The following is a 114,139-nucleotide window of genomic DNA, read 5'->3' as shown; positions in this document are numbered from 1 at the left end:
GCCTGCAGGGCGACGGCCTGTACCGGCTGAGCGAGACGCAGGCCCAGGAAATCCTGAACATGCGCCTGCAGCGCCTGACCGGGCTCGAGCAGGACAAGATCGTCGGCGAATACCGTGAGGTGATGTCCAACATCGCCGATCTGCTGGACATCCTGGCGCGTCCGGAGCGCATCACCACCATCATCAGCGACGAGCTGACCGCGCTCAAGACCGAGTTCGCCACCAACGCCAAGGATGTGCGCCGTTCGCGCATCGAGCACAACGCGACCGAACTGGATACCGAGGATCTCATCACCCCGACCGACATGGTGGTGACGCTCTCGCATTCCGGTTACATCAAGAGCCAGCCGCTCTCGGAGTATCGCGCGCAGCGGCGCGGCGGACGCGGCAAGCAGGCCACGGCGACCAAGGAAGACGACTGGGTCGACTACCTCTTCATCGCCAACACGCACGACTACATCCTGTGCTTCTCCAACCGCGGCCGGGTGTACTGGCTCAAGGTGTGGGAAGTGCCCCAGGGCTCGCGCAACTCGCGCGGGCGGCCGATGGTCAACATGTGCCCGCTGAGCGACGGCGAGAAGATCACCGCGGTGCTGGCGGTCAAGGAGTTCGCCGAAGATCGCTACGTGTTCATGGCGACTTCGCGCGGCACCGTCAAGAAGACCCCGCTGTCGGACTTCTCCAATCCGCGCAAGGCCGGCATCATCGCGGTCGACCTGGACGAGGGCGACTACCTCATCGGCGTGGCGCAGACCCAGGGTTCGCACGACGTCATGCTGTTCTCGGATGCCGGCAAGGCCGTGCGCTTCGACGAGAACGACGTGCGCCCGATGGGCCGCAATGCGCGCGGCGTGCGCGGCATGACGCTGGAAGAGGGCCAGACCGTGATCGCCCTCCTGGTGGCCGAGGATGAATCGCACAGCGTGCTCACCGCCACCGAGAACGGCTACGGCAAGCGCACCCCCATCGCCGAATACACCCGCCACGGCCGCGGCACCAAGGGCATGATCGCGATCCAGACCACCGAGCGCAACGGCAAGGTCGTCGGCGCCGTGCTGGTCATGCCGTCCGACCAGATCATGCTGATCACCGACGCCGGCGTGCTGGTGCGCACCCGCGTGGCCGAGATCCGCGAGATGGGCCGCGCCACCCAGGGCGTGACCTTGATCAGCGTGGACGACGGCAGCCACCTGTCCGGCGTGCAGCGCATCGCCGAGAGCGACGTGCTCGACGGCGAGGAAGAAGGCGAAGACACGACGACCGATGGCGCCGGCGGCGCGGAGGGTTCCGCGAGCGAGGGCGCGAACAACAACGACGAGAACGGCAATGAGTAACCGTCCCTACAACTTCTCGGCGGGCCCGGCGGCCATGCCGGAGAGCGTCCTGCGCCAGGCCGCCGAGGAAATGCTCGATTGGCGCGGCAGCGGCATGTCCGTGATGGAGATGAGCCATCGCGGCAAGGAATTCGTGCAGATCTGCGACGAGGCCGAGGCCGACCTGCGCAGCCTGCTCGGCGTCGGGGACGACTACGCCGTGCTCTTCATGCAGGGCGGCGCGACGGCCGAGAACGCGATCATTCCGCTCAACCTGATCGGCCGTCGGCCCGAGCACAAGGCCGACTACGTGCTGTCGGGCTCGTGGTCCAAGAAGTCGCACAAGGAAGCGCAGCGCTACGGCGACATCGCCATCGCCGCCGCGGCCGACCAGGAGAAGACGCTGGAGGGCAAGGCCCAGGCGCCCTACACCTGGATGCCCGTGCCCGCCGACTGGAAGGTGCGTCCGGACGCGAGCTACGTGCACTTCTGCAGCAACGAGACGATCGACGGCATCGAGTTCATCGACTGGCCCACGGGCGACGCCTACGGCGCGGCCGACGTGCCGCTGGTGATCGACGCGTCCTCGCACTTCCTGTCGCGGCCGATGCAGATCGCGCGTGCGGGCGTGCTGTACGCCGGCGCGCAGAAGAATGCCGGCCCGGCCGGCGTGACCGTCGTCGTGGTGCGCCGCGATCTCATCGGCCATGCGCTGCCGGTCTGTCCGAGCGCGTTCGACTACGTCAACGTGGCCAAGGAGCATTCGCGCTTCAACACGCCGCCCACCTACGGCATCTATCTGGCGGGGCTGGTCTTCAAGTGGGTGCTGGCCAACGGCGGGCTGGCCGGCATGGAGGCCGCGAACAAGGCCAAGGCCGACCTGCTCTACAGCTACATCGACGGCAGCGGCTTCTACCGCAACCGCATTCACGCGCCGGTGCGCTCGCGCATGAACGTGCCCTTCGTCCTCGCCGACGAATCGCACAACGACGCCTTCCTGAAGGGCTCGGCCGAGGCCGGCCTGCTCTCCCTGAAGGGGCACAAGAGCGTGGGCGGCATGCGCGCCTCCATCTACAACGCCATGCCGATCGCCGGCGTGCAGGCCCTGGTCGACTACATGCGGGAGTTCGCGCAGCGCCATGGATGATCTCGCCCGCCAACTCGCGCCGCTGCGCGAGGGTATCGATGCGCTGGACGCGCAGATTCTCGAACTGCTCAGCGAGCGCGCCCGGCTTGCGCTGCGCGTGGGCGAAGTCAAGCACGCCTTGGGCGGCCAGGACGTGGCCGTGCTGCGCCCCGAGCGCGAAGCGCAGGTCATCCGGGGCCTGCAGGCGCGCAACCCCGGGCCATTGCCGACCGACGCCGTGCACGCCGTCTGGACCGAGATCATCTCGGCCTGTCGCGGCCTGGAGCGCGGCCTGACCGTGGCCTACCTGGGCCCGGCCGGCACGTATTCGGAGCAGATCGCACTGTCGCACTTCGGACATGCGATCACCACGCTGCCCTGCGTGACCATCGACGAGGTGTTCCGCGCCGTCGAGGCCAACCGGGCCGATGTCGGCATGGTGCCGGTCGAGAACTCCACCGAGGGCGCGGTCAACCGCACCCTCGATCTGCTGCTCACTTCGCCGGTACGCATCCTGGGCGAGAACTCCCTGGTGGTGCGGCACTGCCTGATGACCCAGTCCGGGTCGCTCGAAGGCGTGACCCGCGTCATGGCCCACCCGCAGGCACTGGCGCAGTGCCAGGGCTGGCTTACCCAGCACTGCAACGAACTCGCGCGCGAGGCCGTCAGCAGCAATGCCGAGGCGGCCCGGCTGGCCGCAGGCGATCCCACGATCGCCGCCATTGCGAGCGAATCCACCGCGGGCACCTGGAGCCTGCAGATCGTCGCATCCAGCATCCAGGACGACCCGCACAACCGCACCCGCTTTCTCGCCATCGGGCATCAGGACACCCGGCCTTCGGGCAAGGACAAGACCAGCCTGATCCTGGCCGTCGCCAACCGCGCCGGCGCGGTGTACGAGATGCTGACCCCGCTGGCGCAGAACGGCGTATCGATGACGCGCTTCGAATCGCGTCCGGCGCGTACCGGGCAGTGGGAGTATTACTTCTATGTGGACATCGAAGGCCACGCCAGCGACCCCGGTGTCGCGCGGGCCATCGAGACGCTGCGCGAGCAGGCCGCCTTCGTCAAGGTGCTGGGCTCTTACCCCGCGCAGTGATTCCGTCCGCGATGCTTTTCGGAGCCATCCATGCAAGCCAAGACCCTGCCCGCCCCTGAGTACGTTCAGGCGATCGCGCCGTACCAGGCGGGCAAACCCATCGAAGAGCTGGCGCGCGAGTTCGGCCTGGACCCGGCCAGCATCGTCAAGCTCGCCTCGAACGAGAACCCGCTGGGCATGTCGCCCAAGGCCCGCGACGCCGCGGTGGCTGCGCTGGCCGATGCCGCGCGCTACCCCGATTCCAACGGCTACTACCTGAAGCAGGCCCTGGCGCAGAAGTACGGCGTGCCCGTGGAGTGGCTGATCCTCGGCAACGGCTCCAACGACGTGCTCGAGATCGCCGCCGACGCGTTCCTCGCGCCCGGTGTGTCCGCGGTCTATTCGCAGTATGCCTTCACGGTCTATCGCCTGGCCACGCAGGCGTCCGGCGCCCGCCACATCGTGGTGCCGGCCAGGGAGTACGGGCACGACCTGGACGCCATGGCCGCGGCCATCGCCGACGATACGCGGCTGGTGTTCATCGCCAACCCCAACAACCCGACCGGCACGTTTGCGCCGGGCGAGGCGGTAGAGCGGGCGTTGCAGGCCATCCACGATGCGCACGGCACGCGCGTCGTGGTCGTCCTGGACGAAGCCTACAACGAGTACCTGCCGCCCGAATTGCGCTTCGACAGCGTCGCCCTGGTGCGCCGCTTCCCGAACCTGCTGGTCTCGCGCACGCTGTCCAAGGCCTACGGCCTGGCCGGCTTGCGGGTGGGCTTCGGCATCGCCCAGCCGGCCATCATCGACATGCTCAACCGTGTGCGCCAGCCCTTCAACGTCGGCGTGCCGGCGCAGGCGGCGGCCATCGCCGCGCTGGCGGACCACGAGTTCCTGGCGCGCAGCTACGAACTCAACCGCCGGGGCCTGCAGCAACTGTCCGAAGGCGTCGCCGCGCTCGGCCTGACGTACGTGCCGAGCTACGGCAACTTCGTGCTGGTGCACGTGGGCGATGCGCCGCGCGTCAACCTCGAGCTGCTCAAGCGGGGCGTGATCGTGCGTCCGGTGGCCGGCGACGGCCTGCCGGAATGGCTGCGCGTTTCGGTCGGGCTGCCCGAGGAGAATGCGCGCTTTCTGGCCGCCCTGCGCGAGGTGCTGGGGTGAGCCAGCCCGGCGTCGGGCTCGACGCCGCGATGCCCGAAGCGATGGACGTGCGCATTCCGGTGCTGGCGGTGGTCGGCGTCGGGCTCATCGGCGGCTCCTTCGCGGCAGCGTTGCGGCGTACGGGCGCGGTCGGCGAAGTCATCGGCGTGGGGCGCAATGCCGCCTCGCTGGCGGAGGCCGAGGCCCTCGGGCTGATCGACCGGGCCGCCACGGCCGAGCAGGCCGCCGCCGAAGCGGACCTCGTCTTTCTCTCCACGCCCGTCGGCGCCATGCCGGCCGTGTTGCGTGCCATGGCGCCGCATCTGCGCGCGCACGCCGTGGTCACGGACGGCGGCAGCACCAAGCAGGACGTCGTGGCCGCGGCCCGGCAGGGGCTGGGCGAGTGCGTGGGCCAGTTCGTGCCGGGGCACCCGATCGCCGGCAGCGAACGCAGCGGGCCCAGCGCCGCCGATCCCAACCTGTATCGCGGCCGCCAGGTGATCCTCACGCCGTTGCCCGAGAACACGCCGGCCAGCATCGCGCGCGTGGAGAGTGCATGGCGAGCCTGCGGCGCGGAGCTTTTCCGCATGGACCCGGCAAGGCACGACGATATCCTGGCGTCCGTGAGCCACGTGCCGCATCTGGTGGCATTCGCCTTCCTCACGCATCTGCTGCGCCGGGGCGACGCCGTCGAGCGCCTGGGGCATGCCGGCAGCGGTTTTCGCGATTTCTCGCGCATCGCCGGCAGTTCGGCGGAAATGTGGCGCGACATCCTGTTCGCCAACCGTGACGCGGTATTGGCCGAGGTCGGGCAGATCCAGCAGGTGCTGGAGCACTACGCAGCGCTGCTGCGCGGCGGCGACGCCGAGGGCCTGGAAGCTCTCCTGGCCGAGGCAGCCGCGCTGCGGCGCGACTGGCTCAGCGGCATCGCACATTGAATAGCGGCGCCGGCCGCCGCATCCGCTCCCCGTCCGTCTGCGCCGGGCCGCCGGAGCGGCCCGCGTTGCTCACGCCATGTCGCGCACGCTGATCGAGCGCGCAGCCATCGCCTCCGTATGCCGCAGGTGTTCCACCGTCAGCCGGCGCGCGGCATCCACATCCTGATCGCGGATGGCCTTGTACAGCGCTTCGTGTTGTCGCATGGATTCCTTGCGTTCTTCCCAGCTCGCCACGAAGAAGTAGCGGCACAGCCGCAGTTCGAGATCCTGGATCACCGCATAGGCGAGGGTGTTGTCGGCCGCCTGCGCGATCACGGAATGGAATTCCGAGTTCACCCGTGAACTCGTCACGAAATCGTCAGCCGCGATGGCGGCCTCGCCTTCCTCGATCAATGCCGCCAACTGCTGCAGATGTTGCGTGCGCCGCCGGTGCGCGGCCAGCGCCGTGATGGACGGTTCGAGGATCTGGCGCAACTCGAACAATTCGTGCAGCTCCTCCATGGAGAGCTTGCGCACATAGGTGCCGCGACGGGGCGCGGACTCCACCCAGCCCCTGCCTTCGAGCGCTTTCATGGCCTCGCGCACGGGGATCTTGCTTACGCCGAAGCGTTCGGCGATCTCGTCGATGAACAGGCGTTCTCCCGCGCGCAGCCTGCCGGTCACGATGTCCTGGAAGAGGGCGTCGTACACGGTCTGCGGACGGTTCGTGCGTTCTTGGTCTTCGCTGGCTGGCGTCTGGGGAACGGACGCTGATGCCAGCCCGCCCTCGTACGTGGTCATGGATTTGTTCCTCTCCGGGGCATGGCATGGATGGCCGCCCCGATGTGCTGCGTTTTTCCTGACATGCTAGCACGACCAGATATCATCCAATCCCTATAGGTATGCGTAAACAACGCTTCGTATCCTTATTGGTTGGGGCGACGCCCGGCCTTCGTGCCGTGTTCCGCGCGCGGTTCCTGGCGCTTTCGCGGCTCCGGACCGGCGTTCCCGGCGCTGCGGTTCAGGCGCCGCCTGCCGGCAGCCATAGTTCGACGGCAGTGCCGCCCGTGCCGCTGTCCACCTTCAGCGTCGCGCCCAGCCGGGCGGCGCGTTGGCGCATGCCGGCCAGGCCGCGCGAACCCTGCGCGTCGCGCTGCTCGGCCCGGCCGGGCACGATGCCGTGGCCGTCGTCGGCCACGCGGATCGCCACGCCGCCGTCCTGCGGCTTGATCGAGATGCGGATGCGTGTCGCGTGAGCGTGCTGCAGGGCGTTGTTGATGGCCTCCTGCACGATGCGCAGCACCGCCAGCGCGGATTCGGGGTTCAGTCCCTGCAACTGAGGCAGCGGCGGTTCGACCTCCCATTCCAGGCGTATGCCCAGCAGGGCCAGCCGCGGCTCCAGCCGAAAGCGCAGGTTGCCCAGCAGCGGCAGCAGGTCGTTCTCGGTCAGGTCCAGCGAATCGATGATCAGGCGCAGATCCTGCAAGGCCTCTTCGATGGCGCGCGCCAGATCGGTGGGGTCCGTGCCGGGCCGCTGGACCAGCCGCAGCGCGGTGATGAGCTGCGCGCCCATGCCGTCGTGCATGTCCTGCAGGATGCGCTCGCGTTCAGCGGCGACCGCGGCGCGCTGCGCGCGCACCGCGTCCTCGTGGTCCTGGACGAAGCGCTCGGCGAAGACGAACAGCAGCACCAGGGCGAACGGCAGCGCGCCGGTGACGCTCCAGCGGAAGCTGTCCCAGTGCGTCCACTCCATCAGGATCAGGTAGGACTGCATGATGGTGACGTTCCACAGGCCGGCGCTCAGCCCCAGCAGCAGAAACTTGACCGACCGATCCCTCCAGGCCCGCGCGCACAGCAACCCTATCGGTATCCAGCGCAGCAGCACGTGCGGCCAGGTGAGCAGCCAGACCTGGTCGGTGACACCGCCCAGGATCAGCCAGCCGGCGGCCGCGGCCAGAGTGAGCAGCGTCGTGGTGTGCCAGGCCGTCAGGAAGCCGCGCAGCCGGATGCCGGCCAGGTGGTAGCCGGCCACGCCCAGCGCCCAATACATCGGAATGCTGATCAGGATGCGCACGGCTTGCTGGCTGCCGCGCGACATCGGCAGTTCGGCCATCAGATAGGACGCCAGCGTGACGATGCCGGCCAGCAGCGCGAACTGCATCGGCAGCAACTGGCGCCGCCTGCGCAGGGCATACCCCAGCACGAAGCACAGCGCGCCCACCACGAGCACCATCAGCACGTAGGGCGCGACCACCTGCAGCAGGTAGCGTGGCAGCCAGATCCGGTGAATCTCCTGCGCCGCTCCCAGGCGCACGGCGGACAGCCCGCTGCGGATAGCGCTCTCGCCCTGCAGCCGTACCTCCAGCACGTTCTCGCCAGGGCGGAACAGGCCCGACGGCGCCACCACGTGCAAGGGCTCGTCGGCCATCTGCACGCCCCTGCCGGCCGGTCCGTCGAAGCGCACACCGGGGTTGAGCAGGGAACCGTTCAGCCAGAGTTCGCCGACCAAGGCCAGGCGGGGAATGTAGATCGCCATCGGCTGGCGCGGCACTTCCGGCAGAGTGAAGGGCAGCCGGTACCAGCCGTAGCCGCCGTAGTGCGGCCGGCTTAGCCGCCAGTTGTCCGGCAGCGCCACCGGCATCCAACCGTCGGCGGGCGGCGCGTCCGTGCCGCCCTCGGCGAACCAGCCGGCATCCAGCAGCCGAACGGTGGGCGCGTCGAGCGCCGCCGGGGACGGCGCGGCGGCGAGGGCGGCCTGCCAGGCCAGCAGGAGCAGGAGCGCGGACCAGAGCGCAAGCCTCGCCCTTGACGCCGCGCTGCGCCGCGCAGGTATCGTCCCGGCGCCGCAGGCGCTTGCGCCTAGCGGCACGGGAACCGCAGCCTTCAGGCGGGCGCGAGCCATGCGCAGCCAGCCTCCCGGCGTCACAGGATGAGGCCCCGGCGCCGCGCCTGGTTGACCGCCTCCACCCGGTTGTGCACCGCCAGCTTGCCGTAGATGTTCTTGATGTGGGTGGCGACGGTGTGCGCCGAAATGTGCATCTGCTGGGCGGTCTCGGCCACGGTGAAGCCGTAGGAGATCCGGGTGAGGATGTCGATCTCGCGGCCGGTCAGGGCTTGTTCGCCGGCCGGCACGGGTTTGCGCTCGGCCGGCAGGAAGCGCTTGAGCAGGTGCCGCGCGATCTGGGGCGACAGCGGCGAGCCGCCCTCGAACACCAGGCCCAGCGCGCGCGAGAACTCCTCGATCGAGGTGTCCTTGAGCAGGTAGCCGTGCGCGCCGGCCTCGATCGCGCGGATGACGTGGGCCTCGTCGCCGAAGATGGTGGCCACCAGCACCGCCAGGCGCGGCATGTCGCGCACCGCCTGCGCGATCAGCGCGACGCCGTCGCCGTCGGGCAGGCCGAGATCGATCAGGGCCACGTCCGGTGGCGGTGCGGTGGCGGCCAGCAGCGCGCAGGCCTGGGCGATGCTCTGCGCGCTGCCGACCAGTTCCAGGCCCGGCTGGGCTAGCACCATGCGCTCGAATTCCTCGCGCATGGCGGTGTCGTCTTCGACGATGATGACGCGGATCGGAGCGGGCATGGACGGCGGGGGCAGGGGGGCGCACCCGGCGGCAGACCGCGGGCGCGACGATACCGCACTCTAGCGCAAGCAGGCGCGGCGCGGCTCCCTCGTTCAGGGTAGGCCGGGATGCCGGCAATTGGGCGCCAGCGTTGCGAATACCGCAAACGCGGGATGTGCGGGTCCGTAGCTGCCTGTCTAAACTGCGTCGCACCCCCGGGCCGCTGCTGTTGGCCCGACTGCCGAGGCCGCGCGTCTCGGCGTTTCACGTCCGGACCCTGTCCGGGGCCTGCCGGCGCCGCCGTTCGCATCGTCCCCGAGGTGCCCGGACGTTCGGAGCCAAGCATGACCGCCTCGCAGACCACCGTTGCCGCCTTGTACGCCCTGATCCTGGACCGCGCCCCCGACGCGGCCGGGCTCGCCTATTGGACTTCCCGCCTCGACCAGGGCGCCTTGCCGCAGGAGGTCGCGCAGTCGCTGCTGGCCAGCGGCGAGGCGGCCGGGCATGCCTCGCTGCCGGACGCGGATTTCGTGCGGTGGCTGTACCAACATGGCCTGCATCGTGACGCGGACGCCGACGGACTGGCCTGGTGGATCGACGTCCTGCAGGAGACAACGCGCGGCGAACTGCTGGCGCAGTGGCTGCAGGCGCTGTTGGAGCCCTGGGACGGCGGCGTGTCGCAGGGCGACGGCGCACTGCTGGCGAACAAGGCCGCGGCGGGCATCGAATTCGCCGCCACCCGGGGCGACGCGACGCAGGATTCCGGACCACTGTCGCAATGGGTGCTGCGCGTGCTCACGGACGATCCCGCCACGCTGGATCTGGCCCGGGGGCTGACCCAGGCGGGTCCGGCCTTGCTGGTGTCTTCGGCCTATGGCCTGCTGGGCCGCGTACCGGACCCGGAAGGGCTGGCGTTCTGGACCGGGCAGTGGCAGGCGGGCCTGAGTTTCGATGACATGCTGGCCCAGGTGGCGGCCAGCGACGAGGCGCGGGCGCTGTACCCTGAAGGCCTCGACGATACCGACTTCGTGCGGCATCTCTACGCTGCGGCTGTGGGCCGCGAGGCCGACGAGGATGGCCTTGCCTACTGGACGCAGCGGCTGGCCGACGGCCCCGGCGGGCGTGAGCAGGTCATGGCCGAATTCTTCGGCATCCTGGCGCAGGGCGCGGACGCCGACGGTATGCTGTACCTGAACCGCAGCGTGCTCGCCAGCTACTTCACGCAATCGCCGTATGCCGACGATGCGCAATTCGCCCGCGCCGTCCTGGCGCTGGTGACGGCCGACCGGGCGTCGCTGGTCGAGGCCATGGCATGGATAGACAACGGTCCTGGCCAGGAGCCGCCGCCGCAGGAGCCGCCACCGTCCGTGCCCGTGGCGCCGGCGCTGTCGCTCGTGGCGGACACGGGTACGGCCGCCGATGACGGGCTGACCCGGGACGGCACGGTCGCGTTGACGTTTCCGGCCGGCGTTCGCGCCTGGTCCTACAGCGTGGACGGCGGCGCGACCTGGCAGGCCGGCGAGGTCGCGAGCTTCGTGTTGCCGGAAGGCGAATACGAGGCGGGCGCCATCCGCGCCCGCTATGTGAGCAGCGACGGTCTGGCCAGCGGCGTCGGCCGGCTGCTGTCGGCCGTCACGGTGGATACGACGCCGCCCGGCGAGCCGTCCTTCGGGCTCGCCGAGGACACGGGCGCGAGCGACAGCGACGGCATCAGCGGCGATGGCACGGTCGAGGTCACCGGGATCGAGGACGGCGCCGCCTGGGAATACAGCACCGACGGCGGCATCACCTGGACCGCCGGCAGCGGCAGCGGCTTCACGCTGCCCGAAGGTGCCCATGCTGGCGGCGACGTCCAGGTGCGTCAGACGGATGCGGCCGGCAACGTCAGCGCCGTGGGCAGCAACGCCGGGGCCTTCGTCATCGATGCGACCGCGCCGGGCGTGCCTCCCGCTCCGATCCTGGACCCCGCCAGCGATAGCGGTGCCGCGGGCGACGATCTGACCAACGTCGCCGCGCCGGTGATCACGGGCACGGCCGAAGCGGGCAGCACGGTGCGGCTGTACGACGGTGATACGGAGATCGGCGTTGCCGTCGCCGACGCGCTGACCGGCGCGTGGAGCCTCGCGGTGAGCGATGCCTTGGCAGACGGCGCGCACACGCTCACCGTCCGGGCCGTCGATGCGGCGGGCAACGTCTCCGAGCCGTCCGCTGCCTTGGTCCTGTCCATCGACACGGCCGTGCCGGCCGCGCCCGTTTTGGCGCTGGCCGAGGACACGGGCGCCGATGACGGCGACGGCATCACCAATGTCGGCATCATCACCGTGTCGGGCGTGGAGGCGGGTGCGACCTGGGACTACAGCCTGGACGGCGGAAATACCTGGATTGCGGGCAGCGGCGCCAGCTTCACATTGCCCGAGGGTGTGCATGCCGGCGGCGATGTCCAGGTCCGCCAAGTCGATGCAGCCGGCAACACGAGTGCCGCGGGCAGCAATGCCGGAGCCTTCATCATCGACACGGCCGCGCCGGCTGCACCCGCCGTCGCTATGCTGGACCCCGCCAGCGACAGTGGCGTCGCGGGCGACAATCTGACCAACGTTGCGACGCCGGTGATCACCGGCACGGCCGAGGCCGGCAGCACGGTACGGCTGTACGACGGTGAGACGGAAATCGGCGTCGCCGTTGCCGACGCGTTGACCGGCGCGTGGAGCCTCGCGGTGAGCGATGCGCTGGCGGACGGCGAGCACACGCTCATCGTCCGGGCGGTCGACACGGCGGGCAACGTCTCCGAGCCGTCCGCTGCCCTGGTCCTGACCATCGATACGGACATCCCCGCCGCGCCCGTTCTGGCGTTGGCCGAGGATACCGGGGCCGATGACGGCGACGGTATTACCAACGTCGGCACGGTCGTGGTGTCCGGCGTGGAGGCCGGCGCGACCTGGGAATATAGCGCGGACGGCGGCGCTGCCTGGGCTGTCGGCAGCGACGGCGGTTTCTCGCTGCCCGAGGGTGTCTACGCAATCGGCGGCATCCAGGTGCGCCAGACCGACATCGCCGGCAACGTCAGCGCCGTGGGCAGCAACGCCGGGGCCTACGTGATCGATATGACCGCGCCGACGGTGCCCGCAGCTCCGATCCTGGACCCTGCCAGCGACAGCGGCGCCGCGGGCGACGGCCTGACCAACGCCGCTGCGCCGGTGATCACGGGCACGGCCGAGGCGGGCAGCACGGTACGGCTGTACGACAGCGATACGGCGATCGGCGCCACCGTCGCCGACGCGTCGACCGGCGCATGGAGCATCGCGGTGGGCGATGTGCTGGTTGACGGCTCGCACACACTCACTGTTCGAGCGGTTGATGCGGCCGGCAACGTCTCCGAGGTGTCCACTGCCCTGATCCTGACCATCGATACGGAGATCCCCGACGCACCCGTTCTGGCATTGGCCGAGGATACCGGCGGCGATGATGGCGACGGCATCACCAATAAGGGCGAGATCAGTGTGTCCGGCTTGGAGCCCGGCGCGGCCTGGGAATACAGTATCGACAGCGGCACCACCTGGATCGTGGGTAGCGGCAGCGGCTTCACGCTGCCCGAAGGCGCCTATGCCAGCGGCGGCATCCAGGTGCGCCAGATCGACGCGGCCGGCAACGTCGGCACCGTAGGTAGCAGCGCCGGAGCCTTGGTGATCGACGCGACCGCGCCGGCCGTGCCCGCAGCCCCGATCCTGGACCCCGCCGGCGACAGTGGCGCCGCAGGCGACAATCTGACCAACGTTGCGACGCCGGTGATCACGGGCCTGGCCGAAGCGGGCAGCACGGTGCGGCTGTACGACAGCGATACGGAGATCGGCGCCACCGTTGCCGACGCGTTGACCGGCGCATGGAGCATCACGGTGGGCGATGCGCTGGCCGATGGCTCGCACACGCTCACCGTCCGGGCTGTCGACACGGCCGGCAACGTCTCCGACCCGTCCGCTGCCCTCGTCCTGACCGTCGATACGGACGTCCCCGCCGCGCCCGTCTTCGCGCTGAACAGCGACACCGGCGCCGATGCCGGCGACGGCATCACCAGCGACGGCGCGCTCAGCGTGTCCGGTCTGGAGCCTGGCGCGACCTGGGAATACAGCCTGGACGGTGGTGCGACCTGGAGCATGGGCAGTAGCGGCAGCTTTACGCTGCCCGAAGGCGTCTATGCCAGCGGCGACGTCCAGGTGCGCCAGATCGATGCTGCCGGCAACACGAGTGCCGTAGGCGGCAACGCCGGGGTCTTCGTGATCGACGCGACTGCCCCTGCCGCACCCCTCCTGACGTTGGCCGAGGACACGGGCGCCGACGGCAGCGACGGCATCACCAACGACGGCGCGGTCATCGTGTCCGGCCTGGAGCCCGGCGCCACTTGGGAATACAGCCTGGACGGCGGCGCCACCTGGGCCGCCGGCAGCGATGGTGGTTTCGCCCTGCCCGAGGGTATTCATGCCAGCGGCAGCATCCGGGTGCGCCAGACCGACGCCGCTGGCAACACCAGTTCCGACTTCGCCCATGCCGCAGCCATCATCGTGGACGCGACCGCGCCCGGCATGCCTTCGATCATCAGCGCCAACCTCACCCACGAAGAAGCGCCGGTGATCGAAGGAACCGCGGAGGCCGGTGCCATCGTCACCCTGACGGTGCCGGGCGCCACGTACGTCGCCGCCGTGGACACGGACGGCCACTGGCGCGTCGACCTGTCCACGGCCACGCCGGTGTCGGGAACGCTGGCGCTGGACCTGAACAGCCCCAACACCGTGCAGGCGGTCGCTACCGACGCCGCGGGCAACGGTTCCGTGTTCGCCCTGCAGACATTGGTGATCGACACGACCCCGCCTGGCCCGCCGGCCTTCGCGCTGGCCGAAGACACGGGCGCCGATGACGGTGACGGCATCACCAATGTCGGCATCGTCACCGTGTCGGGCGTGGAGGCGGGTGCGACCTGGGAATACAGTCTGGACAGTGGCGCGACCTGGAGCCTGGGCGGCGGCGGCGACTTCACGCTGCCCGAAGGCACCTACGCGAGCGGCAGCGTCCAGGTCCGCCAGACGGATGCGGCCGGCAACGTCAGCCCCGCAGCGCTCAGCGAGGCGGCCATCGTGGTCGATACCACCGCGCCGGCGGCGCCGCCGTTGCTCATGCTGTACGACAGCGACCCACCCGCGTACATCGACGGTGACGGCAACACCCGCATACACACGGTGCTGGTGGCCGACCTGGAGGACGGCGCCACCTGGCAGTACAGCGTGGATGGCGGCGACACGTGGGCCTCGGGCAGCGGCCAGCGTTTCGAACTGGCCGACGGCGCCTATGCCGCTTCCACTATTCAGGCCCGGCAGACCGATCTCGCGGGCAACCTGGGCGCCGTGTCGGCCATCGGAAGGTCCCTGGTCGTGGACACCGTCGCGCCCGCTGCGGCTGCCTTCGCACTGGCGCAGGATACGGGTGTGAGCGGCAGCGACGGCCGCACTCTCGACGGAACGATCGCAGTGACAGGCCTGGAGCCTGGCGCCGCGTGGGAATACAGCCTGAACGGCGGCGACACCTGGCACGCGGGCAGCGGCGAGAGCTTCCTGCTGGCTGAAGGCAGCTATGCCGTTGGCAGCATCTCGGTGCGACAGACCGACCTCGCCGGCAACCAAAGCCCGGTCGTTCACAACGACCTTGCAATCGTGGTCGACACCACGGCGCCCGTGGCCCCGGCGGTCACCCTGGTCGAGGACACGGGCATCAGCTCCTCCGACGGCATCACGCGGGACGGCCGCATGGCGGTCGGCTTGCTGGAGAGCGACGCGGCCTGGCGGTTCTCGATCGACGGCGGAACGTCATGGTCCGAGGGCGTGGGGGCTGGGTTCGAACTGGCCGAAGGCACCTATTCGGCCGGCAGCGTGCAGGTGCGGCAGATCGATGCGGCGGGCAACGTCGGCAGCCTCTGGAGCAATGCCGCCACCATCGTCGTGGACACCGCCGCCGCGGCCTTGACGTTGTCGGTGTCCGACACGGGTGTCCCCGGGGATGGCGTTACCGTCGACGGCACGTTCCGGATCGGCCTGCTGGAGGAGGGCGCCTCGTGGGAGTACACCACCGACGCCGGGAACACCTGGACCGCGGGTACGGGCGATGCCTTCATCCTGGAGTACGGGGGCGTCTGGGACCTGGCCGACATCCAGGTCCGGCAGACGGACGCGGCGGGCAACGTGGGCGCCGCTGCGTCCGCCGGCACCGGCACGCTGACGATCCTGGATGCCGTCACCGGCCTGTGGCAGGACACCGGCCGCAGCGCCACGGACGGCATCACCGCCAACGGCGTGTTGTCGTTGCCGGAAGAGGTGCTGGCTGCGGATTCCTGGCGGATTTCTACCCAGGGTTGGGATGAATCCTACTGGGGCCCGGTGCAGACGGGAGACGTCGGCGTTGCTCTCGTCGAAGGCCGCTATGACCCGGGACAGATCCTGATCCAGTACTGGGCCGGCGGCCAGGAGTTCCTGGCGGGCAACGACATGGCCTACGTCGTTGACCTGACGGGGCCGCGGGTACAGTCCGTCGATGCCGACTTCTCGTCCTTGACGTTCGTGGTTCACTTCGACGAGCAGGTGGCGTTGGTTCCCGGGTCCGGCATCGCGGCTTCCTCATGGGGTCTGAAGCTGTACAACGAAGCAGGGGTGGACCTCGGCACGGGCTTCACCTACAGCAGTACGATCGATGCGGACGGCGCATCGCTCGGCTTCCCGGGTTACCTGGTCCAAACCCCTCAGGCGGGCTACACGGTCGATCTGGTCATCAATCGCCACACGGTTCTGGGCCAGATCGTGGACCTGGCGGGCAACGATCTGCAGCATCACGAGCCGTTCGCCACCTGGGAATACACCGGCACGGATTTCGTGCTGATCTGACGGCGGGCCGGGGCGGGCGTGCGTCACTCCGGCTGCAGGTGTTTTGGCGGGTGATCGCGCCGTTCGAGGCGCCGGCCGTGGCATAGACAAGCCCCCGGGGTCCGGCTGCCGCCCCCGCGGGCGGGCCGCCCGGCCGGCATGCCCGGAACGCTCGCGCCCCGGCGGTGCTGGGGTGCGCGGCGGCCATCGCGGCCGCCTGAGCGCTCCACCTTCGACAATAGCGTGGCATGCCACGGCCGAAATATGTGGCATGCCACCATTATGTGCATGGAACCGGCTCATTGCCCCATGGAAAGGCATCCGGCTCTATGGACGTGCGCATGGCCTGCCCTGCGGCAGGCATTCCCGGCGGTGCCGGGATGGCCGCGTTTTACGAGGTATGCCACGCGTATTGACGCAGGTCATGGCGCAGAAACGGCCAATTTGGCATGCGCTTTGCTTTGGACTCGGGTGCTCACCTCGCCTTTCCGTTCCCGTCGTCCACCCCTCCCCGACCAGGAAGCGCCATGTCGAACCCCCTCACTCCAGCCGCCCGCCGGTCAGGCCCGGGCCACCTCCCCGCGCGCAGGCAGGTACTGCGCGCGGGGGTGGCCGCCGCGGCCGCCCTCGCCATGCCGGCGGTCGTGCGCGCTCAGCAGAAGATCCTGTACGTCAACTCTCAGGGCGGTCCCTGGGAGGCCGCGGCCAGGAAGCACCTGTTCGAGCCGTTCACCGCGCAGACCGGCATCGAGATCAAGAGCGCGCCCGGCGCGTCGTTCGCCAAGCTCGCGCTGCAGGCGCGCACGCGGTCCTACGAGTTCGACATCCAGACCGTGGGCGCGCCCAGCGTGGTCCAGGCGATGAACGAGGACCTGCTCGAACCGATCAACTTCGACATCCTCAAGCGCGACGCCCTGCCCGCCAACCTGATCTTCGAAAACGGCGTCGGCAACCACGCGTATTCCACCAACATTTGTTTCAACACCACCAAGTTCGCGCCCGGCTCCATCGGCACCTGGCAGGACTTCTGGGATCTCCAGCGTTTCGCCGGCCCGCGCGCGCTCGGCCGCACGCTGTCTCAGACCATCGTCTTCGCCCTGCTGGCCGACGGCGTGCCGCGCGACCAGCTCTACCCGATCGACCTGGACCGCGTCTTCGCCAGCCTGGACCGGATCAAGCCGGCCATGCGCGTGTGGTGGACCACCGGTCCGCAAAGCCGGCAATTGCTGGGCGACGGCGAGGTGGACGCGGCCTCGATGTGGCACGCGCACGGGGTGGCCCTGCGCGACGGCGGCGCGCCGATCGAGATCGTCTGGAACGAGTTCACCATGGACCGCACCTACTGGATCGTGTCCAAGGGCACGCCGCGCGCGGACTACGCCTGGGAGTTCATCAACTTCGCGCTGCAGCCCAAGAGCAACGCCGGCTTCTGCGTGGACGGCTCCTACGGCCCGCTCAACCCGGCCGCGTTCGAATACCTGACCCCGGAGCAGGCGCTCAACATGCCGACCAACCCCGAATACGCGGCCGGCGCGATCGAGTTCGACGGCCGCCGCATGGGCGAGGTCATGACCCCGGCGGAGCGGCGCTTCCAGCGCTGGCTCCAGCAGTAGGCCCATGAAGCCGCCCGCCCTGGAACGCCCCACGGCCGGTACGGCCGTCGCCGCGTTCGCCGTCGCCCTGTTCATCCTCGCGCCGATCCTGATCGTCGTGCCCATGTCGTTCAGCTCGGCCCAGTCGTTCGAGTTTCCCCCGCCGGGATACTGGCTCGGGCATTACGCCGCGTATTTCTCCGAGGACTGGCTCGGCCCCACGCTGAACAGCTTTGTGATCGCGGTGGCCTCCAGCGTGGTCACGCTGGCCGTCGCCACCCCGGCCGCCTTCGCCGTCAACCGGCGCGAGTTCGCCACCCGGCGCGCGCTGCAAATCGTGCTGCTGCTGCCGATGCTGGTGCCCAGCATCATCATGGCGATCAGCTATTACTCGGTGTTCGGCATGCTGGGCCTGAACCAGACCTACCTAGGCGTGATCCTGGCCCACACCTGCATCTCGATCCCGGTGGTGCTGATCGCCATGTCGGCCTCGCTGCGCAACCTGGACCGCAACCTGGAACGCGCCGCGCTGATCTGCGGGGCGACGCCGGCGCAGGGCTTTCTGTTGGTCACCTTCCCGCTGCTGCGGCCGGCCTTCCTGATCGCCGCGTTCTTCGCCTTCATCCACTCCTTCGACGAAGCGACGATCTCGCTGTTCATTTCCAGCCGCGAGGTCTCGACGCTGCCCCGACGCATGTTCTCCAGCATCCATCTGGAAGCCGACCCGGTGATCGCCGTGGCTTCCACGTTCATGATCGCCGTCGCGCTGACGGTCATGGTGGTGATGACCGCCTCGTCGCGGCACCGCCGCCGGCAGGAGGGCGCCCGATGAATACCCCCACCGCAGTCGCACGGCCCGCCGAGGCCGCCCGCGCCATGGGCGCCGCCGCCACGCGCACGCGCGCCTGGCGCGGCGTGCCGACCTGGCTGCTGCTCGCGCCCGCGCTGGTCTATCTGCTCGCGACCTTCGGCGCCCCGCTGGCCAACACCTTCTGGACCAGCCTGACCGAGCCGGAATTCGGCCTGCAGAACTACGCGCACATCTTCAGCAACGCGTTCTACTTCTCGGTCTACCTGCGCACCGCCCTGGTCGCGCTGGCGGTCACCGGGCTGTGCCTGCTGCTGGGCTATCCGCTCGCCTACTACATGGCGCGCCGGGGTGGCATGGCGGGGGCGGCGCTGCTCGCCGTGACCGGGCTGTGCTTCTGGATCAGCTTCCTGGTCCGGACCTACGCCTGGACGGTGATCCTGGGCAACCGCGGGCCGTACACGGCGTTCGCCGCGTGGCTCGGCATCGACCCCGCGCCCACGCTGCTGTTCACCACCTCCGCCTCGCTGATCGCCATGACCCACATCCTGCTGCCCTACATGGTGCTCACGCTGTACGTGGTGCTGGCCAAGCTCGATCCGAACCTGATCCGCGCGGCGCACGGACTGGGCGCGAGCCGGCTGCAGGTGTTCTGGCGGGTGATCGCGCCGCTGTCGCTGCCCGGCGTGGTCAGCGGCGGCCTGCTCGTCTTCATCTTCTGCATCGGCTTCTACGTTACCCCGACGCTGCTCGGTTCGCCGCAGGACATGATGATCGCCAGCCTGATCGCCAACGAGGTCGAGACCCTGCTCGACTTCGGCACGGCCTCGGCGCTGTCGATGGTCCTGCTCGCCGCGATCACCCTGTTGCTGGTGGCCTACGACCGGCTGATCGGCATCCAGCGCATCACGGAGTGAGCCGCATCGTGAACCCAGCACGTCCCGACCTCGGGCCCCTCCTGGCCCCCCGCAGCATCGCCATCGTCGGCGCCTCCGACCGGCCCGGCCCGTCCGGCCGGATCTTCGCCTCGCTCAACGCGCTGGGCTTCGACGGGCCGATATACGCCGTCAACCCCGGCCGCAGCCAGGCCCTGGGCCGGGCCTGCGCACCCTCGCTGGCGGCTCTGGCCGAACCGCCCGACGCCGCCGTGCTGTGCGTGTCGCCCGAGCGCGTGGCCGACGCCGTGCTCGACGCCGCGGCCGCCGGCGTCAAGGCGGTGGTGTCTTACGCCAGCGGCGTCGGCCGCATGCAGCACGGCGGGCGCAACGCCATCGACGTGATCCGCGAGACCTGTGCACGCGCCGGCATCGCCTTCTGCGGCCCGGACTGCATGGGCGTGCTCAACCCGGCCACGCGCTCCACGCTGTACATGGGCGAATTGCTCGACGCCCAGGCGGTGGGCGGCGACGTGGGCCTCATCACCCAGAGCGGCTCGATGGCGATCGGGCTGCTCACCGACGTGCGCCGCTACGGCTACAGCCACGTCGTTTCCACCGGCGCCGAAGCGGTGCTCACCTCAGCCGACTACCTGGCCGCGCTGGCCGAGGACCCGGCCACCCGCGTCATCGCCCTGTTCCTGGAGGCGGTGCGCGACATGGACGGCTTTCTCGCCGCGCTCGATCTGGCCCGCGCGCGCGGCAAGCCGGTGGTCGCGCTCAAGGTCGGCAAGACCGCGCTGAGCCGCGAGGCCGCGCTGGGCCACACCGGCGGCATCGCCGGCGACGCACGGATCTTCTCCGCTCTGCTCCGGCGCCACGGCGCGATCGAAGTGCAGACGCTGGAGGAATTGACCGAGACCATCGTCTGCCTGCGCGCCGCGCGCCGGCCCGCGGGGCCCGGCGTCGGCATCGTCAGCCCGTCCGGCGGGCACGTCGAGTACGCGCTCGACACCGCCGCCCACGCGGGCGTCGAACTGCCGCCCATGCCGCCCGCCCAGCGGGACCGACTCGGCGTCCTGCTCGGCCCGATCAGCGGGCAGGCCAACCCGGTCGACGCCTGGGGCAACGGCGACTTCGAAACCAATCTGCGCGCCGGCCTCAAGGCCTTCGCGGACTCGCCCGCGCACGGCGCGGTGGTCCTGATCACCGACACCATGGACGGCCAGCCCACCCGGCCCACACGCTATGTCGACGCCCTGCTCGACGTGGCCGCGGCCAGCGACAAGCCGTTCTACCTGCTCAGTTCGCGCTCGGGCCTGTTCCGCCGGGAGTACGCCGACCGGCTCGGCGCGCACGGCGCGGCGCAACTGGCGGGCGTCGGCCCGGCGCTGCGCGCGATCGGCCATGCCGCCGCCTGGCGGCGCGCCGAGCCACTGCCCGGGCGCCGCCCGGCGCCCTCGCCGGACGCTCTGGCCGCCGTGGCCGCGCTGCCGGCGGGCGACGCCTGGCTGGACGAAGCGCGCGCCAAGGCCTTCCTGCGTGCCTGCGGCCTGCCGACGCCGCCGGGCCGGCTGGCCGGCCCCGGCGACGACCCCGCCGCCGTCGCGGCCGAAGTCGGCCATCCGGTGGCGGTCAAGGTCATCGACGAACGCATCCCGCACCGCACGCCCTATGGTCTGCTGCAGCTCGACCTGGCTGGCGCGGCGCAGGTCGAGGCCGCGGTCGCGACGATCCGCGAACGGCTGGCCCGCCACTTTCCCGACTGCGCCGACGCCCCCCTGCTGGTCGAGCGCATGACGCCGGCCGGCATCGACCTGTTCGTGGCGGCCAGCACCGACTCGGAATGCGGGCCGATGCTGGTCATCGGCCTGGGCGGGTTCCTGCTCGAAGCCGTGCGCGACGTCATCGCCGTGCCGCTGCCCGCGCGCGAGGGCGAGATCGCCGCGCGGCTGGCCGACAGCGCCGTCGGCCGCTTCCTGGACAGCCGTTCCGGCGCGATGTTCGGCGGCGCCGCGCCGCTGGCGCAGTTCGCCCAGGCGGTCGGCGACCTCTACGCGGCGGCCGCCGGCCGCCTCGGGCTGATCGAGCTGAACCCGGTGCGCCTCATCGCCGGCGGCGCGCAGCCCGTGATTCTCGATGCCCTGCTGGCAACCCGGACGCCCACGCCATGACCGACACCCTGCTCGCCGAAACCCACGGCCCCATCCTCGTCCTGACCCTGAACAAGCCGCACAAGCTCAACGCCCTGGATGCCGGCATGCTGGCAGCCATGGCCGAGCGGCTGCGCGCCGCGGATGCCGACGAGGCGATCGCCGCCATCGTCCTGCGCGGCGAGGGGCGCGCGTTTTCCACCGGCTTCGACATGACCGGCGGCGGTGCGGCCGGGGACGCCTCGGCGCGCCTGCGCGCCAACCTGGAAAGCTTTCTCGCCGTCTGGCGGGCGCGCAAGCCGGTCGTGGCCGCGGTCGACGGCTACGCGCTGGGCGCCGGCTGCATCCTCGCCAACCTGTGCGATTTCATCTTCGCCTCGGAACGCTCGGTGTTCGGCGAGCCGGAAATCCGCTATTGGAACCCGGCCTCGATCACCATCCTGCCCTGGATCGTCGGCGTGCGCCGCGCCAGGCAGTTGCTGTTCTACGGCAAGAACCTCGACGCGCGCACCGCGCGCGACTGGGGCATGGTGACCGAGGTGCTGCCCGAAGCGGGCTTTTTCGAGGCGGTGCTCGCCGCCGTGCGCCCGCTCACCCACCTGCACCCGGACAGCGCGGCCGCGCTCAAGCGCTCGATCAATGACGGCCAGGAAATCGCCGGCTTCCTGGATGCGCTGCACGCGGGGCTCGAACGCATCGCCCCGCTGTACCAGCCGGGCGCGCCCTCGCGCGAAGCCTACCGCGCCGAGGTCGAAAAGCGCGGCTTCAAGGAATACATCCGCCACCGCGACTCACTGCTCAGGAACTGAATCCGATGTCACACCTGCAACTCGTCGGCGTCTCCAAGCGCTATGGCACCGTCCAGGCGGTGATCGATGCCGTGCTCGACGTCCAGGACGGCGAATTCATCAGCCTGCTCGGGCCCAGCGGCTCGGGCAAGACCTCCACGCTGATGATGATCGCCGGTTTCGAGGAACCCACCGAAGGCAGCATCCTGCTGGGCGGGCGGCACGTCGAGCACGTGCCGCCCAACCAGCGCGACATCGGCATGGTGTTCCAGAACTACGCCCTGTTCCCGCACCTGACCATCGCCGAGAACGTCGCCTTCCCGCTGAAGGTGCGGCGGCGCCCGGCGGCCAGCATCGACGCCGAGGTCAGGCGCGTGCTGGCCCTGGTCGGCCTGGCCGACAAGGCCGGGCGGCTGCCCAAGCAGCTTTCCGGCGGCCAGCAGCAGCGCGTGGCGCTGGCGCGCGCGCTGGTCTACGAACCCAAGCTGCTGCTGCTCGACGAGCCGTTGAGCGCGCTCGACAAGAACCTGCGCGAGCAGATGCAGATCGAACTGCGCCGCATCCACCGCCAGGTCGGCATCACCACGCTGTACGTCACCCACGACCAGAGCGAGGCCATGACGCTGTCGGACCGCATCGTGGTGTTCAACCGCGGGCGCATCGAACAGGTCGGCACGCCGCTGGACGTCTACGCCCGGCCGGCCAGCCGCTTCGCGGCCACCTTCATCGGCGACAGCAACATCTTCGACGGCCGCGTCGGCGCCGCGCCGGACGAACTGCTGGCCGACGGCGGCCTGCAGATCCGCGCCTCGCACCAACTGCTTGCGGACAAGGCCGGCGGCGCCTGCGTGCTGGTGCGGCCGGAGGACATGCACATCGGCCAGCCGCCCGAGGGGCAGGCGGCCAATACCCTCACGGCCCAGGTCGGCAGCGTGCTCAACCTGGGCTCGGCCGCGCTGATCATCGCCCAGCACGCCGGCCAGGAGCTGCGCATCCGCGCGTCGGTCTCGGCGCTGGCCGACGCCGCCGAAGGCAGCCGCATCCCGCTGTGGTGGCGCCCGGAATGCTCCTGGCCGGTCCCGCCGGCGGACGATACCGTTCATTGACCACGGCCCAAGCGCAAGCCTCGCCCTTACCCTGGAGATAGCCATGCGTTCCAACCGCCGCCCTGACCAGATGAAGCTCGGTGCGTTCTTCCACCCCACCGGCCATCACGTCGCCTCGTGGCTGCACCCGGGCGCGCAGATCGACGCCGGCACCAACTGCCGGCACTACGTCGAACTCGCCCAGACCGCCGAGCGCGGGCGCTTCGACCTGATGTTCCTCGCCGACGGGCTGGCCGTGCGCGACGCGCCGATGGAAGTGCTCAGCCGATGGCCGCAGTACACCGTGTACTTCGAGCCGATCACGCTGCTCTCGGCGATCGCCGCCTCGACCCGCCACCTGGGGCTGGTGGCCACCGCCTCGACCAGCTACAGCGCACCGTACAACCTGGCCCGGGCATACGCCTCGTTGGACCACATCAGCGGCGGACGCGCCGGCTGGAACGTCGTCACCTCGGGCGGCGACGCCGCCGCGGCGAACTTCGACCGGGTACAGTACCCACACGACGAACGCTACGACCGTGCGATCGAGTTCGTGGAAGTGGTGCGCGGTCTGTGGGATAGCTGGGACGACGACGCCTTCGTGCGCGACCGCGCCAATGCGCTGTATTTCGATCCGGCCAAGCTGCACACGCTGGATCATGTGGGCAAGTACTTCTCGGTGCGCGGCCCACTGAACGCCGCTCGCCCGCCGCAGGGGCACCCGGTGCTGTTCCAGGCCGGCGGCTCGCCGCCGGGACGCGACCTGGCCGCGCGCCTGTGCGAGGCGGTATTCACCCCGCTGCATACGCTGGAGGCCGCGCAGTCGTTCTACCAGGACGTGAAAGGCCGCATGGCCAGGTACGGCCGCCGGCCCGACCAGCTCAAGATCATGCCCGGGCTGAACCCCGTCATCGGCCGCACGCGCGCCGAGGCGCTCGAAAAGCACCAGTACCTGCAATCGCTCATCCACCCCAAGGTGGGGCTGGAACTGCTGTCCAACGCGCTGGGTGGCTACGACCTGTCCGGCTGCGACGTGGACGGCCCGCTGCCGGCGGAACTGGACGCCATGAACACCGAGACCGGCCAGACCCAGTTCAAGAACGTCCTGGGCTGGGCCCGCAACGAAAACCTCACCATCCGTCAGCTCTACGAGCGCTTTGCCGGCGCGCGTGGCCAGCGCACGGTGATCGGCACCGGCGAGGAGGTCGCCGACCAGTTGCAGGACTGGTTCGAGGCCTACGGCGTCGACGGCTTCCTGATCCAGCCGCCCTACCTGCCCGGCGGGCTCGACGAATTCGTCGACGAGGTCATCCCGGTGCTGCAGCAGCGCGGCCTGTTCCGTACCGAGTACGAGGGCAGCACGCTGCGCGACAACCTCGGGCTGGAGCGTCCGCGCAGCCGCTACGAGGCGCCGGCCGCGGCATAGACAAGTCCCCGGGTCCGGCTGCCGCCCCCCGCGGGCGGGGCCGCCCGGCCGGCACGCCCGGGACGTCCGCGCCCCGGCGCCGGGTGTCGATACAGCCCCCGGGGCGTGCCAACATGCCCTAGCAGGACGGCGCCATGATGTCGTGGTAGCGGCGCTCGAAATAGATCAGGCCGTGCGGCGTGCTGCCGGTGGCGACGGCCCGGACTTCGCAGAACAGCACGTCGTGGGTGCCCACGCGGGCCACATCGGCCACGCGGCAGTCGAAGGACACGGCCGCTCCCGCCAGCACCGGCGAGCCGGTCAGCCGGCTGCCCCAGTTCGCCGCGGCAAAACGCTCGGCCATCGGCGTCTTGCCGCCGAACAGCGAGGACAGCGCCTGCTGCCCGGCCGCGAGCGCATTGACGCACAGCACGCCGTTTTCCTTGAAGGCGGCATAGACCGAAGCCGAGCGGTTCAGGCAGACCAGCAGCGTGGGCGGCTCGTCGGTGACGCTGCACACGGCCGAGGCGGTAAAGCCGGCGCGCCCGGCCGGGCCGTCGGTGGTGATGATGCTGACCGCGGCGCCCAGCCGCGCCATGGCGTTGCGATACTCCTCGCGTGGCGGCAGATCGCCGCGCCAGGGCAGGGATTCAGGGTCGTCCAGTCTCATGATGTAAGTTGCCAACAATTGGAAGGATCTTGGCCCGCCGCCGAGCCACGGCGGTTCATCGAGCAATGTCCATGCCAATCTTTCCAGCGCGGGACCGGCGTCGGCAGGCGGGCTGCCCGCCGATGTCGCAGCAGCGAACGGGCGGCACTGCCCGATCACTCGCCGACACCAGTGGCATACCACTCAGTTTGGTATTTTCGCGGTCTCGTGACCCCTCGAGGCTGGGCGCCGCGCCCGTCGCTGCCGGCCCCGCCGGGCGCTTTCCGGGGTGCCGTATTACGTGGTATGCCACATAACGCATCATCGAAGTGCAACCGCGCTCTCCCGTGGGGCGCCAACCGCGGTCCAATAACGTGCACGCGGCCGGCCGGCCGCGCCGCGGCGGCGGCAATTTAAGTGGCATACCTCATTGTTGCGTATCGCGCGAGCCAGGGCGCATGCGGTTTGCAGGGTGGCGCGGGGCTGCGGGAAAGGGCGAATGGCATGGATTTTGCACGAACTCTGTCGCACAGGCGGCGGGCGGACTCGCGCCCCGCCTCGGTTTCTGCAATGCTCAACGGGGCTCCAGTCGTATGCATCTCACCCTATCGATCGCCGGCCACGGGCATCATCCCGCGGCCTGGCGGGTGTCGTCCCCGGCGGCGCAAGCCGGCGGCCTGCCGCGCTACGACGCGCCGGCGCTGCGCGCCCAGGCCGGCCTGCTCGACGCCGTGTTCTTCGTGCCTCCCGCACGCGACGAAGTGCCGGGCGACGGCGCGTCGGACACCCTGAACCCGGACGCGCTGCCGCTGATCGGCTCGCTGGTGGCGCGCACCGGACACCTTGGCCTGGGCGCCTCGGTGCCGGTGGCCTACACCGAGCCTTTTCACACCGCGCGCGCCTTCTCGGTTCTGGACAACCTGTCGGCCGGCCGCGCCGCCTGGCTGGTCGACCTGCGCGGCGCCGGCCGCGCGGACCCGCGGCACGCCCATGTCGCGCAGCTCGACGCGCAGGGCCACTACGAGCGCGCCCGCGAATACATCGAAGTCGCCATGCAGTTGTGGGACAGTTGGGAGGACGAAGCGGTCGTCGCCGACAAGGCGGCCGGCGTTTATGCCGACAGCGACAGGATCCATCCGATCCACCACGCCGGCAAGTACTTCACCGTGCGCGGCCCGCTTACCGCGGTGCGCCCGCGCCAGGGCCATCCGGTCATCGTCATGGACGATATGTCGGAACAAGGGCGCGGCCTGGCCGCCGCCTTCGCCGACGTGGTCCTGGCCTCCTGCGGCGCGCCGGGCGAAGCCGCCGCGCTCGCCGCCGACCTGCGTTCGCGCGCCGCCGCCTGCGGCCGCACGGCAGGCTCGCCGCGCGTGCTGGCCACCGTCAGCCCGATCCTTGCCGGGTCGGACGAGGCCGCCGCCGAGCGCGCGCGGCAGCTCGACGCGCTGGCCGGCCCCGACGCGCCGGGGCTGCCCGGCCTGCGCTACGTCGGCACGCCGGCCGGGCTGGCCGACCTGATGGCCGAATGGCACGCCGTGGGCGCCTGCGACGGCTTCAACGTCGCGCCGCCGGTGCTGGCCGAAGACCTCGACACCCTGGCCGGCGCCGTGCTGCCGCTGCTGCAGCAGCGCGGTCTGTTCCGCACCGCCTACGAAGGCGCCTCCCTGCGCGAGCATTTGGGGCTCGCGCGCCCGCTCAACCGCTACTCCCGCAAGGCCGCGTAATGCCCAAGCAACTGCACCTGGGTCTGTTCATCTATCCCGGCGGCCATCACATCGCCGGCTGGCGCCACCCCAGCGTGGACGCCGCGGGGCTGAGCGGACTGGACTACTACCGCACGATGGCGCAGCTCGCCGAACGCGGCAAGTTCGACCTGCTCTTCGTCGGCGACACCCTGTTCACCCGCGAGAAGAACGGCCGCTTCTTCGGCCGGCAGGCCATCTCCAACCTGGACCCGGTATCCCTGCTCTCGGTGCTGTCCGGGGTGACCGAAAAGCTCGGCCTGGTCGGCACGCTGTCGACCACCTACCACGAGCCCGCGGCGATCGCCGCCAAGTACGCCACGCTGGACCACGTCAGCGGCGGGCGCGCCGCCTGGAACGTGGTCACCACCTGGGAAGACAAGGCGGCCCTCAACTTCAGCCGCCAGCAGGCCATGGAGAAGGCCGACCGCTACGTGCGCGGGCGCGAGTTCCTCGACGTGTGCACCGGGCTGTGGGACAGTTGGGACGACGCCGCCCTGGTCAGGGACGCGGCCGGCGGGCGCTTTTGCGATCCGGCGCTGGTGCGCCCGATCGAGCACCGCGGCGACAGCTTCCAGGTCGGCGGCGCGCTGCGCCTGCCGCGCCCGGTACAGGGTTGGCCGGTGCTGGTGCAGGCCGGCGGCTCGCCGCCCGGGCTGGAATTCGCCGCGCTGGTAGCCGAGGCGGTGTTCACCGCGCAGAGCGACCTGCAGACCGCGCGCGACTTTCGCACCGCCACCCACGCGCGCATGGCCAAGTACGGCCGCCGGCCCGACGAGGTCGTCATCATGCCGGGGCTCTCGCCCCTGCTCGGCTCCACCGAGGCCGAGGCGCGCCGGCTGGAGGACGAGATCGGCGAGCTCGTGCACCCCGAGGTCGGCCTGTGGATGCTCAGCGAGAACCTGGGCTTTTCGCTATACGAATACGACCCGGACGGCCCCCTGCCGGTCGAAGCCATCCGCAGCGCCAAGAAACCCACCGCTGGCGCCGAGACCCTGCTCGCGAAGATCGAGCACGACCGGCTCAACATCACCCAGAGCGCTCGCCTGATCGCGCGCTCGCGCAACCACCAGAACTTCGTCGGCACGCCGGAACAACTGGCCGACCTGATGCAGCGCTGGTTCACCGAGGGCGGCTGCGACGGCTTCAACATCATGCCGCCGTACTTCCCCGCCCAGCTCGAGATCTTCGTCGAGCAGGTGGTGCCCGAACTGCAGCGGCGCGGCCTGTTCCGCGAGGAATACGAAGGCTCGACGCTGCGCGAGAACCTCGGCCTGGCGCGTCCCGAGCCCGGGCGCTTTCAGCGCATGATGGCCCAGGGCGGCCTCGCCTGACCGGACAACCCCCCAAAGGAATGCCATGACCTACGAAGACATCCGCGTCGAGCATCGCGGCGGCGTATCGACCATCGTGCTCTCGCGCCCGCCCGTCAACGCGGTGACGCCCCGGCTGCTGATGGAGGTGCTGTCCGCGCTGGACGACCTCGAAGAGCGCGGCGAGACCCGCTGCGTGGTGCTGGCCGGCTCCGGCACCAAGGCGTTCTGCGCCGGCGCCGATCTGAAGGCCGACAACACCCTCGCCGCCGGCGACAGCTTCCGCGACCTGGGACGCGCGGTGGTGGACCGCCTGGAAGCCTTTCCCAAGCCGGTGATCTCGGCCATGCGCGGCTGGTGCGTGGGCGGCGGCTTCGCCATCGGGCTGGCCTGCGACGTGCGGCTGGCCTCCACCACGACCCGGATCCGCACCGGCGACGCCTACCTGGGCGTGATCCCGAGCTGGGGCATGAGCCTGACCCGGTTGACCCACTTCGTCGGCCGCAACCGTGCGCTCGACCTGCTCATCCTGGGCGAGGACCTGGACGCCGAGGCGGCGCTGCAAATGGGCCTGGTCACCCGCGTGATCCCGGAAGAGGACTACGACGCCGAACTCGCGCGCATCGCCGAGCGGGTGGCCGGCGGCGCGCCCATCACCTTCAAGGCGATCAAGGAAACCATCCGCGCGCAGTACATGTATACGCCGGCGGCCGCGCAGGCGTTGGAAACCCACTGGTCGGACATCGGCGGCGCGTCGGCCGACATGCGCGAAGGCATCGCGGCCTTCCGCGAGAAGCGCCAGCCGGTGTTCCGGGGCTGCTGATGCCGGCTACCATCTTCGACACCCCGGCGACCGGGGCATTGCAGGAAGCCGCCGCCGATGTCGTGCAGCGCGTGGTGGCTCCGCTGTGCGCGGCCACGCCGCCGGGCGCGCGCATGTCCGCGCAGGACCTGCGCACCTGCCTGCGCGCGCTCGCGCCGCTGGGCTACCTAGGCAGCACCATCCCGCGCGAGCTGGGCGGCGCCGGGCTGAGCTACGTGGCCTACGGCATCCTGCTGGAGGCTCTGGCGCGCGGCCCGCTGCTGCTGAGCGAGGTGGTGCCGCCGCGCACCATCAACTACCTGGGCAGCGAGGAACAGAAGCGCCGCTGGATGCCGCAGCTCTTTGCCGGCGACTGGATCGGCACGGCCGCGATCACCGAGCCGCAGGCGGGCTCGGACATGCGCGCCTTCACCGCCACCGCCGAACTGCGCGGCGACCATTACGTCATCAACGGCCGCAAGCGCTGGCTCAAGCACGGCAGCACCGCCGACCTCATCACGCTGATGGTCAAGGACGCGGCCACCGGCGGGCTCTCGCGCCTGGTGCTCGAACGCGACGTCTCGCCCTGGCACAGCGAGGACATCGCCACCGTCGGCCTGCGCCAACTGTCGCTGGCCGAGATCGTGTTCGAGGACTGCCGCGTGCCGCGCGAGAACCTGCTCGGCCAGGCCGGCGTGGGCGGCGAGCAGTTCCACCGCGGCATCGAGGCCTCGCGCGCCTTCATCGGCATCCAGGCGGCCGGCCTGGCCGGCCGCGCGCTGGAGCTTGCCCAGGCCTACGCCCGCGAGCGCGTGGCCTTCGGTCGGCCGATCGGCCGCTTCCAGGCGATCCAGGTCGCCCTGGCCGACGCCGCCACCCGCGTGCAGGCCGCCCGCCTGCTGTGCCTGAACGCGCTCGCCCTGCTCGACGCCGGCGGGCGTTCGCCGTGCGACGTGGCCATGGCCAAGTCCTACGCGGTCGACACCGCCCTGGCCGTGAGCCAGACGGCGATGGAATGCATGGGCGCCTGGGGCACCGCCGAGGACGCCCAGGTCGAGCGCTGCTGGCGCGACGCCGCCATGCTCGCGGCGATCGACGGCACCGGCAACATCCAGCGGCTCATCATCGGCCGCGAAACCCTCGGCATGTCCGCCTTCGCATGAACGGATCGATCATGACTACCTCGCCGCAATCGCCGGCCGCACCCCGCCTGTCCATCGCCGGCATCCTCGAACCGCGCTCGATCGCCGTGATCGGCGCCTCGGAAAGCCGGGCCAAGTTCGGCGGCCGCATCATGCACCACCTGGTCCAGCACGGCTACGCCGGCACCCTCGTGCCGATCAACCGCGCACGCGCCGACATCCTCGGGCGCGCCTGCTACGCCAGCATCGGCGACACGCCGCAGCCGCCGGACGTGGCCATCCTGGCGGTGCCGGGCGACACGCTGGTCGAACACATCGAGGCCGCCGCCGTGGCCGGAGTCGGCTGCTGCGTGGTCATCTCCACCGGCTTTGCCGAGGCCGGCGAGGAAGGCGCCGCGCGCCAGGCCGAAATGGTGGACATCGCCCGGCGCCACGGCATGCGCCTGGTCGGCCCCAACTGCATGGGCCTGATCGTGCCGCATCACCACATGGCGCTGTGCTCGTCGATCGTGCTCGACACCGACGCGCCGCTGCCCACCGGCAGCATCGGCATGATCAGCCAGTCCGGCGCACTGATGGTCTCGGTGTTCGACCGCGCCAGCACCGACGGCATCGGCTTTCGCCACTGCGTATCGCTGGGCAACCAGGCCGACCTGGAGATCTGCGACTTCCTGGAGTTCATGGTCGAGGACCCCGGCACGCGCGCCATCTGCATGTACGTCGAGGGCTTCAAGGACGGCCCGCGCTTTCGCGCCGCCGCGCTCGCCTGCCGCGCGGCCGGCAAGCCGCTGCTGATGGTCAAGACCGGCCGCACCGACGCCGGCATGAAGTCGGCCCGTTCGCATACCGCCAGCCTGGCCGGCGCGTTCGACGTGCTCGAAGCGGTCTGCCGCGATGCCGGCGTGGTGCTGGCCGGCGACCCCGACGCCATGGTGCGCGCCGCCGACATGCTGGTGCGCCATCCGCAGCGGCGCAGCGCCGGCGGGGTCGGCGTGTTCTCCGGCTCCGGCGGGGGCGCGGGCATCGCCAGCGACCGCGTCACCGAAGCCGGGCTGCACATGGCCGAACTCGCCGACGCCACCCGCGCGGGACTGGGCGAACTGCTGCTGCCGCCGCAGGCGGACAATCCGATCGACCTGGGCGGGCGCAAGCTGCCCGAATCGGTCGACATCACCGTGCCGGCCGCGCAGCTCCTGCTGGCCGACCCGGCGGTGGACTACGGCGTGTTCGTGCTCACCTCGATGCCGTTCATGGTCGAGCAGACGCAGCGCATGGCCGCGGCCGCGCGCGAAAGCGGCAAGCCGTGCTTCTTCGCGCTCACGCCGGGCCGCGCCATCGACGACGTGCGCGCCGCGCTGCGCGCCATCGACCAGCCGTATTTCGACGGCTTCGAGGACGCGCTGCGCGCCCTCGCCCTGGTCGCGCAGCACGACCGCCTGCGCATGACGCCGCCGGCCGGCCGCATTCCCCGGCCGGACGACGTGCCCGGGCCGGCCGCCTGCGCCGGGCTGCCCGCCGGCGCGCTGACCGAATCCGAGGTCAAGGCCGCGCTGCGCGCCTACGGCGTGGCCGCCACCCGCGAGGCCGCCGCCGCGCCCACCGCCGCCGCCGCGGCCGAGGCCGCCGCCGGGCTGGGCTTTCCGGTGGCGCTCAAGATCGTCTCGCGCGACATCGCGCACAAGAGCGACGTGGGCGGCGTGGCGCTGGGCCTGGCCGACGCCGCGGCGGTCCGGGCCGCCGCCGGGCTCATGCTGGAACGCGTGGCGCACCTGGCGCCGCAGGCGCGCATCGAAGGCTTCTCCATCCAGGAGATGGCGCGCGGCGAGGCCGAGATCATCGTCGGCGCGCGCCGCGATCCCTCGTTCGGCCCGGTGCTGCTCGCCGGCTTCGGCGGCGTGTTCGTCGAGGTGCTGGAGGACGTCGCCATCGCGCCGGCGCCGGTCACCGCCGACACCGCCCGGCGCATGCTCGCCGGCCTGCGCCTGGCGCCGCTGCTACACGGCGCGCGCGGCCGGCCGGCGCTGGACGTGGATGCCGTGTGCGACGCCATGGTGCGCATCGGCTGGCTCGCCCACGACCTGGGCGAGCGGCTGGTCGAACTCGAAGTCAACCCCTTCATCGTCGGTCCCGCCGGCGCGGGCGCCACCGCGGCCGACGGGCGGGCGACTTTGGGAGACGGGCAATGAGCGTCCCCGCACGGCCGCCCGAAGGGGGCGCGATTCCTCCTGCGGGGAGGATGGCGAGCGAGCGACAGGAGGGCAGTCGAATGAACAGTGCACCGGGCCGCGTCCGCGCAGCCGACGCCCATACGCCCGCGCCGTCCGGCCCGCCCGCCCGCGATCCGCAGGCCGCGCCCCGCGGCGCGCCCGCGCACTGTACCTGCGGCGGGGCCTGTCGCGGCACCTGCGCGGCCGCGCTGCGCCTGGTGCGCACGCCCATCCTCCAGGTAGACGCGCTGAGCGTGGCGTTCGACGGCGAGAACGGCACCGTGCCGGCGCTGCGCGGCGTCAGCTTCGACCTGCCCGCCGGCGGCTGCCTGGGCCTGGTCGGCGAATCCGGCAGCGGCAAGAGCGTGACCTCGCTCGCCGTGATGGGCCTGTTGCCGCATCCGCAGGCGCGCATCACCGCCGGGCGCATCCGCTTCGAAGGCCGCGACCTGCTCGACATGTCCGCGCACGAACGGCGTGCCTACCGCGGCCGCGCGATCGCCATGATCTTCCAGGAGCCCATGTCCTCGCTGAACCCGGCGTTCACGATCGGCGACCAGATCATGGAAGCCATCCTGGCGCACGAGCCGGTCAGCCGGCGCGAGGCCCGCACGCGCACCATCGAACTGCTGCGGCAGGTGCACATCCCCTCGCCCGAGAAGCGCGTGGACGAGTACCCGCACCGGATGTCCGGCGGCATGCGCCAGCGCGTGATGATCGCCATGGCGCTGGCGTGCGACCCGCGCCTCTTGATCGCCGACGAGCCGACCACCGCCCTGGACGTCACGGTGCAGGCGCAGATCGTCGAGCTGCTGCGCGAGATCCAGCAGGAGCGCGGCACCTCGATCATCCTGATCTCGCACAACCTCGGCCTGGTGGCCGGGCTCGCCGACGAGATCGCGGTGATGTACGCCGGCGGCGTGGTCGAGCGCGGCCCCGCCGCCCGCGTGCTGGAACATCCGGAACACCCCTACACCGTCGGCCTGCTCGGCGCGGTGCCGCGCGCCGAGCCCGGCGACCGGCCGCTGGCGGCGATCCGCGGCACCGTGCCCGACCTGCGCCGCCTGCCTGCCGGCTGCGTGTTCCGCCCGCGCTGCCCGTTCGCGACCGCGCCCTGCGAGGCCGCCGAGCCGCCGCTGCAATCCCTGGCCGAGGGCCATCTGGCCGCCTGCCACATGGCGCCGCTGGAGGTCGTATAGACATGGCCACACCCATACCCTTTCGCCCGCCCCAGGGCGGGCACGGTTCCACCAACCCGGCCGGCGCCCCGCTGCTGCGCGTGCGCGAGCTGCGCAAGCACTACCCGGTCGGCGGCCTGTTCGGCAAGCGCGGCCGTGTGGCCGCCGTCGACGGCGTGTCGTTCGACATCGCCGCCGGCGAGACCCTGGGCCTGGTCGGCGAGAGCGGCTGCGGCAAGTCGACCACCGGCCGGCTGATCCTGCGCCTGATCGAAGCCAGCTCGGGCACCGTGGAGTTCCGCGGCGAGGATCTGACCCGGCTGGACCGCGCCGCCATGACCAGCCGCCGGCGCGACATCCAGCTCGTCTTCCAGGACCCGTACAGCTCGCTCAACCCCAGCATGACGGTGCGCGAACTGATCGCCGAGCCGCTGATCGTGCACCGGGTCGACATGTTGTCCGGCGTGGACCGCCGGGTCGCCGACCTGCTCGGCATGGTCGGGCTCAAGCCCGAGCACATGCACCGCTACCCGCACGAGTTCTCCGGCGGCCAGCGCCAGCGCATCGGCATCGCTCGCGCGCTCGCGCTGGACCCGCAACTGCTGGTCTGCGACGAGCCAGTGTCCGCCCTGGACGTATCGGTGCAGGCACAAGTGCTCAACCTGCTGCGCGACCTGCAGCTGCGCACCGGCGTCGGCATGCTGTTCATCTCGCACGACCTGATGGCCGTGCGCTACGTGGCGCACCGCGTGGCCGTGATGTACCTGGGCAAGCTGGTCGAGACCGCGCCCACCGGCGCCATGTTCGCCGCGCCGCGCCATCCGTACACGCGGGCGCTGCTGGATGCGGTGCCCACGCTGCAGCCCGAGAACCGGCCGCGCACGGTGCTGCAGGGCGACCTGCCCAGCCCGCTGAACCCGCCCGAAGGCTGCCATTTCCATCCGCGCTGCGCCTACGCCACGGCGCGCTGCCGGCAGGAGGCGCCGAGGCTGTCCGGCGACGGCGACGGCCACGCCAGCGCCTGCCACCACTGGCGCGACCTGCCGCCCTGGCCCGGGCTGAGCCCGTCGCTGACCGCCCCGCCGCCGCCGCGCCTGGCCCGTCTGCTCGAACGCTTCCGGCAACCCATCGTGCCCGAAGTCGCCCCGCTTTCCTCAACTGGAGTCCGTTGATGCGCCACTTCCGCCCCGCTGCTCTTGCCGCCGCTCTTTTCCTGTGCGCCTCCTTCGCCGCCCATGCGCAGGGTGTCCTGCGCATCGGCATCAACGAAGACCCCGATACCCTGGACCCGACCGTGAACCGTCTGGCGAGCGGGCGTCAGCCCATGACCGCGATCTGCGACAAGCTGTTCGACGTGTCGGCCGACGACCTGTCCCTGGTGCCGCAGTTGGCCACCGGCTACGAGGTCGCCGACGACGGCATGTCGTTCACCCTCAGCCTGCGCGAGGGCGTGAAGTTCCACGACGGCGAACCCTTCGACGCCGAGGCGGTGCGCTTCAACTTCGACCGCCACATGAACACCTCCGGGTCGTTTCGCCGCACCGAACTCGCCGCGGTCGATTCGGTCGAGGTGGTCGACCCGCAGACCGTACGCGTGCGTCTGAAAAGCCCGCAGGCCAGCATCGTGCTGGTCAACCTGGCCGAGCGCGCCGGCATGATGGTCGCGCCGGCCGCGGCGCAGAAGCTGGGTGAGCGCTTCGGCACCGCGCCGGTGTGCGCGGGCGAGTACCGCTTCGTCGAGCGCGTGCCGCAGGGGCGCATCGTGGTCGAGCGCTTCGCCGACTACTGGGACCCCACCCCGGGCGGCCCGGACCGCGTCGAATACCTGCCGATCAGCGACTCCACCGTGCGGCTCTCGGCCCTGCGCTCGGGCGAGATCCATATCGCCGAGCGGCTCACCCCGACCGACCTGCCACAGCTCGAAGGCGATGCGCGGGTCAAGGTCGTGTCCGCGCCCGACCTGGGCTATCACCACATCCGCTACAACAGCAACAACGGCGCGATGGCCAAGACCTTCAGCGACGTGCGGGTGCGCAAGGCGGTCGACCTGGCGATCGACCGGCAGGCCATCGTCAAGGCGCTGTTCAACGACCAGTATCTGGCCGGCAATCAGTTCGTCAGCCCGCAGAGCCAGTACTACGACCAGGCCCATCCGGTGCCGGCGCGCGACGTCGAGGCCTCGCGCCGCCTGCTCGCCGAGGCCGGCGTGCCCAACCTGACCTTCACCCTGCTGGTGCCGGCCGAGCGCGAGCGTCAGGAGGCCGCGCAGTTCGTGCAGGCCATGCTGGCCGAGGCGGGCATCACCATGCGCCTGGAAACCCAGGAGAACGCGGTCATGCTGCAGAACTCGCGGCGCGGCCAGTTCGAGGCGGTGTTCAGCTTCTGGAGCGGACGCCCGCACCCGGACGGCAACATGTTCTCGCACGTGTCCTGCCAGGGCCCGCAGAACGACTCCAAGTACTGCAACGAGGAACTGGACGCCGTGCTCAACAAGGCCCGCGAAACCAACGACGCCGACGAGCGGCGCAAGCTGTACCAGCAGGCCAACGGCATCCTGGCCGAGAACGTCACCGCCTCCATCCTCTGGCACCGCCGCACCTTCACCGGCGTGAGTTCCAGCCTGCAAGGCTTCGTGCCGCACCCGGACAGCACGATCCGCGTCAAGGGCATGAAGATGCCCCCCCCTACGCGCTGACGCGCGCCCCCCAGGGGGCGGCACTGGCGGACCGGCAAAGCCGGCTCCGCGGTGCCCCGGCTGGGGCGGCGTACTTGCCTGCGTCGTGTGTGACGCCAACGCTATGGGAAAACTGGGACTGAACCCCTTTATGAGATTCCTCGCTTTCATCGGGCAACGCATCGTCCTGCTGCTGCCGACGGTGCTCATCCTGTCGGTGCTCGTCTTCATGCTGCAGCACATGCTGCCGGGCGATCCGGCGCTCGCCATGGCCGGCGAGGACGTCGACGCCGCCGTGCTCGCCGAGATCCGGCAGAAGTACGGCCTGGACCAGCCCGTGCTGATGCAGTACTGGCACTGGCTGGTCGGCGCAGTGCAGGGCAACCTGGGCGTATCGATGCGCAACGACATGGGCGTGACCGAATTGCTGCTGGGCAAGATCGGCATCACCCTGCAACTGGCGATCGCCTCGATGGCCATCGCGGTGGCGATCGGCGTGCCCCTGGGCATCGCCGCCGCCGCGCGCAAGGGCTCGGCGGTCGACACGGTGGCCAGCGGCTTCGCCCTGTCGGGCATCTCGGTGCCCAACTTCTGGCTCGGCATCCTGCTGGTGCTCGCGTTCTCGGTGCACCTGAACTGGTTCCCCGCCTCGGGCTACGTGCCGTTCCGGGAAGACCCCGCGCGCAGCCTGCTCGGCTTCGTGCTGCCGTCCATCGTGCTGGGCACCGGCATCGCCGGGGTGCTGATGCGGCATACGCGCAGCTCGATGGTGCAGGCGCTCACCGCCGACTACGTGCGCACGGCGCGCGCCAAGGGCCTCACCGAGCGCCGCGTGGTCCTGCGCCACGCCCTGCGCAATGCCCTGATCCCGGTAGTGACCATGGGCACGCTGGAGTTCGGCCAGTTGCTCGCGGGCGCGGTATTGACGGAACAAATTTTTTCGATCCCCGGCTTCGGCAAGCTGCTGGTCGACAGCGTGCTGTACCGCGACTATGCCGTGGTGCAGGGCCTGGTCCTGGTGTCGGCGGTGCTGTTCGTGCTGGCGAGCCTGCTCGCCGACATCCTGTATTTCGTGATCAACCCCCGTCTGCGAAGCTGAGCCGATGAGCGCCATTGCCCCCACCCCCGCTGCCGTCGGCGCGCCGCCGGCCGAACGCAGCGCCAACGGCCGGCTGCGCACCGTCGTGCGCCGGCTCGCGCGCCGCCCGGTCGCGCTCGTGGCCGGCGCGCTGATCCTGCTGTTCGTCGCCATCGCCCTGCTGGCGCCGCTGATCTCGCCCTACGACCCGGTGCAGTCCAACTTCATGCGGGTGCGCCTGCCGCCGTCCTGGGAGCACTGGATGGGCACCGACGAAGTCGGCCGCGACGTTTTCTCGCGCCTGATCTGGGGCACGCGCACGTCCATGCTGGCCGGCATCATTCCGGTGATCGTGGCGCTGGTCTTCAGCGTGCCGCTGGGCGTGATCAGCGGCTATGCCGGCGGCTGGATCGACGCGGTGGTCATGCGCCTGACCGACGCCATGCTGGCCGTGCCCTTTCTGATCGTGGCGATCGCCCTGGCCGCCTTCCTGGGCCCGGACCTGTGGAACGCCATGATCGCCATCGGCATCGCCGCGCTGCCGGTGTTCCTGCGCCTGACCCGCGCGGCCGCCCTGACCATCCGCGCCGAGGACTACGTCGAGGCCGCGCGCGCCGTGGGCGCCTCGCCGCTGCGCATCGCCTTTCGCCACATCCTGCCCAACATGCTGCCGCCGTTGCTGGTGCAGGGCAGCGTGATGGCCGCGGCGGCGATCATCGCCGAGGCCTCGCTGTCGTTCCTCGGCCTCGGCCAGCAGCCCCCCGCGCCGTCCTGGGGCAGCATGCTCAACGCCGCCCAGCGCCACATGGTGGCCGCGCCGTGGATGGCGATCGCGCCGGGGGCGATGATCTTCCTGCTCGTGATTTCACTGAACGTCTTCGGCGACCAGTTGCGCGACGCCCTCGACACCAAGCGCCGCTGAGCCGCCCACATCCAAGGAGCATCCCATGCGAATATGGCAACAACCCCTGCGCGGTCCCCAGGCCTGGACCCGCGCCGACCTGGCCGCCAGCGACGCCTGGCAGCCGGAACTGACGGCGGCCGACCGGCGCGAGATCGCCGCCGCGCTGGCCCATGCGACCGCGGCCCAGGTGCCCATGCTGCACTGGCGGCAGGCCGACTTCCCCCTGCGCGAGCTGGGCGGCAGGCTCGCCGCCATCTCCGACCAGGTGCGCGACGGGCTGGGCATCACCCTGCTGCGCGGCCTGGACATCGCGGACTACACCGACGAGCAAGTCTGCATGATCTACTGGGGCCTGGGTCTGTACCTGGGCGAGCCGCTGGGCCAGAACCCCAAGGGCGACCTGCTCGGCCACGTCTTCGACCAGGGCCGCGAATACGGCCAGTTGGACGTGCGCGGCTACGAGACCAGCGCCTACCTGCCTTATCACACCGACAGCGCCAACATGGTGGGCCTGATGTGCCTGCGCCAGGGGCTCTCGGGCGGGCGCAGCAGCTTCGTGAGCGCGGTCTCGATCTACAACGCCATCCTGGCCGAACATCCGGAATACCTGGAGCTGCTTTACCGTGGCTTCTACTACATCCGGCGCGAAGAGGCCCTGACCGGCAACGGGGTGTCGAACACGCCGCTGCCGGTGTTCGGCGTGCGCGACGGCGTGCTCAGTTGCCGCTACATCCGCAACCAGATCAACGCCGGTGCGGTCAAGCGCGGCATCCCGCTGACCGACGTCGAGCGCGCGGCGCTCGACTTCTTCGACGCCCAGACCCAGCGCGAGGACCTGCGCGTGGACTTCATGTTGCAGCCGGGCGAGATGGCCTTCTGCAACAACCTGACCATGCTGCATTCGCGCACCGGCTTCGTGGACGGTACGGAACGCCACCAGCGCCGACACATGCTGCGCCTGTGGCTGCGCTTTTCCGCGCCCTGGCCCGTGACCGAGGACTTCGGCGAGCAGCGCAATTTCGAGCTGCTGGGCCGCACCGTGGTGTCGCTCGAAACCTGAGCCCCCGGGGCGGGGGGGCCGGCCGTCCGCATCCGGGTTGCGCCACCGCGCCGCGCCATCGATAACCTCCCGAAAATACGCCGCCTCCATCCAGGAGGCCGCGGATCCGGCGCCACTGGTCCGCCAGTAGCACCTGCTGGAGCGCCTCCAGGGTCGGGTCGCGCCCGGTCCGTCCCCCGAGGGGCAAGAAAACTCGGGGCGGTCCGGCGTCTCCTTGAGGGCGCGCGTCAGCGCGTAGGGCAGACCTTTACCTCAGCGTGTAGGCCTTCTCCGCACCTCACGCGCATGCCGGATACACGCCCGGCCACGGCTCCCGCACGTAGATGCCGGGGTTGTTCTTCTTCTCGCCGGCGTCGCTGGCCGCCATTGATGGGTTGGACCTCGAGCTTGTGATCGCATGAGCACGGGCCCAGGCGCCAGCCGCTCCGGCTCGTCCCCTGCCTGCGAGCGCCTTCCATCGCCGCGCCCGGGAGTCTCGCACACGTGGTCATGGATTCGTTCCTCTGCGGGCACGGACGGCCGTCCGATATGTTGCGTTTCTTCTTGACATGCTGGCACGACCAGATATCATCCAATCCCATGAAGTATACGTAATTAATGTTTCGTATCCTTAATGGGAGCTGTGATGCCTGACCTTCGTGTTGTGTTCCGTGCCGCGTGCGGCTCCTGGCGTTCGGCGCTGGCCGCCGGCGTACTGGCCGCCTGTTCCACCTCGGCTGCGCTGGCGGGCTCGTTCCCCGAGCGGCCGGTCACCATCATCGTTCCGTTCGCCGCGGGCGGCGGTTCGGACATCGCGGCCCGCCTGATCGGCCAGCGTCTGCAGGAAAAGTTCGGCCAGCCCTTCATCGTCGAGAACAAGCCTGGCGCCAGCACGCAGATCGCCACGCGCCATGTCATCACGCAGCCGGGTGACGGCTACACGCTGCTGCTCGCGACGACCTCGGTCATCAACAACGACTATCTCTACAAGAACCTGGCATACGACGCCAAGAAGAGCCTGCAGCCCGTGGTCGGCATCGTCGACGTTCCGGCCTTTCTCGCCGTCGGCACGGCGGCGCCGGTGTCGTCGGTCGGCGAGTTCCTCGAGTACGCGCGCCAGCGCTCCGAGAAGAATCTCCTGAACTACGGTTCGGCCGGCAACGCGAGCACGCTGCACCTGGCGGGCGAGTGGTTCAACCAGGCCGCCAAGCTCAAGGGCACGCACGTGGCCTACCGCGGCAGCGGGCCAGCGGTGGTCGCCCTGATGGCCGGCGAAGTGGACTACTCCTTCGAGAACCTGGCGCCGGCGTTGCCGCAACTGGGAGAAGGGCGCATGCGCCTGCTGGCCATTGCCGGCCCGGAGCGTTTTCCCACAGTGCCCGACGTGCCGACGCTCAAGGAGTTCGGCCTTCCCGATACGGATCTGGCGAGCTGGTTCGTCCTGATGACGCATGCCGATGCGCCGGCAGAGGTCGTGCGCACCCTCAACGAGGCGGTCAACGAGGTGCTGCAGCGCGCCGACGTGCAGCAACGCCTGCTTGATCTGGGCCTGCGCCCGACCGGCGGCTCGCCGCAGGAGCTTGCCCAGCGCATGGAAGAGGATCGCGGCAAGTGGGCCCGGATCATCGAGGCCGGCCACGTCACGGTGGAGCAATAGCCGGTCGTGAATGAAAGATTCATGCAGGTCGAAGAACAGGCCCGGCCCGTGGCTTCGGCGGCGGCGCAGGCCTGGATCGGCCGCCCGGTGCCGCGCCGCGAGGATGCCCGCCATCTGGCCGGGGGCGCGGCCTTCGTGGCCGACGTGTCCATCGCCGGTTGCCTGGAAGTGGCGTTCGTGCGCAGCCCGGTGGCGCACGGCATCCTGCGCGGCATCAAGGTTGGGGAAGAGGTGCCTGCGAACGCCGTATGGGATGCGCGGCATTTCGAGGGCAAGACCGTGCCAGTGTTCGCCGCGCTGCTGCGCGACGGCTTCAACGGTGCGCCGTATCCCTTGCTGGCCACCGGCAAGGTGCGGTTCGTGGGCGAGCCCGTCGCGCTCGTCGTGGCCGCCACCCGTGCCCAGGCCGAACAATGGGCCGAGCAGGTGGTGCTCGACATCGAGCCGCTGCCCGCCGTAGTCGATGCGCGCAGCGAGTGGGAGCACCCCAGTGTGCCGCTGCACGAGTCCTTGAGCGCCAACCTCGTCATGCGCAGCGCCCGCACGATCGGCGAATTCGACCAGGTGGTGGCCGAGGCCGAGACGCGCGGGTTGCGCAGTGTGCAGCGCCGCCTGCGCATGGACCGCGTGCTGGCGAGCCCGCTGGAGGGGCGCGGATGCGTGGCCTATCGCGACAAGGCCACGGGGGCGATGCACGTGCACCTGTCCACCCAGCGCCCGCACCTGGTGCGCACGTTCATCGCCGAGCAGATCCCCGCGCTGCGCGAGAGCGACTTGCGCGTCATGGTACCGGATGTGGGCGGCGGCTTCGGCAGCAAGAGCAATCTGTATCCCGAGGAAGTGCTGCTGACGGCGCTGGCCATGGAGCTGGAACGGCCGGTGCGCTGGATCGAGGACAGGTACGAACATTTCGTCGCCAGCAATCACAGCCGGCAGCACGACCAGGAAGTCGCCGCATGGTTCGACGACAGCGGCCGCATCCATGCCGTGGACGCGACCTTCATCGTCGATGCGGGCGCCTACTGCGCCAAGACATCCACGGGCGCGATCGAGGCGAACATGGCGGCCAACGTCATGCTCGGGCCCTATCACGTGCGCAACTATCGCTACCAGTCGATCAGTATTTATACCAACAAGAGCCCGGTCGGGCCTTATCGCGGCGTGGGGCGCCCGGGCGGCTGCTTCGCGATGGAACGGCTGATCGACGAGATCGCGCACGCGCTCGGCATGGATCCGGTGGACGTACGCCGGCGCAATCTGGTCTCGCCCGAGCAGATGCCTTACGTCACCGCCACGGGGCTGAACTACGACTCGGGCAATTACCGCGAAGCCGTCGATGCCGCCGCCGAGCACGTCGCGCGCCTTTGGAAGGATCTTCCGCCGCCCGCGCCCGGCAAGTGCGTGGGCATCGGCTACGCGATGCTGGTCGAGCAGGCGGGCCACGGCACCGAGGAATGGTTCCGTCGCGGCTCGCCCACGGTATACGGCCATGAAGCCGCCCGCGTCACTCTCAACAACGACGGTACCCTGGAGATCGATGTCGGCACGCTGGCGCACGGCCAGGGCCACGCCACCAGCTACGCCCAGATCGCGGCCCAGGTGACGACGCTGCCGCTTGCCGACATCCGCGTGCGCCAGGGCGATACCGCCGCCACGCCCTATGGCATGGGTACGGTGGCCTCGCGTTCCATCGTGATGGGCGGCGGCGCCGTGGCCGAAGCGTGCAGGCGCCTGGTGGACAAGGCGCGGCGCATCGCCGCGGCCAATCTGGGCGACGCGCCGGACGCCTTGCGCCTGGAGGGCGCGGTGCTGCACGGCGCTGCGGAAAGCCTCAGCCTGGCGGAGGTGTCGCGCATCTCCACGGTGCAGTTGCACAAGCTGCCCAAGGACATCGAGCCCGGCATGTCGATACAGGCGTTCTACCGCCCGCAGGTCGAGACCGGCACGTTCTCCTACGCCGTGCATGCAGCGCGCGTCGAGGTCGATCGCGCCACCGGCTTCGTCAAGCCCACGCACTACCTCGTCGTCGAGGATTGCGGCACGGTGGTCAATCCGCTCATCGCCGACGGCCAGGTCCTGGGCGGCGTGGCTCAGGGCATCGGCCAGGCACTGTACGAGTCCATGCAATACAACGAGGACGGCCAACCGCTCACGGTCACGTTCGGCGACTATCCGCTGCCCAGCGCCATGGAGATGCCGCCGATCGCCATCGTGCACCTGTGCACGCCGTCGCCCTTCTCGGCCTTTGGGGTCAAAGGCATGGGCGAGGGCGGATCGGTGCCGCCGCCCGCCGCGATCGCCAACGCCGTGCGCCAGGCGCTGCTGCCCTGGGGCGTGGCAGTCGACCATACGCCGATCACGCCGGACGAGCTGCTCGACGGCCTGATGGCCGCCGGAGCCGAGGGGCGCGCATGAAACTGCCGTATTTCGATTACCGCCGCGCCCGCACGCTGGACGAGGCCGTGGCGCTGATGGCGGCGCTGGGCAGCGACGCCAAGGCGCTGGCGGGTGGACAGAGCCTGCTCGCGACCATGCGCTATCGGCTGGCGCGCCCCGAGGTGCTGCTCGACCTGAACCGGATCGACGAGCTGCGCGCCCTGCCCGAAGCCGGCCCGGACGGTTCCGTGCGGCTGGGCGCCATGTGCACCCACGCCATGCTGGCCGGCCTTGCGTCCTCATCGCCCTTGGCCGCGCTGCTCGCTGCGCATGCCGCCGAGATCGCGTTCCCGGCGGTCCGTACGCGAGGAACGGTCGGCGGCAGCCTGGTCCATGCCGACCCTGCGGCGGATTGGCCGCTGCTTCTGTGCGCCCTGGGCGCCGAAGTCGAGCTGCGCAGCCACCGGGGCGTACGCCGTCTGCCGGTGCAGGACTTCCTGCTCGGCCCGCTGGAGTCGGATCTCGCGATCGACGAGCTGCTCACGCATATCCATATTCCGGCGCGCACCGCGGCCTTGCGGGCCTGGGGCCGCGGCAAGCTGATGCACCGGGCGGGGGAGTTCGCGAGCAGTGCCGCTGTGGTGTTGCGCGATGCCGACGGGGCCTGGGCCTGCTGGCTGGGCGCAGTCCCGCCCAAGCCCGTTGCGTTGACGCAGAGCGCCGCGTTGCTCGATGGCGGCATGGCGCCGGCCAGTCCTGAGTTGTTCGACTGCGCGAGCGCCGAGATACGGCAGCTATGCCCGGACGCCGGGCGGGCCGACGTGCATCGGCACGCCGTGAACCTGATACGCGCCGCAATCGCGGCGCAGGAGACCGTCGATGTCTGAATCCACCTTCGACGCGCCGGCGCAGGAAGCGCCGCGGCTGGCGATACGGTTGTCGGTCAACGGCCAGGAGCGCGTGCTCCACGTCGAGGCCAACGTCACGCTGGCCGATGCCCTGCGCGAACAGGCCGGAACGACCTCAGTGCACCTGGGCTGCGAGCATGGTGTCTGCGGTGCCTGCAACGTCAAGCTCGACGGCGAGGTCGTGCGCTCGTGCCTGACGCTGGCGGCCTCGTGCGAGGGCGCCCGGATCGTCACGCTGGAAGGGCTGACCGATGAACGCGCCACCGTGCTGAAAACGGCGCTGAACCGCTGCCACGGCCTGCAGTGCGGCTACTGCACGCCAGGCGTGATGGTGACGGGGCACGACCTGCTCACGCGCGGCGTGCCTATGAACGAGAAAGACATCCGCGCCGCGCTGTGCGGCAACGTCTGCCGCTGCACCGGCTACCAGGGCATGGTGCGCGCGGTGGCGGAATCCCTGGAGGAGTTGGCGACATGAACCACCCATCGTCCCGCCGCAGCGGCATCGTCGGCGTTGCGGCTGTGCCGCACGCGCCGCAGTTCCTGTCGCGTCCGGATACCGAAGACCTCGCACAGGTCGAGCGCGTGCGCGAGGTCATGGCGCAGGCCGGCGAGCGCCTGCGCGCCCTCGAACCCGATTGCATCATCGTCGTCTCCAACGATCACGGCGATCACTTCGTGACGCATTCGGTGCCGCCGTTCTGCGTGCATGCGGCCGATGTCGCCGATGGCATGCACAAGCACCGCGGGCCCTGGCGGCTGGACGACAGCATGGGCTATGCGCTGGTCGGCGCCATGGAAGAGGAGGGCTTCGATCTCGCCTTCACCCTGGGCGCGAAGCTGCCCACGGCTTTCACGATTCCCTACGAATTCATGGGCTTCGACCGCGAAACGCCCATGACGGCGATCTTCATGAATGCGTACGTGCCGCCCCAGCCTTCGCCCGTGCGCTGCCACGCGTTCGGACAGGCGCTGGCGCGCGCGGTGCAGCGCCTGGGACGCCGTGCGGTGCTGATCGCGAGCGGCGGCCTGTCCCACTATCCGGGCACGGCGCACTATCCGAGGCCCGACGTGGACACCGACCGCGTGCTCTTCGAGCAGATGAGCGCCGGCAACCTGGCGCACCTGCTGGGCTACGACAGCCAGACGCTGGACCGCACCGGCAACGTCGAATTGCGCATGACGCTGGCCGCCGCAGGCGCCGTGGGCAATCGCAAACCCTTCGTCGCAGCGTTCGAGCCGTCCTGGCACCACACCTATAGCGTGCATGCCTGGGACCTGACCGAGCCGCAGGCGGCCGAGCCCCTGATCTACCCGGCCTTGCCGGCCCGGCGCAGCCAACTGGTCGAGGCCGTGTTTCGCCTGCGCACCGAGGCGGCGGCGGCCGAGCGCTTCCTGGACGACCCGGCCGCCTACTGCGACGGCTTCGCGCTGGCGGTCGACGAGCGCGCCGCGCTGCTCGCCATGGACGCCGAGCGTCTGCGGGATGAGTTTTCGATCCACGCCTTGCTGACGTCCGGCGCCGCGATGCAACTGCGCCTGGCGCGCGAGCGGCAACTTTCTCGAGTGAGATCATCATGAGCAAACGCAAAGCAGAAATCGCCGGTGGCGGCATCGGCGGCCTGGCGCTCGGGGCGCTGCTCGCGCGCCAGGGCTGGCAGGTGCAGGTGCACGAGCAGGGCGCGGAGATCCGCGAGGTCGGCGCCGGCATCTACATCAAGAACAACAGCCTGGAAGTGCTGGAGAACCTGGGCGTGATGGCGCGCATCCAGCCGCTCGGCACCGAGCTCGAGTTCGCGCAGATCCAGTTCGCCGACGGTACCGTGAAGCAGCAGCGCCGCCTGGCGGGCGCTTCCCGCGTGCACACCTTCGCGCGCCAGACCCTCATCGAGGGGCTGCGCGACGTGGCCCTGGATGCCGGGGTGCAGGTGCGCACCCACTCGCGGGTGCGCGGCGTGCACGGCGGCGCGCTGCTGACCGAGAACGGCAAGTTCGAGGCCGACCTGGTGGTCGGCGCAGACGGGGTGCATTCGGCCGTGCGCACGTCCCTGAACGTCGGCGGCGGCTTCACCGAGCTGCCGACCCTGATCGACCGCTTCCTGATTCCCACGCGGCGCTTCACGCCGCAGGCGAGGACGGTCGAGCACTGGTCCGGCAACCGCCGCATCGGCGTGACGCCGGCGGGCAAGGACCACACCTACGTCTATATGGTGGCACCGTTCGCCGACCAGGCGGCGGCCCGGCTGCCGCTGGACGTGGAGGACTGGTCGCGGCGCTTTCCGCTGCTGCGGGAACTCTTCGTCGAGCTTGCCGAGGCGCCCGCCACCCAATATCCCTACGGCATCGTGAAATGCCCCAAATGGGCCGTCGGCAACGTGGCCATCCTCGGCGATGCGGCCCATGGCCTGCCGCCCACGCTGGGCCAGGGCGCGGGCCTGACCCTGATGAACGCCTACGCGCTGGCGAGCCTGTTGCAGGGTGCCGCCGACGTGCCCGCCGCGCTGCGGGACTGGGAGCGGCGCGTGCGCTTCATCAGCGACCGCACGCAGGCCTGGGCCTGCCGCTACGACTCGTTCACGCGCGGCTGCCCGCAAGCCCTGGGCTTTCTGCGTCCCCTGGTGGTGTGGGGTTTCGGCCGCTTCCGCTTCCTGAACGACCGCATGCGGGTGGCCGACCACGGCCTGCGCCTGGCGGGTATCCCGGTGCCGTCGCAGGTGCAGGCATGCTGATCGAAGGCAGCAAGACACTCGCGGCGGATCGCGCGACGGTGTGGCGTGCCTTGAACGATGCGGACTTCCTGCGTGCGACCATTCCCGACTGCAAGGCCCTGCAGGCCACGGCCGACGACGCCTATACCGCAACGCTGGTGAGCGCGGTCGGGCCGGTCAAGGCTTCCTTCGACGTCGGCTTCCGGCGCGAGGTCGATACGCCGATGGAGTCCTACGTGCTGGTCGGCGAGGGCAATGGCGGCATGGCCGGTTCCGCGCAGGGCCGCATCCGCATCGCGCTCTCGGACATCGAGGGCGGCACGCTGCTCTCGTATTCCGCCGAGACGCGGATCAGCGGCAAGATCGCCCAGCTCGGCAGCCGGTTGATCGACAGCGCGGCGCGCAAGTTCTCGGAGCGCTTCTTCGAGAGCGTGCAGCGCCGGCTTGCGGCGCCGGCCCAATCCGCCACCGCGGCCGCGCCAGCGCAGGCCGCGGCGGGCACGTCGCCGTGGGTCGGGGCATCCGACGCCGCGCCGGCAGCCAGCGCCACGCACACCTGGTGGCTGCCGGTGGCCTGCGGTGTCGGCTGCTTCGCCGGCACCGTCCTCGCCCATCTTCTCTTCTGACGCCATGAGCCGATCCCGCGCCAGTGCCTTCGGCACACGCTACGCCGTTTCCACCGGCCATCACCTGGCCTCGCAGGCCGCCGCCGACGTGCTCGACGCGAATGGCACGCTGGTCGACGCGATGCTCGCGGCCTCCGCCGTGCTCGCGGTCGCGTTGCCGCACGCCACGTCGCTGGGTGGCTGCGCAATGATGCTGACCTACGACGCGTCCAGCCGCCGTCTGCATGCGCTCAACGGCTCGGGCGTGGCGCCTGCCGCAGCCGAACCGGCGCGTTTTCCCGACGGCATTCCGGCACGCGGGCCGCATACCTGGGTCGTGCCGGGACTGGTGCGGTTCTGGGCCGAGGCCCACGCGGCGCACGGGCGTACCCCGTGGCGCGAGCTGCTGGCCCCGGCGATTGCGCTGGCCGGGCAGGGCATGGGTTTTTCCAGCGAGCTGGCACGCAATCTGGGCAACGCCAAGCCCGAGGTGCGGCGCCAGCCGGGCTTCGCGCAGGCCTTTCTTGCCGAGGGCCAGGATCGGTGCGCCGGCAGCCTGTATCGACAACCGGCGCTGGCCGAGACCCTGAGCGCCGTCGCCATGGAAGGCGCGGATGCGTTCTATCGCGGCGCCGTGGCACAGCGGCTGTGCGCCTATGCCGAATCGGTCGGCGCCTTGATGGGGCGCGAGGATCTCGCCGCCGTGCGGGCGGCGTGGTCCGAGCCGGTCAGCCAGTCCTATGGCGAATGGAAGGTCAGCGTGATGCCGCCGAACTCGGTGGGCGTGCTGATGCTCGCCCAGTTGGCCCGGTTGCAGCCCGTGCTGGGCGAGGCGCGCGAAGCGCGCCTGTACACCCAGATCATGGAAGCCAGCCGCTGGCTGCCGCGCCTGCGCGACCGGGTGGCGGACCCTGGCGCCGCCTGGCCATGGCCATCGCCCGCCGAGCCGAGCGCGCGCCTCGGCGATCCGCGCGAGCACCGCGATGGCGACCCGGGCGACACGGCGGGCATCGTGCTCGCCGACGCCCAGGGCAACGGCCTGGTGATGCTGCAGAGCGTGTTCCAGCCATTCGGCAGCGGCTGCGTCGACCCCGGCACCGGCATCCTGATGAACAACCGCCTGTACGAGTTCAGTCTGGACCCGGCTGCCCACAACCGGCTCGCGCCGGGCAAGCGGCCGGTCCACACGCTGAATCCCTACATCGTGCAGGCCGGTGGCGAGCCGGTGCTCTACGCCGTATCGCCGGGCGGCGTGAGCCAGACCACCACCGGGGTGCAGTGCATCGGCAATGTCCTGCTGGACGGCATGTCCCTGCCCGCCGCCGTCGATGCGCCGCGCTGGAGCCTGTCGCGCGATGGCGAGGTCATGTGCGAGCCCGGCTTTTCCGCCGCCGTGGTCGAGGCGCTGCGCGCGAGCGGGCTGGCGGTGACCACGGATTCCCTGCATCCCTTCTATTTCGGCTCGATCAAGGCCGTCCGGCGCTTGCCGCAGGGCGTGCTCGAGGCGGCAGCGGACTTGCGTCGCGAAGCCTGTGCGATCACGCGCTGAAAAGCCGGCGGCGGGCGGGCCCGGCTGCCCGGGTGCGCCGGCGTGCAGCCGGTCCCGACCTTGTTTTTGCGTTCAACCTTTGCACAACCAGGAGCGTACGAATGAAGTTGCTCACCTACCTCGTCGGCGATACGCCACGGCTCGGGCTGCTTGACGAGGGCGACATCGTCCTCGACCTGACGAGCGCGTGGCGAGCTGGCGATGCGGTCGGCCCGGCCCCCGCCAGCGTCGGCGAACTGATCGCCGGGGGCGAAACCGCATTGCGGCACGTCGAGGCGCTCGTACCGGTGACTCGCGCGCTGGCGCAGCCTGCCTTGCCGGCAGACGAGGTCACATGGCTGGCGCCCATTCCGAGGGTCGGGCGCAATGTGTTCTGCGTGGGCAGGAACTATCGCGAACACATCATCGAAGGCAATCTCGCCCGGGGCCGCGATCCCGACGACTTCCCCAAGGCGATCGAGTTCTTCACCAAGCCGCCGAGCAGCGTTGTCGGCCATCGCGCCCGGGTGAGGCGGCATGCCGGCGTGACCGGGCAGTTGGACTACGAGGTCGAACTGGGCATCGTGATCGGCAAGGGCGGCGCCGACATCCAACGCGAGCACGCCATGGCCCATGTCTTCGGCTACACCATCGTCAACGATGTCAGCGCGCGCGATCTGCAAAGCCTGCACGGTCAATGGTTCAAGGGCAAATCCCTGGACACCAGTTGTCCCGTCGGCCCTGTCATCGTGACGCGGGACGAGATCGCCGACCCCGGCAATCTCGACTTGTCCATGCATGTCAATGGGCAGCTCAGGCAGCAGGCGAACACGTCGTCCATGCTGTTCGACGTCGCCACCATCGTCGCCGAACTTTCGCGCGGCATGACGCTGGAGCCGGGCGACATCATCGCGACGGGCACGCCGTCCGGCGTCGCGCTGGGCATGAAACCGCCGTGCTGGCTGCAGGAGGGCGACCGCATGGTCGCCGAAGTGGCCGGCATCGGCCGGCTCGAAAACGTCGTGGGGGCTTGACCATGAGCTTGCCTGTCGTGATCGCCGGCGCCGCCTTGGCCCTGGCGTCGATGGCTGCGGCGGTTCCCGCCTGGGCCGCCTTTCCGGAGAAGCCGGTAACCCTGATCGTGCCGTTCCCGGCGGGAGGCACGATGGACACCGTCGCCCGGCAGTTGGCGCAGGGGTTGAGCCAGTCATGGCGCCAGCCCGTGATCGTGGAGAACAAACCGGGCGCAGGGACGACGATCGGCACGCGCCAGATCGCGCAGTCGGCGCCGGACGGCCACACCATCGGCATGGTGGCGAACAGCTTCGCCATCAATGCCAGCCTGCTCGACGAGCTGCCATACGACACGCGCGCCGACTTCGCGCCGGTCGCCCTGGTGGCGTACACGCCGCACGTGCTGGTCGCCCGCCAGGATCTGCCGGTGGCCAGCGTGCGGGACGTGCTGGCCCTGGCCAAGGCGCAGCCCGGGCAGTTGAGCTTTGCTTCCTTCGGGACCGGCACATCGCCCCATCTCGCGGTGGAAATGCTCAAACAGCAGGCCGGCGTGGACGTTGCGCACATCCCGTACAAAGGGCAGGCGCCAGCGCTGAACGACCTGCTGGGCGGGCACGTCGACCTGCTCTTCAGCAACCTGCCGGACGTGCTGCCGCATCTGCAATCGGGCCGCCTGCAAGCCGTGGCCGTGGCCGACGCCCAGCGCGCGGCGCAGTTGCCGGACGTACCCACCCTGGAAGAGAGCGGCTTGCCGGGCTTCTACTCGAACTCCTGGTTCGCCGTGGTTGCGCCGGCCGGTGTGCCCGCGGACACCTTGCGTGCGATCAGCAGCAGCATCGTCGAGGCAGTGCGCACACCATCATTCACGACGTTTCTGTCCGGCCACGGATTGCAGGCCGAGCCCATGGCCGCCGAGGCTTTCACCCCCTACCTGGCCGCGGAGATCGACAAGGCGGCCACGTTGATCCAGGAAACCGGCGCTCGCCAATGAGTTCCGCATCCACCCTTTCATTGTCCAACCAGGAGCTTGCCATGCCCAAGGAAATCATCACCTCGCCTCTCGTCACCCCGCCCAAGGCGCCGCTGTCGCCGGCCGTCAAGGTCGGCAATCTGGTCTTCGTCTCCGGCCAGCCCGCGTTCTACGGCGACCGGCAGATCGCCGAGAACGACTTCGAAGCGCAGATGCACCAGGTGATGGCGAACCTCAAGGCGCTGCTCGAAGCCGCGGGCAGCAGCCTCGACAAGGTGGTCAAGAGCAACGTTATCCTGACCGATGCCAACGACTTCGACCGGATGAACGCGATCTATCGGACGTACTTCAAGGAAGGGCAGTATCCCGCCCGGACGACGATCGCAGCCTCGATGGGCAACCCCAAGTTCCTGCTCGAGATCGAGTGCATCGCCGAGGTCTGAGCGTCGCCGGACGCTCTCACCGCACGCGCATGCCCGGCTGCGCGCCCGGCCACGGCTCCAGCACGTAGATGCCGGGGTTGTTCTTCTCGTCGGCATCGCTGGCCGCCAGCACCATGCCCTCGGAGACGCCGAACTTCATCTTGCGCGGCGCGAGGTTGGCGACCAGCACGGTCAGCTTGCCGACGAGCTGCTCGGGCTCGTAGGCCGAGCGGATACCCGAGAACACGTTGCGCGTGCGGCCTTCGCCGGCGTCCAGGGTCAGGCGCAGCAGTTTTTTCGCGCCTTCGACATGCTCGCAGGCGACGATCCTGGCGATGCGCAGGTCCACCTTGGCGAAGTCGTCGATGGTGATGGTCGGCGCGACCGCCTCGCCGCCGGGCTGCGGCACGTCGCCGGTGGGCTCGGCGTCGCCGATGGGAGCGCCCGCGGCATTGCCCGGTACGCTGGCCGCCGCGTCGCGCGCGGCCGCCGCAGGCACTGCGGCCTGGGCGGCGGCACCGGCCTTGGCGGCGGCGCTGGCGGCGTCGAACAGGGCGTCGAGCTGCTTGCTGTCCACGCGCTGCATCAGGTGCTGGTAGGTGGCGATGCGCGCGGTGGGCTCGGCAACGTCGCTCCAGACGAAGTCGCGGTCCAGGCCGAAGAGCTCGCGCGCGACCCGCGACGTGAGCGCCGGCAGCACCGGGGCCAGCATGACCGACAGCGCCTTGAAGCCGGCGATGGCCTGGCTGCACACACGGTGCAGCGCTTGGCGCTGGACCGCGTCCGCGGCGGCGCTGCGCGCCATCACCCAGGGCTGGGCGGTGTCGAAGACCTGGTTGATGCGGTCGGCGAGCGCCATCACTTCGCGGATCGCGCGGCCGTACTCGCGCGCTTCGTACGCCGCGGCGACGCCGGCGGCGATTTCGCTGATTTCGTTGGCGAAGTCGGCGTCGGCAGCCGCCAGCTCGCCCTCGAAGTGCTTGTGGATGAAGTTGGCGGCGCGGCTGGCGATGTTCACGTACTTGCCGACCAGGTCGCTGTTCACCCGGGCGACGAAGTCATCGGGGTTGAAGTCCACGTCCTCGACGCGCGCATTGAGCTTGGCCGCGATGTAGTAGCGCAGCCATTCCGGGTTCATGCCGGTCTCGAGATAGCGCAGCGGCGAGATGCCGGTGCCGCGGCTCTTGGACATCTTGGCGCCGCTCACGGTGATGAAGCCGTGCACGTTGAGCTGGTCGGGCGTCTTGCGGCCCGAGAAGTGCAGCATGGCCGGCCAGAACAGCGCGTGGAAATACACGATGTCCTTGCCGATGAAGTGCACCTGTTCGGTGCTGCCGGCGGGGTCGAGCAGGGCGTCGAAATCCAGCCCGGTCCGGTCGCAATACGCCTTGAACGAGGCGAGGTAGCCGACCGGCGCGTCGAGCCAGACGTAGAAGTACTTGCCCGGCGCATCGGGCACCGGAATGCCGAAGTACGGTTCGTCGCGCGAGATGTCCCAGTCGGCGAGCTTGCCGTCCTCGCCCAGCCACTCACGGGTCTTGGCGTAGACCTCGGGTTGCAGGTGCGGCGTGCCGTGGGCGTTGCGGCCGGCCGTCCACTCCTGCAGGAAGGCCACGCAGCGCGGGTCCGAGAGCTTGAAGAAGAAGTGCTCGGAGCTCTTGAGCACCGGCGTGGCGCCGGTGATCGTGGAATACGGGTCGATCAGGTCCGTCGGCGCGTACACCGCGCCGCACACCTCGCAGGAGTCGCCGTACTGGTCCGCGGCCTTGCAGCGCGGGCAGGTGCCCTTGATATAGCGGTCCGGCAGAAACATGTTCTTGACCGGGTCGTAGAACTGCTCGATGACGCGGCTGTCGATCAGGTCGGCCGCGCGCAGGCGCCGGTAGATGTCCTGCGAGAGCGCGACGTTCTCCGGGCTGTGCGTGCTGTGCCAGTGGTCGAAGCGGATGTGGAACCCGTTCAGGTACTGCGGCCGCTCGGCGGCGTAGCGGCCGACCAGCGCTTCGGGCGTCACGCCCTCGCTCTCTGCCTTGAGCATGATGGGCGCGCCATGCGCATCGTCGGCGCCCACGAAGTGCACCGTGTGGCCCTGCGAGCGCATGAAGCGCACCCAGATGTCGGCCTGGATGTACTCCATGATGTGGCCGACGTGGAACGAACCGTTGGCGTAGGGCAGGGCGGTGGTGACGAAGAAGGTGCGTGGCATGGCGGATTCCAAAGGCGGGCGCCCGGGGGGCTGCTACAGAGCGGGCGCGGGCGCTGCTCTGACGAACCTGACATTGTAGGGGTTCACGGCAAAAAGCCGCGCGGGCACAAGGCCGGCGCGGCATGCAAGGCAGGTGATGTACGGCGCGGCGCGGCGTCAGCCGATGTCGCGCGCCTCGACGTCGATCACATTGCGCTCGCGCGCGGGACGCGAGGGCCGGCGCACGGCAGCGTCGCGCGTGTACACGGCATCGCCCTCGGCGGGAGCGCTGGGGCCGGCGCCGGGTGTGCGCACGAAGCTCCACTGCGTACCGCGCCGGGCCTGCCACATCTGGGCAAGCGCGAACGGCCTGCCGCGCACCTTCGCCACCACGTACATCACGCCGAGCGCGATGGCCGTCGAGAGCATGAGGACGAACGCCATGGCGAGCCCGGCCAGGGCCAGGATCGCGATGAAGACGCTGCGTACCAGATTCGCTAGAAAATTCATGCGGGTAGTCTACCTCGGTTGAAAAGCCCTGCGGGTTACAGGGTGTGCCCCTACGCCGGGGCGGGCTTCCGCTATGCTTGGGGGGTCGAACGCCGACGGCAACACCTCAGGAACCCCATGCCTATCACCCCCGAAAATATCCGCGAGATCCTCAAGCAGACAGTCGATCCGGAGACCGGCATCAGCCCGGTCACGGCCGGCTCGCTCAAGCATCTGGCGGTCGATGGCAACGACGTGTCGTTGGACATCGAACTGGGCTATCCGGTTCAATCCCGCCTGCAGGCGCTGCGCGAGCATTTCGTGCAGGCACTGAAAACAGGTGGGGCCGGTGCGGTGAATCTCAACCTGACCTGGAAGGTCATCGCGCACGCGGTGCAGTCCGGCACGAAGGTGATGCCCCAGGTGCGCAACGTGATCGCGGTCGCGTCGGGCAAGGGGGGCGTGGGCAAGAGTACCACCGCGGTCAACCTCGCGCTCGCCCTGGCGGCCGACGGCGCCAAGGTGGGCATGCTGGATGCCGACATCTACGGCCCGAGCCAGCCGACCATGCTCGGCGTGTCCGGCCAGCCCAAGAGCCCGGACGGCCAGACCATGGAGCCGCTGGTCGGCCACGGCATCCAGGTGAGTTCGATCGGTTTTCTGGTCGATCCGGACACGCCCATGGTGTGGCGCGGCCCGATGGTCACCCAGGCAATGGAACAGTTGCTGCGCAAGACCCGCTGGGACGACCTCGACTACCTCGTGGTGGACATGCCGCCGGGCACCGGCGACATCCAGCTCACGCTGGCGCAGAAGGTGCCCGTGACCGGCGCGGTGATCGTGACCACGCCGCAGGACATCGCGCTGCTCGACGCGCGGCGCGGCCTGCGCATGTTCGAGAAGGTCGGCATCCCCATCCTGGGGCTGGTGGAGAACATGGCGGTGCACATCTGTTCCCATTGCGGGCATGCCGAACACATCTTCGGCGAGGGCGGGGCTGCGCGCATGTCCAGCGACTACGGTGTGCAGGTGCTGGGCTCGCTGCCGCTGGCGCTGAACATCCGCGAGCAGACCGACGCCGGCCGCCCCACCGTGGTGGCCGAACCCGAAGGCGCGGCCACCCAGGCATACCTCGGCATTGCGCGCAAGGTGGCCGCCCGCGTGGCGTCGCAGGCGCGCGACATGACCTCCAAGTTCCCCGCCATCGTGGTACAGAATACGTAATGCCGGTACGCCACCCCGGCCCCGGCCGTTGTGGCCGGGGCCGGGGTGGGCGCCACGTCCCGCCAACCAGGACCAGAGATACGCGTGAGTTTTTCGTACCGACGCTTGCTGCTGTTGACGCCAGGAGTGCTGTTCGCCATGGGTGCCGTGCAAGCCCAGCAGACCCGGCCCGAAGTCACCATCGACCCGGGCGGGGTGCCGCCTGCCGTGCTGCAGGCGGTCACCAAGGCCGTCGATCACATCATTTCGCTGTCGCAGGATCAGGACGGCGGCGAAGTCGACCGGCTGCGCCGGCGTGCGCGCGACGTCACCATCACCGCGCTCGCCACCGAGGGTTATTTCTCACCGGACGTTACCTTGCAGGCCGGCACCGACATCGGTGGCGAGACCTGGGACATCACGATCCGGCCCGGCGAGCGCTCGGTCATTTCCTCGGTGGACCTCGGTTTTGCCGGGGCGATTTCCCATGACCGCTACAGCGAGCGCGTCGAGCGCATGCGCACGGCCTGGAGCCTGCCGGTGGGCGCCGACTTCCGCAGCGAGCAGTGGGAGACCGCCAAGCGCGACCTGATCGGTTCGGTGAGCGAAGAGGACTTCGCCTTTGCGCGCATCGACAAGTCCGAGGCGCGGGTCGATGCGGACGCCGCCCGCGTCGACCTCACCGTCCACGTGGCGAGCGGCCCGGAGGTCATCCTGGGCGAGCTGCAGACCGAGGGCCTGCGGCGGGTCCCGTCGCGGCTGGTGCGCCGCTACGTCACCTACGAGGAAGGGCAGACGCGCTACAACCGGCGCGACATGATCCGCTGGCAGCAGGACATGCAGAGCACGTCCTTCTTTTCCTCGGCGGACGTGGCGCTGGCCCGGGCGTCGGGCCGGCGCACGATCCAGCAGGTGGCCGACCAGATGGCCGAGGGCGAGGGTGCGGGCGACCTGGACGCGATGCGCACCCCGCCCGAAGCCGGCCAGCCGCGCGATACCCAGACCGAATCGTCGGTCGACGAGCCGGGGGAGCGCCGCGCCGGGCTGATGGACATGGATTCGATCGTGGTGCCGGTACGCACCACCGTGGTCGAGGCGCCGGCGCGCCGCGTGGGCGTCTCCATCGGCGCGGACACCGACGTGGGCGTGGGCTTCGAGACCTCCTACCGCCAGAACGTGGTGCTCGGCCAGCCCGTGGAGCTGCAAAGCGGGCTCGGGCTGGATCTCAAGCGCCAGATCGCCTTTGCCGATATCTATCTGCCGCCGAGCCCCGAAGGCTATCGCGACAGCGTCGGCGTGCGCGCCGAGCACTACGACATCTCCGGCCAGGATCTGCAGCGCGTGGCGTTCGGCGGCACCCGCTCGCGCACGCGGCATGGCGCGGGCGACAGCCGCGTCGAATACGAAACCCGCACCAGCGCGCTGCTCGCCTACGACAAGGTGAACATCAGCGGCGGCGACAAGTACACCCTGCCGTCGGTCAACCTCACGCAGCAGTGGCTGCGCCGCGATGTCGACAACCGGTACAACCCGCGCTCGGGCAATCTCATCGAACTCGTCGCCGGTGTCGGTACGTCGGTGCGCGAATTCAATCCCTATACCCGTCTGTACGCGCGCGGCCAGCAATGGTGGCCCATCGGCGAGCGCGATCTCATCACCGTGCGCGGCGAGGTCGGCAAGGTGTGGTCGCGCGACGGCGCGCGGGTGCCGGACGATTTCCGCTTTCGTACCGGCGGCGCGCGCACGATCCGCGGCTATCGCTATCTGCGCCTGGGCCTCGAAGAGGGCGATGCCACCGTGGGTGCCCCCACGCTGGCGGTGGGGAGCGTGGAGTATCAGCACTTCTTCACCGACATGCTGGGTGTCGGGGTGTTCGTCGACGCCGGCGACGCGGCCGCATCGTTCCGCGACATGGACATTGCCTGGAGCGTGGGCTCCGGTCTGCGCGTGCGCACGCCCGCCGGGCCGATCTTCGTCGATCTCGCCTGGGCCGACCGCGACAAGCGGCTGCGCCTGAGCTTCTCCCTGGGGTTGGCGTTTTGACGGGGCGAAGAAGCAGACGAACGCGCCGGCCATACAGCCGGCGCCGGCAGGGCGGCTTTCTGATGACCGTGTTGACGATCCTCCTGGTGATCGTCGGCATGGTGATCTGGCTGGTCATCACCAACGCCGGCGCGAACTTCGCGCTGCGCATGGGCATGGCGGCCACGGGCGGCGAGGCGGTCGGCATCCACGGCTCGCTGTGGCGCGGCCTGCAGATCGAACGCCTGGACTACCGCTCCGAGACGCTGGATGTGCACGGCACCAACCTGCGCCTGCGCGTGGACTGGCCGGCGCTGGCCGAGCGGCGCCTGAGCGTGCGCGAGGTCGCCGCCGACAGCCTGCGCGTGGACCTGCGCACGCCGGCCGAGCCCCAGCCCGAGCCCGACAGCGGGCCGCTGCAACCTCCCGCCTGGCCGAGCCTGCCCGGTTCGGCCGAGGTCCTGCACCTGCAGGTGGGCGAGCTGATCCTGACGCAGGACGGCGAGCCGCTGCCCGTGACCTTCCAGGATATGCGCGCCGGCCTGTCGGCGGATACCGCCGGCGCCTTGCTGATCATCGACAACCTGGGTGTTCGCGGGCCGGACGCCAGCGCCGACATCCAGGGGGCGATCAGCGCGGGCGCGGGCGACCCGCTGTTCCTGCAGGCCGATCTCCGGGCCGCGGTGCGGCAGGCGGAGCGCACGGCCGATCTGCGTCTCGCCGTGCTGGGCCCGCTGGATCACCTGGACGTGAGCCTGCTGGGAACCGGCGAAGGCATGTCGGTGGACGCGCGCGCGAGCCTCGCGCCGTTCTCGCCGACCCTGCCGGTGACCGCGCTCAAGGCCACGGTGCGCGGCTTCGATCCGAGCGCCTGGGTGGCCGATGCGCCGTCTGCGCTGCTCAACGTGAGCGCGGACGTGCAGCTCGACGGGGTGCTGCTGACCCCGGCCGCGGCGCCGGCGGCGAGCGCCGATGCGCCCGTGGGCGGCGGTGCCGGCACTGCGGACGATGACGGCGCTGCGGGGGCCGCGCAAGGCGATGCCCCTGCCGTGCCCGGTAAGGCCGGCCAGGGGGCCCCGGCGGATGCATCCGCCGCCGCAGACGAGGCCGGCGCGCGGCCCGGTGCCGACGCTGCCGGGCAGTCCGATTGGATGGCGCAGTTGCGCGAGCTGCGCGCCCAGTTGCACATCACCGTGGACGAGGGCAGCCGCTGGCGCGATCGTCCGCTGCGCGCGGATGTCAACGCGCGCCTGGAGAACCTGCGCCTGCCCGAGTTGTCGGTGCTGCTCACGCATGCCGACAACCGCATCGAGGCCAAGGGGGCGCTGGGCGGCAGCGACGATCAGGTCGACTTCCGAGTTGCGCTGCCCAACCCGCAGACGCTGGTGGACGGCGTGGAAGGCAGCGTGCGCCTGGACGGGAGGCTGCGCGGCACGCTGGAGCGCCATGAACTGAACGTTACCGGTCGGCTCGACCATCCGATGCTGCATGCGGAGGGCCCGGCCGGCGGCAAGCCGGCGCCGGCCGCCCGGGTGGCGACGGTGGCGCCCGGCCAGAACGAAGTGATCGAGCCCTCGGCCGATGCGCCCCTCGACCTGCCGGCCCTGCTGCAGCAGGGGCCGTTGGATCTGCAACTGCGGGTGGCCGGTGGCTGGGACGCGGGCACGTCCGGCCAGCTCGGGCCGGGGCGCGAAGGGTGGCGCGGCAATGTCGCGGAGCTCGCCGTCAAGAACCGGCGCGTCAGCGTCGCGCTGGGGGCCCCCGCGCCCGTCGCCGTGGTGCCCGGCGAGCCCCTGCTGTGGTCGGTGGGCGAGACCAGCGTGCGCATCGGCCTGCCCGAGCGCCGCGTCATCACCCTGGCGCATCGGGCCTCGAGTGGCAGCGGCAGGCAGTGGCGTTCGGCGGGCCGGATCGACGACTTCGTCCCGGCCTGGGTGCTCAGCCAGTTGCCGCGCATCGACGACCCGCTGCGCGTGAACCTGGATTGGGACCTGGCCATGACGCAGTCGTTGGCCGGTTCGGTGCATCTGCGCCGCACGCGCGGCGACGTTGCCCTGCCCGGCGGTCCGCCGCTGCGTGCCGGCCTGAGCGAGCTGAACCTTACGTTGCAGGCCAAGCCCGGCAGCGGCGGCAACAGCGCACTGTCGTTCCAGCTCGATCTTGCCGGCAAGCAGCTAGGCTCGGTGCGCGCCAGCGGGACCTCGGCGGTGGCGGTGCGCGACGGCATGCCGGAATGGGGCGAGCAGCAACCCGTCGCCGTCGACGCGGACATCGCCCTGGCGGATCTCGCCGTGCTGACGCCGCTGACCGGCGACGCCATCGATGTCGGCGGCCGCCTGAACGGCCGCCTGCGCGTGACGCGACAGGCCGGCGTATGGAATACCGGCGGCACGCTGCAGGGCTCGGACCTGCGCGTGGTGCTGATCGACCAGGGCGTGCGCATGCTCGACGGTACGCTGAACGCGCGTCTGGTGGACAACCAGTTCGTCGTCGACTCGCTGCACTTTCCGGGGACGATCCGCAGCGCGCCCCGCGACAGCCGGGTCCAGTCCTGGCTGGCCCAGAACGCCGAAGGCTCGGCGGTCCAGGCCCAGGGCGCGTGGTCGCTGGAAACCGCAAGCGGCAATGCCACCGTCACGCTGACGCGCTTTCCCCTGGTGCAGCGCGCGGACCGTTTCATCGCCGGCTCGGGCACGGTGAACATCGAGGCGTCGCCCACCAATCTGGACATACGCGGCAAGGTGGTCGCGGACGTCGGCTGGATCAGCCTGGAGGGCGCATCCGACCTGCCTTCGCTCGCCAGCGACGTGGTGATCGTGCGCGCCGGGGACGACGCCGAACTGAGCAAGCCTCTTGCCATGAACATGAACCTGGAGGTAGGGCTGGGCAACGCCTTCTACCTGCGCGGCATGGGCCTGGATACCGGGCTGGAAGGCAGCATCCGCATCCTGAACACCCAGGCGGGCATGCGCGCGCGCGGCGTGGTCAATACGCGCGACGGCCGCTTCAGCATCTACGGCCAGACTCTGGTGGTCGATCGCGGCGCGGTCACCTTCCAGGGTCTGCTGGACGATCCCCTGCTCGACATCGTCGCTGTACGCCGCGGCCTGCGCATCGAGTCCGGTGTGCAGGTGAGCGGCACGGCGCGCAACCCGATCATCTCGCTGATCTCCTTCCCGGACGTGCCCGAGGTGGAGAAGCTGTCCTGGCTGCTGCTCGGCCGCGGGCCGGATGCGAGCGGGGCGGATGCCGGCATGCTGCTCGCCGCCGCGGCTTCCCTGCTGGGTGACGAGGATTCGGAGCCCTTGTATCGTCAACTGGGGCTGGACGAGATGGGCCTGCGCTCGAGTGCACGCGCCGGCCTGAGCGGGCTGCTGCCGGATCGCACCGTCGTGAGCAGCATCAACACCGCCAACGACACCGATGCCGATTCGCAGTTCCTGGTCGTCGGCAAACGCCTCTCGGACTCGCTGTATCTCACCTTCGAGCAGGCGCTCTCGGGACGCGAGACCATCGTGCGGGCAAGCTATCGCATCTCCGAGCGCCTGTCGGCGGCGGTGCAGGGCGGCACGCTCACGGGGGCGCGGCTGATCTGGTCGTTCGTGTTCGACGACTGAACGCCCCGCGCCGGCGGGTGCGTCGGGAACCCGGAATCGGCCGGGTTCCCCGCAGCCGGCCGGCCCGGGGCTATGCGCACGGGCCCCCGGCGGCCTTCGTCATTCATTGGAAGACGTAGGTGACCGACAGCGTGGCCGTGGCCTCCTTGTAGTCCAGCAGGTCGATCGCGCTGCTCTGGCGCGCCGCGTACAGGCCGAGGTTGACGCGCCACTGGCGGTTGAGGTTGACCGAGAGGTCCGAGCTGAGCTGCCAGCGGGTGCGATGGTTGCGCACGTCGCCGAACAGGGGGCTGTAGGGGTCGGTGTCGCGCGCGTGCAGTACGCCCGCGCCCAGCACCAGCCGGGGAACGTACCTGCCCACCTGGGGCAGCGTGTATCCCTGGCGCAGGTCCAGCGACGCGCGGTACTGGGCACGCCCGGCGCGCTGTTCCTGAGCGAAGTCATACTCGAGGCCGGCGTTCAGGACGGTGGCCTCGCCCAAGGGCAGGCTGCTCAGCAGCCGGGTCGTCCACCAGCCCGGCTGACCGCTGGGCTCGCGGCGCTCCAACGTGGCGCGCAAGGCCATTCCCTGCGGCGAGAAGCGGTGTTCGGCCCATGCACCCACCGAACGGATGGCGCCGAGATAGTCCTCGTCCACGCCCAGGGCGATCAGGCCGACGCGCGATCTCGGCGCGACGCCGATTCCCACCTCGGCCAGGCCGGCATGGAAATCCGGCAGCTCGCGCGAGAACGGACGCCTCGCGTTGAGTTCCATGCGCAGCGAGATGTCCTGCATGGGCCAGCGGGTTTCCCAGGTGAAACCGGCTTCCGCATAGGCACCGCCGCGCTCGCGGTAGCGCGCGTCCAGGTGCGCGACGATGGGCACGCCATCGAGCAGCAGGGTGAGGTCTTCGGCTGCGGTCGAGCGCGACAGATTGGTGCTCGCGCCCACGCCCACGCGCAGCTCGCCGGCATGGGCGCGCAAGGCGCGCGGCGTCAGCGTGGCGACCCCGGGCGGCGGGCCGAATTGTTCGAGGGCGGCCGAGAGAATGTTGCGACAGCCGACGGGGTCGCCCAGCTCGCACAGGGCCAGGCCGTAGTCGTACCATGCGCCGGCGAAATCCGGGTCGAGCAGGGCCGCCTGCTCGAAATGCAGAGCCGCCGCCTGCGTGTCGGCGCGCGCCCGGGCGTCGAGCCCGGCCTCGTAGGCCTGCTGTGCCTGGACGCGCGCCTGCGCGGGCGAGAGCGTGCCGGCGGCATCGGCGGCCGAGGCGTACATGCCCGCGACGAGCCCGATCGCGCAGACGCCGAGCAGCGCTCGTGCGCTCGTGCCGCGCATCGCGCCCCGGCTGGACGCAATGCGCACGGACTGTGCTGGAGAAGAGGGCAACGGCATGGGATTCAGGACGCGGCGGCCGGACGCGCATTAGGCCAGTGATTGTTGGGCAGGTCGGCCAGGGTGAAGAGCGGCATGTGCTCGGCCCCGAGATCCAGCGTGGCCGCGGGCACGGTGGCGCCCGCGGGCAGCAGGCTGGCCACGGTCTGGCTGACCAGCACCGGCCATGGATGGTGGCGGGTGAGGCGCTCGATGTGCGCGGCGAGATTGGCAACGTCGCTGACCACGGTGAAGCGCTTGTGTTCCTCCCCGAACGAGCCGAGCAGGTAGGGGCCGGCATGCACGCCGATGCCCAGGGCAAGCTCGGGCAGGCCCTGGGCCGCGAGCCGGCGATTGAGTTCGGGCATGCCCTGCATGATGTCGCGTACGGCTGCGATCGCAGCGCGAGCCTGTTCGCGCCGGCCGCCGGTGCGCCAGAGCAGCAGTGCGCCGTCGCCGGCGACCGTGTCGAGCATGGCGCCATGCTTCACGGCATGGTGCACGACGTGAGCCACGCCGGCGTCGCACCAGGCCGCGAGCTGCTCGAGCGGCAGGCTCTGCGAGCGCCGCGTGTAGCCGAGGATGTCCGTGACCATCACCGTGCCCCAGCCGGTTTCGCTCGGCACCTCGGTGTCGGCGCGCGTGAGCAGCCGGCGCAGCGGCAGGGGGACGTAGTCCCGAAAGCGCTGCACGAGGCGCGAGCGCTCGCGCAGCACCAGGGAGAGCGTCAGCGCCACGCCCGCGATCAGGGCGAAGCTCGCCGGCGCGCCCGCGGGCCAGATCTGGCGCCAGACGAGCCAGGCGAGCAGTGCGCCGGCCAGCGGCGCCAGCGCGCCGACGGTGGTGATGGCGATGAGCTGCGCCCGCCGCTGCGCATACCAGGCGAGCAGCAGGCCGACCGCCAGCGCCCAGGCGAGCATGGCGGGCTGGGCGGCGCGCGGCTGGAAGGGCAGGGCGTTTGCGAGCCAGGCGCGTAGCGCGTGCGCGTGGACCTCGATCCCGGGCACGCGTTCGTAGAGCGGGGAGACGACCATGTCGCCCAGCCCCAGCGAGACGCCGCCCACCAGCAGCAGGCGCTGGTCGAGCAGGCCGGCCGCGAGGCGTTCGTGCCAGACGTCGGCGATCGAGACGTAGCGCAGATCGTGGGAGCCGCGCCAGGGCACGGCGAGTGTGAGGTCCTCGCCGACCGGGATGGCGAGCGCGTCCAGATCCCCGGGCACGAGCAGCCAGGGCGCCTCGAGCCAGCCGCCGCGCTGGATCGCCCATTCGTCGGCACCGGCCAGCGTGGCGGCCGCGGCCTGCACGAAGCTGCCGGCGCAGGGCTGGCCGATGCTTTCGAGGCAGATGAGCGTGGGCAGGCGGCGCATCACCCCGTCGGGGTCGATCGCCGCGTTGATGTGCCCCGCGCGCGCGGTGGTGGCGAGCTTGGCGTCGCTGCCCAGCACGCCGGCAAAGCGCATCGTGTCCGCTGGCGGAAAGCCGTCGGGCAGCGGGTGTGTGAGCGAGAGCCAGGGCGTCGCGCCGCGCATGCCGGGGTCGGGCAGCATGAGCTGGCCGAGCGCGCTGGGTACCTGCGCCAGCGCGGCGGCGAAGGCCTCGTTGCCTGCGGCCTGCTCGGGGGCCGGCGGAAAGACCGCGTCCAGGCCCAGGAAGCCGGGGCGGTGGTGCCGGTACAGCCGCGTCAGCAACTCTGCCCAGGTGGCGCGCGGCCACGGCCAACTGCCGATGGCGTCGATCGACGCTTCGTCGATGGCCAGGATCACGATGGGGCTGCCGCTGTCCTGTGTCAGCGCGTCCAGCCCCAGGCGCGCCACGTGCAGGCGATGCTCCAGCAGGGAGCGGGTCGGTTCGACGAACACCAGCGCGGCCAGAGCCAGGATCAGTGCAATGAACAGCCTGCGGGTCATCCGGTGGTGGCGGGGGGTGAGGGTGATACGGCGCAGCGCAAATCGCGATCGCTCAGCGCTTGCCCCAGCCGATCACGCCGCTCAGGGAGCCGTCGACATAGTCGCGCTCGACCGTCGTGACGGCGCTCTCCAGGCCGGCGCCCAGGGCGCCCGTGACGCGCGAGTTGGACTGCGCGGGCGTCGACTGGAGATAGCCGCGGTCGTTGATGATGCCGCGCGCGGCCGTGTCGTAGGTATTGCCCGCGCCGCTGAACGTGCTGGTGGTGGCGAAGGTGCGGCTGTCGAAGTTGACGTCGAGCGCGCCACTCTGCACCGCCAGCGCAGTGGCGCCTTCGGCACCCACGAACACGCCTTCGCCGCCGGCCGCCGCAAAGGACGCGAAGCCGCTGCGCGGCAGTTGGCGAGCCATGTTGTCCAGGCCGGCACCGTACACGCTGTTGACGATCAGGATGCCCTTCTTCTGGGCGACCAGCTCGCTCACCCTGGCGGCGCTGCTGGCGTCCACCCCGGCGCCGCTGGACCAGCGTCCCCAGTACACGTCCTTGGGCATGGCCGCCAGGCTCGGCAGTTCGACCCCCGGCGGCGGCGTCACGATGGGCGGGCCGGACTCGCTCGGCGTGCCTGGTTGGCCGGGCGGGTCGATCGCCGGCGGCGCGACCGGGTCGGCGGCGAGCGGCTTGGGGTTGTCGTTGCGCAGCCGTTCGCTCGGGCTGTCGGCGGGCAACCGGGCCACGGCCACGGGCTCCTGCGGGTGCGGCCGCTGCAATTGGTCGGGGCTGGAGTCCGGGTCCTGGACCAGCCTGGGCAATTGCTCGCCTCTCACCACTTCGACGTAGCGCCCGTCGGTGCCCTGGCCCGCGCCGAGCAGCAGGCCGCCGCTGGCGCAGGTGCCGAAACCGTCCGCCGCGCATTGTCCGCCGAGCGCGGCCACGATCACCGCGCCGCTGTTCACCGCCACCCGCGAGGTGCCCGCATCGGTGGCGACGACGAAATCCGTGCCGCGCACGCCGACCGCGGCAACCGGCGTATTCAGCCGGAAGGCTTCCTTGTTGGACTCGCCGACCGCGCCGGTGATCGAGCGCGCCACGCCTTCCTCCAGGCGGTAGCGCACGCGATCCGTAGCGGTGTCGTGCCGATAGTCGAAGACGTCGATCTGGAACACCGAGAACGGACGCACGGCGACCATGCCGCCATCGGCCATGCGCACATGGACGAAGGCGCCCTCGCCGGTCACGATGGTCTGGCCCGGCTGCAGCTTGTACCCGCGCGTAGCGGGGATCTCGCTCTCGCCCTGGCGGATCGCGGCAGGCCCCGCAGCGAGAACGATCTCGCCTGCGACGCGTGCGGGCTCGGCCAGGGCCGGCAAAGCCAGGCTGATCCCCATGAGGACGATGCCCGGCACGAGGCGGGGGCGCCAACGGCGCAGATGGGCTGACATGGGCGGGCTCGATGCGAAAGCGGAGGGGCGTTGCAAGACAGTAACACTCCGTCAGATTCTATGCCATGCACCGGGGTGGGGATAGTCTCGCATTGACATATTGCTGCAGTTTTGATGAAATGGCGGGCTTTGCAAAAGTACAAAAGTACGTTCGCGCGTGGTCAAGGGCAGTCCAGGGGCAGCACAGACAGGGGCAGCACAGACTGCTTTTGCCGGCGCGGGGCGAGGCGGCGGGGTTGACCTCGCGGGTTTCGCGGCGTTTAGCGCCTTTGGCCCGACGTCGATATGGCTTTTGCGCGTCCGGTGGCCGTGCGGCACTTTGGCCCGGCCGCCTCACTTTCATACGCTTCGCGAATTGCCGCGTAGCGATCAACACACACTTAGCCGAGTCCGTCATGAAGCGTACTTACCAACCTTCCGTCGTCCGTCGCAAGCGTACCCACGGTTTTCGCGTGCGCATGAAGACCCGTGGCGGTCGCGCCGTCATCAATGCCCGCCGCGCCAAGGGCCGCAAGCGCCTGGCCGTCTGAGCCCCGATGCGTGGCGGGCCGAGGTTCGCCGCGTTTCGCTCGTCCGTCCATGAGCGGTTCCTTTGCCTTTGCGCGTAGCGCAAGGTTGCTGAAGCCTGACGCGTTCGCGAACGCCCTCAAGGGGCGTCGCATCGCGAGCGGGGGCTTGCTCATGCTGCACGTGGGAGCGGTGGCCGAAGGCCAGGCCCGTCTCGGCCTGGTCATCGGCAAGCGCCATGCGCCTCACGCCGTCACACGCAACGCGATCAAGCGCGTCGTGCGCGAATCGTTTCGTCATCATCGCGGCGAGCTGCCGGCGGCAGACTACGCCGTTCGACTGTATCGTCCCGTGGGCGACGTTTCGTTGACCGCGCTCAAACGCAGCGCGCGCGCCGAAGCGGACGCGCATTTCGCGCGTGCGCAGCGCCAGGGGCGGGCCTCCGGGACGGGGACACCATCATGAGCCGTGGCGACGGCATGTTCGACGCTGCGAAACGCAGCCCGCGGACGGTACTGCTGTTGCCCTTGCGGTTCTATCGCTACGTCGTCAGTCCCTGGCTCGGGCCTTCGTGCCGCTTCTATCCCTCCTGCTCCTTGTATGCACAAGAAGCCATCGAGACCCATGGCGCCATGCGTGGCAGCTACCTGGCCGTGCGCCGGGTCTGCCGCTGTCATCCCTGGAACCCCGGCGGCCTCGATCCTGTCCCACCGCGGCGCGCTGCTTCCCCGCAAGAGTCCGGTAGCGATTAGCGGCTAAACTCTGGCGGCTCCCGCGGCGCCGGCCGTCCGCAAGGACGAACCCCGCCGTTCACGATTCTTCTTCCAGTAGCTTCCCAGTCCATGGATATCAGACGCACCATCCTCTGGATGATCTTCTCCTTCTCGCTGCTGTTCCTGTGGAACAACTGGCAAGTTCACAATGGCAAGCCGTCGTTGTTCGGCGGGGCGCCGGCGGCCCAGCAGCAGGAGCAGGCCCAGGCAGATGGTCAGACGCCCGCCAGCGACGCCGGCGTGCCGGTGCCCACCGATGTCGCCGCCGCGCCGCCCTCCGAGGTGCCGGCCACGCCGCAGCCGGTGCAGACCCAGGCCGAGCCCGTGGTGATCACCACCGATGTCCTGCGGCTCACCTTCGATCCCGTGGGTGCGCGCCTGGTCAAGGCCGAGCTGCTGAAGTTCGGCGCTGTCGACGATCGCGATCGCCCCGTCGTGCTGCTCGACAACTCGCCCTCGCTGACCTACCTGGTCGAGAGCGGGGCGGTCGGCCCGCAGGGCGCCGCGTTCCCGACGCACCGCACGCCGTTCCAGGTGACGACGCAGGCACGCGAGCTGTCCGGCGACGCCATGGACATCAGCTTCGAGGCGGTCAGCGGCGGCCTGCGCGTGGTCAAGACCTTCACGGTGCGCCAGGGCCGCTACGACATCCACGTGCGTCACGCGCTGACCAACGTCGGCGACGCGCCCGTATCGCCCTCGGTGTACATGCAGATCACGCGGGACAGCAGCAAGCCGCCCGGCGAGTCGAGCTTCTACAGCACCTTCACCGGCCCGGCCGTCTACAGCGAACAGGACAAGTTCCAGAAGATCTCGTTCGCCGACATCGAACGCGATCGCGCCACCTACACGACGCAGGCGAACAACGGCTGGATCGGCATGATCCAGCACTACTTCGTCACCGCGTGGGTACCCGACCAGGGCGTCGAGCGCACCAACAACCTGGTGGCGCTGGGCAACAACCTGTTCGCCATGCGCGCGATCGAGCCGGCGGGCAGCCTCGCGCCGCAGGAGACGCGCGTCATGAACGCGCAGCTCTGGGTCGGCCCGCAGGACCAGCAGGCCCTCGAGCAGGTCGCGCCCGGCCTCGGCCTGGTGGTCGACTACGGCTGGCTGACCGTCATCGCCAAGCCGCTGTTCGCGATCATGACCTGGCTGCACGCCATGCTCGGCAACTGGGGCTGGACCATCGTCGCGCTGACCGTGCTCATCAAGCTGGTGTTTTTCCCGCTGTCGGCGGCGAGCTATCGCTCGATGGCCCGCATGAAGGCCGTCGCGCCGCGCCTGCAGGCCATGAAGGAGAAGTACGGCGACGACCGCCAGAAGCTCAACCAGGCCATGATGGAGCTGTACCGCACCGAGAAGATCAACCCGCTGGGCGGCTGCCTGCCGATCCTGGTGCAGATCCCGGTGTTCATTTCGCTGTACTGGGTGCTGCTCGCCAGCGTCGAGATGCGCGGCGCGCCGTGGATACTCTGGATCACCGACCTGTCCGTGCGCGACCCGTGGTTCATCCTGCCCGCCATCATGATGGCCACCATGTTCCTGCAGATCCGGCTGAACCCCACGCCGCCGGACCCGATCCAGGCCAAGGTCATGATGATCATGCCGCTGGTCTTCGGCGGGATGATGTTCTTCTTCCCGGCCGGCCTGGTGCTGTACTGGGTGGTGAACAACTGCCTGTCGATCGCGCAGCAGTGGTACATCACGCGCAAGATCGCCAACCAGACCGCCGCGGTCGCCAAGGCGTGATGCCGGCGGCGTAGTACGCAGCGACGGGCGGCCGAGGCCGCCCGTCGGCTTTTGCAGGGTGGGGGATGATACGAGGCAGGTGCGGCGCGGCCCGGGAAGAAGCTTCCCGCGCGGCCAGCCGAGCGCCGTAGGCCACGTGAACCCGTCCGGGCACAGATGGTCCGTCGCCTTCATTCGCTACACAATAGCGGCCAGGGCCTCGGGCCGTCGCCTTGCCGCCCAGCCCGCGATCCTCTCATCATCGACCGACGCCATGTCCGCTACGCGCAGCCTGCCCATCGTCGCCATCGCCACCGCCCCCGGCCGGGGCGGCATCGGTGTCATCCGCCTCTCGGGCGCAGGCCTCGAGCCCGTCATGCGCGCCGTGCTCGGGCGTGACGACCTCACGCCGCGCCATGCGCACTATCTCCCGTTTCGCGACGCCGATGGCAGCGCCATCGACGAAGGGCTTGCCCTGTACTTCCCCGCGCCGCATTCCTACACCGGCGAGCACGTCCTCGAACTCCAGGGCCACGGCGGCCCCGTCGTCCTGCGCCGCCTGCTGGCCCGCTGTCTGGAGGCCGGCCGGGACATCGGCCTGCGCCTGGCCGAGCCCGGCGAGTTCACCCAGCGCGCCTTTCTCAACGAACGCATGGACCTCGCCCAGGCCGAGGCTGTCGCCGACCTCATCGACGCCGCCAGCGAAGCCGCCGCCCGCGGCGCCGCCGCCTCCCTGCGGGGCGCCTTCTCGCGCGAGGTGAACGCCCTGGCCGACGGCATCGTCCACCTGCGCATGCTCGTCGAAGCCACCCTGGACTTCCCGGAAGAAGAGATCGACTTCCTGGAGAAGTACCAGGCCCGCGACACCCTGCAGGGCCTGCGCGACACCCTGGCCGCCATCCTCGCCAACGCCCGCCAGGGCGCCATCCTGCGCGAAGGCCTGCACGTCGTCCTGGCCGGCCAGCCCAACGTCGGCAAGTCCAGCCTGCTCAACGCCCTGGCCGGCTTCGAGGCCGCCATCGTCACCCCCGTCGCCGGCACCACCCGCGACCGCGTCGTCCAGGCACTCAGCATCGACGGCGTGCCCCTGCACATCGTCGACACCGCCGGTCTACGCGACACCGAGGACCTCGTCGAGAAAATCGGCATCGAGCGCACCTGGCAGGAGATCGAACGGGCGGATTTGATCCTGCATTTGCAGGACGCGCGCGGGGCCGTGGCGGCAGCGCCGTCGGAAAGCCCCGACGCGAACCGGCCCAACCTCTCGGACGCCCGCGAAGCCCTGGCCGCCGACCCCGCCATCGACGCCGCCATCGCCCAGCGCCTTCCGCCCGGCACCCCCGTTCTGAAGGTCTACAACAAAGTCGACCTCCTGTCCGAAGACGTCCAGCCGCCGCAAGACGGCCTGCCCATCTCCGCCCGCCAGGGCGCGGGCCTCGCCGAACTGCGCGCCGAGCTGCTGCGCATCGCCGGCTGGAACCCCGGCGCCGAATCCCCTTACCTTGCGCGCGAACGCCACATCGCCGCGCTCAACGAGGCGGACGAGCATTTCGCGCTTGCTGCAGAGCATGCCGCCGAGGACGACCGGGTGCTGGATCTCTTTGCCGAGGAACTGCGGTTGGCGCACAACGCGCTGGCCTCGATCACCGGGCAGTTCACCAGCGACGACCTGCTGGGGGTGATTTTTTCGCGGTTCTGCATCGGGAAGTGATGCGATGTCCAGGGACATCCACTGACGTCTCCTGTCGGCCTTGCTTTTCCAACGGAGGAAGAATTCTAGCCAGGGCTGCCAGTGCGGGGCATCGCTGCGGATGCCGCCCTGGGTCTGGCGCAGCGCCAGGTAGTAGCCTTCCTTGTTCTGCTCGATCACCCTTTCGAGCGAGCTGTAGGGCACATGCGCATAGCCGGACTGCAACAGCAGGAGAGTGGTCAACACTCGGCTCAGGCGGCCGTTGCCGTCCTGGCAGAGGTGGATCTCCAGGAACACCACGATCCAGATACCGATGCGCAGCAAGGGGTGCAAGCGCCCGGCGCCGCGTTCTTCGTTGAACCAGGCCAGCAGTTCGGCCATCAGACGCGGCGTGTCGAAGGGCGTGGCGGTCTCGAATACCACGTCCAGCGGCTTGCCGTGTTCGTCGAACGCGGCCACGCTGTTGGTGGTGGTCTTGTAGGTGCCGCGATGCCAGGAGTCTTTGTCGCTGTGGGTCAGCAGGTCGCGGTGCAATTGCCGGATGGGGTTCTCGGTCAGGGCAGCCGGTCAGGCGCCAGCGTGCCCAGGGCGCGCCAGGCGCCCTCCTTGAACTCGTCGATGCCGGCGATCAGACCGAGAATCTCCAGGGTGATCTGGACGGAGTCGGTGCGGATCATGGGAACCCATAATGCGCCCATTTACACCAAAATAAGCCGACCAGCGCTTCGCCGTTCGGTGACAGGGCGCACACAACGTTCCGCTCCACCGCGGTCTGGCATCACGGGTTGCGCGGCCCGCTTTTCTTTTCCAGGTGCCACGGGGTGTCGTCGCGCGGCTTGAAGACGCCTGGCTTGCTGTCGGGCGCGGGGTCGGGGTTGCCGTCGAAACGTGTGGCGCGATGGGCTTCCGTGGTGTCGCGCGCTTTGTCATCGTCGCTGCGGTTGGCTTTCTCGATGCCTTTCTGCACGTCGTTGGCGATGTCGACTTTGGATGTCATGGTGTGCTCCGTGATTGAGAACAGACGGACGCGGGCCATTGCCCCCGGTCGGCCGGCGGGTGTTCGAAGACACAGGCAGAACGTGCGCGTGGCGTCGGGGGCCGGAGACAACGCGCACGCTCGAGCAGGATGCGCGTCTCGAACACGCTGCTTTGTAAATCGCGCTGAAGCTTGGCGATGAATCCGTACGGGCGCAGCAGCAGCCTTGGCCCGCTGTCGAGGTGGGGCGCTCCGGGTACGGGGCGGGCGAACGTCGGGGGCATACGGGATCCTCGTGCAGGGCGATATGCGAATGCACTCGCCTGCCTCGATACCCGCAAGCGGCGTACCGCCTGCCGCCTGCGCCACTGGCCCGAATCCTGCAGGGGTGATGCCCTCGAACCCTTGTCTTTGCGGAGGAACTCATGAAGCACGACGGATTTCGAGACATGTACATCGCGGAGCTGCAGGAACTGCGGTCCGCCGAGGCGCTGATGGCCGACGGCCTGAACGCGCTCGCTGGGCGTGCGGCGGCGCGCGACTTGACGCAGTTCCTGTCGCGCCAGGCGGAGGAAACCGCGCGTCAGTGCGAGCGCCTGGATGCTCTGCTGCAGGCCCAGGGTGCGGAGCCGGCGGCGCATCACGACAGCTCCATGGGCGCCATGCTGCGCGAGGCCGGCCGGTGGAGCGACAGGCTGGACGATCCCGAACTGAGCGATGCGGCGCTCGTGGTGTCCGTGCAGCGCATGAAGCACTACAAGATGGCTGTGTACGGCTCGCTGGCCAGTTGGGCCAGGCATCTGCAGTTGGGGCAGGATAGCGTCACCCTGCAGAACACGCTGGCCGACGAGAAGCGCACCGACCAGGACATCACCCGGCTGGCCGAGCGCACCCTGAACCCTGCGGCCGCGGCCTGAGGCCCCGCCCTGGCCTCAGCTCACCGGCGGTCTGGCCGGCGCGTCGGGACGCGGCCGCCTTCCGATGTGATGAAGACGCATGCGGCCCATCCATTCCATGCTGTTCATTCCCGCGCACAAGCTCGACTGGGTGCGCAAAGTCGCCCGCCATGGGCCCGACGCGGTCATCCCGGATCTCGAGGATGCCGTACCGCCTGCGCTGAAGGACGAAACGCGGGCCCTGACTCGCGTAGCCATACCGCTGCTGCGCGACATGGGCATCGCGCCCTTCGTCAGGATCAATGCGTGGCACGAGGGCGGCAGCGCGGACGGGATGCCGCTGGGCTCGGTCGGCATCCTGCCGCTGCCCGAGACCGCCATCGGCCTGTACGACGCCCGGCAGCTTGCCGCCGCCAGCCGACGCTGCCAGGCCCTGATGGCCCTGGTCGGCGGGCCGGTCTCGGGCGACGTTTCCCGCGCCATGGGATTCCTACCTACATTGGAATGTACCGAACAGCGCTACCTGGCTTCCAAGACCGTCCTGGACAGCCGCACCGGCGGCGCGTCCTATCCCATGGCGAGCATCATCGGCACGCGCCTGGACGACCTGGACGCAGTGCGCCTCCTGTGCCGGCGCGCGACGGCCCTGGGCTTTGCCGGGGCCGTGCCGATCCACCCAGCGCATGCCGGCGTCGCCAACGAGGTCTTTGCACCCACGCCAGCGGACATCGACCACGCAACCGGTCTGCTCCACACGTTGGCAGACGCCGAAGCGGCGGGAAGCGGGGCGGTCAGCTATCGGGGGCAGATGATCGATCATGCGATGCGCGCCCAGGCGCAGCAGATCCTCGCCCTGGCACGCCGTCGGGTTCTGCCGCCAACGGCGTGAGCAGCTTGTCGTCGCCTGGCGCCACCCGCCGCAATCCGATCTGTCGCGGCCTCCAGGCATTTGCGCGACACATCGTGGCATGATGGCGGCCCGTCCTGCTGTCCGGGTCGACGCTTGGCGCGCGCACCGTTAGGCGTCGACCCGGGATCATCATGCCCGTATCCGGACTGTTCTCATCCTGGCCCGCCGCATCCTCGGTTCGACTCTGGCTTGCCGCCCTGGCCGTGGGGGGCGGCCTGGCCTGGGCCTGCGGTAGCCGCCTGGACACTACCGCGCTGGCATGGCTGATCCCGCTGCTCGGCGTCGGTGTGGCCGTCCGTCAACGGGGTCGAGCCGTGCGCGTGGCAGGCCATGCCGTTTTCGTCTGTCTGGCGGCCGCCCTGGCGCTGCATCTGCTGCCCGGTACCGACAACGTATGCGTGCCCTTGCCGCCCCCGCTACCGGGCGCGCCGGCGGCCGGTTTCCACCTCAACCTCGACAAACCCTGGATCGGCGTGTGGCTGCTGCTTGCCTGCCCGTGGGTGGTGCGTACGACAGACGCCGGCCGCGCGTGCCGGACGGTGCTGACGCTGGCGCCGCTCACCCTGGCCGTCTGCCTGGGGTTGGCGAGCGCCTTGGGCGCGGTAGCGTGGGCGCCCGGCTGGCCCGCGGTCGGCCTCTTGTGGGCGGCCAACAACCTGTTGCTCGTCTGCGTCACCGAGGAGCTGTTGTTTCGCGGCTATCTGCAGGGCGCATGGATGCGCCGCTGGCCGACCCGCCCCGTCGTGCCTGTCCTGCTGTCCGCCGCGGTGTTCGGCCTGGCTCACGCCGGCGGCGGCTGGGCCTGGGCCATGCTCGGCGGCCTGGCTGGCCTGGGCTATGGCTGGGCTTTCCTGCGCGGCGGCCTGGCCGCCTCCGTGGCGGTGCACTTTCTGGTGAACCTCGCGCATTTCGCGGGCTGGACGTACCCGGCGTTGCCCGTGCCTGCGTCCTGATCGTCGCTCGAGGCCTCGCGCCGCCACGCCCGGCGCGGGCCTGGAACTTGCCGCAGGGGCCGAGAACTTTGTCTGGTGGGAAAGCCCGATGCCAATCCATACCCTGCACTTCGCCCCCGCGGCGTGCGCGCCCAATCATCCGCGCTGGCCGGTCATCCTGTACCTTGGCGCCATCCCGGCGGACGAAGACGCCGCGCGCGCCTTCGAAACACGCTTCGCCGCGCACGGCTGGCAGGGCGGCTGGCGCGGCGAGGTCTATCCCTACGTGCACTATCACGCCCATGCCCACGAAGTGCTGGGCGTAGCCCGGGGCAGGGCGCGCCTGCGGCTCGGCGCCGAGGCGGGCCGCACCGTGGAGGTCGGGCCCGGCGACGGTATCCTGCTTCCCGCCGGCACGGCCCATCAATGCCTGAGCGCCACCGCCGACTTCGAGGTCGTGGCCGCCTATCCGCCCGGCCAGTCTCCCGACTTGCAGACCGCTCCGGCCACCGAGGCGCAGCGCCGCGCCATCGCGGATTTGCCCGCGCCGCCTACCGACCCGCTGCTGGGGACGGGCGGGGCGGTGGCGGCGCATTGGGCGGGCCATCCGCCCGTATCCGCCGGTAGCGGCAAGCTCGCCACGCTATCGCGCGAGCGGCTATCCTGACGACGGGGGCCCGCACTTCAAGGCCTTCGGCCACCAAGCTCTCACAACCCTGGCGGTGGGTGGCGCTTGCAAAACATAACGGAGACAGTCATTCATGGCGGATTTTCATCGATTCGAATCCGAGCCCCTGTGCGATGTCGTGCGCGAGATCGTGCGAGGCTTCGGCAGCGATGCGCGCGAGGTGGACCTCGTCAGCGAGAACCTGGTGCGGGCCAACTTGTATGGCCATGACTCGCACGGCATCGGCATGCTGCCGCGCTATGTGGAGGCCTACCTGGAAGGCAGCCTGAAGCCCAACGCGCAGCCCCGGATTCGCATCGATCAAGGCCCCATGCTCGCCCTGGACGGGCAGACTGGCTTCGGCCAGTCGATCGGCCATGCCGCCATGGCGATGGGTATCGAACGCGCGCGCGAGCACGGCACCTGCATCATGGCGCTGGGCAACGCCCATCACCTCGGCCGTATCGGCGAATGGGCCGAGATGGCCGTCGCCGCAGGGCTGGTGTCCGTCCATTTCGTCAACGTGATCTCGCGTCCACTCGTTGCCGCATGGGGCGGGCGCGACGCCCGCCTGGGCACGAATCCGTTCGCCATCGGGATACCGATCGAGGGCCGCGAGCCTTTCATTCTCGACCTGGCCACCAGCGTGATCGCGCAAGGCAAGGCACGCGTGGCCTACAACAAGGGCGTGCCCTTGGCACCGGGCCAGTTGCTCGACCACGAGGGCCGGTCCACGACCAACCCGGCGCATGCCGTGGTCGGTCCGCTCGGCGCGTTATTGCCGTTCGGTGAACACAAGGGCTTCGGCTTGTCGCTGGCCTGCGAAATCCTTGGCGGCGCACTGGCCGCCGGCCTGGCGGTTCACGGCCCGGACGAAGGCAAGAAGCGTGTGCTCAACGGCATGCTCACCATCCTGATCGATCCGGCAAGGCTGGGCGATGCGCAAGGCTTCGCCGAGCAGACGCTGGCCTGCCTGGACTGGGTCACCGCGTCGCCGCCGCAGGATGGCGTGGAGGCGGTGATGCTTGCCGGCGAGCCGGAGCGGCGGGCCTGCACAGAGCGGCGGGCGCACGGCATTCCGGTCGATGGCGCCACATGGTCGGCGATCCTGGCAGCGGCCGACAAACTGGGTGTCGAAGTGGACCGGTCGACCCGCCATGTGGGCGGCTTGAGCGCCGAGGCATAGCCCGCAGCCAGCCTTTTCACTCCACCGTCACACTCTTCGCCAGATTCCTCGGCTTGTCCACGTCCGTCCCCCGCGCTATCGCGGTGTGATAGGCCAGTAGCTGCAGCGGAATGGTGTGCACGATCGGCGACAGCAAGCCGTAGTATTCCGGGAGCTGGATGACGTACACGCCCGGCTCCGAGGGGATGCGGGTGCCGGTGTCGCCGAAGACGTAGAGCTGGCCGCCGCGCGCGCGCACTTCCTGCAGGTTGGACTTGAGCTTTTCCAGCAGCTCGTTGTTGGGCGCGACGGTGACGACGGGCATCTGCTCGGTGACGAGCGCGAGCGGGCCGTGCTTGAGTTCGCCGGCGGGGTAGCCCTCGGCGTGGATGTAGCTGATTTCCTTGAGCTTCAAGGCGCCTTCGAGGGCGATGGGATAGTGCATGCCACGGCCGAGGAAGAGGGCGTTCTCGCGGCGGGCGAAGGCGTCGGCCCAGGCGATGATGTGCGGTTCGAGCGCGAGCGCGGCCTGGACGGCGCCGGGCATGCCGCGCAGGGCGGCGAGGTGGCCGGCCTCGGCGTCTTCGGTGAGACGGCCGCGCACCTGGGCCAGCGAGAGGGCGAGCAGGAAGAGGGCGGTGAGCTGGGTGGTGAAGGCCTTGGTGGAGGCCACGCCGATCTCCACGCCCGCGCGCGTGATGAAGTTGAGCCTGCACTCGCGCACCATGGCGCTGGTGGCGACGTTGCAGATGGTGAGGGTGTTCTGCATGCCGAGCTTGCGCGCGTGCTTGAGCGCGGCAAGGGTGTCCGCGGTTTCGCCGGACTGCGAGATGGTCACGACCAGGGTGCGCGGATTGGGCACGCTGGTGCGGTAGCGGTACTCGCTGGCGATCTCGACGGCAACCGGGATGGCGGCGAGCGCCTCGATCCAGTACTTGGCGGTCAGCCCGGCGTAGTAGCTGGTGCCGCAGGCCAGGATGAGGACGGAATCGGTCTCGGTGAAGATCGAGTAGGCGCCGTCGCCGAAGAATTCCGGCGTGACGCTGTCCAGGTCCTGCAGGGTGTCGGCGATGGCCCGCGGCTGCTCGAAGATTTCCTTCTGCATGAAGTGCCGGTACGGGCCCAGTTCGGCTGCGCCGGTGTAGGCGGGCACGACGTGCTCTTCGCGCTGGGCGGGGTGGCCGTCGAGGTCGACGATCCACACGCCGCCGGGTTGCACGTCGACGACGTCGCCGTCTTCCAGGTACTGGATGCGCTCGGTGGTGCCGGCCAGCGCCAGGGCATCGGAGGCCAGGTAGTTCGCGCCTTCGCCGCGGCCGACCACCAGGGGCGAGCCGTTGCGCGCGCCCACCACGCGGTGCGGTTCCTCGCGGCAGAACGCGGCGATGGCATAGGCGCCCTGCAGGCGGCGCACGGCCTGCTGCAGCGCCTGGAAGAGGTCGTCCACGTAGAGGTGGTCGACCAGGTGGGCGATGACTTCGGTGTCGGTCTGGCTCTCGAACACGTAGCCGACGGCCTGCAGCTCGGTGCGCAGTTCGTCGTGGTTCTCGATGATGCCGTTGTGCACCAGGGCCAGGCGGGCCTTGCCGCCCGGACGCCCGGAGAAGTGCGGGTGGGCGTTGTGGGTGGCCGGCGCGCCGTGCGTGGCCCAGCGCGTGTGCGCGATGCCGGTCGAGCCTTGCAGGCCTTCGCTGGCGATCAGCGCGCGCAGATCGGCGACGCGGGAGGTGCTGCGCGTACGTCGCGGCTCGCCGTCCATGTGGACGGCGATGCCGCAGGAGTCATAGCCGCGGTATTCGAGCCGCTGCAGGCCTTCGAGAAGGATGGGAGTGATGTCGCTGCCCAGGGCAGCCGCGCCGACGATGCCGCACATGATGTTCTCCGGTAATGCCCGCGCTGTAGGCAGCGCGCCTGATGGCGGGTATTCTGGCGAGATTGGCGAGAAATTAAATTGCAGAATCAAGCCAATATTGGAATGATTCTGTGGCCTTCAATAGACATGAAATTATCGTTCATTGATTGATAGAAAATGGTGGATTCATCCGTCGATAATGCGATCTTGCTGGACGAGCTCGACCATCGCATCCTGGTCCAGCTCCAGCAGGACGCTGCCCTGACCAATCAGGAACTCGCCGAGCGCGTGTTCAGTTCGGCGCCCACCTGCCTGCGTCGGGTCCGGCGCCTGCGCGAGCTCGGAGTGATCCAGGGCGTCGTCGCGCTGATCGATCCGGCTGTCGTGGGCCTGCCGCTGACGGCCATCGTCGAAGTGACGCTGGATGTCCAGTCGGCCGAGCGTCTGGCCGCCTTCGAGGCCAGGGCGGTGGTCGAATCCGCGGTGCTGCAGTGCTACCGGGTGTCGGGCGGGCCGGACTTCGTGGTCATCGTCGGTGCGTCCGACATGGCGGCATATCACGCACTGGTCGGGCGTCTGTTCAACGCGTCGTCGAACGTGCGCAATGTGCGCAGCTTCTTCTCGGTGCATCGCGCCAAGTTCGAGACCCGCGTGCTGCTCGAGCGCGTGGGTGAAGGCGGCGCCGGCGCGCGGTAGAATGCCATCCATACGAACGCGGCCCTTTCCCCGCGTTCGCGTAAGCGTTTACGTCAACCAACGCGCAACCTGCTGCCTGAGCCGGCGGGTGCGCGACGTTGCGGTTGCGCGCCGTACCGGAGGGCAGTCTCTCGGAGCCTGTTCCTATGTCGACGACGACATCTTCCGGTGCGGATCGGCTGGCGCCCCTGTTGCGCCTGAGTGCCGCTCTCTTTCTTGCCTATCTCTGCGTGGCGGTCGGCCTGGCCTCGCTGTCGGTCTACGTGACTCGGCACCTGGGCCTTGGCAACGTGGCCGGCGGCTTTGCCATCGGCGTCGCCTTTCTCTCGACCATCCTGACCCGCGCCCATGCCGGCAGCGTGGCCGACCGCCTCGGTCCAGGCACCTGCCTGCGTCGTGGCCTGCTGATCTATGTGTTGGCAAGCCTGGTCTGCCTGGCATCCGCTGCGCCGGGCCTGGCGGCGCAACCCGCCTACATTGTGCTGGTGGCCGGCCGCGTTCTGCTGGGCCTGGGCGAAAGCCTGGCCATGGTGGGCGCGGTCAGTTGGGGCATGCAGCTCATGGGGCCGGCGCGCTCCGGCCGCGTCCTGGCCTTCATCGGTATGGCCATGTATGGCGCGCTCGCTGCGGGCGGCCCGCTCGGGCTGTGGCTGCTGGGCGTTTCGGGCTTCGCCAGTGTGATGGTGTTCGCCTCGCTCGTCCCGCTGCTGGCATGGTGGTGCGTGCGCACCCTGCCCGCGAGCGTGTCCACCGGCACCGTGCCGCGCGTGCCCTTTCGGCAGGTGCTCGGCCGCATCTGGCGCGAAGGCGCCGTGGTCGGCCTGCAAGGGGTGGGCTTCGCCGCCTTGGGCGCCTTCGTGCCCTTGTATTTCCTCGCCCAGGGCTGGCCGCACGCGGGGCTGGGGCTGACGGCCTTCGGCGCGGGCTTCGTGGCGGTGCGACTCCTGGCCGGACACCTGCCGGATCGTCTCGGCGGCCGGCCGGTTGCGTTGTGCTCGCTGGCGCTCGAGGCCGTCGGCCAGGCGCTGCTCTGGCTGGCACCGGGGCCTGGCGTGGCGCTGGCCGGCGCCTTGCTCACGGGCGTCGGCTGCTCGATGGTGTTTCCCGCCATGGGCATGGAAGCCGTCAGACGGGTCCCGGCATCGCTGCGCGGCACGGCGGTGGGCGGTTTCGCGATGTTCCAGGACATCGCCTACGGCGTGACGGGGCCGCTGGCGGGCATGCTGGCGAACCGGACGGGCTACGCCAGCGTATTCCTGGCGGGCGCCGTATGCGCGCTCCTGGGCTGGCTCCTGCTGGCGGTCCCGGCGCGCGCGGGAGCGTCCGAAGCGCGATCCGAGCCGTCCTGAGCGGGTCGCGCGCGGCCGGTGCGCAGAATCGTCAGCAGTCGACGTTCGCACCGCCAGCCTGGACCGTAAGCTGGGCCTTCGATAGTCGGAGACCCCATGCCCCATGCCACCACCGATGCGAAGGCGATGCCGGCATCCGCCGGCACAGGCGCCGAGCCATCCGATCTCGATGGGCACTGGAAGGATGCGCTGGAGCACTATGTCGAACCCTGTCTACGGTTGTTCTGGCCGGCGTTGCACGCGCACATGGACTGGACGGCCAGGCCGGTCTTTCGGGACAAGGAGCTGCAGCGCCTGGCGGGAGCGTCCCGCCGGGGGCGGCGCTATGTCGACAAACTCGTCGAGCTGCGCTTGCGCACAGGCGTCAAGGCGCTGCTGCTGATCCACATCGAGGTCCAGGCGCGCCTGGATGCGGCCTTCCTGTCGCGCATGTATACCTACCATTACCGCCTGCGCGACCGTCATCCGGAGCAGGACATCGTCCACCTGGGCATCCTGACCCGATCCCGCGCGGGTCCGTCACGGCTCGCCTACCGGCTCGCACCACTGGGCGGGGGCTTCGGCTACCTGGAGTTCGTGTTTCCGGTGGTACATTTGGCCGGCTGGCGGACGCGGCGCGAGGCATTGCGGGATCTGGCCCGCGACAATCCCTTCGCCGTGATGGTGCTCGTGGAGCTGGATGCAAGCGACACGCTGGCACGCGCGCCGCGTGCCAGGCTGCAACGCAAGGTGGCGCTGATGCGGCTGCTGTACGACTACGGCTATGGCGAGGCCGACGTGCAGCGCCTGTTCCGTTTCATCGACGGGGTACTCGCGCTGCCGGCACCGGAAAGCCTGGCCTTCACCGAGGCTGTCGCGCGCCTCGAAGGAGAATTCGACGTGAGCTATGTGACCAGTGTCGAGCGGGTCGGCATCGAGAAGGGGTTGGCCATCGGCCGGGCCAAGGGCCGGGAAGAAGGTCGGGAAGAAGGTCGGACGGCCGGTCTGCGCCAGGCATTGACGGAATTGCTGGTCCGTCGATTCGGGCCGCTGCCCGATGCTGCGGCCGCGCGCGTGAGCGCGGCGTCGGCGGCCGAGTTGCAGCGGGCGCTGGGCCGCGTCCTGGAAGCCGACACGCTGGAGCAGGTGCTGTCCCGGTAATTCAGCCGGCGCCGGCGCGCTCAACCCCGCGCCGGCAGCAGTGTAGGCATGCCGCAGCGCAGGAAGCGACCCGCGCCGCGACGCGGCAGGAACGTGCGGCCGTCCCACACCACGTCACCGCCGACCAGGGTGAGTCCGGGCCAGGCGCGCAGTGCGATGCCTTCGTAAGGGGTGTAGTCCACGTCGTGGTGCAGCATATCGTTGCGCACGATGACGTCGCGCTCGTCCCATACCACCAGGTCGGCGTCGGCGCCGATGGCGATCGTCCCCTTGCGCGGATGCAGGCCGTAGGCCTTGGCCGGGTTGGTGGCGGTCAGTTCGACGAACTTCTGCGGCGTGATGCGCCCGCCCAGCACGCCTTCCGACCAGAGCAGCGGCAGGCGCGTTTCCAGGCCGGGAATGCCGTTCGGGATATGCTGGAAGGCGACTTCCTGTCCGCCCGGCTTCTTGCCGTGCTCGCCGTCGTAGCGGAAGGGGGCGTGGTCCGACGAAAAGACGGTGAACGTGCCGTCGGCCAGGCCGCGCCAGATCACTTCCTGGTTGGACTTGTCGCGCGGCGGCGGGCTGCACACGCAGCGTGCGCCGAGGTAGCCGTCCTCGGGGCTTTCCAGGCCGAGGTCCTCGGCGGTGAGAAAGAGGTACTGCGGGCAGGTCTCGGCGAAGATCGACAGCCCCAGGCCGCGCGCCCAGCGGATCTGCTCGACTGCGTCCTTGCCGGACACGTGCACGATCAGGATGGGCACGTCCACGAGCTGCGACAGCGAGATCGCGCGGTGCGTCGCCTCCCGTTCGACCAGCATGGGCCGGGCGTGCGCGTGAAAGCGCGGCGCGGTCTTGCCCGCGGCTTGCAGCCGGCGCGTGAGCCATTCGATGCAGTCGGAGTTCTCGGCGTGGATCATGGCCATGGCGCCATGGCGGCGCGCCACGTCGAGCACGTCGAGGATCTGGCCATCGTCCAGCTTGAGGTCGTCGTAGGTCATGTAGATCTTGAACGACGTATAGCCTTCCTCGATCAAGGCCGGCAGTTCCTCTTCCAACACCTTGGGCGTGGGGTCGCTCACGATCAAGTGGAACGCGTAGTCCACGTGGGCCCGGCCTTCGGCGCGGCGGTGATAGTCCTCGACGGCGGCACGCAGCGAGCTGCCTTTTTCCTGGGCGGCGAAGGGAATCACCGTGGTGGTGCCGCCGCAGGCGGCCGAGGCCGTGCCGGTGTCGAAGTCGTCGGCCATGCGCACCGGCGGCGGCGAGGGCTGGTCGAGGTGGCAATGCGCGTCCACGCCGCCGGGCGTGACGTAGCGCCCCTGGGCATCGACCTCGCGGGCGCCCGGTGCGAGCCCGGTGCCGAGCGCGGTGATGACACCCTCGCGCACACCGATATCGCAGGTGAAGACATCCGCGGCGGTGACGACGCGGGCGTTGCGGACGACAAGATCGAAGCTCGTAGCGGACATGGTGTGCGTTCTGTGGTGCGGAAGGTTCTGTCTGTCGGTGTCAGGCGGCCATCCAGCCGCCATCGACCATGAGCTGGGCGCCGGTGATGAAGCTCGCTTCGGCGCTGGCAAGGAAAAGGACCGCGTTCGCGACGTCTTCGGAGCGTCCCAGGCGCGGCCACGGCGTGCGCCGCGTTGCGCGGTCCATCACGGCCGGATCGACGGCGCGGCCGCCCGCGCCCGTCTGGATCTTGCCGGGCGCGACGGCATTGCACACGATGCCCTGGGCGGCGTAGTCGGTCGCGATCTGGCGCGTGAGATAGGCCACGCCCGCCTTGCTCGTGCCGTAGGCGATGTCCTGCGGGGCGGCGATCATGCCGTGCTGCGAGGCGAGGTTGACGATCCGGCCGCGCACGCCCTCGTCCTCGTCGGCCAGGGGCGTCTGCGTGAGCATCTGCCGCACGGCGGCCTGGCAGCAGCGGAACGCGCCGGACAGATTGACGTCGAGCACGCGGTTCCAGTCGTCTTCGCCCATCTCGAGCAGCGGACGGGCGTGGCGGATGCAGGCGTTGTTCACGATCACGTCGAGCCGGCCGTGGCGGGCCACCGTGTCGGCGACCAGGCCCTCGACGTCGGCCAGGCTGGCCACGTCGGTGCGACGGTAGACCGCATGGTTGCCGTCCTCGGCGATTCGTTCGGCGGTGGGCGCGCCGCCCTCGATGACCTCGCTGGTGATGTCGGCCACGACGACGTAAGCGCCGTGCGCGGCAAGCAGACGGGCGGTGGCGCGGCCGATGCCGGAAGCCGCGCCGGTAACGATGCAGACCCGGCCCGGCAGGCGTCGGGCGTCGGCGGGAAGGGCGTAGGAAGCGGGCATGGCGGCGATGGTGTCCTCAGGGGGCGGAGCGTTGCGCGGCGTTCTGGGCACGGAACCAGGCGAGGTAGTCGTCGGCCGCGGCGGGCAGGTCGTAGCGCGGTACGAAGCCGGTATCCGCGCAGAGCCGGCCGATGTCCATGGAAGCCCTGTCGTAGGGTGCGTAGTAGTCGATGTTGGCGTCCTCGCCGTCGACGGCGACGCGCCAGTCGGCGGTGGGGAAGGCCTGCTGCAGATACGCGCACCAGGCGCTCATGGACCATTCGAAGCCGGCCGCCACGTTGTACACGGAGTGATGCAGCACCGGAGCCTGCGCCAGGGCGGCGAGCCCGGCTGCGGCGTCGCGCACGTACAGCCAGTCGCGCCGGCTGTCGCGCGGCAGCACGACCGCCTCGCCGCTGGCGGCGAGGTGCAGCGCCTGCAGCGGAGCGCTGAGCGTATCGCGCACGCCGGTGTCGGCCTCCCATGGACCGAAGCAGGTACCCAGACGTGCGACGCGCACATCGAGCCCGTAGAGATCGGCCAGCCGCAGGGCCCCGGCCTCGGCGGCGTGCTTGGTGATGCCGTACAGCGCCTCCGGCTGCAGCGGAGTGTCGGTCTCGTGCAGGCGGGCGCTCGCCCGCCCGCTGTGCCCGTAGGCCGAGCCCGAACTCACATGGACCACGCGCGCGACGCGATGCGCCGCCGCGGCGGCCAGCACGTTCCAGGCTCCTGCCACGTTGACCTGGGCGATGCTGGCGGGGTCGCCGCGCTCGCGGCGCGCGCCTGCCGTGACGGCCGCGAGGCTGACCACGCGGCTCGGCCGATGCTGGCCCAGCGCGCGATCCAGGGCGCCGGCATCGCACACGTTGCCGCGCACGTGCACGTAGCGGCCCGGCAGTGCCCGGAAGCGCTCGCTGGCCGAAGCGGGCAGCGCCTGCACGTCGTAGCCGACGACTTCCTCGCCGGCGCCCAGCCAGTGCTCGGCGAGCGCCAGCCCCACGAAGCCGCAGGCGCCGGTGATGAAGGTGCTCACGTCAGCCTCCTCGAGGGCAGCGCGCGTCGGCGCGTAGGGGGTGGTTCATCTACGCCGCCTGTTCCAATCGGTGTTCGGACTCAGGGCGCAGCAGGTGCAGGATGTGCCGCTTGTAGTCGTTGAACTGGGCCGAGGTGGTGTCGCGCGGGCGGTCCAGGTCGATCGGCAGCAGCTCGCGGATGCGCCCCGGGCGCGCCGACATCACGGCCACGTGGGTGCCGAGCGCGAGTGCTTCCTCGATGCTGTGGGTGACGAACACGATCGTGCTCTGGCTCTCGCGCCAGATGCGCACCAGTTCGGCGTGCATGTCCATCTTGGTCTGCTCGTCCAGCGCGCCGAACGGCTCGTCCATCAGGATGACTTCGGGGTTCATGAGCAGGGCGCGGGCAATGCCCACGCGCTGGTTCATGCCGCCCGACAGTTCGCTGGGATAGTGGTTCTCGAAGCCGCGCAGCCCCACCATGTCGATGAACTTCTGCGCGCGCTCGCGGCGCTCGGCCTTGGGCGCGCCGGTCATCTTGAGGTGGAAGGCGACGTTCTCCCAGACCGGCAGCCAGGGCATCAGGTTGGCTTGCTGGAACACCACACCGCGATCCGCGCCGGGTTCGGAGACCACGTGGCCGCCGACCTTCACGGTACCGCTGCTCGGATGGTCGAAGCCGGCGATCATGTTGAGCAGGGTGGACTTGCCGCAGCCGCTGGGCCCGAGCAGGCACAGGAATTCGTTGCGCTCGACGCGCACGTTGACATTGTCCAGCGCGATCACCGGCTTGCCGCGCTTGGGGTCCTCGAACAGACGGCAGACGCGCTCGATCTCGATCAGTGCCATATCAGCTTTCCTTGGCCTGTAGGGTGGAACCGCGCTGCCAGCGCAGCACGCGGGCGGAGATCGCCTTGATCGCGAAGTCGCTCAGGAAGCCGAGCAGGCCGATGGTGGCCATGGACGCGATCACGATGTCATAGCGCAGGAAGTAGTACGAATCCCAGAGCACGTAGCCCACGCCGCTCTTGACCGCGACCATCTCGGCCGTGACGGTGAGCATCCAGGCCGACCCGATGGCGATGCGCAGGCCCGAGAAAATGCTCGGCAGCGCCGCCGGGAAGACGATGTGGCGCAGCAGCATGCCGGGCTTGCCGCCGGCCATCGCACCGGCGCGCAGCAGGTTGCGGTCGACCGTCTTCACGCCGTGGATGGTGGACAGCAGGATGGGAAAGAACGAACCCAGGAACACCAGGAAGATGGCGGGCTTGTCGGCGATCCCGAACCAGATGATGGCGAGCGGGATCCAGGACACCGGCGGTACCGGGCGCAGCACCTGCAGGGTGGGCTCGATCAGCTTCTCGACCACGCGCGACCAGCCGATCGACATGCCGAGCAGCACGCCCAGGGCGGTGGCGATGCCGAAGCCCGCGAACACGCGGCCCGCGCTGGCGGCCACGTCCGACAGCCACTTGCCGCTGTAGTTCTGCGTGTTGCCGTCGACCGCGAAGATCCAGTCGATCCAGGCGACGATGACCTGGGAGGGCGCGGGCAGCAGGGCGGGTGGCAGGATGCCCGAGCGGGAGAAAAGCTCCCAGCCGACCAGGACCAGGACCGGCACGATGGCGCGGTCGATCCGGCGGTACAGGCGGCGTGCCATGGGCACGGAAGGTTGGGACATGCTGGAGGAGCGGGCGGGCACGGTGCTCATGGGCGGGCTCGTTGTCGGTGGTGACGGCCTGCGCCCCGCCGTGCGGGGGCGCAGGCCGGCGGTTCAATCGCCGAGTTCGGACTTGGGCTTGCCGGTGGCGGACTCGAGGAAGCTGTAGTCCATGTTCTTCTCGATGGCGGCGCTCACATCGGAGTTGATGTAGTTCAGCTCGCGCATCATCTGGCCGATGGCCACGGCCGACTCGCGGTACATCTTGTAGTCGGGGTAGAGGTTCTCGACGGCGCCGGCGGCGATCTTCTCGTCCAGGCCGGTGATATTGTGGATGGTCTCGACGAAGAGCGGCTTGTCGGCGGCCATCTTGTCGTTCACCGCAATGACGGCCTTGACCGCCCCTTCGACGCCCTTGGCGTTGTTCTTGACCACGTCCGAGCGGGTGACGATGAGGTTGGTCAGCTTGCCGGCCGCCTGGTCGTAGGGATAAGTGAAGAACTTGGCGGCCTCGACCTGGCGGATCTGCGTGGCGAACGGATCGACCGAGGTGATGAGCTCGACTTCGCCGCGGCGCAACGCCTGCACGTGGTCGGACGGATTGGGGATGTTCACGAACTGCACATCCTTGTTGACGTCGATGCCCTGCTTGGCGAAGGCGCCGCGCATGTGCAGGTCCTGGGCGTTGCCGCGCGAGGCCGCGACGCGAAAGGGCTTGCCCTGGGCCTTGTAGTCGGCGATGACGGCCTTCAGGCTGTCCCAGTCGTTCTCCTGGATCGGCAGGCTGTTGCCGACCAGCACCTGCGAGCCGCCGTTGATCTGGCCCGAGATGGCGACCATGTCGAAGCCGCGATCCAGCGCCGTGGCGTAGTGCAGGTAGGTGATCTGGGCCACGTCGATGCTCTTGGAGAGCAGGGCGGTCATGACGTCGTTGCCGGTGTTGAACTGGATGGCTTCGATCTTGACGTCCTGGGCGTACTCCGGCAGCAGGCTCAGCGGTGTGCAGTGCGCGCACTTGGCGTAGCCGAACTTGATCGTCGGCTCGTCGGCTGCCTGGCTTGCAAAGGGCAGGGCGGCCGCCAGGGCCAGGGACAGCTTGATGAGGGAACGGAACATGGACAAACCTCGGAAAGGTTGGAGGGACGGCAGGCCACGCTGGCCACTGGCAAACCTTATGCAGAATCCATGCCAGTTTTGTATCCAAAATGGCGCGCCAATGTATCCGATTCCATTCTCACCCGCGACCGGCCATTACGGAATGGGTGTATCTACCACGTACACAAAAACACGCTTTCGTGTATGCACCTAAAAGAGGCGTAAAAAGGAGGGTGCGCGATGATGGTGCATGTGCGATGCACCGTCGGCTGGCGTGCGACCGGCGTTCGAAGCGGAACGTGCGTAGAACGGCGCAAACGCCGCCATGGCGACGGACTGCGGCCGGCAGGCAAGCCGTGCCGGCTTACCTCATGTCGGAGGAGAAACAGCGGGAGGGAGGGCTCAGCCGAGCAGAACGTCGGCCAGGTCCACTTCGCGCACCTGGTTGCGATCCAGGCGCAGCGCGGTCTCGATGTGATGCAGGTGCTCGTCCATGAGGGCCACGGCGCGTGCCGTGTCGCCGGCCTCGATGGCCTCGACCAGGAGCATGTGGTCGTCGTTGGGGCAGGCCGACTGGACCGGCGCGTCGAAGGTGAGGATCGCCAGGCAGGTGAGCGGGGTGAGTTCGCGCATCATGCGCGCGAGCAGGCTGCTGCCGGTCAGCTCGGCGAGCAGGACGTGGAACTCGCCCGACAGCCGGACCGCGCGGGGCCGGTCGCCGTCCACGTTCGCCTGGCGCTCCTGCAGCACCAGCGTGCGCAGGCGGTCGACGGCATCGCCGGCCCGGCCGGCGCGAATGTGCGCGATCAGGCGCTGTACCACCGAGGGCTCGAGTGTGCGGCGCACCGCCAGTACGTCGCGGGCTTCCTCGGCCGTCGGCGTCGCGACGAAGGCGCCGCGATTGGGTACGAGCGTCACGAGCTGCTCGACCGCCAGGCGCTGCAGGGCGGCTCGCACCTGGGTGCGGCTCACGTCGAAAAGCTCGGCCAGCTTCTCTTCCGGCAACTTGGTGCCCGGCAGCAGGCGATGTTCGGAGATCGCGCGATAGACGCGCTCATGGATGTCGTCGCGCGAGACGGGCGGCGTGGAGCGGGCGGCTGGGCGAAGTTTGGTGGCAACGGACATGGGCTGGGAACAGGCCGATCGATGAGCTTCAGTGTATACAAAAATAGTGTGTTTCTAGTACAAATAAGCGCGCACTGCACGTTGCGCCCGCCCATTTCGTCTCATTCCGGATTCTCCCATGACGCGCCACCTTCTCGGCATGCTCACCCCTTCCTCCAACACCACGCTGGAACCCGTGACCTCGGCCATGGTCGCCGACGTGCCCGGCGTGAGCACGCACTTCAGCCGTTTTCGCGTACTGGAGATCTCGCTGTCGCAGCAGGCCTTGGGGCAGTTCGATCCCACGGGCATCCTGGCGGCGGCCATTTTGCTGAAGGACGCACGTTGCGAGGTCATCGGCTGGAACGGCACTTCCGCGTCCTGGCTGGGCTTCGATACCGACGAGCGGCTGTGCGAACGCATCGAGGCCGAGACCGGCGCCAAGGCCTGCACATCCGTCCTGGCGCTGAACGAGGCCCTGCAACTGGCCGGCATCACGCGGCTGGGCCTGCTCACCCCTTATCGCTCCGACGTGCAGGCGGCCATCGTTGCGAATTATGCACGCAGCGGCATCGCGTGCACCGAGCGCCACCTGGGCATCCAGGACAACTTCTCGTTCTCCGAGGTGACCGAGGCGCAGGTGCGCGAGATGGCGCATGATGTCATGCGCGGTCCCGCCGGATCGCGTCCGCAAGCGCTCACGGTGCTGTGCACCAATGTGCGGGCCGCCACTTTCGCGGCGGAACTGGAAGAAGAGCTGGGCGTGCCGGTCTACGACAGCATCGCCACCGTGGTCTGGAAGGCGCTGCGCCTGGCGAACGTGGAAACGGCCGGGCTGCGGCGCTGGGGGAGTCTGTTTGCGTTGTAACGTCCAGACATTCGGTGCCATGCGCGTCCTGGACGTCGCCTACCGGGCCGTCAGTCGGCCCCGCCGGCACGTCCTGCGGGCGTGTTCAACAATATCCACTCCATGAACGCCCGGCGCTCGCGCTTCTGGCGGTCGCTGCCCTGCGCGGCCAGCAGGGATTCGGCGACTTCGTAGCCGTACAGGGTGAAGGCGCGCAGCCGGGCTTCGGCCAGTTCGAGCCCCAGCGCGGTGAAGCATTGCGCGATGTATGACAGGCGGGTGGCGTCGACTTCATCGACTACCTTGCGCGCCATGGCGTCGCGCCTGGCCCAGGCCCGGATCGCCAGCTCGGTGTCTGCGGCCCGCCGGGCGGATGGGCCGCGAAACGGCAGCGAGAGCAGATCGCGGATCTGCTCCTCGGGGCTGGTGCGGCGGCGTTCGAAACGATCGATGACCTGTTCGGTGGCCGCATTGCGCCAGGCGGTGAGTATTGCGTCGAGCAGCTCGGTGCGGCTGCGAAAGTGCCAGTAGAAGCTGCCTCGGGTCACGTTCAATTGTCGGGACAAGGCGTCGACGCGCACGGCATCGATGCTCTTCTGCGCGAGTACGTGCGTGGCGGCGGCCACCCAGTCGTCGCGGCTGAGGGGGCCGCGCGAGCCGGCGGACTTGGAAGCGGTGGCGGACATATCTCGGATCACTGCGAATTTCCATACAGTATTGCATGGTGTGGACGCAGTGCCGTTCATCCAGTGCATGTGGTTTTCCCTAGGAATGCTAGGAGAAACCCGCATTTTACGCGTGAACTATCTTTCATGGCTTGGCTTCCAGTGCTAGCGTAGCGAAAAAACATACACATGTGTATGTGTATGGAAATCCAAGGGAGACATGGCATGAAACTGGATATCCGCGGCTGGATGGCCGCTGCGCTCGTCAGCCTGGGAGCGGCCTCGCCGCTGGCCCACGCCCAGCCGGCCGGCGTCACCATCGGCCTCACGCTTTCCACGACGGGGCCTGGCGCCTCGCTCGGCATTCCCGAGCGCAACGCGTTCGAACTGCTGCCCGATACGCTGGGCGGATTGCCGGTACGCTACGTCGTCCTGGACGATGCCACCGATCCCGGCGCGGCCTCGCGCAACGCGCGCCGGCTGGTGCAGGAGCACCGGGTCGATGCCATCGTGGGCTCGTCGACCACGCCGGCGACGCTGGCCGTGACGGCGGTGGCGGCCGAATCGGGCACGCTGCAGATCGCGCTGAGCCCATTCCGGCCCGCTCCCGAGGTGTTCGACTGGGTGCTCTCGCTGCCACAATCGATTCCCGTCATGTCTTCTGCCCTGTTCGACGATATGAAGGCACATGGGGTGAAGACGCTCGGCTTCATCGGCTTCGCCGATTCGTACGGGGAAGTCTGGTTGAACGACGTACGGCCGCGCGCCAAGGAGGCCGGCATCGAGCTGGTCGCGGTCGAACGCTACGCGCGCACCGACAGTTCCGTCACGGCACAGACACTCAAGCTGGCGGCGACGCGGCCCGACGCGGTGCTGGTGGTGGCAAGCGGCACCCCCGGGGCGCTGCCCATGGTCGCGCTGCGGGACCGTGGCTACGCCGGCCGCATCTATCAGACGCATGGCGTGGCCAACAACGATTTTCTGCGCGTGGCCGGCAAGAGCGCAGAAGGCGCGGTGATCCCTGCGGGCGCGCTGCTGGTGGCCGAACAACTGCCCGCGGCCCACCCGAGCAAAGAGGCTGCAGGCAGCTTCGTACGCCGCTACGAAGCCCGGCACGGAGCGGGCTCCCGCGATCTTTTCGCGGGCTATGCCTGGGATGCCTACCTGATCCTGGATGAAGCCGTGCCCATGGCCGCCAGGAAGGCCAGGCCGGGCACGGCCGAGTTCCGCACGGCGTTGCGCGACGCCGTCATGGCCACGCGCGGCCTGGCCGCCTCGCACGGCGTGATCAACGTGGCGCCCGAGGCGCATTCGGCCTACGGCGAGGACGGACGGGTACTCGTCACGGTGGAGGAGGGAAAATGGAAACTCATGCCTTGAGCCGCTCGATGCCGAACGGATTGTTGAGCGTGGCACGCGCGCTGCCTCGTCTGGGCACACCCCGGATCACCCGGGAGGACCGTCCGGACGGCAGCTTCGTATTGCGTTCTCGCGAGCCGCTAGGCCCGTATGATGCGCGCATCGGCGACTGGCTCCTGCGCTGGGCGCAGCGCACACCCGAGCGCATGTTCATGGCTGAGCGCGTGGGCGCAGGCGCAGCCAGGCGCTGGCGCAGCGTCAGCTATGGCGAGGCGCTGGAGGAAGTGCGCCGCTTGGCCCAGGGGCTGCTCGCCCACTGCCGGACGGGAGACGGCCCGGTCGTGGCCGTGTCGGACAACAGCCTGAACCTGGGCCTGCTCGGACTGGCCGCGCTGTACGTCGGCCGTCCGCTGGCTGTGGTCTCTTCGTCGTATGTACGGATGACGCGCGACCATGCGCGCATCCACGCCATCCTGCAGCGGCTCGATCCTGCGCTGGTGTATGCCGAGGACGGCGAGATCTATGGCCCCGCTCTCGCCGGCAGCGGCTGCGCCGCGCCCCAGGTCTATGCGCGCGGCGTGCCTGTGGGCGGCTTGGCCTTCGACACGCTGCGCGAGCGCGCGCCGGGCGACGCGGTGGAGGCGGCGCACGCCCGCGTCGAGCCCGATACGGTTGCCAAGCTGCTCCTGACGTCCGGTTCCACGGGAAGCCCCAAGGTGGTCGTCAACACCCACCGCATGCTGTGCGCCAACCAGCAGATGATTGCGCAGTGCTGGCCCTTTCTCGGCGAAGCCCCGCCCGTGGTGCTCGACTGGCTGCCCTGGAGCCACACGTTCGGCGCCAATCACAATTTCAACCTGGTGCTGCGCAACGGCGGCAGCCTCTACATCGACGACGGCCGGCCGACGCCCGAGCTGGTCGAGCGTACGGTCCAGAACCTGCGCGACGTGCGCCCCACGCTCTACTTCAACGTGCCGCGCGGCTTCGATGTGCTGCTGCCGCACCTGGAGGCGGACGCCGGCACGGCGCGGGCGCTATTCGCCCGGCTGGATGCCTTGTTCTATGCGGCCGCGGCACTGCCGGCCTCGGCCTGGCGGCGCCTGGAGGCCTGCGCATCGCCGCATCGCGACCGGCCATTGTTCTTCACGACGGCATGGGGGGCGACCGAGACCGCCCCCTTGATCACCAGTGCGCACTTTCCGCTGGCCGAGCCCGGCAATGTCGGCGTGCCTGCCCCGGGACTGGAACTCAAGTTCGTGCCGGCGCGCGGCAAGCTGGAGTTGCGGGTGCGGGGTGTCTCGGTCTTTCGGGAATATCGAGATGATCCCGAGCGCACCGCGGCGGCATTCGACGAGGAGGGGTTCTATCGGCTGGGCGACGCGGGCCGGCCGGCGGACCCGGCCGACCCGTCCGCCGGCGTGCTCTTCGACGGCCGCGTCGCAGAGGATTTCAAGCTGTCGTCGGGTACCTGGGTGTCGGTAGGACAACTGCGCCTGCAGGCGGTGTCGGCGCTGGCCCCGTTGGCTCAGGACGCCGTGGTCGCCGGGCACGACCGGGACGAAGTGGGCTTGCTGCTGTTCGCCTCGCCGGCCATGCGCGCCTTGGCCGGCGACACGGCGGGCACCGCGACCGGGGAGGCCCTGAGCGGGCATCCCGCCGTGCGCGAGGCTGTGTGCGCACGGCTCGCGCCCCTGTACGCGGGTGCTGGCTCGTCGCAGCGCGCCGCGCGGATACTGATTCTTGCCGAGCCGCCGAGCATCGATGCGGGCGAGATCACCGACAAGGGCTATGTGAACCAGCAGGCGGTGCTGGAGCAACGCGCCGCGGAGGTCCAGCGGCTGTATTCGGACGATGCTTCGGTGATTCGGCTGGCGTAGGCAAGGCATTCAGGCTCATGGCCAAGGCGCATCGCGCCTTGCGCCGTACGCGGATGTTCAAGGCTGGGAGGGTTACACTCCCGACGTGTCCAAACCCGTTTGGTTCGAGAAGATCCTCACCTTGATTTCGGAATGGGCGGCGAATATGTGGTATGCCTTGGAATAATTGCGAGAATGGTGGACGATTTTCTATCATCAGGGTCGAATCTAAACCTTTCCATCAGGCTGATAGAGGCGTTCCTGACGCTGGCGCGGACGAAACAGTTTTCTATAGCGGCAGAGCAATTCAACGTAACTGCCTCTGCGTTCAGCCAGATGATTGCGCGCCTCGAAGAGGTCGTGGGTGCACGCTTGTTCGAGCGGAGTACGCGCTCTGTGGAGCTGACCCGCGAGGGCGAAGTATTCGCTCGCGGCGCTCACAGAATAACGGCGGAGGTGAGAGCCACATTGCGCCAGGTGCGGGAGATCGCAGGGAGCGAGCCGAGAATCGTTGCGATCGCGGCACCGCCGGCGTTTTGCGGCGCCTGGCTGCCGAAACAGATGGAGGCCATCAAGAAAAAACATCCAAGCCTTCTCTTTCGTCTGCATGATGCGTTCTCAAACGACTGTCTGGCGATGGTTCGCAATGCCTCGGTCGATTTCGGACTCAACTCCGTTGCGGGCGATGCGAACGAATATGATGCGACCTTGCTGGTCAATGAAAGGATGTATGTCATTTGCCCGGCAGATGACAAACTCGCTGCGAATTCTTCGATTGAGCTGAAGGAATTGGCGGGACGTGAGATCACCCACATGCTGCCGAGCGGCAGCATGTGGCAGAGAATCCACCCATGGTTGGCCGAGGTGGGCGCCATAGAGAACGGCATTCACGTGACCCATATGGGCACGCTGGCCGGATTGGTGGCCTCAGGTTTCGGGATAGGAGTCATTCCCGCGACTGCTGCGTCACTGAGCGTGAGACCTGGTGTGAAGATAATTCGAATTCGTGATCCGAAGGCGTTTCGGCCGATATACCTCATCAAACGCAAGAACTCTCCGTTGTCTGCGGGTGCCCAATTGGTCTGGAATCAATTGCTGGCAGCCGCCACCAATGAGATCACAATGGAGTCGCTTGATCTTCCGGACCCCCCGGCCGCTGCCGAATCGGCTGAGGATCACCCGCAGGGGCCGCCCGGTGGCGCGGGCGCGAGGCGCGCCCGCCGCGAGGCAGGCCGTTGATTCGGCATGCCAGGGGCTCGGCGGGCAAGTCTTCCCGGTTTGTGTGGATCAGGTGTCTCTGTCGGCCAGAATCAAATCGGCGGCTTTTTCGGCGATAGCAAAGGTCGGGATGTTGGTGTTGGGCGAGGGCAAGGAAGGAAATATCGACGAGTCAACCACGCGTAGCCTGCTGGCTCCAATTACCCGGCATTCCAAATCGACCACGGACTGCGCGTCCGCCCCCATTTTGCAGGTGCCCGACATGTGCCAGCTCGTCCCTGCGGTGTTTCTTGCATATTCCATCATTTCGTAGTCGCTCGAACATGCGGCGCCTGGGCGTGTCTCCTCGATCACCCAGGGCGCGAGCGACGGCATTTCTGTCAGTTTCCTGGCAAGACGCAACCCCTTCACAAGCGTCAGCACATCCTCCTCCTGTGAAAGATACCGGGGATCCATTTTCGCCTGCACTGTCGGATCCGTGGATTGAAGATGGACGGATCCGACAGATTTTGGGTACATTGCCATCGTGCTGATGCTGAATCCGGAGTGGGCGTCCAGGCCTTTGGATTTCTGCCTGGAATATCGGTTGATGCCGGAGAGAAGTTGTAGCCTCATCACGAGATCAAGGCGCGCAAGATTCGGGGCTGATTTGATGTTCATTCCTGCCGTCACCGAACATATGCTCAGCATGCCCGTTCGACGAAATAGGAATTCCAGTCCGGCTTGAACCTTGCGCAACGGGCTGGCGACCAGGTCGTTGATCGTCACGGCTTTCGAGCACTTGAAGGTCACCCGCGTGTTCGGATGGTCCCGTAGATTTTCCCCGACGCCAGGCAAGGCCAGAATCGGCGCAATGCCGAACTGTGCAAGCACATCGGGATTGCCGATCCCGGAAAGCTCCAGAAGTTTCGGCGTTTCCAGTGGCCCTGCAGCCAAGATGACTTCCTTGTTCGCCTTTATGCAAAGGCGGCGGGCTCCCAGCAAGATTTCCACCCCCTGCGCGGTCACGCCGTCCATCAGCACGCTGGTGACTTTGGCGTTCAGCAGAACCGTGAGGTTTTCTCGCTTCGCAGCAGGGTTCAGGTACGCGACCGACGCACTATCCCTCCAGCCGTTCCGGGTCGAGTACTGAAGATGAAAGGCACCCTCATAGTGCGCACCGTCGTTGTAGTCTTCGGACTCTGGAAAGCCGGCTTCCTTTGCCGCGTCAACGAAGGCTCGAGAGAGAACGTCCGGATGGCGCGATAACCTGGTGCAGTGGATCGGGCCCCCGCGCCCACGAACATTCCTGTCGCCATCGGCGTCCTCGAGTTTCTTGAAGTACGGAAGCAGGTCGTCGTAAGACCAGCCGGAACAACCCATGGCGGCCCACTGGTCATACTCAACCGGGTCGCCCCGAGTGAAAACTGCGCCGTTGATCGAGCTGCATCCGCCCAAGACCCGGCCACGACGCCAGGGCACGCTCTGGCCGTTGAGGCCGCCTTGCGGAACCGTGACATATGGCCACGTCACGTCGTCGTCGTTGAGCACGTTGGCCACCATCAGGGGCAGGCGGAAGCTGAACCGGCTGTCCCGGTCGCCGGCTTCGATGACAAGTACCTGGTGCTTACCATTTGCGCTCAAGCGATTCGCCAGCACGCAGCCGGCCGAACCGGCTCCGACCACGATATAGTCAAAACGGGAGCCGTTCGGGATGCTGTCTATATACATGAAAAATGAATCGGTGAAATTCCGGGTGACTTCCACGGTACCTGTGACCCGGCGCACATGCCGGGCGGTATGAAAGTGCCTTGACGGACACGAACTGCTGGTCTTATTCCGACACTATTTCGTTTTCCGCGAGGATCGGCCGCCACCTCTTGATTTCTGCTTCCGTCAGCGCTTTCAATTCGTCGGGTGTGCTGCCGACCACCCTCATGCCATAGAGTTCGGTCAATTGCTTGATGATTTCAGGCTGGCTGAGTGCTTGCAGCACGCAGGAATTGAGCTTCGCCACCACAGCCTGAGGGACGCCCTTCGGTGCGTAGAGCGCATGCCAGGAGGAGACGGACAGCCCGGGGAATCCCTGCTCGCTGAGGGTCGGCAGGTCTTTGTCGAAGGGGACACGGCTATCCGTCGTCACTGCCAGGAGTTTGACCTTGCCCGATTTGAAAAACGGCAAAGCGGCCGTTTTTTGGTCGAACATGAACGGGATCACGCCACTTGCGATGTCCGTCAGGGCGGGCGTCGATCCCTTATAGGGTACATGGGTGAGCTTGATGTTCAGCGACCGGGAGAAAAGCGCGCCGGCCAAATGAGGAGAAGTCCCGACCCCTGCTGATGCATACTGGCGCATGGCGGGGTTGTCGCTGAGATAGGCGATGAGCTCCGGTACAGAATCGACGCCAATCGATGAGTTGACGATGAGGTAGTTGGGGATGTGTGCGATGAGTGAAATCGGTTCGAAGTCCCGTACAGGGTCATATCCTGCGTTCGGATTGAGAATGACGCTGATCGCATGTGTCGCAATGTTGCCTTCCGTCAATGTATAGCCATCTGCCGGCGCCCTCGCGGCGGCGGCGGTTCCAATGACGCCGCCTGCACCCGAGATGTTCTCGACTATGATCGATACTCCCAGCAGCTCGCTCATCGGACGAGTGATCTGGCGCGTGAGGATGTCGGTGGTTCCGCCGGGAGGAAAGGGGACGATGCATCGGATCGGCCGGCTTGGATATCCAGAAGAATCGTCCTTTGCTGCAAAGGCAATCTTGCCGGCCATTCCGGTCAGGCCCAGGGCGAGCAGAGATTGAAGACCGTGTCTGCGAAAAGCAGAGAATTTCTCTTCCATGTTGTGTCTCCTGCTGTTTATTGTTCTGCTGGTGCGCGCTTTGCGAGACTGCGGGTTCCAGTGTTGACGAGCCGGGAAGTGGCATCCATGAAGTCGTCCCAGATATGCTCGAATTCTTTGAGGCTTGCCTTTTCCCGCGGCAGCTTTCCCGCGTCGTGATGGGCTGCCAGTGCCGTATAGTTTTCCTGTAGCGCGCGGACGGTGCTCAACAGGCCGACAAGCGGAAAAGTGGCAAGGCCCGCTACTTGTTCGATTTGAGCGGGAGCCAGTTCGACTTCCAGCCAGCTCAGTACCATCAGCGATATCGGCTTCGGCACTTCGCGTTTGAGGCGCAGCAGATCGTCGAACGACTGTACGCATACGGACGTGGGCTGGACGAGATCGGCCCCGGCCTCGGCATAGGCCCGCGCGCGTGCAATGCACTCGTCCATCGATTGAGCGTCAGTACGGGCGATGATCAGGGTTTCGGGTTGATTCCTTGCAGCACATGCGGCTTCGATCTTGGCGACCGCATCATCGACCGGGTTGAGTTCCGGCACGCCAGGTAAAAGCGGGCAGCGTTTCGGGCTGACCTGGTCCTCCAACACGACGCCTGCCACGCCGGCCCTTTCGAAGTTGCGGACGGTTCTGATGACGTTTCGAACGTCGCCGTATCCGGTGTCGCAATCGCTGATAATCGGCGCATGTGGTAGCGCTTCGGCTATCGCGGACGTCACCGCAAGGTTTTCCGTCATTGTGTACAGCTCAATGTCGGGCCTGCCGAGGTGCGATGCGGAGATTCCGAGCCCGGTAGTGAATATCCCTTCAAATCCGGCTTGTTGAGCGAGCGTGGCGCTGAGCGCGTCATACGCGCCGGCCAGCCAGACACATTTTCCGCTTTCGATCTTCGTCCGAAGGCGCGACGCAGCACGCCCGTTCTTTCCGTCCATCGTTTGTCTTCTCCGCCTTGTATTCGTTGCGCCATGGATATCCGTATATGGCGATGCTTGAGTATCTGCGTGGCGGATTATTATTGTCAATTTAATTTATAATCATAGTAATGAAGAAAATCTTCATAATTGTTCGGCCGTCAGGGTGATGAATTTGGTTTCGATCGACTAACGATTACCGAGAGTCGCCTAGGCGAGGGCGCAGACATGGCCGGTACGGTGAGGACCCTTCCCAAGGGCTCTCACACGATACGAAACCGGTAGCCGTGTCCGTGCCTGCCTTACCGCCCGTCCGGCCCGTCGCGCGGAGCCGCCGGTTCCAGACTCAGCCCTTCTTCGCCTTCACCGGCCGCTCCCAGCCGGCGATGCTGCGCTGCTGCGCGCGCGAGATCGTGAGCTGGCCGGCCGGCGCATCCCGCGTGAGCGTGGTGCCGGCACCCAGCGTGGCGCCATGGCCGACGCGCACGGGGGCCACCAGTTGGGTGTCCGAGCCGATGAAGGCGTCGTCCTCGATGGTGGTGTGGTGCTTGTTGACCCCGTCGTAGTTGCAGGTGATGGTGCCGGCGCCCACGTTCACGCGCGCGCCCACGGTGGCATCGCCGATGTAGCTCAGGTGGTTGACCTTGGTGCCCTCGCCCAGTTGGGCGTTCTTGACTTCGACGAAGTTGCCCACGCGGCTGCGCTCGCCCATGACGGTGCCGGGGCGCAGGCGCGCGTAGGGGCCGACGTGCGCCTGAGGGCCCACTTCGGCCTGGTCGAGGTGGCTGAAGGCGTCGATCTGCGCGCCCGGGCCCACGCGTACGTTGCGCAGGACGCAGTTGGGGCCCACGCTGACCCCGTCGGCAAGCTCGACTTCGCCTTCGAACACGCAGTTGACGTCGATGCTGACATCGCGGCCGCACAGCAGGCCGCCGCGGATGTCGATGCGCGCCGGGTCGGCCAGCGTGACGCCCGCGGCGAGCAGGGTGTCGGCCTGGTGGCGCTGGTAGATGCGCTCGAGTTCGGCCTGTTGCGCGCGGCTGTTCACGCCGAGGGTTTCCCATACGGCGGCCGGGCTGGCGCTCGCCACGGGGACGCCGTCGGCCACCGCCATGGCGATGATGTCGGTCAGGTAGTACTCGCCCTGGGCGTTGTCGTTGCCCAGGCGGGCCAGCCAGCCGCGCAGGGCGGCCGTCGGCGCGGCCAGGATGCCGGTATTGACTTCGTCGAGGGCGAGCTCGGCGGCGTTGGCGTCCTTGTGCTCCACGATGCGCGCAACGCGCCCGTCGGCGTCGCGCACGATCCGGCCATAGCCGGCGGGATCGGGCATGCGCACGGTGAGCACGCCCAGACCGCCCTGGGCGGCCTCGATGAGGGCGCGCAAGGTGGCTTCGCGCACCAGCGGGACGTCGCCATACAGGACCAGGGTGGTGCCGCCATCGGCCAGCGCGGGCACGGCTTGCAGCACGGCGTGGCCGGTGCCGAGCTGTTCGGCCTGCAGCACGCACTGCACGTCGGGCTGGCCTTCGCAGGCCGCTTCGACCTGTTCGGTGCCGTGGCCGGTGACGACGATGATGCGCTGGGGCGCGAGCGCGCGCGCGGTGCCGAGCACGTGGTTGAGCATGGGGCGCCCGGCGAGCGCGTGGAGGACCTTGGGCAGCGCGGAATTCATGCGCTTGCCCATGCCGGCGGCGAGCACGACGACGTTCAGCATGACACGATCCTCCCGCTCAGCCCGACTTGCGCGGCGTGCTCTTGCGGGCGGCCTTGCGTGGCGCGGCCTTGCGCGATGCGGCGGTTGACTGGGCTGCCGGCTTCCGGGCTGGTTTGTCGGTCGGCGTGCTGGTGCTGGTGCTGGGCAGGGTGGCGGCGGCGGCCTGCGCGATCTGGTTGAACTGGTTCTGCAGCAGGTTCCACCACGCCTGCTGCGCGGAAGGGGCTTGTGCCGTGGCATCCGCGGCGGCGGCCGTGTCGGGTGGCGGCTCGGTGTTGTCCTCGTTCGCCTGGGGCGGCGCTTCGGGATGGTTGCGCCGGCCAGGCTTGGCTGCCAGAGCGATGTCGAGCGGCGACGGCCCACTCGGCGGATGCTCGCCCGACTGCGCCATGCCGGCGCCCATGCTGGCGAAGGAGCGCAGGGTGGCGAGGGTGGCCCGCTGCACCTCCAGGGCCTGGATCGAGCCTTGCACCATGTTCAGGTTCAGGCGCAGCCAACTGGCGACCGCATTCAGCTCCTGGATGCGACGGTCGAGCTCCTCGGGGTTGAGAATCGGGTTGGCGGGCAGGGCGCTTCCGAACGGTGTGCTGCCGCCCAGGCCGGCCCAGGCTTGCCGCATCATCTCCATGCTCTGCAGGATAGGGTTGCCGGAAGTCTCGCCGGGCGTGTTGCCCAGGCCCATGCCGGGAAAGATGAAGGGATTGCCGGACGTGCTGCTCATGGATTCCTCCGTTAGACCTGGTTCGATTATCACTCATGGCCGGCGTGCGGGGGCAGCGGGCGAGTATTAGACTGTCCGCAGGAGTCCACCATGACCATTCCCATCACCGAGCTGGAGCGCGCCATCAACTACTGGCGCTCGCGCCGCCCTTCGCAGGGGGAGGAGCGGCGCCTGTGCCCCGAGGCCGCCGCGCTGGCCGAGCCCTATGCCGCGCTGATCCTGCACCGGCGCACCGAGATCGCGTACGAAGCGCTCACGGCGGCGGCGCGCGCTGCGTTCGAGGCCTGGCGCGCGGAGGGCGACAGCCCCCCCTGAACGGTCGGGGCTGCGCCCGGGGCGGCAGTGCGCGCCGGGGCACCGCCGCGCATGCGGGTATGCGGAGATCGGCGGATGCTGAGCAGCGCGGCTCCAGGCGCTGCAGCCGCCCGCAGGCGAGTGCACCGGCTTCCCGGCGGCGACCCGCGCCGCGAAAGCCTTCGAGAGCTCAGCCCGGCCGGGCTGCCGCTTCCAGCGAGATCAGGATCGCCAGCGAGGCTTCGGCCGTGTACTGGTGATCGGCGATGCCGGCCAGCACCTCCTCGGCGGGGGCCAGCCGGATCTCCTCGACTTCGCCGTCGCGATTGCACGGCGTGCAGTCGGGCGGCAGCACGCAATCGGTCACCAGCACGTGTTCCCGTTGGTAGCCCTCGGGTACGCGCCGGGTGACCAGGAAGTCGCCGATCGGCTGCGCATCGCGCAAATGCGCCGGCGTCAGGCCCGCCTCCTCGTCGCTTTCGCGCTCCAGGGCGAGGGCGGGGGATTCGCCCGCGGCGATCAGCCCGCCCACCAGCGTGTCCCACATGCCGGGGTCGGTGTTCTTGTGCAGGGCCCGCCGCGCAACCCACAGGCGGCCGTCGGGCGCGTACGCCGTCAGGTGCACCGCGCGGGTCATCAGGCCCAGCGGACGCATGGTGGCGCGTTCGATCCGGCCGAGCACGCGGCCGTCGTCGCCCATCACGTCGAGCAGTTCGTTGCGCCAACCCGACAGTACGCCGGCCTCATGCAGCCGCCGGGCCAGCCCGGCCAGGCCGTCGTCGGTCTCGGGCAGGCTCGCACGCCCTTCGCGCAGGCCGACGACGGCGGCCGCCTCTGGCTTGGCCCAGCCGCAGGCGTGCCCCTTGAGCCAGACGCGCGACGCATCCGCCGGCGGCGGTGTACTGGTGCGGGAACGAAATTCGTGTAACAGTTGACGGCGGTTGGGCTGCATGGGTTATACGGTTGCTAGTCTGAGCCGTTGAGTCCAGGTCATTTTTTGCCACGATTTTAGTCAAGCCCCTATAATTCCGGGGTTTGACGTTGCCGAGTATGTATCAACCTGTGTAGGGTTGCGCGGTGCGTGCGGGCAGCCGGTGTGCTGGCCTTGCACTGTGGAGTTCCTGCAGAAGAAGAACGGGCGCCGACGAGTGTCCGAGGAGACGACGCCGGAAGGCGTCAGCCGCGTGTGCGGAAGTCGCATGCGCCGGGCTGAACGCTTGCGTTTCGGTCGCTGCTGTGCCGCAATGGCGTAGCGCTGGCCCCGGCGTTCGATAAGAAAACGGTGTACTTCGAGGTCGACATGAAGAAGTGGTTGGGTGTTTGCCTGGGTGTGGTCGGCGCACTGGCCTGTAGTACGGGCCGGGCGTGGGAGCGAGGCGATAGTCCGGGCGGCCCGGCCGTCAACCAATTGAACATGCACGAACCCGTGACCCAGATCGCGGCCCAGATCCACTGGCTGCACTGGCTCATGCTCGGCATCTGCCTGTTCATCTTCGTCGCCGTCTTCGGCGTCATGTTTTATTCCATCTGGGCGCACCGCAAATCGCGCGGCGTCAAGCCGGCCACGTTCCACGAGAGCCTGGGCGTGGAAGTCGCCTGGACCGTCGTGCCTTTCCTGATCGTGATCGCGATGGCGCTGCCCGCCACCAGCACCGTGGTCGCCATGAAGGACACGTCCAGCGCCGAGCTTACCGTGAAGGCAACGGGCTATCAGTGGAAATGGGGCTACGAGTACCTCGAGGGCGAGGGCGCCGGCATCGCCTTCCTGTCCAACCTGTCCACGCCGCGCGCCCAGATCGACGGGCACGAAACCAAGAACGTGAACTACCTGATCGAGGTCGACCAGCCCCTGGTGGTGCCGGTCGACACCAAGGTGCGGGTGGTGACCACCGCGGCCGATGTCATCCACTCCTGGATGGTGCCGGCGCTGGGCGTCAAACAGGACGCCTTCCCCGGCATCCTGCGCGATACCTGGTTCCGCGCCGAGCGCACCGGCGAGTTCCGCGGCCAGTGCGCCGAGCTGTGCGGCAAGGACCACGCCTACATGCCCATCGTGGTGAAAGTGGTCGAGAAGGACGAATACGTCGCCTGGGTCGAGGAGCAGCAGAAGCTGCTGGCCGCCGCGGCCGACGACCCCACCCGCGAATGGACCGGCGAGGAACTGATCGCGCGTGGCGAGAAGGTCTACGCCAGCAACTGCGTGGCCTGTCACCAGGCTACCGGGCAAGGGGTGCCGGGCAGCTTTCCGGCGCTGGATGGCGACAAGGTCGTGCTGGGGCCGAAGGCCGGCCAGATCGACGTGCTGCTGCACGGCAAGCCGGGCACGGCCATGGCCTCGTTCGCGCAGCTCTCGGATGTCGAGATCGCCGCCGTGATCACTTACTCCCGCAATGCCTGGGGCAACCAGGGCAATGGCGAGGACCCGGTGGTGCAGCCGGCCGACATCACGTCGGCGCGCTGACGCCCACGCCGTCGGGCGCGCCAGGCGCGCCCCGCAGTGCCTGAACCCACAAGCCGCGTCGCGCCGACACCACGCCGACGCGACCAGCAGCAGTCAAGGAGCGACCATCATGAGCAGCACTCCGATCGATCACGTGCCGCCAGGCCAGGCCCACGGCCACGCACACGATCACGACCATGCGCACGATATGCCGCACGGGTGGCGCCGGTGGCTGTTCGCCACCAACCACAAGGACATCGGCACGATGTACATGCTGTTCTCGTTCATCATGCTGATGGTGGGCGGGGTCCTGGCGCTGTTGCTGCGCACTGAGCTTTTCTCGCCGGGGATCCAGTTCTTCCAGCCGGAGCTCTTCAACCAGTTCACCACCATGCACGGCGTGATCATGGTGTTCGGCGCGATCATGCCGGCCTTCGTGGGCTTCGCGAACTGGATGATCCCGCTGCAGATCGGCGCGTCGGACATGGCCTTCGCGCGCATGAACAACTTCAGCTTCTGGCTGCTGCCGGCCGCTGCCACGCTGCTCGTGATCTCGTTCTTCGTGCCGGGCGGCGCCACGGCCGCGGGCTGGACGCTGTACGCTCCGCTCTCGGTGCAGATGGGTCCCGGGATGGACTTCGCCATCTTCGCCCTGCACATCATGGGCGCGTCCTCGATCATGGGCGCGATCAACATCATCGTGACCGTCCTGAACATGCGCGCGCCCGGGCTCACGCTCATGAAGATGCCGCTGTTCTGCTGGACCTGGCTCATCACCGCCTACCTGCTGATCGCCGTGATGCCCGTGCTGGCCGGCGCGATCACCATGGTCCTGACCGACCGCCATTTCGGCACCGCCTTCTTCAACGCCGCGGCCGGCGGCGACCCGGTGCTCTACCAGCACATCTTCTGGTTCTTCGGCCACCCCGAGGTCTACATCATGATCCTGCCGGCGTTCGGGATCGTCTCGGCCATCGTGCCCACCTTCGCGCGCAAGCCGCTCTTCGGCTACGCCTCGATGGTGTACGCCACGTCCGCCATCGCGGTGCTCTCCTTCATGGTCTGGGCGCACCACATGTTCACCACCGGGATGCCGGTCACGGGGCAGCTCTTCTTCATGTACGCCACCATGCTGATCGCCGTGCCCACGGGCGTGAAGATCTTCAACTGGCTGGCCACCATGTGGCGCGGCGCGATGACCTTCGAGACGCCCATGCTGTTTTCGGTCGGGTTCATCTTCGTGTTCACGATCGGCGGCTTCACCGGTCTCATCCTGGCCGTGGCGCCCATCGACATCCAGGTCCACGACACCTACTACGTGGTGGCTCACTTCCACTATGTCCTGGTCGCGGGTTCGCTGTTCGCGCTGTTCGCGGGCGCCTACTACTGGCTGCCCAAGTGGACCGGCGTGATGTATGACGAAAGGCTGGGCAAGTGGCACTTCTGGTGCTCGCTGATCTCCTTCAACGTCACCTTCTTCCCGATGCACTTCCTGGGCCTGGCCGGCATGCCGCGCCGCTACGCGGACTACGCCACCCAGTTCACGGATTTCCACCGCATCTCGACCATCGGCGCGTTTGCCTTCGGCCTGTCGCAGCTCATCCTGGTCTGGGTGGTCGTCAAGGCCTACCGTGGCCAGGGCGTGCCGGCGCCGGCCAATCCCTGGCATGCCGAGGGGCTGGAGTGGACGGTGCCGTCGCCGGCGCCGCATCACACGTTCGAAACGCCGCCGCTGGTGAAGTAAGTGCAGAATGAAGAACAACGCCGGCGCAACCGACGCACGGGCCTGATTCTCGCGTCGGTGGCGCTGGTGTTCCTGTTGGGCTATGTGGTCAGGCGCATGATGCTGGGCGCCTAGCGAGGGGAAGCAGGCATGCAGGAGAACCGCGAGGCACCGCCGCCCAAGGCCGGATTCTGGCGCACCATGCGCGCGGTGCTGTGGTCCTTCCTCGGGGTGCGCCGCAATCGCGGCTATGAGGACGACGCCCGGCAGTTGAATCCGGTGTACGTCATCCTCGCCGGCTTGCTCGCCGCCGCGGCCTTCGTCGCGGCATTGATCGTGATCGTACGGATGGTGGTCGCCCACGCCTGAGCGCGGGCGGATGACAACAAGATGATGGCTGGATTCGTGGGAGAAACAGGATGAGTGCAAGCCATACCGCACCGGGCAAGGAAGCGCCCTATTATTTCGTCCCGGGGCTGTCGGCCCATCCGGTGCGCGGCAGCATCGCGCTCCTGTTGTTCGGGCTGGGCATGGTCATGCTCGTCAATGGCGTAGCCGCCGGCAAGTGGGTCACCCTGGCGGGGGTGCTCGCCTTCCTGGTGGTGCTCTATTTCTGGTTCGGCGACGCCATCCAGGAGTCCGAGGGCGGTCTGTACGGCCGGCGCATCGACATCTCCTATCGCTGGAGCATGGGCTGGTTCATCTTCTCCGAGGTGATGTTCTTCGCGGCCTTTTTCGGCGCCCTGTTCTACGCGCGCCTGGTCGCCACTCCCGAGCTGGGCGACCTCGACCACCGGCTGTACCTGTGGCCGGACTTCACCGCGGTCTGGCCACACACCGGGCCCGCCGGCATCATCGAACCCTTCGCGTCGGTCGGGCCGTTCTGGCTGCCCACCATCAACACCGCGCTGCTGCTCACCTCGGGGGTGACGCTCACCATCGCGCACCACGCGCTGCTCGCCAACCATCGCAGCCGCACCATCTTCTGGATGTTCCTGACCGTCGTGCTGGGCGCGATCTTCCTGGGTGTGCAGGCCTACGAGTACATGCATGCCTACCGGGATCTCAACCTCAAGCTGAGTTCGGGCATCTTCGGTTCCACGTTCTACATGCTCACGGGCTTCCACGGCTTTCACGTGCTGGTCGGCGGCCTGATGCTCACGGTGGTACTGGTCCGCCTGATCCGGGGGCATTTCACGCCCACGCACCATTTCGGCTTCGAAGGGGCCGCCTGGTACTGGCACTTCGTGGACGTCGTCTGGCTGGGCCTGTACCTGCTCGTCTACTGGACCTGAGCCGGTGCGCCCCGGGGTGGGGCGAAATGTCCTAGGGCGAAGTGTCCCAACAGAGGCGCGTACCGGGCAACCTGGTGCGCGCCTCTGCTAAAGTTGCTGGGCTCTGCCGCGACGCCTTCCGCATGGCCGCCGGACGGCCGGGACGGGCCCGGGCGGCGCCGGCGCTCAGCGCAGGCCCGTCGGTTCGATCCAGCCCAGTGCGTAGGCGATCAGGACGAAGATGAACAGGGCGACGGAAAGGCCGATCCGTACCGTGAGGGCCTTGACGGTCCGTTTCGAACGCCCTTGATCCCGCATGAGATAGAACAGGGCGGAACCCAGGCTGACGAGTATGCCGCCGAAGGCGAGCCCTACGATGATACGCATGTACCGACTCCTGCGAATCGAACATTATCGCAGCGCCCCCCGTGTCGCGCGCTTCCGTAGTTTCCCGGGGGCATGGTGAACCGGGCTGGCGGGCCGGTGCACGCGCCGCAGCCCGCACCGATGCGTGGCTGGCGGCTGTGGCTGGCCTTGGTGGCGCTCTTGGCGATTGCCGCCGTCTGCCTGCTGGCGGGACGCTGGCAACTGTCCCGCTCGGCCGAGAAGACCGCGCTGGCCGACGCCATGGCGAGTGCGGCGGCCCAGGCGCCGCTGGCGCTGACACCGGCCGTGGCGCAGGGCACGCTGGGCGCCTGGCGTCCGGCCACGGCAGCCGGCGCCTGGCAGCCGGGCTATACGGTGCTGCTGGACAATCGCAACCACGACGGTGCGCCCGGCCGCTGGGTGGCCACCCCGCTGTGCCTGGGGCTGCCCGATGCGCCCGACCCGGCCGAGGGCGAGGCGGTGGACTGCGATCGCGCGGTGCTGGTGCTGCGTGGGTGGCAGCCGCGCGAGCGGCCCGGCGAGGCGCCGGCCTTGCCGCCGCCGCCGGTCCCCGGTGCGCCGGTCGAGGGGCGGTTGCTGGAACACGTGCCGCGCCTGTTCGAGCTGTCCGCGCTGACGCCGGGCGAACCGGCGCCGGCTGCACCGATCGTCTGGGAGGACGAGCGTGCGCCGGTGCTGCAGAACCTCACGGTGGCGGCGCTGGCCGACGCCACCGGGCTGCCCCTGCTGCCCATGGTGCTGGAGCAGCGCAACGACACCGGCGACGGCCTGCTGCGCGACTGGCCCAGCCCTGTCGTGGATGTTGCCAAACACAAGGGCTATGCCCTGCAGTGGTTCGCCTTCGCGGCCATTGCCTTGATTGCCTTGGGAGTCATCGTTGTCAAAGCCTTCCGCAACCGCAACCGCTGAGCCGGGGCCCGCTGCCGTGCCCCGGCGCCGGCTGACGCCGCTGGTGCTCGTCCTGGCAGTGTGCCTGGCCCCTGTGCTGGTCGCCGTCGCGCTCTACCTGAACCCATCCTGGGCGCCGGCCGGCGCCCAGAGCTACGGGACGCTGCTCGAACCGCAGCGGCCGGTGCCGCCTGCCGACGCGCTGCGGCTGGTCGATCTGCAGGGCAGGGCGGTCGACCTGCGCGACGAGCGCGGCCAGTGGCTGCTGCTCACCGTCGACGGCGGGGCCTGCCCGGAATCGTGCGCGCGCAAGCTGTTCATGATGCGCCAGAACCACGCGAGCACCGGCAAGAACGTGGTTCGCATAGAGCGCGTCTGGCTGATCACGGACGACGCGCCCGTGCCGGACGCGGTGCGCACGGCCTACGAGGGCACGCTGATGCTGCGCGCCGACGCGCAGCAGGTGCGTGCCTTCACGGGCAGCGAGCATCCCGAGAACCACATCTGGATCGTCGATCCGTTGAACAATCTCATGATGCGCTTTCCCGAGGATCCGGACCCCATCCGCATGCGGGGCGATCTGGGCAAGCTGCTGTTCGCCTCGCAGGTGGGCTAGGGCATGACCGGGATTTCCCACGCCGCCCGCGTGCGCAGCCGCTACCGCAAGCTGGTCTTCATCACGCTGTTCCTCACGCTGGACCTGGTCATGTTCGGCGCCTTCGTGCGCCTGTCGGATTCGGGGCTGGGGTGTCCGGACTGGCCCGGGTGCTACAGCAGCTTCAGCCCGGTCGGCGCCATGCACCACATCCGCGAGGCCGCGCAAACCATGCCGTTCGGGCCGGTCACGCTGGGCAAGGCCTGGATCGAGATGATCCACCGCTACGTCGGCGCGATCCTGGGCATGCTCATCATCGCCATCATGTACATGGCCTGGCGCCATCGGGCGCTACTGCAGCAAACGCCCCTGCTCGCCACCGTGAGCTTCGTGGCCGTCTGCGTGCAGGGGGCGTTCGGCGCCTGGACGGTCACGCACAAGCTCATGCCGCTGATCGTCACCATCCACCTGCTCGGCGGCATGGGGCTGCTGGCCCTGCTGACCTGGCTGGGCGCGCGCCAGAAGCCGCACGAACCCGTGCCCGCCGAGGCGGCGCGCTGGCGCCTGGCCGCCGTGCTCGGCCTGCTCGTGCTGGCGGTCCAGATCGCCCTGGGCGGCTGGGTCAGCACCAACTATGCGGCGCTCGCCTGCCTGGATTACCCGACCTGTCATGGCGATTGGGTGCCCGAGATGGATTTCCATGGCGGCTTCTCGCTGGTGCGAGGGCTGGGCGAACTGCCGTCGGGAGAGATCATTTCCCAGAGCGGGCTCACGGCGATCCACTGGGTGCACCGGAACTTTGCCGTGGTCGTCTTCGTCTATCTCGGCTGGCTCTCGCACCGGCTTGGGCGCTACGAAGGCCTGCGCGGGCCGGCGCGGCTGCTCGGCGGCGTGCTCGTGCTCCAGGTCCTGACCGGGATCGCCACCATCTTCCTGCAATGGCCGCTGCTGCTCGCCGTCCTGCACAACGGCGGCGCGGCCGTGCTCACCATGGCGTGCACGACGCTTGCCGTGCGCACCGCGCGCGCCGGTCGGCAACCGCCGGCCGGCGACGATAAAATCCTCGCATCATGAATGGTTTGTCCGCTTCCACCGCCCGCTTGCGGCTGCGCCAGTACCTCGTACTGACCAAGCCCCGGGTCACCCAGCTCGCCGTGTTCTGCGCGGTGATCGGGATGTTTCTCGCCTCGCCCGGCCTGCCGCCGCTCGATACCATCGTCTTCGCGACCATCGGCATCTGGCTGCTCGCCGCCGCCGCTTTCGCCGTCAACTGCCTGATCGAGCAGGAGGTCGACGCGCGCATGGCCCGCACCCGCCACCGCGCCACGGCGCGCGGCGACATCCCGGCCGGGCAGACCCTGGCCACCTCGGGCGTGCTGGGCGGCCTGGGCATGCTGGTGCTCTATCACCTGGTGAATCCGCTCACCATGTGGCTCACCTTCGCCACTTTCGTGGGCTACGCGATCATCTATACCGTCATCCTCAAGCCGCGCACGCCGCAGAACATCGTCATCGGCGGGCTGTCCGGCGCGATGCCGCCGGCCCTGGGCTGGGCCGCCGTGGCCGACGCCGTGCCGGCCCAGGCCTGGCTGCTGGTGCTCATCATCTTCGTCTGGACGCCGCCGCACTTCTGGGCGCTGGCCCTGTACCGCCGCCAGGACTACGTCGATTCCGGGCTGCCCATGCTGCCCGTCACCCACGGCGAGCGCTACACCCGCCTGCAGATCCTGCTGTATTCGGTCGCCTTGTTCGGGGTGACGCTGCTGCCCTACGTCATCAACATGAGCGGCCTGCTCTACCTGGCGGCCGCGGTGATCCTGGGTGCCTGGTTCGTGGCCTACGCCTGGCGCCTGTGGCGCGCCTACAGCGACGAGCTGGCTCGCCGCGCCTTCAAATTCTCGATTCTTTATCTGGCCCTGCTGTTCGGCGCGCTGCTGGTCGATCACTGGGTGGGGTGAACGGTCCCCCCTGCGCGCTGACGCGCTCCCCCCAAGGGCGGACCGGCGGAGCCGGATCCGGCCGTGCCCTGGATCGCACCACCGCAGTGTCATACGTCGAGGTAGCGCGCAGCGGCATGGAAAACAGAAATGAAACGACTCCCACGCTCACTACGTTCGCTGTCTCCCGCGGGGGCTTCAGTCCCCTTCGGGCGGCAGCGCGGAAACTGATATGACGCATTCCCTCCTGAAACCCGCTCGCCGGCGCCTGTTGGCGGCCGGTGCGGCGGGCCTCGCCCTGCCGGCCCTGCTCTCCGGTTGCCTGGACAAGAGCGCGAGCTTTCGCGGCACGGACGTCGGCCGTTCGGACATCGGCCAGAACTGGCGCCTGCCCGACACCGAGGGGGAGATGCGCTCCGCCGAGGATTTCAAGGGCAAGGTCGCGGTGGCGTTTTTCGGCTTCATCCAGTGCCCCGACGTATGCCCGACCACGCTGGCCGAGCTGACCGAGGTCAAGCGGCAGCTAGGCCCCGATGGCGAGCGCATGCAGGTGCTCTTCATCACGGTGGACCCCGAACGCGACACCCCGCAGATCATCCGCGAGTACCTCGACAATTTCGACGGATCCTTCGTGGGCCTGCGCGGCGACCTCGAACAGCTCGCCGATGCGGCGCGCGCCTTCAAGGCCTTCTACGCCAAGGTGCCCGGCCCGGGCGGCGAGGGCTATACCATGGACCACTCGGCGGGCCTGTACTTCTTCGATCCCGAAGGCAACGTGCGGGTGTATGCCCGCTACGGCCAGCCGGTGGAGGACATGGTGGCGGACGTGAGGACGTTGCTGGGGTGAGGCCCGGGCGGGCGCCGGACGGCGGATCGCGGCATGCGCAGCGAAGAACGCCCGTCCGTCCTCACGGCGCCGTCGCCAGCGCCGGCCAATGCTGCGTCCAGGGGTGGGCCGTTTCGTAGCGTTGCGCAAGGTCGAGCAGCGCGCGATCGGCGCCGAAGTCGCCGATCAACTGCAGGCCGGCGAGGCCCGCGGCGGGGTCGTCGGCGACGGGAAGGCTGATGGCCGGGTGTCCGCACGCATTGACCCAGCCCGTGAAGGCGGCATGGCTGCGGGGAGCCGCCGACGCACCGTCGATGGTCCCGGGGTATATCTCGGTGGCTGGCCAGGGCGGCGCGGCGCTGCAGGGCGTCGCGATGATGTCGACTCCCGCGAAGGCTGCGCGCACGGTCCGGCGAAACGCCTGCAGGGTTTCCAGGCAGGCGAGCAGGTCCGCCGCCGACAAGGCTGCGCCCGCGCGCGCGAGATCGACGAAGGCTGGCGAGGCCTGGTGCGCGAACTCGGGGTCGCGCCGGGCCAGCAGGGCGAGGCCGATGCCGCCCAACTGCGACCACGCTGCATCGACCTCGGACACGTCGAAGGGGAGGGGCCCGTGCGTGACGGTGTGGCCCAGCGCCTCCAGGCGCCTCATGCCTTGCAGGCAGGCGGCCTGGATCCCGCGGTCGACCGGATGCGGCGGGAGGTGATCGACGTAGTGGATGCGCCGCCGGACGCCGTGCGCGGCCGGGGCCGGCGGCAGGGCGAAGGAGGACGGGTCGAGCGGGCTCGGCCCCGCCAGGCACTCGAAGAGCCGGCGCGCGCCCTCGGTCGAACGCGCGATCGGCCCGACCACCTCGCAATCGAGCAGCAGGGCCGGGAAGCCGCCGTGGCGCGCCAGGCGTCCCGTGCTGGGCTTGAACCCGAGCAGGTGCGTCAGGGCGGCGGGGCGGCGGATCGAGCCGCCGCCGTCGGTGCACAGCGCGAGCGGAACGAGCCCGGCGGCGACCGCGGCGGCGGCCCCGCCGCTGGAGCCTCCCGGCGTGAGCGCCGGATTCCATGGGTTGCGGCTGGCTCCGAACAGCGGGTTGCAGGTGTATCCCTGCAGCGTGAACTCCGGCACGTTGGTCTTGCCGATCAGAATCGCGCCGGCGGCGCGCAGGCGCGCCACCGGCAGTTCGTCATGCGTGGGTCGGTAGTGCTGGTAGAGCGGCGAGCCCCAGGTCGCCGGCTGACCGGCCACGAGCAGATTGTCCTTCACGGCCACCGGGATGCCTTCCAGCTCGCTGCGCGGCCGGCCCGCACGCAGGTGTTCGTCGCTGACGTCGGCGGCGCGGTGAGCCGCCGGATCGAGCCATGCGAAGGCGTTGACGACGGGATTCAGCCGCTCGATTCGGTCCTGGAAGTGGCTCAGCATGGCGCGAGCCGTCAGGCTGCCGTCGCGCAGGGCGCGCGCGATGGCCGCGAGCGGCCAGCGGAACAGATCGGCGGGTGCGTTCATCGTTCGATGTAGGCGATCACGTCGAACTCGACCATCAACTCGGGCATGCCCATGGAGCCCGTGACCGTCGCGCGCGACGGCAGGCTGTCGCCATGGAAGAACTCGGCATACACCTCGTTCATGCCGGCGAAGTGGCGCATGTCCGTCAGATAGATCATGACGCGCGCCACGTCGTCCAGCGAGCCGCCGGCAGCCTCGAGCAGGTGGGCGAGGTTCTGCAGCGCCTGTCGCGTCTGCGCGCGGATGTCGCCGACGCCGACGACCTGGCCCTGCTGGTTCAGCGCCACGGTGGCGGTGTAGAAATGGTTGCCGGCCATCGTCGCCTGGGAGTGCGGGTTGACGGGTTCGACGACGTAGGGCGAATGAATGACGGTCTTGGGCATGGGTGCTTCTCCGGTGAATGGGGCAAGTCAGGGGCCGGCCGGATCGTCGGCCGGCAGATCGAGCAGAAACTGGGTCAGGAGGCGGGTGCCGGCGCCGGTCGCTCCCTTGGGCAGGTAAGGGTGCGCCTCGGTGTTCCAGCAGGTGTTGTAGATGTCCAGATGCAGCCAGGGCATGCCGGCGGCGAACTGCTGGAGGAAGGCGGCCGCCACCAGCATGGCGCCCTGCGGGCCCGCCACGTTGCGCAGATCGGCGACCTCGCTGTGCAGACGTTCGGCGTACGCCTGCGCGAGCGGCATCGGCCAGAGCCGTTCGCCGCTGAGCGCACCCGCCTGCTCCATGCGTGCGGCATAGGCCGGGGCACTCGAGAACAGGGCGTTGAACGCCGAGCCGAACACCACCGCGCTGGCGCCCGTCAGCGTGGCGATGTCGATGACGCACGCGGGTTCGAAGCGGCGGGCGTAGTGCAGCGCGTCGGCGAGGATCAAACGGCCTTCGGCATCGGTGTTCAGCACTTCCACCGTCGCGCCCGACGCCATGCGCAGGATGTCGCCCGGTCGCATCGCCGAGGCGTCGGGCATGTTCTCCACGATGGCCAGCAGGGCGACGACACGGCGGGGCAAGCCGGTACGCGCTGCGGCGCGCATGGCCGCCAGCACGGCGGCGCCGCCCGTCATGTCGGCCTTCATCTGCTCCATGTCCAGCGCCGCCTTGAGGGAGATGCCGCCGCTGTCGAACGTGACGGTCTTGCCCACGAGGACGATCGGCCGCTGCCGCTCGGTTCCAGGCGGGGCGTGTTCGAGGATCGCCAGGCGCGGGCCGTCGCGGCTGCCGGCGGCGACGCCCAGCAGCCCGCCCATGCCCAGGCGGGCGAGTTCCTCGGTGGCCAGCACCTCGGCACGCAGCCCCGACGTCTGCGCGATGTCCAGGGCGACCTCGGCAAAGCGCTGCGGCGTCAGGGCGTTGCCGGGCAGGTGACACAGATCCCGCGCCAGCCAGGCGGCGTCGCCGACGGTCTGGCCGCGCACGACGCCCCGGCGCCAGGCCGCGGCCTGCGCGGCATCGGACGCCCACAGCGTGACGGCGCCCAGCGGCGCTGCGCGGGCCTGGTCGGCGCCGCTGCGATAGGCGGTGAAGGCGTAGCCGGCGAGCAGAATGCCCTCGGTGATCGCCTGGGCCGCGATGTCCGGCGGGCAGCTCGCGGGCAGGTTGGCCGGCAGGCGCAGATGCCAGTCGCCGATGCCGGCCTGCCGGAGGCGCCGAGTGGCCTGCGCAGCGGCACGGCGCAGGGTTTCCGGGGCCAGCGTCGACCCTGTGCCGATGCCGACCAGCAGGGTCCGGCGGATGCCGTCGGACGTTGTTCCGTGGAGCAGCAGAAGCTGCCCGGGGCGAGCGTCGAATTCGCCGTCGGCGGTCGCGGCATGCAGTTGGGCGAGGGTGCGCTCGGAGAGCCCATCGGGCCGGGCCGCC

Annotated in this window: 96 protein-coding genes and 1 pseudogene (1 of these 97 cut by a window edge); 66 read left to right on the top strand and 31 right to left on the bottom strand. The window is 69.2% G+C overall.

The window, feature by feature from the left end; all coding sequences use genetic code 11:
• The 5 genes in view from gyrA to FOZ76_RS14175 are tightly spaced (at most 30 nt apart) and all read left to right on the top strand, a layout consistent with a single transcriptional unit that may run on beyond the window.
• Positions 1–1,334, top strand: partial view of a DNA gyrase subunit A gene (gene gyrA, locus FOZ76_RS14195; protein ID WP_143948925.1) — the 3' portion only. It extends 1,342 nt beyond the left edge of the window; 1,334 of the gene's 2,676 nt are visible here — the last part of the coding sequence; the start codon falls outside the window, past its left edge; the stop codon is at positions 1,332–1,334.
• Positions 1,327–2,460 (top strand): 3-phosphoserine/phosphohydroxythreonine transaminase, encoded by a 1,134-nt coding sequence (gene serC, locus FOZ76_RS14190; protein WP_143948924.1) that lies wholly within the window; start codon positions 1,327–1,329, stop codon positions 2,458–2,460. The genes gyrA and serC overlap by 8 nt, the downstream gene beginning before the upstream one ends.
• Positions 2,453–3,538, top strand: coding sequence for a prephenate dehydratase (pheA, locus tag FOZ76_RS14185; RefSeq protein WP_143948923.1), 1,086 nt, complete (start codon positions 2,453–2,455; stop codon positions 3,536–3,538). Before serC ends, pheA begins: the two co-directional genes overlap by 8 nt.
• Positions 3,539–3,568: 30 nt before the next feature.
• Positions 3,569–4,681, top strand: a complete 1,113-nt coding sequence (gene hisC, locus FOZ76_RS14180; RefSeq protein ID WP_143948922.1) for a histidinol-phosphate transaminase — start codon at positions 3,569–3,571, stop codon at positions 4,679–4,681.
• A gap of 29 nt (positions 4,682–4,710) precedes the next feature.
• Positions 4,711–5,598 carry a prephenate dehydrogenase gene (locus tag FOZ76_RS14175; protein WP_143948984.1) on the top strand — a complete coding sequence of 296 codons (888 nt, stop codon included), beginning with the start codon at positions 4,711–4,713 and terminating at the stop codon, positions 5,596–5,598.
• A 69-nt stretch (positions 5,599–5,667) separates the two neighbouring features.
• Here FOZ76_RS14175 and FOZ76_RS14170 read toward each other — a convergent pair whose 3' ends face one another.
• The 3 genes from FOZ76_RS14170 to FOZ76_RS14160 all read right to left on the bottom strand — a co-directional run bounded on the left by FOZ76_RS14170 (position 5,668) and on the right by FOZ76_RS14160 (position 9,156).
• Entirely contained in the window at positions 5,668–6,378 is a 711-nt protein-coding gene (locus tag FOZ76_RS14170) for a GntR family transcriptional regulator (protein WP_143948921.1), read from the bottom strand.
• 220 nt (positions 6,379–6,598) lie between these two features.
• On the bottom strand, positions 6,599–8,479 hold the full coding sequence (locus tag FOZ76_RS14165) for a sensor histidine kinase (protein WP_143948920.1): 1,881 nt from the start codon (positions 8,477–8,479) through the stop codon (positions 6,599–6,601).
• Between the two features lie 20 nt (positions 8,480–8,499).
• Positions 8,500–9,156 (bottom strand): response regulator, encoded by a 657-nt coding sequence (locus FOZ76_RS14160; protein WP_143948919.1) that lies wholly within the window; start codon positions 9,154–9,156, stop codon positions 8,500–8,502.
• Positions 9,157–9,480: 324 nt separating this feature from the next.
• Between FOZ76_RS14160 and FOZ76_RS14155 the strand changes: the two genes are divergently transcribed.
• The 8 genes from FOZ76_RS14155 (at position 9,481) to FOZ76_RS14120 (ending at position 24,759) form a co-directional block, all read left to right on the top strand.
• Positions 9,481–16,053, top strand: coding sequence for an Ig-like domain-containing protein (locus FOZ76_RS14155; RefSeq protein ID WP_170235448.1), 6,573 nt, complete (start codon positions 9,481–9,483; stop codon positions 16,051–16,053).
• Positions 16,054–16,559: 506 nt separating this feature from the next.
• Positions 16,560–17,645, top strand: coding sequence for an ABC transporter substrate-binding protein (locus FOZ76_RS14150; protein WP_170235447.1), 1,086 nt, complete (start codon positions 16,560–16,562; stop codon positions 17,643–17,645).
• A gap of 4 nt (positions 17,646–17,649) precedes the next feature.
• Positions 17,650–18,456 (top strand): ABC transporter permease, encoded by an 807-nt coding sequence (locus FOZ76_RS14145; protein WP_143948916.1) that lies wholly within the window; start codon positions 17,650–17,652, stop codon positions 18,454–18,456.
• Positions 18,453–19,349, top strand: a complete 897-nt coding sequence (locus tag FOZ76_RS14140) for an ABC transporter permease (RefSeq protein WP_143948915.1) — start codon at positions 18,453–18,455, stop codon at positions 19,347–19,349. Before FOZ76_RS14145 ends, FOZ76_RS14140 begins: the two co-directional genes overlap by 4 nt.
• 8 nt (positions 19,350–19,357) lie before the next feature.
• Complete coding sequence (locus FOZ76_RS14135) at positions 19,358–21,481, top strand: acetate--CoA ligase family protein (RefSeq protein WP_170235446.1); 2,124 nt, start codon at positions 19,358–19,360, stop codon at positions 21,479–21,481.
• A complete protein-coding gene (locus tag FOZ76_RS14130; RefSeq protein WP_143948913.1) occupies positions 21,478–22,269 on the top strand; it encodes an enoyl-CoA hydratase/isomerase family protein in 792 nt (263 codons plus the stop codon). The genes FOZ76_RS14135 and FOZ76_RS14130 overlap by 4 nt, the downstream gene beginning before the upstream one ends.
• A 5-nt stretch (positions 22,270–22,274) precedes the next feature.
• The gene (locus tag FOZ76_RS14125; RefSeq protein WP_246129510.1) at positions 22,275–23,354 is read left to right on the top strand and encodes an ABC transporter ATP-binding protein; all 1,080 of its coding nucleotides are present in this window, start codon (positions 22,275–22,277) and stop codon (positions 23,352–23,354) included.
• Positions 23,355–23,397: 43 nt separating this feature from the next.
• Positions 23,398–24,759 (top strand): LLM class flavin-dependent oxidoreductase, encoded by a 1,362-nt coding sequence (locus FOZ76_RS14120; RefSeq protein ID WP_246129508.1) that lies wholly within the window; start codon positions 23,398–23,400, stop codon positions 24,757–24,759.
• A 118-nt stretch (positions 24,760–24,877) separates the two neighbouring features.
• Here the strand turns inward: FOZ76_RS14120 and rutF are convergent, their stop codons facing one another.
• Positions 24,878–25,408, bottom strand: coding sequence for an NADH-dependent FMN reductase RutF (gene rutF, locus FOZ76_RS14115; protein WP_143948912.1), 531 nt, complete (start codon positions 25,406–25,408; stop codon positions 24,878–24,880).
• Between the two features lie 572 nt (positions 25,409–25,980).
• Between rutF and FOZ76_RS14110 the strand changes: the two genes are divergently transcribed.
• The 22 genes from FOZ76_RS14110 to FOZ76_RS14005 all read left to right on the top strand — a co-directional run bounded on the left by FOZ76_RS14110 (position 25,981) and on the right by FOZ76_RS14005 (position 51,678).
• Entirely contained in the window at positions 25,981–27,114 is a 1,134-nt protein-coding gene (locus FOZ76_RS14110; RefSeq protein WP_170235445.1) for an LLM class flavin-dependent oxidoreductase, read from the top strand.
• A complete protein-coding gene (locus tag FOZ76_RS14105; protein WP_143948910.1) occupies positions 27,114–28,466 on the top strand; it encodes an LLM class flavin-dependent oxidoreductase in 1,353 nt (450 codons plus the stop codon). The genes FOZ76_RS14110 and FOZ76_RS14105 overlap by 1 nt, the downstream gene beginning before the upstream one ends.
• 25 nt (positions 28,467–28,491) lie before the next feature.
• Positions 28,492–29,268, top strand: coding sequence for an enoyl-CoA hydratase/isomerase family protein (locus FOZ76_RS14100; protein ID WP_143948909.1), 777 nt, complete (start codon positions 28,492–28,494; stop codon positions 29,266–29,268).
• The gene (locus tag FOZ76_RS14095; RefSeq protein WP_143948908.1) at positions 29,268–30,410 is read left to right on the top strand and encodes an acyl-CoA dehydrogenase family protein; all 1,143 of its coding nucleotides are present in this window, start codon (positions 29,268–29,270) and stop codon (positions 30,408–30,410) included. The genes FOZ76_RS14100 and FOZ76_RS14095 overlap by 1 nt, the downstream gene beginning before the upstream one ends.
• An 11-nt stretch (positions 30,411–30,421) precedes the next feature.
• Entirely contained in the window at positions 30,422–32,575 is a 2,154-nt protein-coding gene (locus FOZ76_RS14090; protein ID WP_170235444.1) for an acetate--CoA ligase family protein, read from the top strand.
• Positions 32,576–32,655: 80 nt separating this feature from the next.
• Entirely contained in the window at positions 32,656–33,795 is a 1,140-nt protein-coding gene (locus tag FOZ76_RS14085) for an ABC transporter ATP-binding protein (protein WP_246129507.1), read from the top strand.
• 2 nt (positions 33,796–33,797) lie between these two features.
• Entirely contained in the window at positions 33,798–34,946 is a 1,149-nt protein-coding gene (locus tag FOZ76_RS14080; RefSeq protein ID WP_143948906.1) for an ABC transporter ATP-binding protein, read from the top strand.
• On the top strand, positions 34,946–36,469 hold the full coding sequence (locus tag FOZ76_RS14075; protein ID WP_143948905.1) for an ABC transporter substrate-binding protein: 1,524 nt from the start codon (positions 34,946–34,948) through the stop codon (positions 36,467–36,469). The genes FOZ76_RS14080 and FOZ76_RS14075 overlap by 1 nt, the downstream gene beginning before the upstream one ends.
• 130 nt (positions 36,470–36,599) lie before the next feature.
• Positions 36,600–37,547 carry an ABC transporter permease gene (locus tag FOZ76_RS14070; protein ID WP_143948904.1) on the top strand — a complete coding sequence of 316 codons (948 nt, stop codon included), beginning with the start codon at positions 36,600–36,602 and terminating at the stop codon, positions 37,545–37,547.
• Between the two features lie 4 nt (positions 37,548–37,551).
• Complete coding sequence (locus FOZ76_RS14065; protein ID WP_143948903.1) at positions 37,552–38,448, top strand: ABC transporter permease; 897 nt, start codon at positions 37,552–37,554, stop codon at positions 38,446–38,448.
• Positions 38,449–38,473: 25 nt separating this feature from the next.
• On the top strand, positions 38,474–39,490 hold the full coding sequence (locus tag FOZ76_RS14060; RefSeq protein WP_143948902.1) for a TauD/TfdA family dioxygenase: 1,017 nt from the start codon (positions 38,474–38,476) through the stop codon (positions 39,488–39,490).
• Between the two features lie 625 nt (positions 39,491–40,115).
• A complete protein-coding gene (locus FOZ76_RS14055) occupies positions 40,116–41,126 on the top strand; it encodes a Bug family tripartite tricarboxylate transporter substrate binding protein (protein ID WP_170235443.1) in 1,011 nt (336 codons plus the stop codon).
• A gap of 21 nt (positions 41,127–41,147) precedes the next feature.
• Positions 41,148–43,541 (top strand): xanthine dehydrogenase family protein molybdopterin-binding subunit, encoded by a 2,394-nt coding sequence (locus FOZ76_RS14050; RefSeq protein ID WP_143948900.1) that lies wholly within the window; start codon positions 41,148–41,150, stop codon positions 43,539–43,541.
• Complete coding sequence (locus tag FOZ76_RS14045; RefSeq protein WP_143948899.1) at positions 43,538–44,389, top strand: FAD binding domain-containing protein; 852 nt, start codon at positions 43,538–43,540, stop codon at positions 44,387–44,389. Before FOZ76_RS14050 ends, FOZ76_RS14045 begins: the two co-directional genes overlap by 4 nt.
• Entirely contained in the window at positions 44,382–44,888 is a 507-nt protein-coding gene (locus FOZ76_RS14040) for a (2Fe-2S)-binding protein (RefSeq protein WP_143948898.1), read from the top strand. The genes FOZ76_RS14045 and FOZ76_RS14040 overlap by 8 nt, the downstream gene beginning before the upstream one ends.
• Entirely contained in the window at positions 44,885–45,991 is a 1,107-nt protein-coding gene (locus FOZ76_RS14035) for a DODA-type extradiol aromatic ring-opening family dioxygenase (RefSeq protein ID WP_143948897.1), read from the top strand. The genes FOZ76_RS14040 and FOZ76_RS14035 overlap by 4 nt, the downstream gene beginning before the upstream one ends.
• On the top strand, positions 45,988–47,139 hold the full coding sequence (locus FOZ76_RS14030; protein WP_143948896.1) for an FAD-dependent oxidoreductase: 1,152 nt from the start codon (positions 45,988–45,990) through the stop codon (positions 47,137–47,139). The genes FOZ76_RS14035 and FOZ76_RS14030 overlap by 4 nt, the downstream gene beginning before the upstream one ends.
• Positions 47,133–47,744: an SRPBCC family protein gene (locus FOZ76_RS14025; RefSeq protein WP_143948895.1), complete on the top strand. Its 612-nt coding sequence runs from the start codon at positions 47,133–47,135 to the stop codon at positions 47,742–47,744. Before FOZ76_RS14030 ends, FOZ76_RS14025 begins: the two co-directional genes overlap by 7 nt.
• 4 nt (positions 47,745–47,748) lie before the next feature.
• Positions 47,749–49,272: a gamma-glutamyltransferase family protein gene (locus tag FOZ76_RS14020; protein WP_143948894.1), complete on the top strand. Its 1,524-nt coding sequence runs from the start codon at positions 47,749–47,751 to the stop codon at positions 49,270–49,272.
• Between the two features lie 101 nt (positions 49,273–49,373).
• Positions 49,374–50,285, top strand: coding sequence for a fumarylacetoacetate hydrolase family protein (locus tag FOZ76_RS14015; protein WP_143948893.1), 912 nt, complete (start codon positions 49,374–49,376; stop codon positions 50,283–50,285).
• 2 nt (positions 50,286–50,287) lie between these two features.
• Positions 50,288–51,256, top strand: coding sequence for a tripartite tricarboxylate transporter substrate binding protein (locus FOZ76_RS14010; RefSeq protein WP_143948892.1), 969 nt, complete (start codon positions 50,288–50,290; stop codon positions 51,254–51,256).
• 41 nt (positions 51,257–51,297) lie between these two features.
• Complete coding sequence (locus FOZ76_RS14005) at positions 51,298–51,678, top strand: RidA family protein (protein WP_143948980.1); 381 nt, start codon at positions 51,298–51,300, stop codon at positions 51,676–51,678.
• A gap of 16 nt (positions 51,679–51,694) precedes the next feature.
• On the opposite strand, the gene metG is transcribed toward FOZ76_RS14005, so the two are convergent.
• Both metG and FOZ76_RS13995 read right to left on the bottom strand, forming a co-directional pair.
• The gene (gene metG / locus FOZ76_RS14000) at positions 51,695–53,863 is read right to left on the bottom strand and encodes a methionine--tRNA ligase (protein ID WP_143948891.1); all 2,169 of its coding nucleotides are present in this window, start codon (positions 53,861–53,863) and stop codon (positions 51,695–51,697) included.
• A 156-nt stretch (positions 53,864–54,019) separates the two neighbouring features.
• A complete protein-coding gene (locus FOZ76_RS13995; RefSeq protein ID WP_143948890.1) occupies positions 54,020–54,352 on the bottom strand; it encodes a hypothetical protein in 333 nt (110 codons plus the stop codon).
• 117 nt (positions 54,353–54,469) lie between these two features.
• Between FOZ76_RS13995 and apbC the strand changes: the two genes are divergently transcribed.
• The 3 genes from apbC (at position 54,470) to FOZ76_RS13980 (ending at position 61,173) form a co-directional block, all read left to right on the top strand.
• Positions 54,470–55,555: an iron-sulfur cluster carrier protein ApbC gene (gene apbC, locus FOZ76_RS13990; RefSeq protein ID WP_143948889.1), complete on the top strand. Its 1,086-nt coding sequence runs from the start codon at positions 54,470–54,472 to the stop codon at positions 55,553–55,555.
• A 138-nt stretch (positions 55,556–55,693) separates the two neighbouring features.
• Positions 55,694–57,577, top strand: a complete 1,884-nt coding sequence (locus FOZ76_RS13985; protein ID WP_143948979.1) for an autotransporter assembly complex protein TamA — start codon at positions 55,694–55,696, stop codon at positions 57,575–57,577.
• Between the two features lie 62 nt (positions 57,578–57,639).
• Complete coding sequence (locus tag FOZ76_RS13980) at positions 57,640–61,173, top strand: translocation/assembly module TamB domain-containing protein (RefSeq protein WP_143948888.1); 3,534 nt, start codon at positions 57,640–57,642, stop codon at positions 61,171–61,173.
• Between the two features lie 103 nt (positions 61,174–61,276).
• On the opposite strand, the gene FOZ76_RS13975 is transcribed toward FOZ76_RS13980, so the two are convergent.
• Genes FOZ76_RS13975 through FOZ76_RS13965 form a run of 3 tightly spaced genes read right to left on the bottom strand, consistent with a single transcriptional unit; the run spans position 61,277 to position 65,872 of the window.
• Entirely contained in the window at positions 61,277–62,518 is a 1,242-nt protein-coding gene (locus FOZ76_RS13975) for a tetratricopeptide repeat protein (RefSeq protein ID WP_170235442.1), read from the bottom strand.
• A gap of 35 nt (positions 62,519–62,553) precedes the next feature.
• A complete protein-coding gene (locus FOZ76_RS13970; RefSeq protein ID WP_143948886.1) occupies positions 62,554–64,434 on the bottom strand; it encodes a CHASE2 domain-containing protein in 1,881 nt (626 codons plus the stop codon).
• A gap of 52 nt (positions 64,435–64,486) precedes the next feature.
• Entirely contained in the window at positions 64,487–65,872 is a 1,386-nt protein-coding gene (locus tag FOZ76_RS13965) for a FecR family protein (protein WP_143948885.1), read from the bottom strand.
• Between the two features lie 395 nt (positions 65,873–66,267).
• Between FOZ76_RS13965 and rpmH the strand changes: the two genes are divergently transcribed.
• The 5 genes from rpmH to mnmE all read left to right on the top strand — a co-directional run bounded on the left by rpmH (position 66,268) and on the right by mnmE (position 70,594).
• On the top strand, positions 66,268–66,402 hold the full coding sequence (gene rpmH, locus FOZ76_RS13960; RefSeq protein ID WP_143948884.1) for a 50S ribosomal protein L34: 135 nt from the start codon (positions 66,268–66,270) through the stop codon (positions 66,400–66,402).
• A gap of 49 nt (positions 66,403–66,451) precedes the next feature.
• On the top strand, positions 66,452–66,844 hold the full coding sequence (gene rnpA / locus FOZ76_RS13955; protein WP_143948883.1) for a ribonuclease P protein component: 393 nt from the start codon (positions 66,452–66,454) through the stop codon (positions 66,842–66,844).
• Positions 66,841–67,131 (top strand): membrane protein insertion efficiency factor YidD, encoded by a 291-nt coding sequence (yidD, locus tag FOZ76_RS13950; protein ID WP_425473282.1) that lies wholly within the window; start codon positions 66,841–66,843, stop codon positions 67,129–67,131. Before rnpA ends, yidD begins: the two co-directional genes overlap by 4 nt.
• A 90-nt stretch (positions 67,132–67,221) precedes the next feature.
• Entirely contained in the window at positions 67,222–68,904 is a 1,683-nt protein-coding gene (gene yidC / locus FOZ76_RS13945) for a membrane protein insertase YidC (protein WP_143948882.1), read from the top strand.
• A 253-nt stretch (positions 68,905–69,157) separates the two neighbouring features.
• The gene (gene mnmE / locus FOZ76_RS13940) at positions 69,158–70,594 is read left to right on the top strand and encodes a tRNA uridine-5-carboxymethylaminomethyl(34) synthesis GTPase MnmE (RefSeq protein WP_143948881.1); all 1,437 of its coding nucleotides are present in this window, start codon (positions 69,158–69,160) and stop codon (positions 70,592–70,594) included.
• Between the two features lie 264 nt (positions 70,595–70,858).
• Here mnmE and FOZ76_RS27965 read toward each other — a convergent pair.
• The 3 genes and pseudogenes from FOZ76_RS27965 to FOZ76_RS13930 form a co-directional block, all read right to left on the bottom strand.
• Positions 70,859–71,107 (bottom strand): annotated as a pseudogene (locus FOZ76_RS27965) (Fic family protein); the annotation flags it as partial.
• Positions 71,108–71,127: 20 nt separating this feature from the next.
• Positions 71,128–71,250: a hypothetical protein gene (locus FOZ76_RS28180; RefSeq protein WP_281283002.1), complete on the bottom strand. Its 123-nt coding sequence runs from the start codon at positions 71,248–71,250 to the stop codon at positions 71,128–71,130.
• 101 nt (positions 71,251–71,351) lie between these two features.
• On the bottom strand, positions 71,352–71,570 hold the full coding sequence (locus FOZ76_RS13930; protein WP_143948880.1) for a hypothetical protein: 219 nt from the start codon (positions 71,568–71,570) through the stop codon (positions 71,352–71,354).
• A 404-nt stretch (positions 71,571–71,974) separates the two neighbouring features.
• Between FOZ76_RS13930 and FOZ76_RS13925 the strand changes: the two genes are divergently transcribed.
• The 5 genes from FOZ76_RS13925 to FOZ76_RS13905 all read left to right on the top strand — a co-directional run bounded on the left by FOZ76_RS13925 (position 71,975) and on the right by FOZ76_RS13905 (position 76,140).
• Positions 71,975–72,466 carry a YciE/YciF ferroxidase family protein gene (locus FOZ76_RS13925; protein ID WP_143948879.1) on the top strand — a complete coding sequence of 164 codons (492 nt, stop codon included), beginning with the start codon at positions 71,975–71,977 and terminating at the stop codon, positions 72,464–72,466.
• Between the two features lie 79 nt (positions 72,467–72,545).
• Entirely contained in the window at positions 72,546–73,334 is a 789-nt protein-coding gene (locus FOZ76_RS13920; protein ID WP_143948878.1) for an HpcH/HpaI aldolase/citrate lyase family protein, read from the top strand.
• A 152-nt stretch (positions 73,335–73,486) separates the two neighbouring features.
• The gene (locus tag FOZ76_RS13915; protein ID WP_143948877.1) at positions 73,487–74,308 is read left to right on the top strand and encodes a CPBP family intramembrane glutamic endopeptidase; all 822 of its coding nucleotides are present in this window, start codon (positions 73,487–73,489) and stop codon (positions 74,306–74,308) included.
• A gap of 88 nt (positions 74,309–74,396) precedes the next feature.
• Positions 74,397–74,954, top strand: coding sequence for a cupin domain-containing protein (locus FOZ76_RS13910; protein WP_143948876.1), 558 nt, complete (start codon positions 74,397–74,399; stop codon positions 74,952–74,954).
• A gap of 94 nt (positions 74,955–75,048) precedes the next feature.
• On the top strand, positions 75,049–76,140 hold the full coding sequence (locus FOZ76_RS13905; RefSeq protein ID WP_143948875.1) for a malate/lactate/ureidoglycolate dehydrogenase: 1,092 nt from the start codon (positions 75,049–75,051) through the stop codon (positions 76,138–76,140).
• Positions 76,141–76,156: 16 nt separating this feature from the next.
• On the opposite strand, the gene glmS is transcribed toward FOZ76_RS13905, so the two are convergent.
• Positions 76,157–77,992 carry a glutamine--fructose-6-phosphate transaminase (isomerizing) gene (glmS, locus tag FOZ76_RS13900; protein ID WP_143948874.1) on the bottom strand — a complete coding sequence of 612 codons (1,836 nt, stop codon included), beginning with the start codon at positions 77,990–77,992 and terminating at the stop codon, positions 76,157–76,159.
• 159 nt (positions 77,993–78,151) lie between these two features.
• Here glmS and FOZ76_RS13895 point away from each other — a divergent pair, with 159 nt between their 5' ends.
• From FOZ76_RS13895 to FOZ76_RS13885, 3 genes are all read left to right on the top strand, one after another.
• Positions 78,152–78,667, top strand: coding sequence for an Lrp/AsnC family transcriptional regulator (locus FOZ76_RS13895; protein WP_143948977.1), 516 nt, complete (start codon positions 78,152–78,154; stop codon positions 78,665–78,667).
• A 146-nt stretch (positions 78,668–78,813) separates the two neighbouring features.
• Entirely contained in the window at positions 78,814–80,016 is a 1,203-nt protein-coding gene (locus tag FOZ76_RS13890; protein ID WP_143948873.1) for an MFS transporter, read from the top strand.
• Positions 80,017–80,112: 96 nt separating this feature from the next.
• Positions 80,113–81,156, top strand: coding sequence for an RpnC/YadD family protein (locus FOZ76_RS13885; RefSeq protein ID WP_143948872.1), 1,044 nt, complete (start codon positions 80,113–80,115; stop codon positions 81,154–81,156).
• A gap of 20 nt (positions 81,157–81,176) precedes the next feature.
• On the opposite strand, the gene hydA is transcribed toward FOZ76_RS13885, so the two are convergent.
• The 7 genes from hydA to FOZ76_RS13850 form a co-directional block, all read right to left on the bottom strand.
• Positions 81,177–82,607 carry a dihydropyrimidinase gene (hydA, locus tag FOZ76_RS13880; RefSeq protein ID WP_143948871.1) on the bottom strand — a complete coding sequence of 477 codons (1,431 nt, stop codon included), beginning with the start codon at positions 82,605–82,607 and terminating at the stop codon, positions 81,177–81,179.
• A gap of 40 nt (positions 82,608–82,647) precedes the next feature.
• The gene (locus FOZ76_RS13875; RefSeq protein WP_143948870.1) at positions 82,648–83,463 is read right to left on the bottom strand and encodes an SDR family NAD(P)-dependent oxidoreductase; all 816 of its coding nucleotides are present in this window, start codon (positions 83,461–83,463) and stop codon (positions 82,648–82,650) included.
• Positions 83,464–83,479: 16 nt separating this feature from the next.
• Positions 83,480–84,475 carry an NAD-dependent epimerase/dehydratase family protein gene (locus FOZ76_RS13870; protein WP_143948869.1) on the bottom strand — a complete coding sequence of 332 codons (996 nt, stop codon included), beginning with the start codon at positions 84,473–84,475 and terminating at the stop codon, positions 83,480–83,482.
• 49 nt (positions 84,476–84,524) lie between these two features.
• Positions 84,525–85,304 carry an ABC transporter ATP-binding protein gene (locus tag FOZ76_RS13865; RefSeq protein WP_143948868.1) on the bottom strand — a complete coding sequence of 260 codons (780 nt, stop codon included), beginning with the start codon at positions 85,302–85,304 and terminating at the stop codon, positions 84,525–84,527.
• Position 85,305: 1 nt separating this feature from the next.
• Positions 85,306–86,115, bottom strand: a complete 810-nt coding sequence (locus FOZ76_RS13860; RefSeq protein WP_143948976.1) for an ABC transporter permease — start codon at positions 86,113–86,115, stop codon at positions 85,306–85,308.
• A gap of 114 nt (positions 86,116–86,229) precedes the next feature.
• Entirely contained in the window at positions 86,230–87,231 is a 1,002-nt protein-coding gene (locus tag FOZ76_RS13855) for an ABC transporter substrate-binding protein (RefSeq protein ID WP_143948867.1), read from the bottom strand.
• 381 nt (positions 87,232–87,612) lie between these two features.
• On the bottom strand, positions 87,613–88,335 hold the full coding sequence (locus tag FOZ76_RS13850) for a GntR family transcriptional regulator (protein ID WP_143948866.1): 723 nt from the start codon (positions 88,333–88,335) through the stop codon (positions 87,613–87,615).
• Between the two features lie 118 nt (positions 88,336–88,453).
• Here FOZ76_RS13850 and FOZ76_RS13845 point away from each other — a divergent pair, with 118 nt between their 5' ends.
• Entirely contained in the window at positions 88,454–89,182 is a 729-nt protein-coding gene (locus FOZ76_RS13845) for a maleate cis-trans isomerase family protein (protein ID WP_143948865.1), read from the top strand.
• Between the two features lie 50 nt (positions 89,183–89,232).
• Here FOZ76_RS13845 and FOZ76_RS13840 read toward each other — a convergent pair whose 3' ends face one another.
• Positions 89,233–89,847: a TetR/AcrR family transcriptional regulator gene (locus tag FOZ76_RS13840; RefSeq protein ID WP_143948864.1), complete on the bottom strand. Its 615-nt coding sequence runs from the start codon at positions 89,845–89,847 to the stop codon at positions 89,233–89,235.
• Between the two features lie 204 nt (positions 89,848–90,051).
• Between FOZ76_RS13840 and FOZ76_RS13835 the strand changes: the two genes are divergently transcribed.
• The 3 genes from FOZ76_RS13835 (at position 90,052) to FOZ76_RS13825 (ending at position 94,280) form a co-directional block, all read left to right on the top strand.
• The gene (locus FOZ76_RS13835; RefSeq protein ID WP_143948863.1) at positions 90,052–91,206 is read left to right on the top strand and encodes an ABC transporter substrate-binding protein; all 1,155 of its coding nucleotides are present in this window, start codon (positions 90,052–90,054) and stop codon (positions 91,204–91,206) included.
• On the top strand, positions 91,188–93,062 hold the full coding sequence (locus FOZ76_RS13830; protein WP_246129505.1) for a feruloyl-CoA synthase: 1,875 nt from the start codon (positions 91,188–91,190) through the stop codon (positions 93,060–93,062). Before FOZ76_RS13835 ends, FOZ76_RS13830 begins: the two co-directional genes overlap by 19 nt.
• A 174-nt stretch (positions 93,063–93,236) precedes the next feature.
• Complete coding sequence (locus tag FOZ76_RS13825) at positions 93,237–94,280, top strand: LysR family transcriptional regulator (protein ID WP_170235439.1); 1,044 nt, start codon at positions 93,237–93,239, stop codon at positions 94,278–94,280.
• A gap of 48 nt (positions 94,281–94,328) precedes the next feature.
• Here the strand turns inward: FOZ76_RS13825 and FOZ76_RS13820 are convergent, their stop codons facing one another.
• The 5 genes from FOZ76_RS13820 to FOZ76_RS13800 form a co-directional block, all read right to left on the bottom strand.
• Entirely contained in the window at positions 94,329–96,005 is a 1,677-nt protein-coding gene (locus FOZ76_RS13820; protein ID WP_143948861.1) for a GMC family oxidoreductase, read from the bottom strand.
• A 67-nt stretch (positions 96,006–96,072) separates the two neighbouring features.
• Positions 96,073–97,086, bottom strand: a complete 1,014-nt coding sequence (locus FOZ76_RS13815) for a Bug family tripartite tricarboxylate transporter substrate binding protein (protein WP_246129503.1) — start codon at positions 97,084–97,086, stop codon at positions 96,073–96,075.
• A 17-nt stretch (positions 97,087–97,103) separates the two neighbouring features.
• The gene (locus tag FOZ76_RS13810; protein WP_143948860.1) at positions 97,104–98,015 is read right to left on the bottom strand and encodes an isocitrate lyase/PEP mutase family protein; all 912 of its coding nucleotides are present in this window, start codon (positions 98,013–98,015) and stop codon (positions 97,104–97,106) included.
• Between the two features lie 325 nt (positions 98,016–98,340).
• A complete protein-coding gene (gene glmU, locus FOZ76_RS13805) occupies positions 98,341–99,708 on the bottom strand; it encodes a bifunctional UDP-N-acetylglucosamine diphosphorylase/glucosamine-1-phosphate N-acetyltransferase GlmU (protein ID WP_143948859.1) in 1,368 nt (455 codons plus the stop codon).
• A gap of 16 nt (positions 99,709–99,724) precedes the next feature.
• The gene (locus FOZ76_RS13800; RefSeq protein WP_143948858.1) at positions 99,725–100,429 is read right to left on the bottom strand and encodes a PhaM family polyhydroxyalkanoate granule multifunctional regulatory protein; all 705 of its coding nucleotides are present in this window, start codon (positions 100,427–100,429) and stop codon (positions 99,725–99,727) included.
• 90 nt (positions 100,430–100,519) lie between these two features.
• Here FOZ76_RS13800 and FOZ76_RS13795 point away from each other — a divergent pair, with 90 nt between their 5' ends.
• Complete coding sequence (locus tag FOZ76_RS13795) at positions 100,520–100,744, top strand: DUF3717 domain-containing protein (protein WP_143948857.1); 225 nt, start codon at positions 100,520–100,522, stop codon at positions 100,742–100,744.
• 169 nt (positions 100,745–100,913) lie between these two features.
• On the opposite strand, the gene FOZ76_RS13790 is transcribed toward FOZ76_RS13795, so the two are convergent.
• Complete coding sequence (locus FOZ76_RS13790; protein WP_143948856.1) at positions 100,914–101,675, bottom strand: NUDIX hydrolase; 762 nt, start codon at positions 101,673–101,675, stop codon at positions 100,914–100,916.
• Between the two features lie 348 nt (positions 101,676–102,023).
• On the opposite strand from FOZ76_RS13790, the gene coxB reads away from it, so the two are divergent.
• The 5 genes from coxB (at position 102,024) to FOZ76_RS13770 (ending at position 106,181) form a co-directional block, all read left to right on the top strand.
• Positions 102,024–103,184: a cytochrome c oxidase subunit II gene (gene coxB / locus FOZ76_RS13785; RefSeq protein ID WP_143948855.1), complete on the top strand. Its 1,161-nt coding sequence runs from the start codon at positions 102,024–102,026 to the stop codon at positions 103,182–103,184.
• A 109-nt stretch (positions 103,185–103,293) separates the two neighbouring features.
• Complete coding sequence (gene ctaD / locus FOZ76_RS13780) at positions 103,294–104,907, top strand: cytochrome c oxidase subunit I (protein WP_143948854.1); 1,614 nt, start codon at positions 103,294–103,296, stop codon at positions 104,905–104,907.
• Complete coding sequence (locus tag FOZ76_RS27710) at positions 104,908–105,021, top strand: cytochrome oxidase small assembly protein (RefSeq protein WP_211366245.1); 114 nt, start codon at positions 104,908–104,910, stop codon at positions 105,019–105,021. It begins immediately after the preceding gene.
• 15 nt (positions 105,022–105,036) lie between these two features.
• Positions 105,037–105,255, top strand: coding sequence for a DUF2970 domain-containing protein (locus FOZ76_RS13775; RefSeq protein ID WP_143948853.1), 219 nt, complete (start codon positions 105,037–105,039; stop codon positions 105,253–105,255).
• A 50-nt stretch (positions 105,256–105,305) separates the two neighbouring features.
• Positions 105,306–106,181, top strand: coding sequence for a cytochrome c oxidase subunit 3 (locus tag FOZ76_RS13770; protein ID WP_143948852.1), 876 nt, complete (start codon positions 105,306–105,308; stop codon positions 106,179–106,181).
• A gap of 165 nt (positions 106,182–106,346) precedes the next feature.
• Here FOZ76_RS13770 and FOZ76_RS13765 read toward each other — a convergent pair whose 3' ends face one another.
• Positions 106,347–106,547: a twin transmembrane helix small protein gene (locus FOZ76_RS13765; protein WP_143948851.1), complete on the bottom strand. Its 201-nt coding sequence runs from the start codon at positions 106,545–106,547 to the stop codon at positions 106,347–106,349.
• Positions 106,548–106,619: 72 nt separating this feature from the next.
• Here FOZ76_RS13765 and FOZ76_RS13760 point away from each other — a divergent pair, with 72 nt between their 5' ends.
• The 5 genes from FOZ76_RS13760 to FOZ76_RS13740 all read left to right on the top strand — a co-directional run bounded on the left by FOZ76_RS13760 (position 106,620) and on the right by FOZ76_RS13740 (position 110,814).
• The gene (locus tag FOZ76_RS13760; RefSeq protein WP_246129501.1) at positions 106,620–107,456 is read left to right on the top strand and encodes an SURF1 family protein; all 837 of its coding nucleotides are present in this window, start codon (positions 106,620–106,622) and stop codon (positions 107,454–107,456) included.
• Entirely contained in the window at positions 107,425–108,051 is a 627-nt protein-coding gene (locus tag FOZ76_RS13755) for an SCO family protein (protein WP_246129500.1), read from the top strand. Before FOZ76_RS13760 ends, FOZ76_RS13755 begins: the two co-directional genes overlap by 32 nt.
• A 3-nt stretch (positions 108,052–108,054) precedes the next feature.
• Entirely contained in the window at positions 108,055–109,104 is a 1,050-nt protein-coding gene (locus FOZ76_RS13750; RefSeq protein WP_143948849.1) for a COX15/CtaA family protein, read from the top strand.
• 5 nt (positions 109,105–109,109) lie between these two features.
• Entirely contained in the window at positions 109,110–109,988 is an 879-nt protein-coding gene (gene cyoE / locus FOZ76_RS13745) for a heme o synthase (RefSeq protein ID WP_425473280.1), read from the top strand.
• 211 nt (positions 109,989–110,199) lie between these two features.
• Entirely contained in the window at positions 110,200–110,814 is a 615-nt protein-coding gene (locus tag FOZ76_RS13740; RefSeq protein WP_143948847.1) for an SCO family protein, read from the top strand.
• Between the two features lie 61 nt (positions 110,815–110,875).
• On the opposite strand, the gene FOZ76_RS13735 is transcribed toward FOZ76_RS13740, so the two are convergent.
• The 3 genes from FOZ76_RS13735 to FOZ76_RS13725 all read right to left on the bottom strand — a co-directional run.
• Positions 110,876–112,288, bottom strand: coding sequence for an amidase (locus FOZ76_RS13735; protein ID WP_143948846.1), 1,413 nt, complete (start codon positions 112,286–112,288; stop codon positions 110,876–110,878).
• Complete coding sequence (locus FOZ76_RS13730; RefSeq protein ID WP_143948845.1) at positions 112,285–112,671, bottom strand: RidA family protein; 387 nt, start codon at positions 112,669–112,671, stop codon at positions 112,285–112,287. Before FOZ76_RS13730 ends, FOZ76_RS13735 begins: the two co-directional genes overlap by 4 nt.
• A 27-nt stretch (positions 112,672–112,698) precedes the next feature.
• Positions 112,699–114,139 (bottom strand): leucyl aminopeptidase family protein (locus tag FOZ76_RS13725; protein ID WP_143948844.1); only part of this gene is annotated, 1,441 nt, incomplete at its 5' end.

This window comes from Verticiella sediminum (assembly GCF_007558815.1).
GTDB classification, from domain to species: domain Bacteria; phylum Pseudomonadota; class Gammaproteobacteria; order Burkholderiales; family Burkholderiaceae_B; genus Verticiella; species Verticiella sediminum.
The sequence above is the reverse complement of the archived record's forward strand: the minus strand, read 5'-3'. Positions and strand labels throughout refer to the sequence as shown.

What these genes read in the sequence shown, in the direction of transcription:
- serC (WP_143948924.1), top strand. Translation starts at nt 1,327, where the DNA reads ATGAGTAACCGTCCCTACAACTTCTCGGCGGGCCCGGCGGCCATGCCG.
- pheA (WP_143948923.1), top strand. Translation starts at nt 2,453, where the DNA reads ATGGATGATCTCGCCCGCCAACTCGCGCCGCTGCGCGAGGGTATCGAT.
- hisC (WP_143948922.1), top strand. Translation starts at nt 3,569, where the DNA reads ATGCAAGCCAAGACCCTGCCCGCCCCTGAGTACGTTCAGGCGATCGCG.
- FOZ76_RS14175 (WP_143948984.1), top strand. Translation starts at nt 4,711, where the DNA reads ATGCCCGAAGCGATGGACGTGCGCATTCCGGTGCTGGCGGTGGTCGGC.
- FOZ76_RS14170 (WP_143948921.1), bottom strand. Translation starts at nt 6,378, where the DNA reads ATGACCACGTACGAGGGCGGGCTGGCATCAGCGTCCGTTCCCCAGACG.
- FOZ76_RS14165 (WP_143948920.1), bottom strand. Translation starts at nt 8,479, where the DNA reads ATGGCTCGCGCCCGCCTGAAGGCTGCGGTTCCCGTGCCGCTAGGCGCA.
- FOZ76_RS14160 (WP_143948919.1), bottom strand. Translation starts at nt 9,156, where the DNA reads ATGCCCGCTCCGATCCGCGTCATCATCGTCGAAGACGACACCGCCATG.
- FOZ76_RS14155 (WP_170235448.1), top strand. Translation starts at nt 9,481, where the DNA reads ATGACCGCCTCGCAGACCACCGTTGCCGCCTTGTACGCCCTGATCCTG.
- FOZ76_RS14150 (WP_170235447.1), top strand. Translation starts at nt 16,560, where the DNA reads ATGTCGAACCCCCTCACTCCAGCCGCCCGCCGGTCAGGCCCGGGCCAC.
- FOZ76_RS14145 (WP_143948916.1), top strand. Translation starts at nt 17,650, where the DNA reads ATGAAGCCGCCCGCCCTGGAACGCCCCACGGCCGGTACGGCCGTCGCC.
- FOZ76_RS14140 (WP_143948915.1), top strand. Translation starts at nt 18,453, where the DNA reads ATGAATACCCCCACCGCAGTCGCACGGCCCGCCGAGGCCGCCCGCGCC.
- FOZ76_RS14130 (WP_143948913.1), top strand. Translation starts at nt 21,478, where the DNA reads ATGACCGACACCCTGCTCGCCGAAACCCACGGCCCCATCCTCGTCCTG.
- FOZ76_RS14125 (WP_246129510.1), top strand. Translation starts at nt 22,275, where the DNA reads ATGTCACACCTGCAACTCGTCGGCGTCTCCAAGCGCTATGGCACCGTC.
- FOZ76_RS14120 (WP_246129508.1), top strand. Translation starts at nt 23,398, where the DNA reads ATGCGTTCCAACCGCCGCCCTGACCAGATGAAGCTCGGTGCGTTCTTC.
- rutF (WP_143948912.1), bottom strand. Translation starts at nt 25,408, where the DNA reads ATGAGACTGGACGACCCTGAATCCCTGCCCTGGCGCGGCGATCTGCCG.
- FOZ76_RS14110 (WP_170235445.1), top strand. Translation starts at nt 25,981, where the DNA reads ATGCATCTCACCCTATCGATCGCCGGCCACGGGCATCATCCCGCGGCC.
- FOZ76_RS14105 (WP_143948910.1), top strand. Translation starts at nt 27,114, where the DNA reads ATGCCCAAGCAACTGCACCTGGGTCTGTTCATCTATCCCGGCGGCCAT.
- FOZ76_RS14100 (WP_143948909.1), top strand. Translation starts at nt 28,492, where the DNA reads ATGACCTACGAAGACATCCGCGTCGAGCATCGCGGCGGCGTATCGACC.
- FOZ76_RS14095 (WP_143948908.1), top strand. Translation starts at nt 29,268, where the DNA reads ATGCCGGCTACCATCTTCGACACCCCGGCGACCGGGGCATTGCAGGAA.
- FOZ76_RS14090 (WP_170235444.1), top strand. Translation starts at nt 30,422, where the DNA reads ATGACTACCTCGCCGCAATCGCCGGCCGCACCCCGCCTGTCCATCGCC.
- FOZ76_RS14085 (WP_246129507.1), top strand. Translation starts at nt 32,656, where the DNA reads ATGAACAGTGCACCGGGCCGCGTCCGCGCAGCCGACGCCCATACGCCC.
- FOZ76_RS14080 (WP_143948906.1), top strand. Translation starts at nt 33,798, where the DNA reads ATGGCCACACCCATACCCTTTCGCCCGCCCCAGGGCGGGCACGGTTCC.
- FOZ76_RS14075 (WP_143948905.1), top strand. Translation starts at nt 34,946, where the DNA reads ATGCGCCACTTCCGCCCCGCTGCTCTTGCCGCCGCTCTTTTCCTGTGC.
- FOZ76_RS14070 (WP_143948904.1), top strand. Translation starts at nt 36,600, where the DNA reads ATGAGATTCCTCGCTTTCATCGGGCAACGCATCGTCCTGCTGCTGCCG.
- FOZ76_RS14065 (WP_143948903.1), top strand. Translation starts at nt 37,552, where the DNA reads ATGAGCGCCATTGCCCCCACCCCCGCTGCCGTCGGCGCGCCGCCGGCC.
- FOZ76_RS14060 (WP_143948902.1), top strand. Translation starts at nt 38,474, where the DNA reads ATGCGAATATGGCAACAACCCCTGCGCGGTCCCCAGGCCTGGACCCGC.
- FOZ76_RS14055 (WP_170235443.1), top strand. Translation starts at nt 40,116, where the DNA reads ATGCCTGACCTTCGTGTTGTGTTCCGTGCCGCGTGCGGCTCCTGGCGT.
- FOZ76_RS14050 (WP_143948900.1), top strand. Translation starts at nt 41,148, where the DNA reads ATGCAGGTCGAAGAACAGGCCCGGCCCGTGGCTTCGGCGGCGGCGCAG.
- FOZ76_RS14045 (WP_143948899.1), top strand. Translation starts at nt 43,538, where the DNA reads ATGAAACTGCCGTATTTCGATTACCGCCGCGCCCGCACGCTGGACGAG.
- FOZ76_RS14040 (WP_143948898.1), top strand. Translation starts at nt 44,382, where the DNA reads ATGTCTGAATCCACCTTCGACGCGCCGGCGCAGGAAGCGCCGCGGCTG.
- FOZ76_RS14035 (WP_143948897.1), top strand. Translation starts at nt 44,885, where the DNA reads ATGAACCACCCATCGTCCCGCCGCAGCGGCATCGTCGGCGTTGCGGCT.
- FOZ76_RS14030 (WP_143948896.1), top strand. Translation starts at nt 45,988, where the DNA reads ATGAGCAAACGCAAAGCAGAAATCGCCGGTGGCGGCATCGGCGGCCTG.
- FOZ76_RS14025 (WP_143948895.1), top strand. Translation starts at nt 47,133, where the DNA reads ATGCTGATCGAAGGCAGCAAGACACTCGCGGCGGATCGCGCGACGGTG.
- FOZ76_RS14020 (WP_143948894.1), top strand. Translation starts at nt 47,749, where the DNA reads ATGAGCCGATCCCGCGCCAGTGCCTTCGGCACACGCTACGCCGTTTCC.
- FOZ76_RS14015 (WP_143948893.1), top strand. Translation starts at nt 49,374, where the DNA reads ATGAAGTTGCTCACCTACCTCGTCGGCGATACGCCACGGCTCGGGCTG.
- FOZ76_RS14010 (WP_143948892.1), top strand. Translation starts at nt 50,288, where the DNA reads ATGAGCTTGCCTGTCGTGATCGCCGGCGCCGCCTTGGCCCTGGCGTCG.
- FOZ76_RS14005 (WP_143948980.1), top strand. Translation starts at nt 51,298, where the DNA reads ATGCCCAAGGAAATCATCACCTCGCCTCTCGTCACCCCGCCCAAGGCG.
- metG (WP_143948891.1), bottom strand. Translation starts at nt 53,863, where the DNA reads ATGCCACGCACCTTCTTCGTCACCACCGCCCTGCCCTACGCCAACGGT.
- FOZ76_RS13995 (WP_143948890.1), bottom strand. Translation starts at nt 54,352, where the DNA reads ATGAATTTTCTAGCGAATCTGGTACGCAGCGTCTTCATCGCGATCCTG.
- apbC (WP_143948889.1), top strand. Translation starts at nt 54,470, where the DNA reads ATGCCTATCACCCCCGAAAATATCCGCGAGATCCTCAAGCAGACAGTC.
- FOZ76_RS13985 (WP_143948979.1), top strand. Translation starts at nt 55,694, where the DNA reads ATGGGTGCCGTGCAAGCCCAGCAGACCCGGCCCGAAGTCACCATCGAC.
- FOZ76_RS13980 (WP_143948888.1), top strand. Translation starts at nt 57,640, where the DNA reads ATGACCGTGTTGACGATCCTCCTGGTGATCGTCGGCATGGTGATCTGG.
- FOZ76_RS13970 (WP_143948886.1), bottom strand. Translation starts at nt 64,434, where the DNA reads ATGACCCGCAGGCTGTTCATTGCACTGATCCTGGCTCTGGCCGCGCTG.
- FOZ76_RS13965 (WP_143948885.1), bottom strand. Translation starts at nt 65,872, where the DNA reads ATGTCAGCCCATCTGCGCCGTTGGCGCCCCCGCCTCGTGCCGGGCATC.
- rpmH (WP_143948884.1), top strand. Translation starts at nt 66,268, where the DNA reads ATGAAGCGTACTTACCAACCTTCCGTCGTCCGTCGCAAGCGTACCCAC.
- rnpA (WP_143948883.1), top strand. Translation starts at nt 66,452, where the DNA reads ATGAGCGGTTCCTTTGCCTTTGCGCGTAGCGCAAGGTTGCTGAAGCCT.
- yidD (WP_425473282.1), top strand. Translation starts at nt 66,841, where the DNA reads ATGAGCCGTGGCGACGGCATGTTCGACGCTGCGAAACGCAGCCCGCGG.
- yidC (WP_143948882.1), top strand. Translation starts at nt 67,222, where the DNA reads ATGGATATCAGACGCACCATCCTCTGGATGATCTTCTCCTTCTCGCTG.
- mnmE (WP_143948881.1), top strand. Translation starts at nt 69,158, where the DNA reads ATGTCCGCTACGCGCAGCCTGCCCATCGTCGCCATCGCCACCGCCCCC.
- FOZ76_RS28180 (WP_281283002.1), bottom strand. Translation starts at nt 71,250, where the DNA reads ATGATCCGCACCGACTCCGTCCAGATCACCCTGGAGATTCTCGGTCTG.
- FOZ76_RS13930 (WP_143948880.1), bottom strand. Translation starts at nt 71,570, where the DNA reads ATGACATCCAAAGTCGACATCGCCAACGACGTGCAGAAAGGCATCGAG.
- FOZ76_RS13925 (WP_143948879.1), top strand. Translation starts at nt 71,975, where the DNA reads ATGAAGCACGACGGATTTCGAGACATGTACATCGCGGAGCTGCAGGAA.
- FOZ76_RS13920 (WP_143948878.1), top strand. Translation starts at nt 72,546, where the DNA reads ATGCGGCCCATCCATTCCATGCTGTTCATTCCCGCGCACAAGCTCGAC.
- FOZ76_RS13915 (WP_143948877.1), top strand. Translation starts at nt 73,487, where the DNA reads ATGCCCGTATCCGGACTGTTCTCATCCTGGCCCGCCGCATCCTCGGTT.
- FOZ76_RS13910 (WP_143948876.1), top strand. Translation starts at nt 74,397, where the DNA reads ATGCCAATCCATACCCTGCACTTCGCCCCCGCGGCGTGCGCGCCCAAT.
- FOZ76_RS13905 (WP_143948875.1), top strand. Translation starts at nt 75,049, where the DNA reads ATGGCGGATTTTCATCGATTCGAATCCGAGCCCCTGTGCGATGTCGTG.
- glmS (WP_143948874.1), bottom strand. Translation starts at nt 77,992, where the DNA reads ATGTGCGGCATCGTCGGCGCGGCTGCCCTGGGCAGCGACATCACTCCC.
- FOZ76_RS13890 (WP_143948873.1), top strand. Translation starts at nt 78,814, where the DNA reads ATGTCGACGACGACATCTTCCGGTGCGGATCGGCTGGCGCCCCTGTTG.
- FOZ76_RS13885 (WP_143948872.1), top strand. Translation starts at nt 80,113, where the DNA reads ATGCCCCATGCCACCACCGATGCGAAGGCGATGCCGGCATCCGCCGGC.
- hydA (WP_143948871.1), bottom strand. Translation starts at nt 82,607, where the DNA reads ATGTCCGCTACGAGCTTCGATCTTGTCGTCCGCAACGCCCGCGTCGTC.
- FOZ76_RS13875 (WP_143948870.1), bottom strand. Translation starts at nt 83,463, where the DNA reads ATGCCCGCTTCCTACGCCCTTCCCGCCGACGCCCGACGCCTGCCGGGC.
- FOZ76_RS13865 (WP_143948868.1), bottom strand. Translation starts at nt 85,304, where the DNA reads ATGGCACTGATCGAGATCGAGCGCGTCTGCCGTCTGTTCGAGGACCCC.
- FOZ76_RS13860 (WP_143948976.1), bottom strand. Translation starts at nt 86,115, where the DNA reads ATGGCACGCCGCCTGTACCGCCGGATCGACCGCGCCATCGTGCCGGTC.
- FOZ76_RS13855 (WP_143948867.1), bottom strand. Translation starts at nt 87,231, where the DNA reads ATGTTCCGTTCCCTCATCAAGCTGTCCCTGGCCCTGGCGGCCGCCCTG.
- FOZ76_RS13850 (WP_143948866.1), bottom strand. Translation starts at nt 88,335, where the DNA reads ATGTCCGTTGCCACCAAACTTCGCCCAGCCGCCCGCTCCACGCCGCCC.
- FOZ76_RS13845 (WP_143948865.1), top strand. Translation starts at nt 88,454, where the DNA reads ATGACGCGCCACCTTCTCGGCATGCTCACCCCTTCCTCCAACACCACG.
- FOZ76_RS13840 (WP_143948864.1), bottom strand. Translation starts at nt 89,847, where the DNA reads ATGTCCGCCACCGCTTCCAAGTCCGCCGGCTCGCGCGGCCCCCTCAGC.
- FOZ76_RS13835 (WP_143948863.1), top strand. Translation starts at nt 90,052, where the DNA reads ATGAAACTGGATATCCGCGGCTGGATGGCCGCTGCGCTCGTCAGCCTG.
- FOZ76_RS13830 (WP_246129505.1), top strand. Translation starts at nt 91,188, where the DNA reads ATGGAAACTCATGCCTTGAGCCGCTCGATGCCGAACGGATTGTTGAGC.
- FOZ76_RS13825 (WP_170235439.1), top strand. Translation starts at nt 93,237, where the DNA reads ATGGTGGACGATTTTCTATCATCAGGGTCGAATCTAAACCTTTCCATC.
- FOZ76_RS13815 (WP_246129503.1), bottom strand. Translation starts at nt 97,086, where the DNA reads ATGGAAGAGAAATTCTCTGCTTTTCGCAGACACGGTCTTCAATCTCTG.
- FOZ76_RS13810 (WP_143948860.1), bottom strand. Translation starts at nt 98,015, where the DNA reads ATGGACGGAAAGAACGGGCGTGCTGCGTCGCGCCTTCGGACGAAGATC.
- glmU (WP_143948859.1), bottom strand. Translation starts at nt 99,708, where the DNA reads ATGCTGAACGTCGTCGTGCTCGCCGCCGGCATGGGCAAGCGCATGAAT.
- FOZ76_RS13800 (WP_143948858.1), bottom strand. Translation starts at nt 100,429, where the DNA reads ATGAGCAGCACGTCCGGCAATCCCTTCATCTTTCCCGGCATGGGCCTG.
- FOZ76_RS13795 (WP_143948857.1), top strand. Translation starts at nt 100,520, where the DNA reads ATGACCATTCCCATCACCGAGCTGGAGCGCGCCATCAACTACTGGCGC.
- FOZ76_RS13790 (WP_143948856.1), bottom strand. Translation starts at nt 101,675, where the DNA reads ATGCAGCCCAACCGCCGTCAACTGTTACACGAATTTCGTTCCCGCACC.
- coxB (WP_143948855.1), top strand. Translation starts at nt 102,024, where the DNA reads ATGAAGAAGTGGTTGGGTGTTTGCCTGGGTGTGGTCGGCGCACTGGCC.
- ctaD (WP_143948854.1), top strand. Translation starts at nt 103,294, where the DNA reads ATGAGCAGCACTCCGATCGATCACGTGCCGCCAGGCCAGGCCCACGGC.
- FOZ76_RS13775 (WP_143948853.1), top strand. Translation starts at nt 105,037, where the DNA reads ATGCAGGAGAACCGCGAGGCACCGCCGCCCAAGGCCGGATTCTGGCGC.
- FOZ76_RS13770 (WP_143948852.1), top strand. Translation starts at nt 105,306, where the DNA reads ATGAGTGCAAGCCATACCGCACCGGGCAAGGAAGCGCCCTATTATTTC.
- FOZ76_RS13765 (WP_143948851.1), bottom strand. Translation starts at nt 106,547, where the DNA reads ATGCGTATCATCGTAGGGCTCGCCTTCGGCGGCATACTCGTCAGCCTG.
- FOZ76_RS13760 (WP_246129501.1), top strand. Translation starts at nt 106,620, where the DNA reads ATGGTGAACCGGGCTGGCGGGCCGGTGCACGCGCCGCAGCCCGCACCG.
- FOZ76_RS13750 (WP_143948849.1), top strand. Translation starts at nt 108,055, where the DNA reads ATGACCGGGATTTCCCACGCCGCCCGCGTGCGCAGCCGCTACCGCAAG.
- FOZ76_RS13740 (WP_143948847.1), top strand. Translation starts at nt 110,200, where the DNA reads ATGACGCATTCCCTCCTGAAACCCGCTCGCCGGCGCCTGTTGGCGGCC.
- FOZ76_RS13735 (WP_143948846.1), bottom strand. Translation starts at nt 112,288, where the DNA reads ATGAACGCACCCGCCGATCTGTTCCGCTGGCCGCTCGCGGCCATCGCG.
- FOZ76_RS13730 (WP_143948845.1), bottom strand. Translation starts at nt 112,671, where the DNA reads ATGCCCAAGACCGTCATTCATTCGCCCTACGTCGTCGAACCCGTCAAC.